This window comes from Nitrosospira sp. Nsp14 (assembly GCF_900113575.1).
In the GTDB taxonomy this organism is placed as follows: Bacteria; Pseudomonadota; Gammaproteobacteria; order Burkholderiales; family Nitrosomonadaceae; genus Nitrosospira.
In genome coordinates this window covers 57,672-149,299 of the sequence record NZ_FOPV01000007.1, presented here as the reverse complement: position 1 = coordinate 149,299, position 91,628 = coordinate 57,672, and the positions used below count along the sequence as shown (strand labels likewise).

Sequence of the window (91,628 nt, the reverse complement as noted above, 5' to 3'; positions counted from 1 at the left end):
GGAACGATAAAATTACCGCACTGAATAGTTAAATCTGATCTGACAATTGCACCTGTCAAATCGGGTAACTGTCAGATGAAGTCGCGACTACTACATATAAGCGAGAGCGCCTGAAACCTATAGTGCTTTGACGCTCCTGATCCTTACTTTCCGCCCCCGTTGACGGGCGGCCTTGAGCGCTGCACTTGGTTTGAATGCTGCCACCCTCGATGCGGAAATTTGAAGTTCCCCGCCGGTCTTGGGATTGCGGCCAGTTCGTGCCGCACGATCGCGTACTTCGAACGTTCCGAAGCCCAGCAACGTCAGCGACTCCCCTTTTTTCAACGTATCGGAAATAATTTCCACCAGTGCGTTCACAGCGCGGTCGGCGGCAGCGCCACTGGCGTCAGTCTTCGCAGCCAGTGCATCAACGAGTTCTTTTTTGGTCATGTTTGTAATTCGCTTCTAATCAGTTAACTGGGCATCATTATAAAGTGCAAGGACTAGGAGGCCAGCAACGCTTGTGGGGGTCCAGGCCGAACAAAAACGCGATCGGCATTGTTCTAATCCCTCAGTAGCAGCCTGAGCTGTCACCTACTCACATTGCCACTTGCGGCTAATTTCGCCTTGGAAATAGCGTCCCCACTGGATTCAGCTCTAATAGTTTGAATCGGGCTATAACCTCTACGAACCAGATTTTTTTCTCTCCAAGAGTTACCTCTCAAACCTGGAACCAGGCAGAGAGCTCCCCATGCAATTAATACAACAAAGAGTAATAGAAACGTCAAGGATGAATCTTCCATCCTCTCAACGAACCCCTCTGCAACGTGTACGATGGCGTATAGGGCAATCCACAACACAGCGGAATACCATAGGCGATGTACCATCATCCAGATAACTGATAGAAAAAATGCGGGCCAGCTAAATCCGACTTTAACAGCCTCAATCCGTTCAGTCGGATGCTCGTATATCTTGAATAATTTGTTATTGCCAGTTCTCATCAATCCTCATATCTTCTTAATATCAACCTTCACATCAGTCCGGACCGTTTTGATTGAGCTTTACCTCTCCTGATTTTTTTGTTCTCACGAGATCAATTCCGGCTTAGGGCTGCGGGCCTTATGGGGCGGCGCCGCAGCCCCTGAAGTAGGATGGGTTCGCAGTTGTGACAGCGGCAATCGCGGACGTTGTTGCCGCCGAGTGTAATGGCAATATGATGAGTCTCATGCAGAAACGTCAGGCTCCTTTAATTTTTGGTGAGATTGAGAAACACTGTTCCGAGGAACTCTGTCGCAGAGCCAAGGGCATTAGACATCAGAATGGATAACGTAAACAGCTGTAACAAATGACAGGTACTGAGGTGTGGGGTAGAGTTTCGTCACAGAGCGGTGGCTTTTGTCTCTCTGGGTGTTCAGGGTATCGTGCCCAGACCTTTGAGAATTTTTGCTAGTGAGGCATGGTAGAGAGTTTCCTTCTTTTTAACAGTGGAAAACATCGGTCTGGGGAACTCTGATCGGATTTTGACGAGCAAAGTTTCTTTGTTCTCTTAGTGAAAAAAGAAAAAGCTGTAGCACTAGAACGTTTAAATAAAAAACTGCTGTTGGCCATAGAGGAGCAGCAGGCGACAACGCTCGAACTTTCAAATGCGAAGCTTCGCACAGAGAAGATTTTGGAAAGTATTACCGAGGCTTTTTACGCCGTGGATCGGGAATGGCGCTTCACCTATGTGAATAAGGAAGCGGAAAATCTGCTACGGCGCCCGCGGGGCGAACTTCTGGGCAAAGTGCTCTGGAACGAATTTAAGGAGGCGATAGGCACAATCTTTGATCGTGAATACCACCGAGCGCTGGCTGAAAACACCACAGTGAAATTTGAAACCTTCTACGCGCCTCTGGAGGGCTGGTTCGAGGTGCACGCCTACCCGTCGGAAGAGGGCCTGGCTGTATATTTTAACGACATTAGCGAGCGCAAGCAGTCTGAGCAGGCGCGCCAGGAAGCCGGTGCTCGCATTCGCCAGCAGGCTTCCTTGCTCGACAAGGCAACCGACGCGATCATTGTGAATGGCATCGATCATCGCATTCAGTTTTGGAATGAGGGTGCCAAGCGGCTCTATGGATGGACTTCCGAAGAGGTGTTGGGCAAATCGATAGAGCTGTTGTATGAGGACACCCTGACCTTCAATGAAGCAACCAGCCTGTTGTTGAACTCCGGGGAATGGAGAGGCGAGATCGCACAGCGGCGCAAGGACGGAAGCATATTGCCCGTTGAAGCACGTTGGACGTTGGTCAGAAATGAGGAGGGACAGCCCAAAGCGGTCTTCGCAATCAATACAGATATTACGCAACGCAAGAGCGCTGAGAACAAAATCCAGTACTTGGCATTCTTCGATTCTCTGACGGGTTTGCCCAACAGGCAACTCTTGCTGGACCGGTTGCGGCAGGCGCTCGTAGCGAGGGCCCGTAACCACCGCATGGGCGCGCTACTGTTCATCGACCTCGATAATTTTAAACTGCTCAATGATACGTTCGGCCATGACTTGGGTGACCGGTTGCTTCAGCAACTTGCTCCCCGCCTGAGCTCATGTGTGCGCGAAGGTGACACTGTCGCCCGCTTAGGGGGCGACGAGTTTGTAATAATTCTGGTAACAGACTTTAGCGAAGATTATGACGCAGCCGTTGCTCAGGTAAAAGCCGTCTGCGAAAGGATTCGCAGTACGTTCAATCAACCTTTCAGTCTAAATGCATATAAACACCACACCACGGCGAGCATAGGGGTCGCAGTATTTAACGATCAGTCACACACAACCGACGAGTTGCTCAAGCAAGCGGATCTGGCGATGTATCAGGCAAAAGCATCAGGGGGAAATGCCATGTGTTTTTTTGATCCGGATATGCAAGCCGCAATTAATGCTCGCGCTGCTCTGGAGTCGGACCTGCACAAAAGCTGGGAGAGAAACGAGTTTGTTCTTCACTACCAGCCGCAGGTAGATAGCCGCGGGATTATGGGTGCGGAAGCGCTGATACGATGGCAACACCCTCGACGCGGCCTTTTGCCTCCGGACCAATTCATTCCTCAAACGGAGGAAACGCGCCTGATTCTTCCTTTGGGTGCCTGGGTGTTGGAGACTGCTTGTACCCAGCTTGCAATCTGGTCGGAGCGCCCGACGACTGCTCAGCTTAATCTCGCCGTGAATATCAGTGCCCGCCAGTTCTCTCAGCCAGACTTTGTCGAGCAGGTAGTTTCGATCCTCGATCGAACCGGCGCCGATCCGCAACGACTCAAGCTTGAGCTTACGGAGAGCATCCTGGTCCACAACATGGAAGACACCATTGAGAAGATGGCTGCACTTAAAGCCAAGGGTGTGGGCTTTGCCTTGGATGACTTTGGTGTCGGTTATTCCTCGCTCTACTATCTGAAACGCCTGCCCATAGATTGGGTAAAAATCGATCAGTCATTTGTGAGGGACGTGCTCACTGATAATAACGACGCAACAATAGTCCGCGCCATTCTGCTCTTGGCAAAAAGCATGGGGTTGGCGGTAATTGCCGAGGGGGTGGAAACCGTAGCACAAAAGGACTTTCTTGCGACGCATGGATGCACTACTTATCAAGGCTACCTGTTCAGTCCACCTCTTCCATTAGATCAATTTGAGGAGCTTGTGGTAGAAGAAAAGAATGCGCAATATTAAGCGCGGGGGGGGGGTAGAAAAATGGAATTTCATGCTGCCGCGGCACGATTAGTATCATGGGTTCGATTAACCGCCAGTTAAAATACCCGAAAGCGCCCGTGCCCACGTTCTCGTTTGACGATGCGCCGCGCGGATGTGAAATGTTCAAAAAGAAGGAAGACCACGGTGTGAGGGCCCCCTTTACGCCTTAATCCATAGCATATAGAGTTCCCCAAGCTTTTTAGGCACAGCAGCAGGAAGCGCTACCACGACGTGATCCTCTGTCACCCAGAATTGCGAAGGCGGAATGGTGGAAATACATGACCGAAGACCGGTAGTGCTGGAGCCGGAGGATGCGTTACGGTGGATGGATCCTGATGCACCAATTGAAGAAGCGGCCCACATTGCCCAGACCAGATCAGTCCCCACAGAAGAATTCATGTGGTGGAAGGTGGACCGGGTGGTAACGGTATAACGACGGAAAGCACCTGCTTATGCCTTTAAGTGTAGTAGTTCAGATGATCTGACAGTAGGGCCTTGCCAAAGGCGGGGTTACCCGATTTGATAGAGGTGCGAATCTTTATCAATTGAGCGCTAAAAGCGCAAAGGAGTAACCCCATGAGTAGTGTTCAACAAAATGTTATCAAGTGTATTAGTTCGGATTTGATCCGATAAGTGATGTCAGCTTCGAACTGCCGCCAAGTGCCAGGAAGGGACCCTCAGGCGCGGGAAACAATAAGCCCCGAGGGTACATTTACGCCTTTATGGCTCGGCATCAAACTCTGCTCAAGCAGTCCTGCGGCGACGCGCGATAAAGCCCAGCAGACCCAGACCAGCCAGCAGCATGGCGTAGGTTTCTGGTTCGGGGATGGGAGCCAGCAAGAAGGCGTGGTCCACACCTGTCTTGGAATTGTGTGCATTCCCGACAATCCAACCATTGTCGTTGATATCACTTGCCACAGTCAGCACAGGGTGGCATGACGTAGCCAATCAGGCCCATCTGAGCCGAGGTCAGACCCCGCGATTTGGCCGGCATCGTTGACGGCGCGGGCGATACCCCGCCCCAGGTCAGCCGCCGTGGCGCCGTTCCACACGGTAGCGTGGAAGCCGTCATAGAGAGAGAAGGACTCCCCTACTACTTTGCCGGCATTGTTGATGGCGTACGCTATGCTAACCCCGTACCCCAGGTCGGTCGCGGTGCTGCCATTCCACACGGTGGCGTGAGTGGTAACGTCGCCAGTGGTCCGGGAGTCCCCCGTCACTTGGCCCGCATCATTGATGTCGTTGGCACGGCTGTTCGGGCCGCCCAGAGTGCCCAGGTCGGTGGTCTTGGAGCCATTCCACACGGTGGCGTGCTGTGCAGCGTTGCCAGTGGTATTAGCCCACCCCGCCACTTGCCCAGCTTCATTGATGGCGTGGGCTTGGCTGTGATCCCCACCGAGCGTGCCGAGGTCGGTCACCGTGGTGCCATTCCACAGGGTAGCGTGTTGGGCAGCGCTGGTATCGGCCCACCCCGCCACTTGGCGGCATTATTGATGGCGCTGGCGTAGCTGTTAGTCCCCCCAGAGTGCCCAGGTCGGTGAATGTATAGATGGGAGCCAGCAAGAAGGCGTGATCTAAACCTGATTTTGAATTGTGTGCGTTCCCAACAATCCACCCATTGTCGTTGATACCATTTGCCACACTCAGCATCCAGCCGGCGTTCACTATGCTGGCATCCAGAAAACCGTTGAGATCGGTCGCGGTAGTGCCCTTCCACAGGATGGCGTGCTGAGCCCCGCCAGTGGTAGAGGCCCACCCTGCCACTTGGCCGGCGCTGTTGATGGCGAGGGCTTCGCTGCGACTCCCACCGAGCGTGCCCAAGTCCGTCGCCCTGGTGCCATTCCACAGGGCGGCGTGGTGAGCCCCACCAGTGGTAGAAGCCCACCCTGCCACTTGGCCAGCATCGTTGATGGCGAAGGCTCTGCTATCAATCCCGCCCAGCGGACCCAGGTCGGTCCTCGTGGTGCCATTCCACAGGGTGGCGTGCGGAGCAGCCGGGCCAGTCGTCTCGGACCACCCTGCCACTTGGCCGGTATTGTCGATGGCGACGGCGCAACTGGGGTTTCCTCCGAGCATACCCAGATCGGTCCTCGTGGTGGCACCCTTCCACAAGTAGGCGTGGCTGCTGCCGGTAATTCTTTCCACAGTCCCTACCACTTGACCGGCATTGTTGATGGCGTTGGCTTGGCTGTTAAACGAATCCCGAAGGCCAATTATTGTTGTTCCACTCCACAGAGACTTACGTCTTCTCAAATAGTCTACTCAGGCTGTAGCCGCGTACCCCTAACTAGACTATCGTAAGAGTGACCACGATAATAAGAGGGGCGGCGCCTTCGCTCGGCATCATCGTTTGAGGAAGCAAGCGACGCAACGATTCCTATTCGGTGAGCTTTCCCCAGCTGATTAACGTACGTTATCAGGAGGTAGATCAAATGAGCGCAAAATTATCCCTTCTTGGTTTGCTCATCACGGCTGTTTTGTTGACGAGCACAAGCCAAGCTAATGCCCAAGCTTATACCTTCACTGACTTGGGTGCGCCGCTAGGCGGCCCCAACAGCACCGCCCGCGCCATTAACAATGCCGGCCAAGTGGCAGGATGGGCAGTATGCTACTCATCTCTCCGACAGACCAGATCCCCAGCTGGCCCCTCACGCTATCGTATGGAATGGCACCACGGCGACCGACCTGGGCACGCTGGGCGGCACTTCTAGCTGGGCGTACGCCATCAACGATGCCGGCCAAGTGGCTGGCGGTGCATATTTCCCTGGCGATGCGAACGGTCACGCCATCCTGTGGAATGGCTCTACGCTAAAGGACCTGGGCACGCTGGGTGGCGGTTCCAGTGAAGCCTTTGCCATCAATGATTCGGGCCAAGTGACAGGGTGGGCCGCTACCACGGATGGGGCTCAACACGCCGCCCTGTGGAATGGCACCACCGTGACCGATCTCAATAGTTTTCTGGATACCAGCACGGTGAATGCGGGCTGGGTGCTGACTGTTGCAAATGGTATCAACGACCACGGGTGGATTGTTGGGGACGCGCACAATTCAAAATCAGGGGTAGATCATGCCTTCCTGCTGGCCCCTATTCCAGAGCCTGAAACCTATGCCCTGCTGCTAGCCGGTCTGGGTCTCGTGAGCTTCATGGCGCGGCGTCGCACGGCCTAAGCAAGCCTGGGCTGGGTGGGAGCGACTGCGTCCGTTTTGGATCATATTCGAACTGCCGCCAAGTGCCAGGAGCAGCCCTCAAGCGTTGGAAACAATAAGCCCGAAGGGGGCCGCGTCTGCTCCCCTATGGCACGGCATCAAACTCTGCTTAAGTATCTTGCGGCGGCGCGCGATAAAGCCCAGCAGACCCAGACCAGCTAGCAGCAGGGCATAGGTTTCGGGTTCGGGGATAAGGCCAAAAACGGCGGCGACCCCATCACTGACGCTACTGCGGCGGGCCGGTTACTCAATACTCTAATTGAAGCCCGCTTGTGCGATCCTGGCGCAACCGGTCCTTCAAGCCGGTGGGCACGTCTTCCCGTTGCTATCAACGGCAAGCCAAAATATGTGAATGAAGCCGGTGAGCTGTTTCGCTGTCGTCTCGTTGAGTGGCGACCTGAAAAGCGCTATACGGAGCAGGAAATCATGGATAGGCTCCAATTGGAGCTTGTTCCAGCCGGGCGTTCCAAAAAGGAACGCAAAGGCTCGCCCGCTAATCCGAAAGGGAGAGGTAACCAGGGTGACGACGTTCTGACACCCAAGCCAGCGCAGAACCCCGTCTTGGCCGCGCTCCAGGCTAAAGGCCTTTACAAAACGCCTCTCGGGTCCGGCAAGCATGATATTACCTGCCATGGACACATGAGCATACCGACGAACTGGACACGGGTGCCGGCACCTTTCGGCAGTATGGCGTGAGAGTTAAACCCGGCCAGTATTTCATTCAGGACCTCAGCAACTATTACTGGAGAATTGCATGGTTCAGTTTGGTCAATCAGGGGCGGCGGGCCATCCATCGCTTGCCTCGCACGTCGCACCTCGGCGTCTAACGTACTAATGCGCACACCCAAGGCTTTAGCGGCCTCGATTCTTTCTTGTCGTACGCTAGTGGAGATAACTGGGCTAGGCTTTCCGCGGAGTAAATCTTTGCTTCACCTGCTTGCCCTGTGCCATTGGGGCAAGGATTACCCGCATCGTTCTGCTCGTTGTCAAAAGAACAGCTTGCCGAATGTTCCAGATCACTCGCACTCAATCTCGCTCACTACAGAGCAAGATATGGCGAATTACCGCTGGATGAGATGCCCATTGCCAAGCAGGTCATGAGTTCGCGCTCATTCGGGCAAAGGTTCGAAAGCCTGCAGGAGCTGCGGGAAGCTATCAGTAATCATGCTGCCAATGCAGCGCAGCGGCTGCGCAAGCAGCGCGTGTTTGCTAACGCTGTTTCCGTATTCATTCAGAACAGCCCGTTCGATGAGGTGGGGTTTTATGGAAGAACGGAGACCGTTGTCCTGCCAGCCCCAACAGAGTGCAGTCTGCAAATCACGAATGAGGGAGTGATAGGGAATGAGGATTTATAGTAGCGATTACGGTGTAATTGATGTCTCCGGTTGTACCCTTCTTAATCGACGCTGGCGTTCGCTGAAAGGCCCACAGCCCCAAGTTGTCATTGTGTAGGTTCGGGCTGCTGTTGAAAAATGCTCGAACCACAATAGGGCCCGTCATGGGGCCTGTAGTTGAGTTAATCCTAATTCTGTAGCTCGGTGTATTGCCGTTGGGCTGTCCGACATCATCTGTATGGATAGAATCGAACATCGGCATTGCAAGATCTAGGGAGCTGGGAGAAACCGGCAACAGCAGATTCGCCAATGCAGGGTCGTACCATAACGTCATCACATTACGACCGGTGAGGAAGCGAAGCGCGTTAACATCATGCCGGACATTATCGATATACATTGTGGAAATCTGGAGGAGCCGCACTGACTCGAACTTTTCCGTCTGCGCCGGATCGGGGATCACATCCTCTGTGAGTTCAAACGTTCCCGCTACGTGGAGTGTGGTTGCCAAGTCACATGGGTCTTCCAGGATCAGCGCCCAAGAGAGATTCATGATCTGATTAGTCGTGGCGCTATTGGAGGAACTTGAGCGGGAGCTTGTAATCTGGATCAGCAGCCTGCCCGTACCATTCGGACTGAGTTGGGATGTGTCAATAGTGACGCGCTGTAACTGGGGATGGAAGAATAAGGTTCTCTTCCGAAATGAAGTCGAGGTACCGGAGATTGCTGGCCCGAGGACAAGGCTCTGACCGAACGCCAACGGCGGCGTAGGATCAGCCCCGGCTTTAAGCCGCAGATAACCGGAAGAGTAGATAACAAGAACCTGAGGGAAACGGTTTGTATTGGGTACGCGTTTCGCAAAGGACAGGAGTCTGGACATCCCCATTGATTTGCCATTGATTAATACTTCGAATGGATCTTCTGGGATTAACGCCCGCAGCTTTTTTATAACCCACATGCCGTTGTTGAACATCTTATCTGCTGCAAAGCGTCCTTGTCTTCCAGAATCCAGTTACGGAGATGCTCATCTTTAGTACGGAGAGAGGAAAGTCATAGCCCTTTATTGCACGGATGAAGTTAATACTGCTAACCTCAGATCCAAACTGGATTAGTTTAATTAATGAATACGTGGAACGTATACATGGTGCGTTGTTCGGATGGCAGCTTATATACTGGCATCGCCCTGGATGTAGCGCGGCGAGTGGCTGAACACAATACTAATGATGTGCTTGCGGCCAGGTACACGCGCTACCGGCGTCCAGTGATGCTTGTGTACCAGGAAAAATGCGATACCCGCTCAGCCGCAGGCAAGCGCGAATACGAAATTAAGCAGATGGGCAAGAAAGAAAAATTGATGCTGATTGTGGCCGAGTAGCCTTGGGAAATGGGGGGTTACCTGTTCCAAAGATCCGGTCGTCGCAATGTTCACGTTTCCAAGTCATACCTAGCCTTGGCGATACGGCCTGGCGATAGAGCGCAACATTATATTGCGTCACATTCCAGACGTGACAACTCGACTAAATGATCAGCGGTAGAGCCAACACCGCCGCACACGATAACCAATACCGTTTTATATCCTGATAACGCCGCAACTTTTTCGTAAACTGCAGCAAGCGCAACGCCGCACGCCGGCTCAACCACAATTCCATGATCTTGCAAAAACTGCAAAGAAGCAGAAACGGCTATCCGGTCCGGCAACACAACGCTTTGGATACAGTGCTCTCTTGAGTATGCCAATGCTTGTTCACAAACTATGCGCGCACCTAGCGTCGTCGCAATACTCGATATATTTGCAAGCTCGATAAGAAATCCGGCGTTTAAGGATTTCCCATAGGAGTCTGCACCTTCAGTCTCAACAGCGATGACAGGTATATCGGCACCTCCATTCCGCTTCAATCCTTCTATAACACCGCACAGGAGACCGCCGCCCCCAACTGACAGAACGATTGCATCAGGCTTTAGACCAGCTCGGAATATTTCATCAATTAGACTGGCATGACCTCTCCAAATCAGGGGGTCATCGAAAGGATGTATATATGCATCGGCAGGTTGCATGAGCGACAGTGCAAATCGGTGCGCTTCGTCCAAAGACTTCCCCTGGACTATAACTTCTGCGTTCTCTAAACACATCAAATTTACCGCCCGCTTTGAAGCTGTCTCCGGCACGATGACGATTACAGGAACCGAAAGACGCCGCCCAGCAAAAGCGACCGCGAGCCCCGCATTCCCGCCTGATGACGCAATGAAGCGTTTTGCTCCTCGTTTTAAATATTCTTCGCATGCATACCCGATTCCTCTGGTCTTGAAAGAACCGGATGGCTGTGCGGATTCCATTTTCAGCCAAATCGATTGACCCACTCTACGGCTAATCGAGTGGGATTCAATTAGTGGTGTTTCAATATGTAGCGGCATTTATGATCCAAAGTTGGGCCTGACTTAAAGAGAGGCGGGTATTCATACAACGACGCCCAAAGGTATCCGGTCAGGCTTCTGCCTTTCCCTTTCCCCCCTTGGTCATGAGTTTCCGCAGCAAAACAAAGCTGAAGAATTATATTATCGCACCACAGTTTATTTAGAGGTTCATAGATTGGACTCAATATTCTCTGATTAGGAATAAAGTGAGGTGGGCCGCGTTCGGGATTGGTCATAACGAGTATGACCTCTTATGGAGGTGATAAAGTCGATGCTATAGCAGTTATCCGCGATCAAGGAAGGCCAACGTCGAGAACCAGATCGCGCAAGTTGAAAAAGGAGGAGAGGCGTTAAACTACCTCCATGATCCAACCAGCCGCAAGCCCTGCATAATTCTGCTTGACTTGAACGTGCCCATCCTGCCTGCAGCATGATGGCTTCGCTGCAGGAAGAAGCTTGTTGCCGCCCTCCTGTTCCTAGCACTTATAATATTGTCCTGATCCACTGATGGGAAAAGGAACAAACCATGAACAAAAAAGAACTCGTTGCGGCAATGGCTGCGAAGACTGACGCCAGTGGCGCTGCCGCCGACCGCGCGGTGAACGCACTGATAGAAATTATTTCCCATACGCTGAAAAAAGGGGATTCGCTGACGTTGCCCGGTTTTGGGACGTTCGAAGTACGTAATCGTGCCGCACGGACTGGCCGCAATCCCAAAACCGGTGAGGAACTGAAGATTGCCGCATCGAGGGTTCCAGCATTCAAACCTGGTGCAGCGCTCAAGGCTGCGGTCAATGGGAGCGGAAAGTAAGGACTAGCGGTAAAGCACTATCCGTTTCAGCCGCTCTCGCTTATCGGTACTAGCAAGTGCTTCCCGTCGTTATTGGGATCCACTCGGTTTACTGCCCGGTCCACTTTCCACCACATGAATTCTTGTGTAGGGACTGATCTGGTCTGGGCAATGTGTGCGGCTTCTTCGACTGACGTATAAGGGTCCATCCACTGTAACGTGTCCTCCGGCTCCAGCACTACCGGTCGCCGGTCGTGGATGTCGACCATCCCGGCGCCTGAGTCTTCAGTCACGATCACGAAACCGGTTTCCACTGTTTGCTGGATGTCTGGCTGAAAGTTCGTCAGCCCAGCCATGAATATAGGGTCGTTCGCTTTGGGGGTGATGTACCACGGCTGCTTCTTCCCGTTCTCCAGCGTCCCTACATACCATCCGCCGCAGGAATGATGACGCGTCCCTCGCTGAACATGTGCCAGAAATATCGTCCTGTTAGAGACTTCTCGACTCTCGCACATATCCATGGTTTCTTCTTTTCAGTGCCCTCCTGTGGGGTTCGATAGCCCCAGTTCATACTGATGAACAGCAACTCGCCTTGACGGAGCATGATCATCCATGGACGTTGCCCTGGGGCGATATTATAGGAAGGGGTATTGTCACTCAGCATTTTGAGCCGCTCGCTGATATGAACGCTCAGCGCATCAGCATAATAGCGCGGCGTTTCCGACTGTTCAAACCTGCCGCACATCGCTATTTTTCACCTTTGCCAAGGAAGGTGGACAAACGCGTAGCCCCCTTAGTCCTCGTTCGCTGTTGCGCCCTGCGCCAATAGGTTTGGATAGTGACTGTATCAACACGGTCCTGAAGCCGGGATCGTGAAAGATTCGTTGCCGAACGGTCATCTCAGGCCCCTAGTTGCGGAGGGGGCAGTTTTTGCTCAGTTGTCATATCCACGCGAAAAAACTATAAAACCGTCGGACATATAAGTCGCATCCTGATCAGCTAGGCTAACACGAGATACCCATGAGCCGAGCTGGACCCGTAATTCCCATACACGGGAATACTGCGCCACGAGTGCGATTACTCACATACTTTCCGAGCATTCTATATTAGCTTGTGATTGTTTCTCCGTATCTTTTCCAACTTCTTTCAAGGCAATCATCATGGCAACAGTTAACGGAACAATTTACAACGATAACGACACGTGGCTGAACTCCGTGTACTACCAGTCACTGCAGGGCACCGGTAAGGCCGATACCATTTCGGGCTTGGGCGGCAATGACATCCTTTACGGTTATGGCGGCGCCGATTATCTGGACGGTGGTTCGGGAGCGGATATTATGGAAGGCGGAAATGGCGATGACATCTTTATGGTCGACGACATCAATGATATACCTCGGGAAATGCATAACAGTGCCCAAGGCGGAGCGGATACGGTAAATACGTCCGTAACTCATACGCTTGGTTATGGCATTGAGCACCTTAACCTATACGGTGAAAATTTTACGCTTAACAGCGGGAAGATCGACGGTCACGGCAACGGCAATAACAACGCTATTAATGGGAGTGGAGGTATTAACTCTCTGTATGGTTACGGGGGCGACGATGCATTAGCGGGGGGAGGAGACAACGATTATCTTGACGGTGGGGCAGGGGCTGACACCATGGATGGGGGCAGTGGAAATGATATCTTTATGGTCGACAATATTGGTGACGTCACCAAAGAGAAGTACAACGACACGGTAGGTGGAATAGACACGGTAAATGCATCTGCAACTCATACGCTTGGTTACGGTATAGAGCACCTTAACCTATACGGTGAAAATTTCACGCTTAACAGCGGGAAGATCGACGGTTACGGCAACGGCAATAACAACGCTATTAATGGGAGTGGAGGTATTAACTCGCTGTACGGCTATGGGGGTGACGATGCTTTAGCCGGGGGTGGGGACGACGATTACATTTACGGGGGGGACGGCAGTGACCTCTTGACGGGGGGAATGGGCAAGGACCATCTGAATGGCGGGGGCGGCGCTGACGTCTTCGACGTGAATTATGCCAGCGAGAGTCCATTTGGCGCATTAAAAGATGTCATATTGGATTTTAGCGGAGCCGGAGGGGATGGCGATAAGATCGACCTCTCCACAATTGATGCAAATCTAAGGATAGCCGGGGACCAAGTGTTCGCTTCAGACCAGCTATCTTTTGCCACCGGAGTGTTAACAGGAGACGTAATTGGAGGACCATATCTACAAATCGAGTTAACCGGCGTCTCATCCTTCAACCTGGTAACCGACGTTGTTGCGTAGTCATTCGCTTCCCCCTAGCGCTTTTACTTCCCTGTCATCCCCAAAAATCGAGGAAGCGCAACCGAACCAGCAAGTCAACCTCTCCTACGCTCGTAGAGAATTCCGTACATTCAGAAAAACCGAGGCGGATGCTGACCGCGAGCACACTGCGGCGATTCAGCGGCATGATGAACCGGCCGGATGTTGCGTGCCGGCTCTTGTGAACCGACTGGCGTTGAAGGTTTTCTCAAGGAGATACGTATCGAACCCTATTGAGACTGGAAAAAGATCTTTGACCTGCTATAAAACTTTATGGCTCCCTTTACAGACCACCATTCTCAGGTGAGCTTTGCAACTCTTCTGTTAGGGAAGGACAAAATTGGTAACCGGTTGGGCGAAGTGAAAAGGGGCAGCGCACTAGTTTTATCCCTTATCTTGACTGTAGCGGAGGTTACGGTGATTTCAGAAGTCCAGGCTGCACCGCAGGCCATTCACTGCGGCAACCTTCTGGATGTCCGTGCCGGGCGCCTCATCGAAGACCAGGTCATCACTTGGGACAAGGACGGGGTCATCATCTTCGTCGGTCCCGCCAGCTCCGCTCCGAAGGGTATTACACGCATCAATCTCTCGGGCTTAACCTGCCTGCCCGGTCTCATTGACGTCCACACCCACGTCACATCCGACCCGCAAAACTCAGGCTATAAAGGGCTGGGCATTTCAGCCCCGCGCGAGGCTGTGATCGGCGTCAAGAACGCTCGTCTCCTGCTGCTTTCCGGGTTCACTTCCATACGAAATGTCGGCGCATGGCACTACACCGATGTTGCGGTGCGCGACGGCATCAATGCCGGAGAAATTCCGGGTCCTCGGATGATGGTTTCCGGGCCTCCGCTCACCATTACTGGGGGTCACTGCGATGAAAATCTGCTCCCAAGCGAATTCAACTTTAAAGCGGAAGGTGTGGCAGACGGTCCCTGGGCCGTTCGCCAAAAGATTCGTGAAGTGATCAAATTTGGGGCGGATGTAATAAAGGTTTGCGCCTCTGGCGGTGTTTTGAGCAAGGGTGGTCAACCCGGCGCGGAGCAATATACGCTCGAAGAAATGCAGGCGATCGTGTCAGAAGCCCACAGACTGGGACGGAAAGTCGCGGCACACGCCCATGGTACGGAGTCCATAAAGGATGCCATCCGTGCCGGGGTGGACTCCGTTGAACATTGCAGCTTCATCGATGACGAAGGCATCCGCCTAGCAAAGGAGCGCGATACCTATCTCGTATTCGATATCTACAATGATGACTACATCCTGTCCCATGGCGAGAAGAATGGGGTGCTACCCGAATCCCTTGAAAAAAACCGCCAGTTGGGCCGCTTGCAGCGAGAGAACTTTCGCAAGGCATTTCAGGCGGGCGCCAGGATGGCGTTTGGCACGGACTCGGGGGTCTACCCGCACGGCGACAACGCGAAGCAATTCGCAAAGATGGTCGAGTGGGGGATGAAGCCCGTCGATGCCATTCGGGCTGCCACTATCAATGCTGCCGATCTACTCGGCCAAGCCGGCAAAGTGGGCGTCCTTGAGAAAAGCTACTACGCCGACGTCGTTGCCGTCCGCGGTGATCCTCTCGAAGACATTACTATCCTCGAAGATGTCTCCTTCATCATGAAGGGCGGCAAGGTGTACCGCGACGATATCGCGAAGTAAAACGTGGGTTAACAAGCGAGTTTTTGCCACAATAACTCAATCATCCAGCAATGTGGCTGTAACCCGCCTTCCCGCACTCCATAATCTTTTTCCTATATTCAAGTCCCAGCTATATTTGAATTCCTCGACTTATAGGACTCCGCCAGCCTAGTTTAGCGTGAGTAATTTAGAATCCGGCCAGATAACACACGAGCAAACAGGATTAGTAGAGGTTGTTTTGTCGACAGTACGTTCGCGCCCTAGTCTGTCTCCAGACTCGCACTTCTCGCATGGGGAATATGGCGGTATAACGTAGATGCGGCCACGTTCAGCCGCCGGGCGACGGCAGCCACAGTGAGCTCAGAATCCTTCAGCATTGCCTTGGCTGCCTGAAGGTCCTTGGCTGAAAGCGATCGGGGTCGGCCACCCACACGGCCATGTTCCCGTGCGGCTCTCAAGCCTGCGGTAGTCCGCTCACGAATGACGCCGCGTTCGAATTCGGCAAGGGCAGCAAAGATGTGGAAGACGAGCTTGCCGCTTGGTGAACTCGTATCGATGGGGTCCTGCAGCGACTTAAGTCCTATCCCCTCCTGAAACGATTCGATGGTTTCGATTAGCTGTTTCATGGAGCGGGCAAGCCGGTCAATTTTCCAGACCACCAACGTGTCACCCTTGCGCATGTAGGCCAGGGCAGCTTTTAGCTCTGGCCGATCCCGCTGCGCACCGGACGCCTTTTCCTGAAAAATCTTGTCGCACCCTTCTTTAGTCAAGGCATCGAGTTGTAAGGCTAGATCCTGCTCCTGAGTACTTACCCGCGCGTAACCAATCTTCATCTCACTCCCTCTACCAGTTGTTATTCTCCTGAAACTCGTCTCAACTATAGCTTATGGGAGAGATAATTTCAAGAGATAGTTTTGGGAGGTAAAAAGAGGGTGAAACCGCAAATTTTTCCGCCCGCCCGCTATCTCCTAAAAACGACCGTTTAAGAGAGTCAAGTTGCAGCAGGGTTCCGAACGGCCCCACGAGAAGTAACGATGAGCCGCATCTGATCTCGTAATTCTAAAATTGGGTTTTTCTGAAAACAAAGGCGCACGGATCACTCGCACTACTCCCGGGATCGATCAAAGCGTTGTTGAACGATGAGTTCTGCGGGCGACCTGTATAAGAGCGGCCAACCTCACCTAGTGGGCGTCCATTGCTTTATTTCCTTACTAGTACGAAAATATTGCCGCTAGTACTAACCGGTGGCATACTAGTAGCTCCTCGATTTTAAGGAGAGCTGAGATGTCAAATTTTTTTGTGAGCGATGACGTAGCTGCCGTTATCTGGAAGCTGGCGAACCCGAGGCCGTTTGAACACTTATCATTTGAGGACGCCTTGCGCAGGCTTATTCCTGGGCTTCCTCCTGCAAAAATGGCCGATAATGAGCACAAGATAGATTGCGACCCCTTACTAGAAGAGTTGAAAGCTTATGCTGCACTGCCCCGACGCGCTCACACACCGAGCGCGAAAGAATGGGCAGCAAGTATTCAAGAGCTAAAAAGCATACCGAATCTGAACACATGGAATGCCATTTGTGACCATTTAGGAATAGAGACAGCAGGAGACTCTGCCCGTCGAAAGGCAAAAAAATGGGTTGCTGTTCACAGACCCTGCTGGCCAGAAGTACCCGAGACGGGCACTTGAAATTCAGGAATTCAATGAGCGACAGTTCATCGCGAATGGTTCGAGGGCTTTAAACTCACACGAAAAGAAGAGCTAGCGATTGAAAAAACTGTATTACCAAAAATTGGATTTAGGGCTTCCCAGGTCAGCATGGAGAGCAAATGCATTTGCCAATCATGGTTTGGCACGAAGGAAGGCGTGATGGAGCGTTATCGCATTACAAAGCATGGCCAGGCGCCGAAACCTGAGCTAGAGATTTGCTTCGTTGCACCCGAGGCAGTAAATCGTTCGGAGCAAGTCCATTGCATCACAGCAATATACGTGGAGTGGTAGCCTTGGACTTTGACCTATGTGTGAATAAAGGTCCCTTTTAACCGTGCCAGGAGACGAGAATCACATTGGTAGAACTCAAGGTGCCCCAAAGGAAGTCCCAGGGAGGAAAAGCAATTGGTCAATGCCAGGATCGAAAAGCGCTGCCGCTACGACCTGATGCTCATTTGGCTCATCTTCCGCTCAAATCAATCGCTTTAATCATTAAGGCCCATTAAAAGAACGACTAATGAGGAACGTCGCATATAAGGGTATCGAAACCGCTGTCTCTTTATTACTAACGTATGAAGCGATTGCATTGGCTCACCGCAAAAGGGAAGAGGAAGAAACGCTGTCAGATGGACAGATGAATTTTAGGCACAGCTTTGTTCTTCTAATTCTTAATGCTTCAATCATTGAAGGTACTCTCCGAAGTATTCTCTCAGAAAGACTGCTGCAGGATATTCGTATAGCAACAGAAATGGAGAGAAAACAAGGTCACGCCATCCTCGCAAAGACAGAACGTTCGCTCTCAGAGCGCCATTCTGATCTAGAAATGCAGGGCGGCTGGGAGAAACTTAAAGAACACTACTCATTTTATTTTGACAGAAGCCTTAACAAAGCCGTTAAAAAAGATTTGTGGGAAGCCATTGAAGTGTTGTTCGTTCTGAGAAATGTTCTTTCACACGGCACGGCTATTGTTCAGTCCGACGTAAAAATGGGCGAAACCATGAAGGATATGTATCCATACAACTGGCAGACAAAGCTTCAAAGGGCATCGGTATACCTTGATAAGGTATTTGGCAAGACTGATGTATTCCTTGGATCTTGCTACATATTCAGTTCCACAACACTTTATGGGCAAAACACAGGAATTGTTCTTGGTTGTGGAGCAAGATTTTGGCCCTTTACCTGCTCGAGTCGATAGGACGATACGGCTGATCAAAAATTACAGTTTTGGATACCGTTTACCCGCAATATAAATTAATTTTCTCTTTCAAATCGCGTACGTGGTGTCTACTGGCTTGCCCCAATACGGCCTTAAGATTCATGCCAATGTGCGTAGTCTGCATTGAGGTCGGTCACTTATTCATTCGTAGTCCTTTGCAGACCCACTATTAAAAAGGCTCACCGCATCCTTGGCCAGTGCAATGGCTCTTTGGACATCGATATCGGTCAAATCAAGTACACGGAGCCTCCCCTTGGCCCCAGCTGCGGGTCTTTGGCTCTGGCCTGGGCAATCAAGTCAGTCAATCGAGACACAACAACTCCTATTTTTTGTGTTTTTTATGTTTGTAGCGAGTATTACTGTTTGTGCAACTTAATAACAGCTCGCAATCTGGACCGAAGGCTTTTATCATTTAATCACGGTGCGTCTAGGCTTGGTTCTGCTAGGACTCCTCCTCATCCTTTCGTTGTCTGGATGATAGAGTTCCCTCGTGCAGGCCATTGTCTCCGAAACTTCATTGTCAAACGCGGCGCTAGCGACCTGCGATAGTTTGACTTGGAATGAGCTCGGACAAATAAAAAATAAAATGGCGCGAGATGTGTCGATCTGCGATAAAGCTCTGCCGTAATTGAAAGCGAGTTTCACTCAAAAAAAGAGGATCAGTCCTTTCCCTGTCAGCTTCAGGCAGCCGTGATCAGCATCATCATTTTCTAGGTGTGCCGCTTCGTGCTTGTTTACGGTTCAAGGACATCTCGAAGACAAGCCTATGCTCAGATGAAAGCAGCATATAACGAGCAGCGTATAGCGTGGCGAGCATCTGACTGGTTTTCCTGATTTCATCATTGAAGGGCCCGAGCTTTGAGAGGAAGTAGCGGACAAAGTAAGGATTAAACTTTTTCGTCCCACGGTCTGACGTAATCAAACGTAGGGAAGGAGATGCGGGCCCAGCCAACCTAATGATGGTCAGGAGCGCATGAGCCCCTGTTAGGTACGGATCAAAGACAGCCAAGCTACGCTCTGTCCATAAGTCGTGCTATTCGTGGTATTCGAATTTCAAGCATACCCCAAGGTGCTGGGAGCAAACACACCTGCCTTAAGAAATTAGGGCAATGAATTTTTGTAAGCCTCGTCGAAATCCCTTCAGAAATATTATGGATTTCTGTCGATTTTGGAAAGAAGGGTAAAAATGCTTTTTCACCCCCATTTCAATGTATTACCAAATTATCGTTTCGTACGATCTAGAGAGTTGAAAGTAGCAATATAGTAGCAATGAAATAATGAAGCATCCTATATGGCTATTTAACTATTTGATTTCATGGCTCCCCGACCAGGGCTCGAACCTGGGACCTGCGGATTAACAGTCCGTCGCTCTACCGACTGAGCTATCGGGGAATTGGAGAGGTGCATATACTAATGGCTTGGGGCAAGCTGGTCAATGCGTAGCGGGAAGTTATTCCGTCATTGGTTGCATTATGGCCTCCAATAACGATACCTGGTTGCGGAACCACAGGGTCGCAGCAGGCATTTCCTCAATCAGCGCGGCCATGCGGGGAATTAAGTGGGCGATTGGTTTTGCGGCACTTCGCAGAGCCGCAGGCGTGTTTAATACCAAAGAAACGAGCGGCGTTGATCAGGATGGAGCACCGGCGCGAACAACTATGAAAGCTCTGCACGCGCCGGCGCTTTTCGGGGCGAACCCTTGATACTTTTAATACTGTTTCTCGGGAACAACGATCACCTTTTCGGTCCCGCCTGACTCGCCTTTAGGGCCGGGCGGGCCTTGGGGCCCAGGTTCTTTTGAACCAATCGATATACAGCCTGCGAGCGCCGCAAGTGCGGCCACTACCGCGAACAATTTTAAGTTTTTCATCGTGTTTCCTTTTTTCCGTTGATAAAAGGCTACCACGACGAAAGCATAGTCAAAAACTGGAACTGTAACTGTGCGTTTCCACACAATCCCCGATATTTAAGAGCGCATCGGGTGCGGGATCGCTCCTCGGTCGCCATGAATTTCATACGGCACGGCGAAAGGGAACACGTCTACGAATCCGTTTTATATGGGGCAAGAACGCTTAATTTTTTACAATTTTTAGACTAAATTTCGCTTGACATTCCCACAGAAATCCACAACTGAAATAATGCGCAATTTTTTTTCCGCGCAATACGCTGTCAGCTGCATCAACCAAAGTTTGATTTACAAGCCTTTGATATATATAGCGAATTTTTATAGATCAAAAAATAGCCAAATGAGTAAATATTGTTACAAAAACACGACTTAGAGACCGTGTCCATAGCTTATCAACAAATTTATCCACAGGATTTGTGGACAATCCAAAGCTCAGGCGTAATTTAGCAGGACAGCGTCAAATATAGTGGGAGCAACCTCATGAACTTGGCTGCTTGCCGCTTATTCGTTCCCATGTCCGGCATTGAAAGATAGCGGATAACCATTGGCCCAACTCGGACCGGTACAGACGGTTTCATTCGCCGCGTGGCTATAGATCAGGATCAGGCAAGAAATTGGTGGAGCCCGGCGAAGGACTGATCCGGTACCGCAACCTGCATCGGCGAAGATACTTATGCCCGACGCTACCGTTTATCTGACTACCACTTATCTGACTACTGTTTATCCGCGAGGGGATTTTCGTATTCCTCCAACCGGAGTGCTGTTTCCACGATTTTTCGAGCCTCGTCCACAGTCTTTGCCTGGGAAATGTCCACGCCTGGGTTGGGATAGCTGTGCCAAAATGAAAAACCAGCGGACGTAATCCAGAGCAGGCCTCGCGCGTGTTGATTTACGAACACCTCTTGATGATGCTCATCAACTATTTTCCACTCGATTTCCATTTTCACACTCCTTCTTAGTTGTTAAGTATCCAGCGACCCCCCCCACTTCCAGGCTGGGCTCGGCAGATTCAGGCCGGCACTGCTGACCTGGACCTACGCAATTCAAGACTGACCGAACGGGGTCCAGTCCGTTGCAATACACCCCCGGCGCACGGCGGCGCACCGTCGCCGAAATTAATTATATACGTTGTTTAACTCCCGGCAATGAGAGAAGGGGTTAAGCATTGGATCAATCCGAGTTCACAACTCCTAGGGTATCGCGAAGCCCCCTGAGTGCACAAATTCCGCTCAATTCATAATCCAAAGGGACTATAAAAATTATCATTTAATATACCGACGTTTCTATTGACATTTAAGATTAATCCACATTTATTTTCAAGCCGTGCCAAACCGCGCGCGGACCTTAAAATGGGGCTGAAAAAAAACCTTTAAATTTGAAGCACCAAACTATGTGCATGAAAAATAAGTAGAAATTATTGGAGTTCAAAAAATAGCCATGCAGGAAAATAGTGTTACAAAAAGAAGACTTACCTGCCCCGTTAATACCTTACCCACAAACTTATCCACAGTAATTGTGGACAAATTAGCGCGCGCCAGTATCACCCTTAATAAGCGTCTCCGCGTGATATAACCGATGGGAAGCCCGGCAATATGGAGCACGGGATGGCTGGATCACAACCCGGCAAGTGCTTGGATCAGCCATGCTACTGCCCGAAGTGCGGAGTCCCGGCGCCCTCATGCTTATGTCACCCGGATATTCTTGAATTGCCACGGGTCGTCGCGATCCACATCTTCCGGGAATGGCCATTCCCTATCTTGTAGAGGTGTCCAGTCTCCGTAGACACCCACAACCTCGCCCAGATATGGCCCCGCGATTTCAAGTATGAGCCGATGGTCCATTTCGTCCGGCTCCACCACGCCCGACTGCGGATTCAGAAGCGCCCACACCATGCCCGCCAGCACCCCGGCCCCAACCTGGAGACTGGTCGCATTGTTGTAGGGCGCGAGCTGCCGGGCTTGCTGGATCGACAGGCGCGATCCATACCAGTAAGCGCACTTGGCATGCCCCATCAGCAGCACGCCCAGCTCGTCGACACCGCTCACGATTTCGTCCCGGATCACCCGTTCTTTCGACTGCACACGCCAGTTCCTGCCGGCAAACTCGTCGACCGAAAGCACAGCGTCAGGGCAGGGATGATAAGCGTAATGGACGGTTGGACGGTAGAGCACTTTCTCATCTTCTCTCACGGTCAAGTAGTCGGCGACTGAAATGGACTCGCCATGCGTGATTAGAAAGCCATGGTAGCATCCGCTCAGTGGAACCCAGCTGCGCACTCGCGTCGCAGCGCCTGGTCGGTTGAGGTAAATGGCTGCATCACAGCCGAATTCGTGCCGGAGTCCGTCCTGCGGCCAATAACGCTCATGCGTTCCCCATCCCAGCTCCGCGGGCTGCAGGCCCTCTCCGGCGAAACCGAATACGGACCAGGTGTTGACAAACTCATCCTCCTGTTTATGCCGGCTGCTGACCTGGGTGTCCTGCTCGGCGATATGAATCACTTTTATGTTTAGGGCGCGTGCAAGTTGCGCCCAATCGTCGCGGTGCGCAGGCACGTCCACAGTCAATCCGGTATCGGCCGCGATATTGAGGAGCGCCTGTTTGACAAAGGCGGACGCCAGGCCGGGATTCGCTCCATGCGACAGCACAGCGGTAGGACCGCCGCCAGTTTGGCGCCCGATTTCGAGCGCGTGTTCCCGCAAGGCGTAGTTGGAACGTAGCGAGGGCGTCAATGACGGGTCGGTATAGCCCCCCAGCCACGGCTCTATACAAGTGTCCAGGTAGAGCGAGCCGCGTCGGTGGCATAACTCTATTAATGCGAGGCTCGATACGTCGACCGACAGGTTCAAAAGAAAATCGCCCTTGTTCAGGTAAGGCTCAAGCACTTCAAGATAATTTTCTCTGGTGAGTGCCTGGGATGTGAATGACACCCCAAACTCCTGCGCGACCTCACCACCGTTTTCTCCAGCGGAAACGATCCGAACCTGCCCGGGGCGCAAATCGAGATGCCGAAACAATAACGGGAGCACGGCCTGACCGATGCTGCCGAAACCAACCATGACCAGGTTGCCTGTCAAATGCGCGTAGCGTTTATATGTCTTCATCCTGTTTTTCTTCCGTCGTTCCCCGAGTTTGAGGGCCGGTCCCGAGTCTCTCGATGATTCTCCCCATAAATGGGCGCAGCGCGACTTGCGTCCGGGCGCTGCGGACGAGGCGCTTTCGTACTTATCCGTGCTGCCGTGCGGGAACTGTATGCGACTGAATCTGTCGAACTTATACTCAACGACCAACCACCGCTAAATGCAAAATGGCTAAATGCCCAGCAGGGCCACGCGATTCATTGCAGCCCAGTTGGCGGACATTCACAACCGGCGGCTACAGTTGTAGCTGGTGTTCCACGATGGCGATGCCGGGAATGCAAAGCCGAAGTGCTCGATTTTATCATAATCGACAGCGCATGAATTAGCAGGCGGTCTGTATATTTAACTAGATAGCATTTTATGAGGACCTGACAATGAGCCAGTGCAACTCGCCGCAGCACGACAATCATGATCATCCGCACGGTCCGGAGTGCGGTCATACCGGCATCGTGCACAATGACCATGTCGACTACCTGCACGACGGACATCTGCATCATCCACATGAAGGCCATGTCGACGAGCATGTGATTGGCATAACATCGACCAATCCCCAAAACTGCACCCCCGGGCATGAATGCGCCGCACATACGTCAGAGCATGTGCATGGGCCTGAGTGTGGACATGAAACAGTGCCGCATGGAGACCATGTTGACTATCTGGTCGAGGGACATCTCCACTATCCTCACGGCGGTCATTGCGACGATCATGGCCCGGTGACGAAAGCCTGAGGCTGCCGAACTGCCCGACCTTAAATACTAGCCGACTCTGCAACGCATAACCCGGAGTCGTGTCACCGTGACCGGGTGGCGGCGGAATGATGGCGCCGCCATACTCGTGTTGTTGACTTGACGATCTCATCTCCGCTAAAAGGTTCCGGCATCACCGCGTCGCCCGATCAGGAAGGCCGACCGCACCACAGCGACAAGGGAGGCCAACGGGAATTCGACCCGCCTCAAGGAACTGAGAGCGAGCCTGCTGCGGAGACCGTCGTGCTCGTTCACGGATTATGGATGGGCAGCTGGGTGATGGGCTTAATGGGAAAACGGCTTCGGCGTTGCGGTTTTCAATCCGCCTTCTTTTCGTATCCTTCCATGTCCAGTTCGCTGTCCGAAAACGCGTTGATGCTGGCGCGGTTTACCGCGGGTCTCACCGCATCGCGGATACATTTTATCGGTCACAGCCTGGGTGGCCTGCTGATACTGCAGATGCTTGACGAGTTTCCCCAACCCAGACTTGGGCGGGTTATTCTGGCCGGAAGCCCCTATAGTGCATGTTCGGTAGGAAGGAAACTTTCACGGCGGGGACCCGGTCGGTACATTCTGGGGCGGAGCATGCTACAGTGGATGGAGTGGCTGCAGTGGCGGGATGAGGCCGCTGCAACGCGCAATCCCCCATATGAACTCGGCGTAATTGCCGGTCGCAGGAGCCTTGGGGCAGGCCGCCTCATAACCCGGCTGCCCGGTCCGAACGATGGCGTGGTGACAGTGGAAGAAACGCGCGTTCCAAATGCACGCGACGAAATCGTGCTCAACGTAGGCCATTCCGAGATGCTCCTGTCCGCCGAGCTGGTAAGGCAGGCGTGCGCGTTTTTACGGCACGGGCACTTTCTGCGTACACAGGCACAAGAACAACGGAGGCTGCATTTCTAACGTTCTGACGCTAAACTGCGACCAAGGCGGTCGGGAGCATTCCGGATCATCATGACGTTCGCAAATTCATCCAAATCCAAATCGAGGCTGATCGCACTAAGCCTCGTTGCCTTGCTTGGCGGTTGCGCCAATCTGGGCTACTACGCTCAGGCGGTGAATGGGCATTCCAGTATTCATAGCAGGATCCGGCCCATTCACACGGTCATTGCCGATCCCCAGACCGATCCACGCGTTAAACACTCGCTCTCCCTGGTGGTCAAGCTGCGGGAATTTGCCGTGCGCAAGCTCAAGCTTCCTGATAATCAGAGCTTTACCGCCTATGCAGACCTGGGGCGGCGATATGCGATATGGAATGTTTCTGCCACCCCTGAACTCTCCCTGGAATCTGAAAAATGGTGTTTCGTCGCTGTCGGGTGCGTCAGTTACCGCGGTTTTTTTTCTGAAACCGAAGCAAACCGCTTTGCCGATGACCTCCGAAGCAAAGGCTATGACGTTTCAGTTGGGGGCGTACGCACCTACTCCACCCTGGGATGGTTCAAGGACCCGGTACTCAACACTTTCCTCGGCTACTCCGATAACGAGCTCGCCCAATTGATATTTCACGAGCTTGCCCACCAGGTGGTCTACGTGCGCGACGATAGCACCTTCAACGAATCGTTTGCCACCGCTGTAGAACTGGAAGGCATAACCCAGTGGTTGAAGGAGCACGGTACCGAGAAACAACGGGCGCTCTTCGTCACCACACAGGAAAGGAAAGCCGCTTCCGCAGTGCTGATGCTCGATTACCGCAAGCGGTTGGAAGAACTGTATGCCTCTGGCCAGAGCGACGACGAAAAACGGGCGGGCAAAGCGCACATTTTTGCCGAGCTGCGGGAAAAAATGTCCAGCCTGGTCGCGGAGAAGGCGCGAGCCAGCTACGACCGCTGGTTGGAGCAACACCTCAACAACGCACATTTTGCCTCGATCTCGACCTATACCCAGCTGGTGCCTGCTTTTCGTTCACTGCTTGCCCAGCACGGCGGCAACATGGATCGGTTTTATGCGGCTGTGCGCGAGCTCGGCCGCCTGTCTGTGGCAGAACGCTCGGCGCTGCTGCACGGGATGGACGCAGGCAGTCAGTCTGCGAGTAACATCGTCCCTTAGCACAGCCATACGCATGTTGCTGCTCCGCTGGCTGTGCTGCCTCCTCATGGCGCGGGGCGCGGCCTGATTGCATGTTGCCCGCCCGCCTGTGTTGCATTGTTTACGCGCCCAAGTAGGGATATTCAGGCGACATTGATCAAAGCGGGATGAAGCAGTTCGATTTCCGCGAGATGGCGGCCTTCCTGTGGGGGGGAATACGCGCTGTAGCTTGAAAGGACTGAAGGTTCCAGATGCCCGGTAACCTGCTCCAGTTCGGATAGCCGCAAACCCTGGCGCACAAGGTAGGCGATATAGCTATGCCGGATTGCTTCCGCGCTTATATCCTGAGGATCAGGCAGGCCTGAGTCTACTGCAGCGCATACCAGGGCGGCTGAGAGATCAACCCGTGTTTCCGGGTCCCCAGGGTTCCACACGGCCTGACCCTTAGATTGCATGAGCAAGGATTTCAGCGTACTGCACATTAGAATGGACCGAGGCGACTTACCCCCGACATGAATCATATCCGCTTCCAGATCGATCTGATGCTTCGTCAGCCACACGACTTCGTCGAGGCTCAATCCGCTGAGCATCAAGGCGATGAGCTGCTTCCCCTTGAGATTTGAAGCGTTGAGCAACGTGCGCAATTGATGGCTGGACAACTCCCGCCGCTGTTGCGGACGTTGCGGACCTGCCAGGGATTGCGGTGGCTTCGTATTGGCGTCGAGGGAGGGAGGCGCGGCCTGGGGTTGATCGATTAGCCCGCCTCCCCCGCCTAACGCGCCCACCCCGCTCGGAGGAGCTTGATAGCCATGGACACCGAAAACCGCGATCGGCATCGGCGGTTCTTTTTTTTGCGTTAAATATTCAACGACCCACACCGTAAGCAGGCCAAAAAGCAAGGAGCCCGCAATCGCTATCAGCGCGTCCTGCCCATAGTTGGGTCGCACCGGGTCCCTCGGTTCATATGCCCGATTAATAACCGTCACCTGGGGATACTTCTCCTTCCGGCTGGTTTTTACCTGCACCAGTCTCTCTTGCGCATCGCGGTATAATTTTTCCAGGCCTTCGAGGTCTGTTTTCAACGCCTCGTGCTGGGTAAATTTGGATGTGAATGCGGATGCTTGTTGCTTGTGTTCGTCCAACTGGGCACGAAGTTCCCTGGTGGTTTGTTGCGCCGCAGCATAAGACATCTCGGCATCGTTCAGCACTAGGCTCTGGCCGTGTTGCCGTCTGTGTTGAACGTCGGTTTCCAGCGTCTTGATCTGCTCAGGAATGGATTTAAGGTCGGGTTGAAGATCCAGGTAGTCACGCGTGAATTTTTTATCCAGTTCCGCGAGCTTCTCCCGCATATCCTGCAATCGCTTTTCCAGATCGGTCAGGCTCGCCTTTTCATCCTCGGGCACTACCGCCTTGCCGCGCGAAATAGAGGTCTTGACGGCATTCAGATGTGCTCTGGCCTTGATTTCATCCTCATTGGCTTTGTTGAGCGACTCGGTCAGGCCCTTCAGCCGGGCTAGCGCCTCGTTTTCTTCGCGGCCGGTGGAGGAAATATCGTTGTTCTTCCGGAACTTCTCCAACTCGATGCGGGCTGAAGCCACCTTTTCGGCCAGACCCTCCACCTCATCCTCTACAATACGCTGGGTACTGCCGGCCAACTGCTTCACTTCTTCCGCCCGCGCATCCAGATACACGTCGATCCAGGTATTTATCAGCAGGGGCAAAAACCTCGAATTGGAACCCTCCGCGCTTATCTCGACCAGATTTGTTTCCGGAACGGGTTCGACAGTCAATAAAGTCTGGATATCCGACGGCTTCCACTGAAGCAGCGACTTATCCGTGGCCGAGGCCTTAAGTCTTGCAAGCGTCTCGGCCGCGAGCTCATGTCCGAGTAAAATCTGTCGTTGAATAGCGACATGTTGAACGTCAGCGTCGCTGCTTTCCCTGTCGATGGCGGTCATCGCGGAGGTCAGTATCGTGGCGCTGCTGCGATAGACAACTGGCCGGCTGTAACTGTAAGCAAGACTGATGGCGGCGCTGATCAAAAACGCCACTGCGAAAATGCTGAACCTGCGCGACCTATACCAGGGGTGATCGCTTGCATCCGAAGAGGAACGAAAAGTACCGCCAAAGCGCGACTCGATTCTATTGTTCATAGCCTGGGCTAGATCTCATGCTTTATACCGAAGAAGCTCCTGATATTTCGTTTCAATGAGGATTCCAGAGCAATTAGCGCGCCAACTCAGTCTAGTACATTTGAAGACTGATGCAGGAACCTGGAATCCTCGCGCGGCGCCAAGAAAAAATTGCAATTTCCCGAGGCCTTGCCGGTCTCTATCGCTGACGGGGTACTGCGCGAAGGGGCAAATTCCTGCGAGGCTACAACATTGAAGTAAATCATTAAATTAATTTTGGAATAAAACACGTCTTAATCGCGCTTCTGTTCGCTTCCGCACAAACTAAAAACTGCCTAAAGGGAACAATGTACCCCCTGAATAATAAATATATTTTTCATATTATTGTAAAAGTTTTGTTTTAATGTAACGGCAAATCCCATACTATCTGTCGGAAAAAAATGCAAATGAAAAAATACCATGATCAGAATCCGCGCGGCGCCACTTTCGCTCCCCTGGATCACAGGTCCGAGGCGTTCCGCCAAAAGATGTGCAGGCATTTCCAGTCGAACCCGCAGGTCCATTGGAGAAATATCGAGAGCATGCCGGAATGCAACCGCAGCAAGGGTGTGATATTGTTCAAGGAACCCTTAGCAAACCTGTAGTTCGGTGGATGTTTGACGTAGCAATGTAGCGAATCTTTAACTCAGTCGTCGCGTTCGTGACGGCAGGCGCTCCAGCGCCATCGATGGCCATTTACACGCACCCTATACCCCGTATGCGGATAGCCTCTTCAGTCCCGATGCCTGCTATTTTCCTGGGACATGGCAATCCGATGAATGCGCTCGCGAATAATGCGTTCACCAAGGCATGGTCGGAGATTGGCACCGCACTTCCGGTCGAACCCAAGGCTGTTCTTTGCGTTTCGGCGCATTGGTACGTGCCGAAAACCGCCGTCACGGCGATGGCAAAACCCAGAACGATCCACGATTTCGGCGGGTTTCCGCCCAAGCTCTATAAAGTTGAATATCCCGCGCCCGGTTCGCTCGAGTTTGCGGCGGAAGTAGCGGATCTGCTGTCGCCGGATGCGGTCATGGATACCCGCTGGGGACTCGACCACGGAACATGGTCTGTCCTAATGCACATTTTCCCGGCGGCAAATATTCCCGTAGTTCAGCTGAGCATTGACGAAACGAGGACGCCAGCCTGGCACTACGATACAGCCCGAAAACTGGGACGGCTCCGGGACCGCGGCGTGCTGATCCTGGGCAGCGGCAATATTGTGCACAATCTGCATACCTATGCATGGGGACAGCGCCACCTCCAACCATACGATTGGGCGCTCAGGTTCGAGAAGAGCGTACGATCCGCGTTAAGCGAGGGTGATGTGGAGTCTCTGGTAGAGTACGAAAGGTTGGGATCGGATGCGTTGTTGTCGGTACCCACACCAGATCATTACCTGCCCCTTCTTTACGTCCTTGCCCAACGAAGGGAAAACGAGCCTATCAGTTTTCCTGTGGAAGGGTTCGACGGCGGTTCCATCTCCATGCTCGCCGTGAGGATTGGATAACCGGGGGGCCGGGATGTAGGAATGGAGCGATGGCCTTGCGGCCGTCAATCTCCCGATGGTCCGGCTGACCGACTTTCCTGCCGCCCATAATGGAGGGCGGCGGCTTTATCGTGTTCCTGGACGTGGGCGCGCATTGCTGCGTCGTATTCCGCAAACGCAGCATTCGAATTTACGGCCTTCCTGTTTGAGGTCATCGCCTCCAGCACCACGCCGGCGCCCAACCCGGCAGATTCAAGCGCCAGCTCAATTCCCATACCGCTAAGGGGATCGGGCGCATACGCGGCATCTCCGACCGCAATCCATCCGTCCCCGGCTGTGCGACCGAAAGGACGCGCCCCCGCCATGCGTCCCGAAATGTGCGAATCGCCTATATGGATGGTCCGCGGCAGCAAAGGGGCGAGGAGTTTCGTCCCGCGCAGTTGCTCGATATAAAATTCCTTTAGGGAACCCCGCCTCTTTTTGAGTTCATCGCGTTCAAGACAAAAACCGGCAAAACAACATCCATTCTGCGCTGGTAAAGCGTACCACCAGCCGCGGCCGGCTTTCTCGATATAAAGCGCCTGCTGCGGCCCATCATGCCTTACTGGCAGCGATGTCATCAAGGCGATTGTCGACGACTCCGGAGCTGCCGAGCGGTCGAAAAACGATATGGCGGCGCGACCAGTGGCAAGAACGACAAACTCGACCCGCAGCGATGAGATTTTATCGTCTTCCAGACGCAACGACAGTTTCCAGCCGGCGTCATCTTCCCGCTCGATTCCTACAACCTTGGCGTCAGCACGCACGTCCACGCCCCCTGTGCGCGCCAGATCACGCAGGGCGTGATCAAAAAGCGTGCGCTCTACCGCTATACCTGGTCCCCAAGGGTTGAACATCGCGCTTAATACAACCGGCTCGGGCGTGCTCCAGAGAGAGATTGTTTCCTGAATTTCTACCCCCGGCGCCGCCGACTGAAAAAAATCGGGACAGTGCTGTTCGATCTGGCGCCTGGCGCGGCCGGATACCAGTTCAATTCCTCCAGGTGCATACCCGCTCCAGTGCACCAGCGTCACCTGAACACCGGCGCGGGCAAGGAGGTAGGCGCACCATGCCCCAGCGGGGCCTCCACCCACCACCGCGACCGCGGTATTTCTAAAGTCTTCTCTACAAATGGCAGTTCTCGTACAGATTCAAATCCGCGAAGCTGCGGGTCAGAGCCGCGTTTGGAGCGCGGCAAAAGAAATACGGAAATGGCGGTATTATTGCAGAGACGAGGTTAAACAGGTGTTGTAGTTGACCAAGTTTCACCTTGGATCGGGCGTAACACTAGAGGGCGCTATCCCAGGAATGAAAAAGCGTCCTATCTCCTACAAAATGCGGTTAAACGAGAACATCTGTGCCCGCGAACGCACCGACCGTAAGAGCGGATACACCGCTTAGTTCAATCATCAATTCAGGCCCGGGTAGACCATCAGTGTAACCCCGTAGCTCATTTCCTACCATCCGGAGCTCCCCTGCCGCGCCAGCGCCCCCTGGATTCCAGTTAAAGGGGTCATCGTCCGGAGTGCCCGGATCGGCCTCGATGTTGCTGAGATCAATCTGATCGCCCCTCGCATTTCCACCTCCTTGGAAATCGGTAATGGTATCGTGAAATATGGGGCCACTTTCGGTGACAAGGTTATATATAACGGTATCGCGATCGACCCCCGGTTAACCTGTCTACGCCGGGGCCACCGCCCAGAACCCGGTCGTCGCCAGGGTCGCCGGTAAGATTGTCGAGACCAGCATCTCCCAACAGCGTGTCGTCGCCGTCACCTCCTTGAACATTATCGGGTCCACCCCATCCGTTGAGGAAATCGTCTCCACCGAACCCCCTGATGACGTCGGCAACAACCGTAGGAAGGCCCGTGTCGGCGGAATTAAAGCCGGGGATGATGATGTCTGCATCAGCTGTTCAATCAGGCGTGATAATTGCATCCTTTAGTTAGAATATAAAAAACGATTAAAGAGTTTCCTCTTCTCTAGTCTCCCTCTTGTTTTCTTCTTATTTCCTTATTAATTTCTTTTTGCTTCCCTCTTGTTTTCCTGCTGCGCGTATTGCCGCGCAAATACACAGTAAATCTTGATACACCGAAAAGATGTGAGAAAAATCACACGTATCGATGTTTTTATTCCCTGCTAGAACTTCCGGCTGTCGTCAGCGAAGGGAGGGCGTGCGAGGGGAGGTCACAAGACAGGCTGGCGCAGCGTTCTCGTCTACCTGCTTCATTTGAGTTATTTAGTTAATTCTGTGCGGTTCCCGACATTAAATCGGTTCGGATAACGCTATCCTGCGGAGAAGTTAATCTCGGCAGCTAATTTTTTTTTACGGCCGCTGTGGTTAATTACTCGGAGTCTGAATGATGCGCCAAGTGTCCATCGCTTTAAGCACCAATGTTAAGCCCATATTCCCGCCCTTAAGCAAATTATCACGTCAGTTCTGACCGCATTCCTTCACCATGGCGGTATGGATCAAACATCTGTTATTCGCACTTCTCGTCGGTTTGCTCGGGGTATTGGCCAATCTGACGCCGCTCGGATTGCAAATTGAAGAGGATTTTGGGCTGCCTTGGCTATTTCGGCTGCGTGGCGCGACTCCTGGCCCGCCCGAGGTGGTTGTGGTGGCCATCGATAAAGCCTCGTCCAGCCGACTGGGTTTACCCGTCATGCCCAGTCTGTGGCCCCGTGACGTTCATGCCAGGCTGATCAATAAACTATCGTCTACCGGCGCGAAAGTGATTGCCTTCGACCTGAGGTTTGACACGCCTGGTGCGACCCCGCAACACGACGAGGCGTTGGCAAATGCAATGGTTGAGGCGGGCAACGTCTTGATAGTGGAAAGGTTGGATCGTGAGGAACATTGGCTCCCGAACGACCAGACAGGCCACACATACGTGGGCGGGTCTATGGTAAGGACCGCAGCCCTTCATCCTGCCATCGCGGACGCCGCCGCGGCCGTGGCGACGTTTCCTTTGCCGAAAGTGGACAGGATCAACGATTACTGGACGTTCAAGATGGACGCCGGTGAAGCGCCCACCTTGCCAGTCGTCGCCCTGCAGCTTTTCGCGCTCGATGCTTATGGCGATTTTATTCGGTTGTTGCGTGATGCCAGTCCAACCTTTGCTTCGCGACTCCCGAATAGCAGAAACGCCATTCCAATCGAAGATTTGATCCTGGCCCTGCGGGGCATTTTCACCGACGAGCCGCAGCTTGCGCAGCAGATGCTCACGGGACTGAAACACGACTCCTCTCTCGACGAGAAGACCAGACGCCTTATCCAGTCGCTGGTGAGCCTATATTCCGGCGATGAAATACGCTACCTCAATTTTTACGGCCCTCCACGCACGGTACGAACCATCCCTTATCACCAGGCGCTAGGGACTGCAAACGGTTCGGCTGCTCGCGAACCTACTGAAAATGATTTTCAAGGCAAGGCTGTTTTTGTTGGTTTCTCAGCGTCTACGCAGCCCGAGCAGGACAGGATAAGGGACGATTACCATACGGTATTCTCTCAATCCGACGGGCTCTATCTAAGCGGAGTCGAGATTGCCGCCACCGCTTTCGCCAATTTGCTGGAAGATCGCCCCTTGCGGCTCCTCCCCCTCCCTTTAAATCTGGCGTTGGTTTTTTTATGGGGGTTCGCAATTGTCATCGCCTGCGCCGCGCTCCCCCAACCTGCCACGATCACCCTGGGCACGGGTTTCGTACTTCTCGGCTTAGCTTTGATCTCTGCCTACGTCTATATGGCTCATCGTCAATTCGCAGACGCCGGGAATTGGATGCCCCTGATCGTCCCGTTGTTACAAGTCCCGGTGGCTGTATTCGGCGCCATATCGCTGAAGTATTACGAAGTCAAGCGCGAACGGGAGATTCTCAAGAAAGCATTCGCAAAATTTGTACCGCAGCGAGTGGTTAGCGACATTTTAAAAAGCAGCGGGCCCATCACCGCCAACAACCGTCTGGTTCATGGCGCGTGCTTGGCCACCGATGCAGATATGTACACAGCGCTCTCGGAGCAGATGGATCCCACTCAGCTCGGCGTGTTGATGAACGACTACTACGCCGCCATGTTCGAGCCTGTGAGCCGGCACGAGGGTCTTGTGTCGGATGTGGTAGGGGATGCCATGCTGGCGATATGGTCTGCCTCCTCCGGCGATGAGTCTTCACTGCGCAAAAAAGCGTGCCTCGCCGGCCTGGAGATCGCAGCCGCACTGGAACGATTTAACGCTACCAATGGCCGACCTCCGCTTTACACCCGCATGGGATTGCACGCGGGCGAAATGCTCCTTGGCACCGTTGGTGCGCTTCACCACTATGAATACCGCGCCGTCGGCGACATGGTAAATACCGCTAACCGCGTCCAGGGCCTCAACAAATACATGAATACACAGCTGCTCGTCTCGGAAAAAATCGTCGAGGGACTGGACGAATTCCTGACACGGCCGCTGGGAAGATTTTTGCTGGCGGGACGAGCCTCGTTCCTCCGCGTGGCAGAGCTCATGGGGTGCAAACAGGATGCCAGCAGCGACCAGACGTGGTTGGCTGAAATCTTCGCCGACGCTTTGCTTGCTTACGAATCACAAGATTGGCCCAGGGCATGCCGCTATTTCTCGGAAATTCTCAAGGCATATCCTCAGGACGGTCCCGCCCGGTTTTATCTCAAGCGCTGCCAGCACTTCCGGGAGGCGGCGCCCACGGCGCCATGGGATGGCTGCATACGCGTGGAAGGCAAGTGATTACCCGGCCCAACGCGGCTTCGCAAATTGGAAAGGAGGCCGTGGTACTGGTGGACTCAACGTGTGGCGCTCGAGGCAAGGCCGTGGCGAGAAATGTGGAGATGCAAGACCCGAGTGATAGCCCAAATGAATAATCATCGAAAAGTATCAGCGAAGCCGGATTCTGCCTGGAAACGCGTCCAGCTGGTTCTATTGACCTTGACAACCGTCCTGCTTAATTCGGTTTTTGATGCCTCCGCTGTGGAACTTTGCGGCCCTGCGATCGCGCTGGTCGTCTCGGTGCAAGGGATTGTCGAGGTTCGCCGTTTCAAGGAAAAAAACTGGCAGCCGGCGCTGCTGAACGACAATCTCTGCCCTGGGGATGCTATCCGTGTCCGCCAGCGCAGCCGGGCCGCACTGCGGCTCAGCAACGAGAGCGTGCTCCGGTTGGATCAGAAGACCACGCTCGTCCTTCCCGGCCCCGACGCAGACAACAAGACGGTGCTGGAAATGATCACCGGCGCGATCCACGTCCTGACCAGGACGCCCAAGCCTTTCAGGATAAATACCCCGTTTCTGAATGCAGGGGTCGAAGGAACGGAATTTTTGATTGAGCTGGATCAGGACCAAGCCAGGCTGGTGATGTACGAAGGCAAATTATCGGCCAGTAACGAGCAGGGAAGCATCCTCCTCGCGGGCAGCGAGGAAGCGGTCGCGGCGAGGAACCAGGCACCGCGGAAAGGGACGGCCGTACGCCCACTCGATGCCGTTCAATGGGCGTTATTCTACCCCCCCATCCTCGATTTTCGACCAGACGAACAGGTGGTCAGTGAATCGGCCATGCGAAGCTTGCGCGCCGCTACGGACTTGTATGAACAAGGCAGAGTTACTGAAGCGCTGGAAGCGCTCGCCAATGTGCCCGCGGATGAGCACTCGGCTCGCCTGTTCATCTATCGCGCTGGCCTCCTGCTGTCGGTAGGTCGGACCGATGAGGCCAACGGGAATATTGCTCAAGCATTGCGAATCGAGCCCGGCAACAGCGATGCCTACGCGTTGCAAGCCGTGATCGCCACCGTCCAAAACGATAAGGAGCGGGCTCTCGCTCTCGCCCACCACGCGGTTGACCTGAACGCCACCTCCTCCAGCGCCAGGCTCGCGCTATCGTACGCATATCAAGCTCATTTCAACATTAATGAAGCCCTGGAAAGCGCGAAAAAAGCGGTCGAGCTTGACTCGAGGAATGCTCTTGCCTGGGCGCGGCTGGCCGAATTGCAGATGTCCGCGGGTTACTTGGACCGCGCCGTTGAGGCTGCGCAACAGGCTGTGGAATTCCAACCGGATCTGGCAAGGACTCAGACCGTACTGGGATTTGCGTATCTGGTTCAGATCGACACTGGGGCGGCGCGCACGGCTTTTTCGCGCGCGGTGCAACTTGATCAGTCCGACCCCATGCCGAGGCTCGGCATGGGTCTGGCGAAAATACGCGAAGGCCATCTCGAAGCCGGACGCATTGACATTGAAATCGCCGCCAGCCTCGATCCCGCAAATTCGTTAATTCGCAGCTATCTTGGAAAAGCATATTTTGAAGAGAGGCGCTATTCCCTTGCAGGAACGCAGTTTGATCTGGCAAAAGAACGGGATCCGAATGATCCCACTCCATGGCTTTATGATGGAATCATGAAGCAGACCCAGAACCAGCCGGTACAGGCATTGCGTGATATTCAAAAATCCATCGAGCTGAACGATAACCGGGCAGTATACCGTTCGAAGCTGTTGCTCGACCAGGATCAGGCGGCGCGTGGTTCCAGCCTGGCGCGCGTCTACGATAACCTGGGTTTTGGGAATCGTGCGATCGTCGAAACAGCAAAATCGTTGACTATCGATCCAGCCAATCATTCGGCGCATCGGTTTCTCTCGGACACATACGCAGATACCCCCCGGTACGAGGTCGCCAGGGTCAGCGAACTTCTTCAGGCTCAACTCCTGCAACCTGTAAACGTAAATCCGGTCCAGCCGCGCCTTGCTGTGGCTGACCTCAATATCATTACCGGCACCGGCCCCGCGAGGGCAGGCTTTAACGAATTTACGCCGTTGCTCGAGCGAAACAAACCCCAACTCGTCGCCTCCGGCCTAATAGGGAACCAGAGCACCCGCGGAGACGAAATCGTGCTCTCTGCGCTTTACGACCGTGCTTCAATGAGTGTCGGGCAGTTTCATCAAAACACCGACGGATTTCGCCCCAACAACGACCAGAAACACAATGTCTACAATGCGTTCCTGCAATATGCGGCCACCCCGCGCTTTAACATTCAGGCGGAAGTGCGCACGCGCAAAACTGAACATGGCGACTTATTGCTCAATTTTGATCCCGCGCTCTTCACGCCGGATCGGCGAAAACTGGGAGAAGACACAGCGAGGATAGGGGCAAGGTATGCGCTGTCACCCAACCAGGATCTCATCCTGTCTGGAATCTATACTGATAGGAAAGAGGATCTGATAGCTGTTCCAGACAACACGTTCCCCGGAACAACTGTCACCGACACCGTCACCACGAAAAGCAAAGGGTACCAGGCGGAAGCCCAATATCTGCTCCGCAGCAAACAGTTCAATGTAACCGCCGGCGGTGGGGCATATCAGATCGATGCAAGTAAAGCAGAAAGGCTGGATTTTGGAACACCGTGTCCCCCGTTCATGGAGTGCAATTTAGGGCAGCAAAACTTCAAAAGGGAACGCTACAACGGTTATTTATACACAAATATCAATTTGCCGCGACACGTCACGGGAACGATTGGTGGAAGTTATGTTTCCCTGAAGGAGGGCACGAATCTCGAAATCGACAAATTCAACCCGAAATTCGGGTTGCAATGGGACATAACGCGAAGGCTTCGCCTCCGGCTTGCATGGTTCGAGACGGTGAAGTCGGCTCTCATTGCAAATCCGACGCTTGAGCCCACCCAGGTCGCCGGCTTCAACCAGCTATTTGATGACGTCAACGGAACGACCGCGCGACGCAGAGGAGCAGGCCTCGATGCTCATGTATTGGAAAACCTATACGCGGGCGTGGAAGTATCGGACCGCAAACTTGGCGTTCCATTTTTTGAAGACAATCTGGCTTATAGTAGAACTGAAAGCCAACAGGAAAACCTCTATCGGGCATATCTTTATCTATTGCCTCATCCATACGTCTCCGCCCGGGCCGAGTTTCAATTTGAAAAATTTGCCCGTGATCCGTCTGCAACCGGACCATATGGAATTGAGACAGCAAGCGCACCGGTCAATATCAGTTTCTTTCATCCCTCGGGCGTGTTTGCGAAGCTGACAACAACGTTTGTTCAACAGAAAGTAAAAAGTCAGACGCCAGAAAATTCGGGGGTTGACGACTTCGCTTTGCTGGACGCCGCCGTAGGTTACCGTCTGCCTAACCGGCGAGGCATTGTAAGCCTGGAAGGCAGAAATCTTATGGATGAGCATTTCTTTTACCGGAACGTCAATTTTCAGGCGTCCGAACCTGTCTACTATCAACGTTTCACACCCCACCGCACCTTGTTTTTACGTGTTACGTTAAACTTTTAAGGAGAAAAAATGTGCGCAATAACAAAAATATTGGCGGTAATGGTGGCTGCAACTCTAACCGCACCGGTAGCAGCCGCGGCCCCCATTTCCCCAGCTAAGGACGTTCACATAAAAATCACCGACAATATTCGTGAGGCAGTTGGTATCCTGGATGTTCAATTTGCCATCGTGGTGGACAAGCACAACCATATACACGTTCTCACGGTCAGCGCTATGAAACACCCGGCAGAGGCTGAAGCGGAAAATCCCCCAGCGGACGACGAATCGCCCGGGGACCACCCCCCGGATCTGGGTGCCGGCGGAGGAAAATTTTCCACTCAAATCAGACAAGAAGTGGATGGCTGCTGGTGGCTGGCACGAGGCGAGCGAAATCAGGACGGCGCAATGATTGAAGCCCACGAGGTCTGCATAGGCGGTCGTGGATGTCCCGTCGGAGAGCAAAGGCCGGTCGCCAAAGCGGAAAGTAGGCCGGGTATCGTTTTTTCATCATCCCCGTGACAGCATGCGGAGGGAAGATGTCGGTTGGCAGGGATCGAGCACCAGGTTGCTACTGGCCGGATGACCCTCCGATGCGTGCTCACTAAACTTGCCGCATCACCCCTAGCGTAAGGAAGAAGAGACCGGAGATGATCGCGCCAGATATCACACCTGAACGCGCAAGCGCACTGCTCGCCATGATCAGGGAATTCAAGGATCTGCAGGCGACGGATCTCGCCAGTCTGGCCAGTTGTTGCCATTGGCATCATTATAACTCGGGGGAGCATATAATCGGCTACCGGGAAAATACCACGCATACCTACTTTATCGTGCAAGGTGAAATCCGGGTAACCTACTTCTCGTCGTCCGGCCAGGAAGTAATCTTATGCGATCTGGCAGCTGGCGAAATTTTTGGCGAACTGACGGCCATTGATGGCCTCGCCCGCTCTGCGCTTGTCGTTGCCAAAACCGACGCGATAGCCGCATCCATGTCCGCCCTCGATTTCGTCGGCCTGCTTCAATCCAATACGCAGGTATCGCTGGCCATCCTGAGACGGCTAGCTGGCCAGGTGCGCCGCCTGACGGAGCGCATCTTCGAATACAGCACGCTGCCCGTGCGTCACCGTATTCATATCGAATTATTGCGCCTGGCAAGCAGGCAAACGGCAGCAGCCAACACCGGGGTAATTTCCCCCGCACCTACTCACGCTGAAATCGCCAATCACCTAAGTACCCATCGTGAAGCAGTGACGCGCGAATTGAATGCGCTCGCCCGCGCCAGACTCGTCATACGCAAGCAGCATGAGTTGCACATACTGGATATGACGAAGTTGAAAAACATGATTGAAGATGAGCGAGGACTGCTGTTTTCCAGGCGGTCCGGATAGCCAGGCTTCTACATAGACACGCGACTTGAATCGAGGGTCAGCCCCGCTCCGCCGGGCCCAACCGCGGGTGAAACAGCGGAGGCTGTCACTGTAAAATTCGCGCTTCAAATCTTGGCGAAGCCGCGTAGCACAGCACGACAATACCCAGAACGCCCAAGCAAAAGAAATAGCAGCGGTGCAAAACCGAACATCGGCGTAAGCGGCGTATAAGAAAGCACGACTGCGCCAGCTATCACCGCCAGCGTGGCCGGCATGAGCGGGGCCGACGCCTAACCTTTCCGGTGGGGTGCGCAGTGAAAACTGCCAGAACAATCCGTGAGGCTGAAACGAGAGAATCCATGGACCATCCGCTGCGGTCCTGCCTGTCGTCAATCGCTTCGTTGCCGGAAACATGGGCAGAGGCGCGGCTATCCGCGTGGCGCGCCCACGAAATCTGTACTATTGTGATGGTGTACAGTAAGAATCACCTGCCATTCCTGACCGCGGCTAATCCCCGAGCACGGCACAATAAAAATTATTACACACACCGACACACGGCATGGTTCATGAGGTACCTCGGCCATTTATCCGCGGATGACCCTTTGTATGGATACCTGCGGGACGATATCTTCCCGCAAATCGGCGTCCGTGCTCGTTCTCCCGGATTCAGGGTATATCAGCTGCCGGCATCCAATCATGTGTATCTGTATGAAGATGAGCGCAGCCAGACGCGGGTCATTGGAAAATTCTTCGGCGGCCTGCCCGGTCTGGATCCGCGGACGGCCACCCGGCATATGGATCGGGAATTCAGCAACCTGACTTACTTGAGAAGCATCGGGTTTACGGGTTACCCTCACTATGTTGCGAGGCCGCTGGGGCGGAATGCCAGCCTCAACAACGTGCTGGTGGAAGAGTTCTGTTACGGCACTTCATTCGCCACTTTCATCGTCAACGCCATCCGCAACGGTGCCCGCGACGTGTTGTTTGAAAAACTGGCCGCGCTGGCCTATTTTCTTGCGACTCTGCACAATCGGACGGTACATGAGCACACCGTGGACTTTACCAAGGATTGCGCATATTTCGACCATATTCTCAACAACCTGCATGATGCGGGGCGCGCCGGACCGGATGAAGTCCGGCAATTTCGGCAACTCAAGGAAAATTGGGTTCGCCAGAGCTGCATGTGGGAGGATCGGCAAGTCGTCGTTCACAGCGATGTCACGCCGCCCAACATCCTTTTCGGCGACGGTCTCTGGGTGATTGTTATCGATCTTGAGCGGATGAAGCTGGCCGACCGGGTCTTTGACCTCGGCAGGGTAGTAGGCGAACTTCAGCATTTCTTCATCCAGTACGCGAACGACAAATGGCTGGCAGAACCGTTCATCGGGCACTTCCTGTGGGAATACGCCTGCCACTTTCCCAACCGGGACGCCGCTTTCGCGTCGATTACTTGCCGAGTTCCGTTTTATGCCGGTCTCACCCTCCTGCGCATCGCTCGCAACGGGTGGATAGGCGGTCACTACAGCCGGCGGTTGTTGGATGAAGCCAACAAAACATTGGGGTAATCAACATGACCATAAAGGGAATTCTGTTCGATCTCTACGGGACGCTGATCGATATTGAAACGGATGAATCTAAGGATGAAATATACCGCACCGTCGCCCACTACCTGACCTACCAGGGGGTGTATCTACACCGCGACGAGGTTCGGGAGCGCTATTACCAGATCATGCGACAGCAGCGGGAAGCGAGCGGCGAGGAATATGCGGAAATCGACGTGGAAGCGATATGGAACGAGTTGCTCATGCAGGAAGGGATCAGGTTCGTGCCCATTCGCGGGCAGTTGGCAAAAGTGCTAGCCCAAGTTTACCGTGCCATATCGCGCAACCGGCTGCAACTATATCCGGGCGTAAAAGAGGTGTTAAACACGTTACGGACCAGCTACCGGTTGGGGTTGGTAACAGACGCCCAATCCTGCTACGTCATCCCCGAAGTTCGCGCCGTAGGGCTGGATGGCTACTTCGAGCCTGTCATCATCTCGAGCCATTACGGTTACAGAAAACCTGATTCAAGGCTTTTCACCAAGGCGCTGGACAAAATGGGCCTAACGCCAGCGGAAGTGGTTTGTATCGGCAACGATATGTTCCGCGACATTCACGGCGCCGCCCTGCTCGGAATCAAAACCATTTTTATCGACTCCAACCAAGGCGCGAAATCTTTTGAGAACGTGGCACCGCATTACCGCATCAGCCAGTTCGACGATATCCTCCAGATAATGGCGGAGTGGCGCCCCGAAGCATAGCCCGAGGGGCCCCGCAGAGCGGGGATCGGGCAGCGAAGGGGATGCCAGACCGCAGTATCAATGATGGGTAGGGCGTCTGCTCCCGCTACGGGATCGCATCTTGCTGCGGAAGAAACTGCTCTGCCCCTTCGCGGTCGCGCCCCGAAGCGTAGCCTGAGGGGCCCCGCAGAGCGGGGATCGGGCAGCGAAGGGGATGCCAGATCGCAGTATCAATGATGGGTAGGGCGTCCGCTCCCGCTACGGGATCGCATCTTGCTGCCGAAGAAACTGTTCTGCCCCTTCGCGGTCGCGCCCCGAAGCGTAGCCCGAGGGGCCCCGCAGAGCAGGGATCGGGCAGCGAAGGGGATGCCAGACCGCAGTATCGATGATCGGTAGGGTGCACGTCTCCCGCTAGGGGTCGCATCTTCCTGCGGAAGAAACTGCTCGGCCCCCTTCGAGGTCGCCCCGGAGCGTAGCCCGAGGGGCCCCGCAGAGCGGGGATGCCAGAACTTAACCTGGATACTTCAAATTCATCCGATTAACGAAGGGCGCCGACAGGGTAAAATCGGAATCTCCGGGTATAAACACCTTGCAGCTCTGTTCCGTTCCCGCATGGTTTACCTTAAGACTGGCAAACAATCCTTTATCCGTGGGTCGCGTGATCGCAATCTGGGACGTGCCTGCAACCAACTTATGTCCCGCTGGTAAAACTCGTTGAGCTGGTGCACCCTCGAATTTCGATTGCCCCCCTCGGGTGAGATACGAATACTGCACCTCGGGCTGCGACTGGGATTCCTTGGGACCGTTCTTTGTCCAGTTGACGTTCAGCACAAACTCTTCGCCCTGGGGGGTGCGCGGTGAAGCCCAGCACGTCAGTCCTTCGCGCTTCTTCATGCAACTGGACCACGCCTCTGCCGCCCTCGCTGCGACCCCATTTCCCGAGGCTTTCCCCGGGATTGCGGTCTGAATTAAAAACTCGGCAGCCTGGGAGGATTCCACTCCCGAATTTTTCGAACAATATCCAGCCTTCCACTGGCTGAACCTGCCTTCGCTGAGGGTGGCCTGTGACGGGCCACCCCGTGAGTTTAACCCTTCGTTGACACCATCGTCATCCAGCGCGAAAAGCCCGAACGACAGGCCCAGGGTCCCGTCATCGCCGGACGCACGCGCACTTTTGATGGCGGCTTGCGCTTGCTCATAGTTCAACGAGCATAGTTCCGCATAAAGCGAACGGTCTCTAACCTTTGCATCGCTCTTGGCGTACTCTGTGTAGAACCCCGCCGTGAGGATGTTATGGCAGGCATCCTGCGCTGATGCTTCGAATGCGAGAAAGGACGTAAGCAGAACGGGGAAAACGCGTGCAAGGACGGGGGCACAACGGGTTTTCATGGGATACCTCCATAAATTGTCATAAGCGGGTGAATGAGAGTCTTCTGCTCGCCGATGGTCGAGAGTTGCAATAGTATAAGACCATGGCGGGCATAAGGTGACTCACGATTTGCGGAACCAGGTGGGCAGGGTTGGTAGAGACCGCGCGCTTCAAATCAGCGCACCGTCGAAATATGAAGTGTTATCAATCATACAGACAGCGATGGTCCCGCATGCTCAACTTTAATGCCTGAGGCTTGCCATTTGTTGCCGCGGACGGTCAAGTGTTGTCCGGATCACCCGTTAAAGAGGGAATTTTCGTTCTGCAGAGCAAGATCGGCTTCAAATTTTTGATAATGATAATTTTACCTTGCTCGGCTGTAACATGTTGAGTCGTCCCGTCTGGCTTCTTGTCTTGCTCTACGCTGTCTTCTCCACGCTGTGGATGGCAGTTGCGGGCTACGTGATCTCGATTACACTGGATGATCCCGCATTGCGGAGCCAGGCCTCTCTCATAAAGGACCTCGTTCTCGTCGCCGCGAGCAGTTGCGTTTTTTATGCCCTGCTCAGGTTCGCGCGAGATACCCTCGTCCCCCCTTCCATACCGTCTCCCGATTCACTCCGCTTCCAGCTGAACCGTCTGATGCTGATGTTTGTCTCCCTGTCGATGGTCGCACCCCTGGTGGGCGTTGGCATTATCAAGGTGTATGGACCGGAGATCGAACGAAAAATGTATGATGATCTTCACACCATCGCAGACCTCAAGGCGGAGCAGATCGAACTCTGGCTAGCGGAACGCCAGGGAGACGCAGAGGCGCTTGCGGCCAGCCAGGCGTTCGTCGAACGGGTCGGCAGTCTGAAACAGACCAATGATGAGCGTCACCGGCAGCTCATGCGCAACCGGCTGGAGGCCATCATGAAAGCCTATAGCTACGAGTCTGTGCAGCTCCTGGACACGAAAGGCGAGATCATACTGGCGTTGGGCGTGCAGCATGATTCGCCGGAGGTCAGCAAAACGCTGTTGGCTGCGGCGTTGCGCTCGGGCGGTATGCAGAGCAGCGACCTGTTTCTGGATATAAACGGCGGCGCCTGGCTGGATATCGTCGTGCCGCTGATTTTGGACGCGCCGAGCCGGGAAACGGTTGCTCTCGTGGTTTTGCGCGCGAATCTCGGCAAATTTCTGTTGCCGCTGGTAGAGAAGTGGCCCGGGAGCAGTGCAAGCGCGGAAATCCTGCTGATACGCCAGGAAGACCACACCTTCATTTATCTCAACCGCAGACGGCACCTGAAGAATGATTCCGCGCCGGGAGAAATCGAGCTGACCACCCGCAGGGACTTGACAGGGGCGATTGACGCCCGTCAATCCGCCCGGGGTGAGACTCGCGGACTCGATTATCGTGGCGAACAGGTGCTGGCGGCCTATCGGCCGATCGCCGGCTCCAGCTGGCACCTGATCGCCAAAATTGACCAGCGCGAAGTACTCACGCAGTTATGGACCCTGGTGCTCTGGGTTAGCATGGTGGTGTTGCTCGCCATTGCAGCGGTTAGCGTGGTATTGCTGCGGCTGTGGCGCCAGCAACGGCGTGCCCATCAGCTGGCACTGGCGATTCACACTGCCGAGCAGGACCGTCTCCTCAAATACTTCTATGAGCTGCCTTTCATCGGCATGGCGATCACCTCGCCCGACAACAAGCGCTGGCTGCGCTTCAATAACCAGCTGTGCCAGATTCTCGGTTATTCCCGCGAAGAACTCGCAGCCAAAAATTGGCCGGAGATGACCCATCCGGAAGACGTGGGTAAGGACCTTGCCGAGTTTGATCACCTGATGCATGGCGACTCCAACGGTTATGAGATGAACAAGCGGTTCATCCGCAAGGATGGGTCGATTGTCACAGCCAATGTCGACGTCAAATGTGTGCGTCGGGAAGATGGCGAGGTCCAATATTTTGTCGCCATGATCAGGGACATTACCGATCAGGAAAACCAGAAAACGGAAATTCTGGCGGCGCGGAGCCAGCTCCAGGCCACGCTGGACGCCATCCCCGATTTACTGTTCGAGCTGGATCTGGAAGGGCGTTGCCACGCATACCATTCCGCACACACAGGTTTACCGACCTTTCACAGCGAAGACCTGCTGGGGAAAAATATCTCCGATGTTCTTTCCCCAAGCGCAGCCGAGGTAATCGTATCGGCGTTGCGTGAAGCCAACGAGCAGGGTCTCTCGTCCGGGAAGCAGTTGGAGCTGCAACTACGGCAGGGAACATTCTGGTACGAGCTTTCGGTTTCGCGCAAGGACGCCGACCCCGGGCTGGCGCCCCGATTCATCGTGATTGCGCGCGATATTACCGAGCGCAAGGCAGCCGAGCGGCGCATCCTGAATCTTGCCCACTACGATGCGCTCACCGGGCTTCCCAACCGCGCGCTGCTGGCCGATCGCATGAAAGTGGCGATAAAACGGGCCGCGCGCGTACTGGGACGCATCGCGGTGCTGTTCGTGGACCTGGACCGGTTCAAGCCGATCAATGATTCGCTCGGGCATGAGGTGGGCGACCGTTTGCTTCAGCAAGTTGCTGAACGCATGCAGGCGGCCATTCGCAGCGTCGATACGGTGAGCCGGGTGGGCGGCGACGAGTTTGTCGTTCTCCTCGGCGAAATCGAGACAGCTGAAGACGCGGCGCGCGTTGCGGAGAAGATTATTTTCACGCTGTCCCGGCCTTACCATATCGAGGATCATGAGCTTTCGGTGACCGCGAGCATCGGCATCTGCATCTATCCCGATAATGGTTCCGACCCCGGCATCCTCATTCGCAATGCCGACGCTTCCATGTATACCGCCAAGCAGTCAGGCCGTAACCGGTACCAGTTCTATTCCGAGGACATGACTGCGCGGGCGCTTGAACGGCTCAGCCTGGAACGCGATCTTCGCGGGGCGGTGGAACGCGGCGAAATGTTTCTGGTATACCAGCCGCAGATCGAGCTTGAGACGGGAAACGTCATTGGCGCGGAAGTCCTTCTGCGGTGGCGGCATGCAACGCAAGGACTGATCTCCCCCCAGCGCTTCATCCCCGTGGCGGAAGATAGCGGAATGATCCTGGGAATTGGCGAGTGGGCGCTGTACCACGCCTGCGAGCAGGCCCGGAATTGGCGCGACCGTGGCGTGCTCGATGTGTGCATCTCGGTGAATGTCTCGGCGGTCCAGTTCCGCCAGGCTGACTTTGTGGATGTCGTCAAGCGCACGCTCGAGAAATCGGGGCTGTCACCTGATAGACTGGAACTGGAGCTTACTGAAAGCGTGGTAATGCAAGGGGTGGAGCCGGCTTTGGAAAAATTGCGGCAGCTGGCATCGCTTGGGGTAAAAGTCGCAATCGACGATTTCGGCACCGGCTATTCAAGCCTCTCCTATCTGCGGCAGTTCACGGTTGACCGGTTGAAGATCGACCAATCGTTTGTACATGACCTTCCGGGGAACACAGATGCTGAAGCCATCGCAGCCGCCATTGTCGCAATGGGGATCAGCCTTGGCTTCCGGATAATCGCCGAGGGAGTGGAGACTGAAGCGCAGGCGGCGTTTCTCCAAGGCGTCTTATGCAAGGAAGGCCAGGGCTATCTCTATGCCTGGCCAATGACCTTAAGCGAGTTTGAAAGATGGGTGGCGACGTGGAAGTTGCGTCCGGCAGGCCGATAGGGGATTTCCGCGCGGCTTTCGCCCGCACGGGAACCTCGTTGTTCTACCCGTTCCGCCCTCCACTGACTGCCCGATCCTATTTAGATGACTCGGCAGGCGCTTCCTTTTTTACTGGATTCTGCAGCGTGTAGCCTTCTTCTTTCATCTTGTAGCCACCGTATGCACCGGCTCCACCCACTGCCAGCAGCCAGCATCCCGACAATCCCGGAGTCGCAAGCAACAATATTCCAACCCGGATCAATTTTTTCATTCCCCCTCCACAGGTTAACAATAAACGCGCAAATCGGCGCAATAACCTCTCACGCCCCTCACTCGCAGCCGGCGCCGACACCGCTCATGACGCCATGAGACCGAAGAACAACTGCATATAATAACGCATCGCAAAATTAAAAACAGACCGAGACACCTGTACCACTGAATACGGCGATAGGCCACCAAAACATTATTTATCCCAACCATGTGCGGGTTATGGTAAAGGTGGAACTATAATTTGCACACATTGCCTTATTTTTTGTAGGGAAGCCGCACATAACATGCCTGACCACGACCGGCGCCTGCCTGGCACCGCCCGGTCCGGCATGGGGACGGCATGCCCGAACTTATACGACTCGGGAACTTGGCATGAAATGGGAACGCCATCGTCAGAGTAGCAACGTCGAGGATCGAAGAGGCCAGGGGCTTGCCGGACGCGGCATCGGTATTGGCACCGTGATCGTGGCGCTGATCGGCGGGTTGCTGTTTGGTGTCGATCCGCTCACGATGCTGAGCCTCCTCGCGGGCGGAGGTGCAATTCAGGAGCAAGGCCCTGCGCCAGCTCCGCCGCCCGACGACAGGCATGCGGCGTTTGTTTCGACAGTCCTTGCGGATACCGAGGACGTGTGGGCAGGACTGATGCAGCATGAGGGCACAGTCTACCGGGCGCCCAAGGTGGTGCTTTTCCGCGGAGCAACCGTAACCGCTTGCGGTCGCGGCAGCGCCGCGATGGGACCATTCTACTGCCCGGACGATGAGCGCATTTATATCGACCTTGATTTCTTCGACACGCTGGAGAACCGCCTTGGCGCTACCGGGGATTTTGCACAGGCTTACGTGATCTCGCATGAGGTTGGTCACCATGTCCAGAATCTTCTGGGCATTTCAGACCGTGTAAATCGCCTCCGCGGCCGCGCATCGCAGGCCGAGGCCAATTCCTTGTCGGTTCGGGTTGAATTGCAGGCGGATTGCCTCGCCGGAGTCTGGGCCTTTCACTCACAGAAATCGAAGGGATGGCTGGAGCAAGGCGACATTGACGAAGCCCTGAACGCGGCCGCTCAAATCGGGGATGACTCACTGCAGCGCAAGACTCAGGGCACGGTTGTGCCCGAAACCTTTACCCATGGAACCGGCGCACAGCGGGTGGGCTGGTTTACACGTGGCCTCAAAAGTGGCAAGCTGATGCGGTGCAATACCTTGGAAACCGGCCAGCTATGACTGTGCCGGAAACGTTGACACGGAGAACTCATGAAAGTATCTGAGCTCAAGGATGAGCTGCTCGATTACTGGGTGGCCAAAGCCAACGGTGTGATAGAGGTGCATGTCGTGGATGCTCACTGTCTCGTCGACCATATGCCCTGGAAACCGTCGATTAACTGGTCCCAAGGTGGGCCCATCATAGAAAGGGAAGGGATAAACCTGGGCCACAGCCTCGAAGCCGGCTCGGAGAATTGCGTCGCCTACATGAGGTCCGGCCGGAACCGGCAAAAAGGACTCACGCCCCTGGTTGCGGCGATGCGTTGCTATGTCGACTTCAAATTTGGCGAAGAGGTGAGCGATTGACGGAGCGAGACGTGGCCAACCTCATGATCGACCCACCATACAATCATCATATGTGCCCGCAACACATGAGCTATAGCACAGGCGCATGGCCAACGCAAAGCTGAACGAATCCCCTCGCGAAGCAACGTCCACGCCGCGCGTTCTGGCAGCCCAGGCCTTCTCGCGGGCAGCCGGCGCGCCGCTTGTTCACGGCAACCGCGTCCGCCTTCTCCGAGACGCAGACGAGAATTACCCTGCATGGCTGGAAGCGATCGACGGCGCAAAAAAAACGATTCATTTTGAAAACTATATTATTCGCGATGACGACATCGGCGTGCGGTTCGCCGATGCGCTTATCGCCAAGGCAAAGGAAGGCATACCGGTCAGGTTGCTTTACGACTGGATGGGCGGCCTCACGGAAACCGGCAACGCCTACTGGCGGCGCATGCAGGAGGGCGGCGTCGACGTCCGCTGCTTTAATCCGCCGCGTTTCGACAGTCCGTTAGGGTGGTTGAGCCGGCTGCACCGGAAGTCACTGTGCGTGGACGGCAGCGTGGCGTATGTCAGCGGGCTATGCGTCGGGCGGATGTGGACAGGCTACCCGGAAAAGAGTATTCCTCCCTGGCGTGATACCGGTGTCGAAATACGCGGCCCAGTGGTTGCCGACATCGTGCAGTCCTTTTCGCGCGCCTGGGTGGAGACGGGGCCGGAGTTGCCTGCAAACGAGATACCGACGCGGGATGCCCTCCCGGTAGTAGGCGCAGTAGATATAAGAGTACTGGGGGACAGCGCCGCAACCGCAGGACTATACCGGCTGGAACAGTTGATTGCGGTGCTGGCGCAAAAAACGTTGTGGCTCACCGATGCATACTTCGTCGGCACCACCAGTTACGTACAAGCGTTGCGAGGCGCGGCCATGGATGGTGTGGACGTGCGGCTGCTGGTCCCGGGTTCGAGCGGGGATCTCAAATTTTTGCGGCCCGTTTCGCGCGCAGGCTACCGGCCGTTGCTTGAAGCCGGGGTGCGTGTATTTGAGTGGAACGGATCGATGCTTCATGCGAAGACCGCGGTTGCGGACGGGCGCTGGTCGCGTGTCGGCTCCAGCAATCTCAATCTGGCGAGCTGGATCGGGAACTGGGAGCTGGATGTCGCAGTGGAAAACCTGGAGTTTGGGGACGAAATGGAGCAGATGTACCTCCAGGACCTGGACAATGCGACCGAGATCGTACTCAGCGAAAAAAACCGCGTACGTCCGGTTACAAAGCCCAGTTCGACCAAGCCGGCGCTGCCTGCGCGCAAGGGGCTGCGCCAACCGCGAAGCGGAAGCGCCAGCCGGCTGACGGCGGGCGCAATCCGGGTAGGAAATACAGTTGGCGCCGCGATTACCAGCAAGCTTGTACTTGGTGCGGCCGAGTCAAAAATCATGTTGTTTGGCGGCGGAGTGCTGCTGGCGCTGGCTGCGGCCGCCCTCCTCCATCCGTTGCTAATGGTGATTCCTTTTGTGCTGATCTCCGGCTGGATAGGCCTCTCGCTGCTGATCAAGGCCTATCACTTGCATGCGAACGGTAGCGACGGTACAGCCTTGAACGGGCAATCCAACAGAATCGAAGATAGCGGCAGGCCGGCCAAGCGCAGGATGGAAACACCCTTGCTGTTGCGTGAAATAAGGCGTAAGGCACCGCCGGTTGCTCCCGATGAGGCACCGGCCGATCAGTCACGCGAGGCCTGAATCGTCAGCAAGGAAAAATACAGTACTATTCTACCTTTCTACATGACGAAGGAATCTCGCCAACTACGGTTCACGGCTGGCGACTTTCACCTGGTTGCGTCTGATCATCTCATTGACGAGCTCCGTGAACTGCTGGTGCGCCTCATGCTTTATAAAAGCATTTCCCACCATGGGAGGGATCCAGGTGCCGGGAATCAAAACCGCGTTGTATGTGATGCGCGTATGCTCGCCTTCGGGAAATAGCTGCGTCGTCTCTTCCAATTTTCGCATGCGGCCGGTGATCATGCGTTCCTGTATTTTACTGAAGGGAACCAGATCGATTTCCCGCGTTGAGTCGTAGGAGAACGTGAGGAAGCCGTATTTTGTGGCCGCCTTTTGTGAAACCTGCACACGATTTCCGGTTCTGCCGGTGACTTTACTCGATAGAACGCCGGGATTAAAGTTCGGTATGTTGTCGAAATCCGTTAAAACCGCCCAGGCTTGCTGAGGCGCAACCGGGACAATAAAGCTCGCATCAATGGTAATTTGTTCACCATCGTTTTGTACCCGGATGGAAATTTTCTTAAGGTTGGACAAATCGCCGCTTCTGCTCGAACCGAAGGCGGGTGCAGTTACGCTGTGGAGCTGCTTTTCCTCCTGGGCGAGGACGCTATTGCCCATAAACAGACATACAAGCACAGCCGCACACGTGATTTCAAATCTTTTCATCACGATTCCGTTTTCAGCGTAGGGAGTTGTCGTTTATTATCACTCAATCGCGCGCTGGAGCAAAGCTTATTGGCTATTTTTTGAATGCCTAACTTACGGTGACAACCATGGGCCTAAAGGGACACAGCACTCCATTAAAGCCCCTTCAAATAGCACCGCTATCATGTAAGTAGTTGCCCATACCGGCTGGGCTGATCAGCTTCGCATACCGGCGACAATAATAAAGCCCCGGCACACCTGGAGCCGGTTCTGATCACGCAGCAACCTGAGGAGAAATCACATGGGATTATTTGACCTTGGTGATGGCGAGCGCGGCGACGCCAATACCGCTGCCCGGCGAAAACCTGTCCAGAGTCCGTTGACCTTGATCATGACCATCCGGTCAGCCGAAGACTTCGAGGCGCTCAACGCTCGCATTCAGGAAATTCAATCCGCACCGCCAGAACAAAACCCGATCTGGATCGCACTGGACAAGCTCAAGATTGTGCATTTCGCGCGTTTCGTATTTCTCGAAAACAACACCAAGCTTGCGATCATCACCACCTATGACGGATCGTTCGATGATTATCTCAACGAATTCATCGACGAGATCGGGGATATTTTCAACGTGCTTCTCCAGCACATGGAAGGCGCACCGCCGCTTCCGGTTCAACGCAACCGCAGCCAGTTCAGGGAATATGTCAAAGCCAACGATCTCGGTGCAATTGAACCATTTTACAGCGCCTACCCGCGGGCGACGGTGCTGGACATTCAGGCAGCGCTTGGAGAGATCTGATCCCATGCTCCCATCATTAATTCAGCACGCGGAAGCCTGCGCTACGCCTCCAGTCTGCGTACGGGACAAGAGATGCTAATTACCCGTGGCGCCACCACAGGCTTATCCTGATCTAATCTGACGCCATGCCAGAGCTCGCGCACGCAGTTATCCAGGGACTCATCCTTCGCACGTACGCGATGCCGATGCTGCGCGTACTCGCCCTGAAGGTTGCGCAGCCGCAGGCTGCCCGGCAATTCCTCGGCCAGCTCGTTAGCGGCACCCAAGACTCTCCTCAGCTTGCTACCGCAACCGACTGGACCGTCAAACCGCTATACTGCCTGAACGTCGGGCTGACCTATGCAGGACTTGCCGCGCTCGGGCTTCAACCTGACTCCCTTGCCTCGTTCCCGGAAGAGTTTGTGGCTGGCGCCGCCGCGCGCGCCGAGTGCGTCGGTGATACCGGGCGAAGCAGTCCCGAAAACTGGATTGACCAGCTTGCCAGCCCCGATCTCCATGTCCTGCTCTTCCTTTTCGCACAGGCGGACGACGTCCTAGAGCAGGTTACCACCCAGCTCAGGGCCACGTATTCCGGCAGCGGGGCCCTATACGAGCTATCCGTGCACGAAGCGCGCAGTCTGCCGGAAAGCAAGGCGCACTTCGGGTATCGCGATGGTTTCGCTCAACCCACTATCGATGGCGGCCTCCCGCCAGCCATGCCGGATGTGCTGCCTAGAGCGCCAGCGGGAGAATTCGTGCTCGGCCATCCCAGCCAGTATGCAGACTTCACCTACCCGGTGCCCATACCGCCCGCGCTCGGTGAAAATGGCAGCTTTGCCGCGTTTCGCATCCTTGCCCAGGATTGCAACGGCTTCGAGCAATTCCTGACCGACGCCGCAATCCAGACCGGGTTGGACCGCGAACTGATCGCCGCCAAGCTCTGCGGTCGTTGGCGAAACGGCGTGCCATTGTCCCTCTCGCCGGACTCACCGGGCGAGCAAATTCCGCTGGAAGAACGTAACAGCTTCGACTACGTGCCTAGCGACAGCGTACCGGATGCGTTCGATGACAGGCGCGGCTATCGCTGCCCGCTGGGATCGCATATCCGTCGCATGAATCCGCGCAGTTCCGCTGTCGCTGGCAGCAGCGGCCTCAAGCGCCGCATTATCCGCCGCGGCTTGCCTTATGGCCCGCCCTACGATGCGTTGAATCCCGGAGACGGGATCGAGCGCGGACTGCTGGGTTTGTTCATCGGCGTCAGTCTCAAGGATCAGTTCGAATTTCTAATGTCGGACTGGGCCAATAAGGGGAGCTTCGCGCCTGGGCTGCGCGACACCCGGGACCCCATTATTGGAAATAATTCAGTCTCAGGCGCGACTTTCCTTATTCCCATGCCGGGCCAGAAGCGGCCTCTCGAAGTATCCGGGCTTTCCAGTTTTGTCACCACCCGGGGCGGGGCCTATTGTTTTCTGCCCAGCGCCACCGCAATCCGTTATATTTCTGGTTTGTTCTCCGATTCCAGCCTGATACCGTGCCTGCCCCAAACATACCACGTGCATCGCGGGCACAACCTATACTGTACGTTACCGATCCGCAAATACACCGAGTATGGCAGTGATTAATATGAAGGAGAATCCACATGGGGTTAAAGCTGGGGCCCATCCTCTCGTTCAGGGGCTTGAAGGGAGATACCAAACGGCAATGGCGCGTGTCCGTGCTGATCGTCCGCGACAGCGGCGAAAATGATCCGTCACTCGAATGGCAAGCCGCCGGTACAGGCGCAGCCCCGGCCACCGCCTCTACAAAGGCGACGGCGACATTACTGGCCACATTCCCCGATGCCACTCCCGCAAGGCAAGTATGGCGGTTTGATTTTGGCGTAACGCTTAACCAAAATCCGCAGAAAATCAGCTATCGCATAGAAGGCATCGAAGATGAAGGGTCCGGTTGGGAATTTCACGTTCCGGCGAAAGGCGCGATACCCAATATAGCCTACACCTCATGCACCGGGTTTTCATCGAACAAGCTGATGCAGAAAACGGAGGACCCCTATGGGATGGTGCGAAACCTTGTCCGCCAGCATGAAGGCAGCCCGTATCACCTGCTGCTGATGGGAGGTGATCAGGTATACGCGGATTCCATGTTCGACACGCTTTCCCAGCTGCACGACTGGCTCCCCCTGCCCCGGCAGGAAAAAATAGCCCATCCTTACACCCCGGAGATGGCGAGAGCGGTCGAGCATTTCTATCGCGAGCTCTATGTGAAGCGATGGGGGCAGAAGGAGCTGAAAGAACTGTTCGCCAGCATTCCCACCTTCATGATGTGGGATGACCACGATATCTTTGACGGATGGGGCTCGTACGATCCAGGGCTGCAGGCGTCGGACGTATATCAGGGACTTTTTGCAAGCGCACGGGCCTCTTTTTCGCTGTTCCAGCTTCAGCTTGCCAAGGACGAGGCCCATCCCGCGAAAATCCCGGGGCAGCAGGCTTTCAGCCAGGGGCTGAACCTCGGGCCGCTGGCGATCCTGGCGCTGGACATGCGCAGCGAGCGGAGCGATAGCGAGGTCATTTCACAGGCTTCGTGGAAAGCGGCGTACGACTGGCTCGACACCCTGACCGGCGAATGCACCCATCTGCTGGTGATGAGCTCCATACCGGTGGTCCATCCCGATTTTACCGAACTGGAAAAAGCGTTATCGATCTTCCCCGGCCAGCAGGAGTTGGAAGATGACCTCCGCGACCAATGGAACAGCACGCCGCACAAGCAGGAGCGGCTACGCCTGATCCATCGTCTGCTGGATTTCTCCGGCTCGCGGCAAAACCGCGTCACGCTCCTCTCCGGTGATGTGCACGTAGGCGCCCTTGGCGTCATACGCGATCTGCGTAGCAACGGAGGAACAAATCAGGATATTCTCCAGCTGACCTCATCCGGAATCATTCATCCACCGCCGCAGGGGGCGGCGCTGTTCTTTCTGGAAAACGTCGTAGGCAAGGAGATGTCGGCCGATCGGGACATCAGTTCGGTCATGCTCGAATTCCCTGGAACACGACAATTCTATATCGGCGCGCGCAACTGGCTGGCGCTGGAACCGGACGCACAGCGCCGCATCTGGGCCAATTGGCACGTCGAGGGGCAGCGTTACCCCTATACCCAGGTCATACTCCCGGTTAATTTCGAAATGCCGAAAGCATCGGTGGGAAAAATCGGGCGACCTGCCTGAAGAAGAAATCTGATCGACACATTTTTCACGAGGATTCAAGGTATGAAGAAAGACCGGCACACTATCCGAACACTGGTTTTGGCGTTCCTCTGCGCGCTCCCCGCAGTCGGCGCACAAGCCGAAATGATCGGCGAAGTGGATACCGCGTTCCGCTGGCTGGGAAAGGACGACCGCGTGGTGATCGAAGCCTATGACGACCCCAAGGTGCAGGGGGTGACATGCTTTGTTTCGCGCGCCCGCACCGGCGGCATGAAAGGAACGGTTGGTCTGGCGGAAGACCGAGCGGAGGCGTCCATCGCCTGCCGGCAGGTCGCCGAAGTCCTGCATTTCACCGAGCGGCTTCCACGACAGGAAGATGTTTTCACCGAACGCATGTCGATCCTGTTCAAGCGCCTGCACGTTGTTCGGGTCGTTGATACTAAACGCAACGCGCTGGTTTATCTCACCTACTCGGACAGGCTCATAGAAGGCAGCCCGCAAAACAGCGTGACCGCCGTTCCCGTGACGCGGTCGAGTCCCATACCGGTCAAATAGGCTGATAAAGACGGCAGGTACGGATTAATACGGAGACAAACCTAAACGAGAATCGCTTACTTACGTACGCTACCGTACGGACTCATCCTGAACGAAGAAGTAGAATCCCAAGACATCGGTAGTATCCACCGCCACACATTGGCCGCACATTACCCTACCGCCACGATACGCCGCCTGAGGTGAAAAGCGGAATACGTGGAAGCATGAAATCCCAGAACCACTCAAGCGGATATCATCGTCAATAAACCTGTCCACTGAAGGAGATAATTCAATGAGCATAAACCCGTTCCAGTCGCGCTATGCCTTGGCAGTTGTCATATTTTTGGTTACCGCAATGGCTGGCCCCTCAGGTATGGCTACCGCGGGCGAAATGAAGGTTAACCTGAGTGGTGACCAGGAAGTGCCTCCGGTCCAGACTTCGGCATCCGGAAGCGGCACCATCACGGTCGCGGATGATAAAAGCATCAAAGGCACGATAACGGTTATCGACATCAAGCCTTCAGGTGTGCATATCCATGAAGCGCCCACCGGCAAAACGGGCGATCCTATCATCCCTCTCGAAAAGACCGGTGAGAACGAGTGGTCGATCCCAAGCGGCGCGAAGTTGACGGACGCGCAATACGATGCGGCCAAGGCAGGCGGCCTTTACGTTAACGTCCATAGCAACGCGCATAAAGGCGGCGAGATACGCGGCCAGATCAAACGCTGATCCCTGGCGCATACCGGAGCGGCACGGCGCGTGATCAATGCTGGCCGATGAGCTCAACCAGTCTTAGCGAGTCACGCCCGAGCTCATCGCTCTAATCAGGAAAAAATGGCAGAGATGCGCTCATTCGGGCACATTGTTGGCTCCAACTATTCCTTGCCGAAATATTCGGGAGATATCGCCATGATTAATTCTTCCCAAAACCGGCCGGATGGGCCGGGGCGCACAGATCGGCCGGATCGGCCCAGCCCGGGACCCCGGCCGGATCCGGCCCCGGATAAGCCGGTACAGGACCCGCCTCGTCCGATCGATCCAGATAAGCCACGCGAAGATCCCCAGCCATTCGATCCCGACAAGCCGGTAGACCCACGCCCCATCGATCCGGACCCCTCACCCGGAGATCCGATTGTGGACCCAGCGGACGAACCTCTGCTCTGACAGCCCAGCCAAACCAGGTGGCAGGCTAGCTCCTGCTCACTTCTGCCCCACGACTGCCCGCTGCGGCCTAAGACGGCAGTGAGAGGAATGATCCTCTCCTCTCACTGCGGAGTATCAATCCGCCCATGAATAACCCCACCCTTCCGGAGATGGCGGGGTCAGTTGATTCAGTCTCAGTGGATGCCTATGCGGCTTTTGTCGACCTGTGGTGTCGTCACCATGCTGGCGCGGTTACCCCATGCATTACGTATATAGGACAACACCTGGGCAACCTCGGCGTCGCTCAGGACCTGGGCATATGGGGGCATGCCGTAAGGGCGCGGATTGCCGGTGGTGGACGGCGGGTAACCCCCATTGAGAACGCTGCGGATAGCGTTGATGGGCGGATTCATGGTCACGGCCCGGTTGCCCGCCAACGCTGGATAAATGCCAGAGGCGCCTTCGCCGGAAGCGCCATGGCAATCCTCGCAATGTTTCTTGTAGATTCTGACGCCTTGCTGTAGCCAGGCTTCGGCTTGCTCAGTGCGTGCTGGAGCAGATACCGGGGGAGTCGGCTTGCTCTCGGGTAATGATTTGAGGTAAACCGCCATCGCGCGCGCATCCGCCTTGGTCAGGTGTTGCAGGCTCTGGCCGACGACTTCCGCCATGGGCCCGGACGTGGTTGCTCTCTGGGAAACGCCGGTGGTAAGCAGCTGAATGATTTCCTCCAGCGGCCATGAGGCGGTGCCGGCCTCATGGCGGCCATTCAACGATGGGGCGTACCAGTTCGTTCCCATGATTTGACCCCCACCCGCCGCCTCGCCGCCCACCGTCGCTCCAATGCCGCCCAACGGATCCCGTTCGGCATGGCAAGCGCTGCAATGCCCAAGTCCTTGCACCAGATACGCTCCACGGTTCCACTCGGCGCTCTTGTCGGGCTCAGGCTGGAAAGTGCCCGGCTTGAAGTAGACCATGCGCCAGAGACTCAGCAATGGCTGAAAGTCATAAGGGAAGTTTATACGGCTGGGCGGGTTTTTTTGCGGGACCGGCGCCAGCGCCTGAAGATGAACGAAAATCGCATCGGCGTCCTCACGGGTGACCTTGGTGTACTCGGTATACGGAAATGCGGGATAGAGAGGACGCCCGTCGCGCGACTTTCCCTCGTGCATCGCTCCCCAGAAATCGTCTTCGTTCCAGTGTCCGATTCCGGTGGCCTTGTCAGGGGTGATATTAGGCGTGATGAACGTGCCAAAGGGCGTGGATAAACTGCGGCCCCCGGCGTAGGCACGTCCTCCCTGCGCGGTATGACACCCCATGCAATTCGCCGCACGGGCAAGATAGGCGCCGCGGGCGCGGCGTTGTTCCGCCAATATCGCCTTACCCGTCTTCGCTTCCCTTGCCGCCGGCGCCGCCTCAGCCGGTACCGGCGCCAGCCATGCCAGACCGGCAAATCCCCCGAGCGCGATACTGGCGGCGCCAGCGAGCACGGCTGCGCCCATGACAAGCTTCATTGCAGCGCGCCTCCAAGTACAATGCTGCCGCAACGTTTCATAATCTCAACCGGCAACGATTCCGCCGCATCCATGCTTCCATCGACGGGATGTGCTGCGAGCCATGCCGCCACGGCGTTAATTTCTTCATAGGTGAGCTGTTTTGCGATATCCGACATGCAGTCCGGAGTCTGTCCACGTATCAATCCGCCGGTCTTCCAGGCGCCAAGCTGGGCAATCAGGTAAACGCGGGGCAACCCCAGCAACCCGGGGATAAAAGGGTCAGTGCCCATCAACTGCTTGCCGTGGCACTCAACGCACGCCGGTATCTTGCGCGTCACATCGCCCTGACGGATGAGTTTCTCCGCGAGCCTGGTTTCGGCAGGAGATAACGCCGTGCGTTCAGGTGGAGGATAGGGCTGCTTCAGCGTTGCAAAATAATCGGCCATCTCCAGCAGATACTGGTCCGACGCGTTGGCCAGGAGCAAAGCCATGGGCCGGTAATATCGGCGACCGTCGCGGAAATTGCGCAACTGATTGAACAGATAGCCCTTCGGCTTGCCCGCGATGCGCGGGTAGTAAGCATTCCGCCCCGCCCTGTCTTCCGTGCCATGGCAGATTGTGCAGGGCTTCATGCGTTCGGCCATCGTGTCGGGAACCCCGCGAGGCGCAGCGGCCTCCGCCCTACCGGCAAACCCGGGGACCGCAATAAATGCCAATACCACAACCAGAAGCTGCTTCATATCCTCTATCACTTTATTCCCACTGATGAGACTGTGGCAGCGCCGGCAAAGTTGCACCCCGCTTTTACATGCGCCCGGCCCGCGTCCTCGCAGGTTCCGTTTCTGCGCAGACCGGAGTTACCGTTGCCCGCCGCCGCGCTGCCGTACTGTACTGTACTATTGGTTATTCGCCAACGTCGGGCACGACTCGCCAGCATTTTCTACAACACGGGCGTAGAGGAGCGTCATTCTGCTAGACTGAATTCTACGTCGCCGATTTTACGGTCGTGGCGAGGCACGATCACCTGGAGAGGATGGAGCGCTAATGTTCGGTTCAAGCATACTCGAGGCGGCAATCGCCGTGATTTTCGTCTACTTGCTGCTCAGCCTGATGTGCACGGCGCTGAACGAAGGAATCGCCTCCCTGATTCAACAACGCGGAAAGAATCTCTTTGAAGGGATCAAGAACCTCCTTAACGACCCCACCTTCACCGGGCTGGCCCAGCAGGTATACAACCACGGCCTGATAGGCGGCATTTCACAGAACGCAGCCAACCCCGGCAAGCAAACCAGGCTGCCGTCATACATGTCGTCGGAAAACTTCTCGCTGGCCTTGCTCGATATTCTCGGCACGCGGGGCATTATTTCCGCCGAACATGGTGATCTGCTGGCGGATGCCGAAAGTGCAGACGACGCGTACGATGAAGCGTTGCGCGCCGCGAGGGGCGCTGCTAGCGACCCTAAACTTGCTGAAGCGGTGGATGTGGCAAAAAGCGCTCAGGAACGAGCCAGGGCCGCGCTTGAGACAATTGCGGACAAGGCCAAGGCAGCGTACGACCAGGCCGTGCAAGCGACCAATGCCCAGCCAGGCGAAGCGGAACTCGCCACGAGCGCTTTGGAGGCGCGAAATGCCTCGGAGAAAATTCGCGCCACGATAGCAATGCTCGATGCCCGCCGCGCCGCGGTGGCGTCCGCGAAAAATCCCAAGGAGCTTCGCCTCCTCCTCCTCGCGGGAAGCACATTGAAGCAGGCCCTTGCTTTGGGACGCAGTTTTGCCGCGCAGTATCCCGATCCGCTGGGCAATATCGAACAGGCGCTCAAACGCCTGCCCGAAGGGCACACCAAGGAAACGCTGCTTGTTCTAGTGGAGAAGACCCGGCGCGAGGTTGTGGAGGTCGAACATCAGGCCGAGGCCTTTCGTCGCAACCTGGAAAACTGGTTCAATGATGCCATGGACAGGGTCGGCGGCTGGTACAAGCGGTGGACGCAGCGGGTGCTGCTCATCCTGGCGACGCTGCTGGTCCTGGTCGCGAACGCCGATACAGTGATGCTCGTTCAGCAGCTTTCAGCCAACAGCGCCCTGCGCGCATCACTGGTCGCGGCTGCCGAGGACGCGGTAAGAACCCTGCCACGCCCAGGTGGCGCCGAACCCGAGTCCCCCGCGCCTGAATCCGATACAAAAACCGGCGAAGCCAAGCGGGACGAGACAAGCATCCAGTACGTTCTCCAAAAAACGCAGTCCCTGCAACTGCCCGTCGGCTGGTCGCTCGACCCTAAGGATCCCAGGTACTTCCAATCACCGGAATTTTCGCTCGATTTTGCGGGTTGGGCGTTTTACAAAATATTCGGCCTGCTGGTTTCGATATTGGCGGTGTCGATGGGCGCACCGTTTTGGTTTGACACGCTCAGCAAGTTTGTCAACCTGCGCAGTGCCGGGACGCCGCCAGGTGAAACCCGCAAAAGCGCACCCCAGTCCTGACTCCCTGGCCGCGGCGAGCAACATCACTTCAGAAATTGGCGCTGGCTGCCGTATGAGGCTATCCCATGAATATTCTTATCGTGGTTGACGAACCCGGCGATTGGGCGCTTGAAATTCCCGAAGCCAAGATCGTCGCCGCACGGAACTACTTGACGGGCTCGGCCTTTGCCATTGACCAGGCCGCGCTACAAACTGCCGGGCACGCCGACGAGAATGCCGCCCCGCGAATCCCTGACGCCATGTCAACGCCGGGCATGAGCCGTTCGGTGAAGCTGTTCAATTTATGTAAGTCCTACCGCTACCAAAGCTGGGGTTATTATGTGTCATTGCTTGCCGAGGCCCGGGGGCATAAACCTCTGCCCACCGTGGGCGCCATCGAGGATTTGCACTCCCAGACCCTTGTGCGCCACCTTACGGAGGATTTGAGCAGCCTGATCCAGCGCCTTCTCGCACCGATGCCGGGGAATGATTTCGAGCTCGGCATCTATTTTGGCCGCGACACCGGTAACCGCTACCAGCCGCTCAGCCGACAGCTTTTCGGGCTGCTCCAAGCGCCGCTGCTGTCCGCTCGGTTTGAACGTCGACATGACCAGTGGAGCCTGCGCAGTGTGCGCGCGATAGGCGCGAGCGACGTGCCGCCTGGGCACCATGAGTTCGCGACCATTGCCGCCAGAGAATATTTCGCCGGGCGCATGCAATGGTCGAGGAAGCAGGCGCCGCGCTTCGATCTGGCCATACTTTACGACCCTGGGGACCCCGAGCCGCCGTCAAACGCAAGAGCGCTGGAAAAATTCAGAAAAGCCGCCGAGGACCTGGGTATGCGGGTCGAATTCATCCAGCGCGCCGACATTAACCGCCTGCCCCAGTTCGACGCGTTGTTCATTCGCGATACGACCTTCGTCAACCACTATACTTTCCGCTTTTCGCGGCGGGCACTCGCAGAAGGTCTGGTCGTGATCGACGAACCGGATTCCATCCTCAAGTGCAACAACAAGGTATATCTTGCGGAATTGCTCGCACAGCACGGTATCCCCACCCCAAAAACATTGCTGGTGCACCGCGACAACATTGCCGAAATCGTGCCTGAACTCGGCCTGCCTTGCGTTCTTAAACAGCCCGATAGTTCATTCTCGCGCGGCGTGATAAAGGTGGAAACGGAAGCCGAACTCGTACCCGGAGTAACGGAACTGCTGGCGAAATCGGCATTGATCATCGCCCAGGAATGGCTGCCGACCGGGTTCGACTGGCGGGTGGGCATCCTCGACCGGCGCGTGCTGTTCGTCGCTAAATACTATTTCCCCTCAGGACACTGGCAGGTCGTGAAACGCGATGCGCAGCGGCGAAAGCTGAGCGAGGGGCCAACCGAGGCGGTACCTGTGGAAGAGGCGCCAAAAGAAGTGATCAGGATCGCGCTCAAGTCAGCCAATCTCATTGGCGACGGCCTTTACGGCGTGGACGTCAAACAGGTGGACGGCCGCTGTTATGTCATCGAAGTTAATGATAATCCCAATGTCGACGCCGGAAACGAAGACGGCGTGCTCAAGGACGCGCTCTACCGGGAAGTGATGAGTGTGTTCCTCAACCGCATCGAAGCGCGCAAGCAAAGCCACGCGCGATAACGCCAAACGACAGCTTTACGGCCGAGCCATCCGGCATCACAGATAGACGCCCCTCGACCCTGACGAGAATTTTTACATTCTCATCGCGATAATCCGAGAGAGGCACAAGGAACCCGCTGTATTCGCTTGACCGCGAAGCATAGTTACGAAGGTTGAATTGACACGAAAATTCAGGCACAAGTTGTGCATGACTGAGGTAGGAGGGGCAGCTAAGCGGCCTGCGCCGCAGCCATCTCCAAAGTTTGCCGTGAAGGTGTTATTTGAAATTGAGGAATGTCGAGGAATTGAAATGCGGAAGATGCTTGGCTTTACTGGTTCGCACGTGCTCTATTTCCTGGCTGATCGCGTGGACGCGATCATGCATAGAACAGGATCGAGGTGGCTTTTTCCCGTGTACAGTAAATTGCTGGTCCGCTCGGCTGACGTCGAAAACTGGGGCGGGGGCGGTGGCGCCTGGGGCGCGATGTGGGCGGGGCAGAAATAGACTGGAAGGTATCGTCGCCTGAAACAGGCGCGCGTGAAACGGGTGTGCTTGAGCGCAGGTCATCGCCCGACGCACCCTGTGCCTAGTCACTCCCTGTTGGTCCCTGCCCTAACACGCCACGCCCATGGGGCCGGTCCAGATCGAGGACCGGCCCCGCAGGCACGATACCGTTGGGATTAATGGTGTGGTGGCTGCGGTAATAGTGCTCCTTGATGTGCCGCAGGCTGACGGTACCGGCAACCCTGGGCCACTGGTACAGCTCGCGAGTAAATCCCCAGAGGTGTGGGTAATCGACCAAACGCCTGAGATTGCACTTGAAGTGTCCGTTATAAACGGAATCGAAGCGGATCAGCGTGGTGAACAGTCGCCAGTCGGACTCCGTGATACGCTCGCCCACCAAATAGCGTTGGCGGGACAAGCGCTGCTCGAGCTCATCAAGGTAATCGAATAAGGCAGTCACCGCGCTTTCGTAAACGCCCTGGTTGGTGGCAAAGCCCGCCTTGTAGACCCCGTTATTGACTCCGCCATAGACCCACGCGTTGATCTCGTCGATCTGCCCGAGCAAGTCAACGGGCGCATAGTCCCCTTGCAGGGCGCCAATGCCGTCAAAAGCAGAGTTGAACATGCGGATAATTTCGGCCGACTCATTGCTGACAATCGTGCCGCGCTGGCGATCCCAGAGCACCGGCACCGTAACCCGGCCGCTATAGTCAGGCTTGGCCCGGCAATAGATTTCATACAGATAGCGGGCGCGATGGATCGGGTCCGCTATCACGCCAGGTGCTTCCTCGAATGTCCAACCGTGTTCGGCCATGTAGGGGTTGACGATCGACACGTCGATCATGCGCTCCAGCCCCTTGAGGGCACGAAAAATCAGCGTTCGATGCGCCCACGGGCAGGCCAGCGATACATAAAGGTGGTAGCGCCCCGCCTCGGCCCGGTAACCGCCCTCCCCCGTGGGCCCAGGGCTTCCGTCATCGGTGATCCAGTTGCGAAATTGCGCGCGGGTGCGCATGAACCTGCCGCCTGTAGCGGCAGTGTCGTACCACTCGTCCACCCATTTGCCGTTGACCAGCAAGCCCATGTACGTTCCCTTAGAGAGAGCATGATGAATACAACATGGAGGTGTATCCGTATTTGTTAATTGTTAGCACAGAATGAGATCTCTTTGTTTACAACTATTTCCTTTACCATTGGTATACATTATTGAAATAATATTCACGGTTGAGCTTGGTGAGGAAAAAATAAATGGTGGCGAAGCAATCTACTAATGCCAATATCCTGGGTGATATTCGTGCCGAGTCAGATCATAAAATGTTGGATTTGGCGTTTTTTCGAACACCTGACTTCTTAACTCTGATCGAAAGTACGGACCGAATAGTTGTTGTAGGTCGAAGAGGTACGGGAAAAAGCGCACTGTTTTATGAACTTAAAAAACACTGGACGAGTATAAGACACGTCTCAGTAATTACGACCGCCCCTCAGGAAGAGCACATGCTGGGCCTTCGCCCTATAGCACAAAAATTCGGGGACAAGATAACGCGAATACGTGCGGGCATAAAAATCGCATGGAAATATGCCATGTTAATGGAAGTGGCTAGTCAGATTTATGAAAATTACAAAATGACAGACAGCGTTAGAGCAACCCAAACGATTTGGAAGCATTTGAAGACGTGGCGGACCAACGACTCGACATTAACAAAGCTTCGCGTCAAGCTGAAACCCATAGCGAACGAATATGTGTCGTCAGAAGAGCTTATAGCAGAACTCCCCCGCAAGCTAGAACTCAACGAAATAAGTGAGGAGCTGCGTGTATTGCTGGATAAGTCAGAACAGCAATTTGTTTTTCTCATAGACCGCCTAGATGAAGGATACGAGCCCGACATTATCGGTGTGGGAATCATTGATGGCGTAATTTACGGAACAAATGAAGTATTAAATGAGTTCCATAAGATAAATGCGACATTGTTTTTACGAGATAATATCTTTCGGGCCGTAGCGCATTTCGATCCTGATTTTTCGAGAAATGTGGAAGGCAAGTTCTACGACTACATTGGGATAGTCATCAGTTATTTAACTTGGTGGGTGCTCGACTTCGACAAGCGTTTAATTTAAAAATCGATAATAATCTCGGTGTTTGGAAAAGGTGTACTGCTAACGAGTTGCAAGGAGAAGCTGGATTCAAAAAATGTCTCCAACTCACCCTATATCGCCCAAGAGATATCCTTACGTTATTAAATCAATCCTTCTATAACGCAAAGAAAGGTGGTCGCGAACAATTAATTCTTGCTGATTTAGAAAAATCGGCAAAAGATATATCCGCCACAAGACTCGACGATCTATACAAAGAATACGAAGTCGTATTTCCGGGCATCGCAAATGCCACGTCCATTTTTTCGAATGGATCACCCGAATTGTCCATTGGTCAAAGCTGTGACCTTGTCCTCGATCTGATGGGTTCCAGGCAAGCTCCAGAGGTAAAACAACAATTAGAAATTCTTGATAGTCCCCAAGAGGTATTGCGAAGCCTTTACAGCGTAGGCTTTTTAGGCACCCACGATAAGAGTAGCGGCTCCTTTATTTTTTGCCATGACGGAAAAAGACCAGACAAGGAGTTTAGTAGTGAAGACAGAGTCCTTATCCATCCGTGTTATTGGATGGCATTAAATTTAACGAGAAATACGCTCAATCCAAATGAAGCAGAAGAGATAAATGACGAGTATGAGATTCAAATTTCCTCCACTACGCCAAAGATAAGAGAAGCACGACTCGGCTCAATAATCGCTGAGTTAGGAAAGATCAAACATGGGGAAGCAGGGGCGGCAGAATTTGAAGCTTGGGTTTTTAAAGCAGTGAAAATTGCGTTTGCCGGGCAACTTGAGAATATTGAGTTACATCCCAACGGAGCAGCGTCACAACGGCGAGACATCGTCGCATTGAATCTCGGGAAAAGTGATTTTTGGAAACTGGTCCGAGAAAAATATAAGAGCTATCAAGTCATATTTGAAGTCAAAAACTTTGAAGATTTAGGATCTACAGAATATCGACAGATGAATTCATATCTTTGTAACGAATATGGGCAAATGGGCTTCATCGTTACTCAATCCGCAGATACTACCTTACGCGCAGATAGGGAACTGGATTGGTCTAAGGAAATATACTTTAATCACCAGAAACTTATTATAAAAATTTCAGCTAAGTTCCTCGCCAATATTCTTAGTAAGCTACGAGCTCCACAAAACACGACGCAGCGGAGCAGCAAATGTTCTCCTTATATAACACCTACACTCGTATGTATGTCAGTGGCCAAACCAAGAGCAAGGCAACAGTAAAACAAAGATGAACACGAACACTACCTGCGATTAAGCCGGTACGTCTGTCGAGGTAGAGTCGTGATTGTTGGGTGTAGGACAACGTACTACAAACGCGCCCTTGATCTAAACTTATTCCTTTAATTCTGCAGCATGAACGTTTCGTATTCGAGACCGTTGAACTTGTGCGACAGGATAAAAAGGCCGAGAAAGGCCGAGACCGTTACCGAGGCAGCGAATCCGTAGCCGAACGTCTCTGCGCCCAACTGCAGCGTGGCGAAGGTGAACAGCAGATTAGTCAGGAAAAAGCACGCGGTAATGACCAATACCTCACGGCGGGCGTCGAGATAAAACAGCACGTTGAGTATCGCCATCAGCAGCACCTGCACGCTGACGGCGACAACATCGATGTAGAACAGATGGATGTACAGCGGAGAGATGCCAACAGCATGGAGCAGATCTCTTCCCCATAGCAGGCACAGTACCACCGTCAATCCCTGCACCTTGAAAATTTCGTAGATTCCCTGCCGTGCCGCGTACACCATGCGGTCGCGCCTGTGCTCGATGTGCATCAGGGTATCGCCTTCGCGTACCGCGCGGTAAAAACGCTCGTGCTGTTCGGCAAAATCCGCTTCCATCGTTACCAGGAACACGGCCATGCCGGGCAGAATGAACAGGTAGGCGAGAAAAATGGGGAGATCGTAAATAATGGACGCCCGCAGTGGACCAATCACTGCCTCGGAAGTGTACGGTACGAACCAGAAGATCAACTTATCCACCCATACTGCCAGGTAATAAAGCGTCCCGACCGCAAACAAGCTATAGAAACTCCGGTTTCGATCCAGAAAGTCGAATTTCAGCAACGCGCTGCCGGGGTATTCGCGCACGATGTGATGCAAAAACGAAAAAAGCAGATAGCTGTGCCCGGTCAATACGCCGAGCAACAGTCCGTTCAGTTTCCACTCCGCCGCCGCGAGTCCGACCGCGATACCCAGAAGGTAGCCTTTGGCAAGTGTCGCGACGATGCGGCGATAGGCTTTCATTCCTGACAGGAATATAAGACCGATCCACATGCCGCTCAAAACGACAAAATTGCACAGCAGCAAAAGCCGCTGGACAAATGGACCGTCGAAAAACCAGAAAATGAACGGGGCAGCCCAGGCGAAGCCACCCCCCATGATAACGATCAGCACGCCAAACAGGTTCGGCAATACCTCGGCCTTATCGTCCGCATAAGTACGATCCGCCACAAAACGCGTGAACATCAGTTGCGCGCCCCCGGTCCAGATCAACGAGGCTGCCATGAGATAAGTAACGCAAATCTGAAAAGCGTTAACCTCCCGCTGCGCCACTCCGAGCGTGACTGCGAGCACCCCGATCATCATTATGCTCAGGATGGAGAGTACCCATGGTCCCCCGCTGACCATGCCCGCATAACCATAAGCGCGTATTACCGACCAGTAACTGTCCCGTTCGAGGATCTTGCGTATTTCGAAACCGATACCTGCCATATCACGCCCCCATCCTCAAAACTGGATGCGCGGCTGCGCCCCCGGCGCTCGCCGAGAACCCCGCGGACCCGGGGATTTCCGAGGAACCCGAAGAGCCCGATGACCCGGAGGAACCTGACCCAAGCGCTTCCATGTAAAGGCTCCGGTAGGAAGAGAACATCAGCTTGTCATTGTAATAGCGGGCTACGCGGGCCAGTCCTGCCCGCTGCGCCTCGTGCCAGCGCGCCGTGTCGTCGAGCAATGCCAGCGCCGCCTCGGCGGTCACCTCCGGGTCGGCAATGGAAACGACGCTACCCGCCGCGCCGAGTGCGCTATCTTCCCCACCGCGGCCTTCGATCAACTCGCGGCAGGACCCAACGTCGGTTGCCAGGCACGGCAGGCCGCTGGCAAAAGCCTCAAGCACCACTAAAGGCAGGGCCTCGCTGATGGAGGTCAGCACCATCAGGCCCAGTTGCGGCAGAATATCGAGCACGTCCTGAAAGCCCAGGAATTTGACGTTGTCATTCAAGCCCAGGCTGGTGGCAAGCTCTTTGCATTCGATAACGTACAGAGGATCTTCATCTTCAGGGCCGACTATCCACCCTTGTATGTCCGGCCGCCGGTTGACCAGTATCCGCAACGTCCTGATGAATGTCTTGATGTCCTTAATAGGTACAACCCGCCCGACCAGTCCCAGTATCGGCGGCACTGTATCCGGGCGCCTCGCCAGAGCGGTGTGATAGCGCTCAAGACTGATGCCGTTGGTAATTACGCGGGTTCTTTCGGCGGCAGCCCCATCCGCGATCTGGCGCTGCCGGTTGCCTTCGTACAGGCTGACAATGGGCGATGCCTGCCCGTAGGCCATGCGGCCGATCTGCTCGTAAAACCTGATCCAGAGCCCCCGTATATAACCCATCTCATCGTGCAGGGTATTGCAAACATCGTCATTGTGATCGTGCAGCCAGGTCGCCTGCGCCAGATCGATTTTCCGTTCCTTGGTGTAGATCCCGTGTTCGGTCAGCACGAACGGAATGCCGCGCCGCAGCCGTATCATCGCGCCCAGCAACCCCGCATAGCCCGTTGAAATCGCATGTACCGCACGTACGGGCGGGAGCCCGGCGGCAATATTCGCCAATACGAACAGCGGCGCGTGCATGGCGCGTATAGCCCAGAAGTAATCGACAAACGACGGCTCCGTGCAGCGTTCCCGGTACTGCTGCGTGATGTACTCCCACGAAGCCTTGCTATGGAGAAAATCTTCCTGGCTGATGCCGTTGGCAGAGCCGAGCCGCGTAAACGCATCCATCATTTCGTCATCAGGGATTTCACCACCCTGACGCAAGTGCGTGTGCAGGCCGTCCATCTGCGCAAACGCGCTGCGATTGCCAGTGCGCGCACGGGGTTTGGCATGGCTGTCCTGGCGCAGCAGATAGTGCGTTTCGACATGCGTGACGTTGGCGGGGAATTGATACTGTGCCGGGCCGTACATGGATGGCTCGCTGCCAATGAAAACCACAGCGAACCTGATCTCCGGCAATGCGCTGATGATCTGATGCACCCACGACGAAACCCCGCCCCGCACATAAGGATAAGTGCCTTCCAGCAATAATGCGATATCGGCTACCGATCCCGCTTCGAATCCCGCTGCTGGTCCCGCTATCCGGGTGCGGGTTTCCATTTCTTTGGCGCTGCTCATTTGTTCCACCATGCTGTTACGAGGGCAAGATCGCGCCCCTTCTCGCCGGAACGCGCTCCCACCGATAAATAACGTCGTACTGCCTCGAATTTGCGTTCGCGAAAAGCGATTTCGGCCAGCCAGGGCGCAATTTTCTGTTCGCCCATTCCGGCGTGCCGTGCGTGCGCAAACGCCTGCTCCGCCTGGGCAATATCATCCCCTTCCAGCAAAATGCGTCCGTACAGCATCCAGCTGTCCGCATCCGCAGCTTCGGAGACTGCTGGCGTTATGGGAGCATCCCGACTCTCGGCGGCCCTTGGCGTGGCGACACGCGCAAAGGTAGCCGACCCGTTTCCGGATGCATGAGCCGCCGGCATGAGCACAACCTCGATATGGCGCCGCGCGGTTTCGAGCCAGTGTTGCCGGACCGCCCCTTGCACCAGCCGGTGATAAACCAGCTCCCAGCAGAGTGCGGCAATGGTCTTGTGGCTGTCATTACGCCGCCCCGCCGGCGTCTCCGGCAGCGCTTCAGTCAGGGCAAGGATACGGTCGGCCAGTTTTTTCTCGCTATTGTCCAGCATGGCATAGGCCAGCAAGCGTACGTCATCGACGGGGTCGCGTGTTGCCTTCGACCAAACTGCCATCGCATCGCGCGGCGCCATGTGCCGTGTTGCCATCACGGCCTTCAGGCGCTTCAATGGACGCGTGGCGAAGTGCACGATTTGACGCAGGGCGCCCTGGCTGTAGGGCGGCGCTTCATAGATGACCGGCGGTGCAAACGGCAGCTCCGGCAGCCGAACAATCCGCGCGCCTTGGAAAGCACGGCCGCGAGGCTGTTTCAACGCACTGACAATACTCCATAGCACGCCCAGCGCGCCTGCTACCGGTAAAATCCATAGCAGCACGAAAAGAAAACTGAGGGTCCTCCGCGCCGGCAGTTTGTAGCGGCGGGGCAGCAGTTGCCAGAAGCCCCATGCTAGGAAATAGGATGAAATCGAATGAAACGCTATCGCCGCCGCTATTGCCCAACCAGCGTCCCCAGCCGCTGCTCCTGGCACCGATACATCACCCGCGCTCAACCAAAGCAACCCCCCGGCAAGTGCCTCGGCAGTCAATCCCACCAATACCGGCCGGCGATACATTAGCGCGGCTCCAGACGCCGGATGGCCTGCGGATCGACGTCGCCGATGGCAAGCAACTCGCTTGTGGCCGTGGCAAGAACACCTTCCTCCCGCTGCATCCATGCTCTCGCGCCCGCGATATCGGTCAGGGGCAGCAGAATCCAGATCACCAGCTCGCCTTTATCACCGTTCTGATTGCGCCCCATGTATATCAGATCGATGCCGCGGACCGCGGAGCGCAGTTTTCCATGCAGTCGCGCAAAGCCGGCCGTGTCGCCCGTCGCCGCTGTTAACCTCAAGAGCGTGGCGTCGAGCCCGAACCGGGCGTGATCCTGGCGTACACGCTCGAACGCGGCAATAAACCGCGCGGTGGAGGAAGTGGCGGTGCCGAAACGGAGATGATCCACGCCATGCGCGGCGAGCACCTCGATAAGCTTCAGGTTGTCTTCATGAAATGCGAAAAACGGCATCGACCTCACCAGCAATATCGCGTGGACGTCTCCCGTCGAGTCGGCCAGGGGAAGTGCGACCAACAACGTGTTTTGATCTGTGGCGCGCTCGTTCACAAGGTTCACGACCGCCAGCTCACCGCTCTCAAGCGCGGCTCTCACCACTGGATCGCTTTCATCGATGGGGAAACGCTCGCCTACAGTTGCCAGTACCCTGCCGGGATCGACCCGGTCGCCACTGAGCCCGGCGATGCAAGCCTGCGTCAGCGCAGCGTACTCCGCGACGAATTCGAGCAGCCGCGCAAAGGAGGCCTGAGTCAACCCATCGATCGTTTCCAGCCCGGACTGCAAACGCATGATGCCCTCGCGCAACGAGAAGCCGCTGTTGGCGACGGTCTGCTCAAGGCGGTCATGCGACAGGCGCAGCAGCTGATAACTGCGCGTGAATTCCTCAAGTCGTTCGGCGCGATACTGATACGCACCCTCCAGCCGGTGCAGACGCCGCCCCCAAGTATCGCGGAACTCCCCCGCAACCATTCCCACCACCAACACGCCGATCGCCCACGCCAGTGGAAATCCGGACGCTGCCTGCCACTGCTGGTTGATCGCCACACCCAGCATCGCCAATATAAGCAGCGCGCTGACAAACGCGTACACGAACCCGTAGCGCAGCCCGGCCAGCAAGGGGGCGAGTACTGGCCAGGGAAATCCGCCCTCCAGCCTGAAAGGGTCCTGTTGCTCGGTAAAAAACGACGCTGCCATCACAACCGCGGTCAGCGCCAGTGTTTCGAACCATCCTCCCCAGGGAGGCACGGCCTGATTGACATCGATGACCTCGATGCCTTCCAGCCATGGTTTTTTCATAACTTCCCCGGCTCCTTGCCCGGGATCGATTTACTCTGCGATTCACGGATTTTCGCGAGCGTTTGACGGCAAATATCGAGTTCGCCATCGAGCGAGTTTGAACTGGGCGGCGCTTTTCCCCCAAGCCATTGATTCGCGCGGTCAACATCCTCGATGGACATGGGCAACAATTCGGCAGGCGCGGGTTTGTCCTGCGGCCCCTGCAGGTAGCCCGAAACCATCGCCAGTTGCGCGGAAATCAACTCGCTCTCGCCATTCTTCACCGCGTCACCAAAGCGCAGCCAGGGGGGGGATGCCAGACGCTCGCGCTGGCGCTGGAGGGCATAAAAGCGCGCGTTGTCAAGCTCGCCGCTTAAACTCCAGTGTTTTCGCACCGACTGCATCTGCTGTTGCAGTTTTTCATCATCCCCCGTCGGGCGTCGGGGCTGCGCCTCCCTCAATCCGGCAACCAGCTCGGCCAGCCGTTTGGGATATTGCACATCCTTCTGCGTAGACTGCCCCGAGGCCAGCATTTGCAACACCGCATAGCGAGCATGATTGGCGTGGGCGGGGCAGCCAGCCCATTCCATATTGTCGGCGAGCGTCAACGTCCATAGAAAATCCGTAGGCCGCGTAGCAAGAGACCGCAGGTACCAGGCCGCCGCCTGAACGGGCCTGCCCAGCGTTTGTTCGGCCGCCGCCAGGGCTTCCACCAGCGGCGGACTTACCGCCGCCGCACTTGCCGCTTGTGCGCGGTATGGTTGAACCACCGAGTCGAGCAAAAGATGATCGATCTGCTTGTCCGACAACAGCAACCAGATCATGGTCTCGGTCACTTCAGGGTCGGGACCCCGCAAGCGCAAAATTTCCTGCAATGACTCGCGGGCCGCATCCCGCTCGCCCGCTGCCATCTTGCGCATGGCGCGAAAGTACCAGTAATCGGGCGCCTGCGCCATCGCGTCGGGCCTGGACGAGCGCATCTCGTCGGCAAGCGCAAGCCACTGGTCAAGCTCCCGCCATTTTTCCCGCTTCCAGGAGAAGCGCATGAGCCGCTGCAGATCTTCGACGCGCTTTAGCCGATCCCATCCGTAGCGCGCGAACTGTTCGCTTTTTTTATCATCGCGATGTCGCGCCGCCAGACGCTGCAGATGCTCAAGTATTTCAACGTCGTCGGGACGGAAGCCTAGAATCCTCTCGTAGGCCTTGCTTGCGTAAGCATCCTTACCGAGCCGCGTAGCAACCTTTGCCAGAAAAAGCCAATATTCTTCAGCGTACGACGGATCGGGCGCATCGTAATCCCACAACAACAGGTCGAAACTCCTTTGGACGTTTCCGGCTTCCTCGAATAACCGCGCCAGCGCCAGTCTCTGCTGCCCGTTCTCCCCGTCGGGCTGGCCCTGCCGCAACGTCAGCGCGGCCTGCGGCTCGCCTTTGAGAACCAAAACATCGGCCAGCGCCTTTACGGTTGCGGGCGGATTGTTGAAGCGTTCGGCATGATTACGCAATTGTGCTTCCACGTGCGAAGGTTGCCCGACACTCAGGCCGGCCTTGACATAAGCATCGGCTTCGGCCCCGGTCAGCGTGCGGCGCAGCATGACCGTTTCAAGCAACTCCAGCAGCGCCGCATGGTCGGGCTTCGACTGGGCAAGCGCAAAGGCTCGTGTTTCCGCCTCTTCGTCCGCGCGCTGGCGCGCAAACGACAGCCATAAGGGCAGGGCCTCGTCGGGCTGGGCATTCCAGTCATAAATGCGGGCGATCAGCCGATGACGATCGCTGCCCGGTACCAGGGCTGGCCGCAGCTGCGCGGCGCGCGCGACGCTTTCGCTCACGCGCCCCATCGATACCTGCAAGCGCATGATCCGCTCGATCAGCATCAGGTTGTCGGGCGACGACCGGCTCGATTCCTCCAGCCAGGCGAGCGCATGCTCGCGATCTTCCAGCGGTTCGGCAATATTCGCGGCCAGCAACGAGAGCTCGGCATCTCCATCAACTGTCTGCTGCACTTGCACCGCAGCCTTGAGCGCTTCACGGTCGATGCCGGCTTGGAGGTAGGCACGCAAACACGATTTCGCTATTTGCCTTTTTGCGTCGCGTGCCGGTTCAAGCAGGAATGCCTGGCACAGATTCCGGGCAGCCAGACGAGGCTGCGCCGCAGCCATGCGCTGGTTGGCAGCGGAAACCAGCCAGCGCGATTTCTTTTCATTGCTTTCATCCCGCAGGGTGATCAATCGCTCAAAGGTTCCCGCCAGTACCGACGGCTCGCCGAACTGCTCCGCCAGCGCCACGACCTGATTTAATTCGCGGTCATTGCGCGCCAAGCGCATCAATGACGGTATAAGCCCGGCGATATGCGTTCGCACCGCTTCTTCCATCTCCCCGCCGGGATGCTGGTAAAGCCGCTGCAGGGACAGCTTCAGGTCCGCCAGCCGAATTTCGTAGACCAGTGCCGATTCGGATTCTGAAGCGCGCTGCAGCGGCCCTATCGCTGAAACGGCTTCATCAGTCATGCCCGCTTCCGTCAACAGTTGCACGAATGACAGGCGCAACGGAACGTTATGCGGATCCGACTGGACCAGCACCCGAAGATAGGCCACCGACAACGCATCCTTTGCCGACAGGTTGGCCGGATCCCTGAAGGCCGGCTGGCGGGGAAACAATACCCAGAACGCGATCAGAACCACCGCGCTCATGAACATTAGCGCGGGGGCGTTGAGTAGGGATTCGCGCCGTGTCTCAGCATTCAAGCCGGAATTCCCCCGAGGCACCCTTCTCGGGTACGGTAAAGACGGCATGCGAACCCTTCGATTGGTTGGTCAGCGCCCGTCCGTCCAGGCTGAGCCGGCACGAGGCGGGTACTTCAACCGTTAAAACCCCGCGCGGCTCGAACAGCAGCGTGGCTGATCCGTCCGAGTTGAGATGCCAGGATTTCAACGGGGCGCTTGCTCCTGCCAGCCGTAAAACCGGGGCTTTGCCATCCTTCCCTCCATCGTCGCCGGATGTAGCCGCGGCGGATTTGAGAACGGCGTGATTCCGCGCCAGGAAAATATAGCGGCTGGCGTGCAGGTCGAAATAGCCGATTACGTCGCCGGATATTGCAGGCGCCTTTTCGGAGACAGGAAAGCGCACGGTCCTGAGTGCGTCGCCAAAAAGCAGCCAGTTCCCGTCGAGGTCGCGCGCGATGCTCGCCGTTTGGAACGCCCGCACACGCTGGACATATTCGTGGACCCAGATCCCAAGCAAATTTTCCTCGCCTTGCTGCTTCACCACTTGATCCAGCAGTTCCGCCCCGCGCCCATGCAAAAACGCATCGGCATGAATCGATATGGACGAGACCCTCAGCCGGCGCGAAAGATCAAGCTGACCGTTCCAGTCGCTGACCTTGCCGAAATTCAGCGCTTCGCCGTACCACAACTGAGCGAACAAGGGCTCCCCGATCAAGGGGGTCAACACCTGAAGCCCCCACTCGGTGGGGCGCAGTGCGGGCGACAGATCAGCGAACGACATCGGACCACTCTGCCAGTGTAACCCGCCCCCGCCGTAGTGGGCCAAGCCAGCCTTCTGCGCCGCCGCGAGCACCGCCGGACCGGGTTTGCCATCGCCGGACCAGATCAGCAACGGCGACGACTGAGGCGCAACCGACTCCAGAAACGCGACCGTGCCGGCGGTCTCGCGGGTGATGTCCGCGGCGTAATTGTCCATGAAGACGCTGTACCGATAAGGCTGCTGGTCGGCATCCTTCTTGCCCTCGAACACGCCCCAATAAAAGGGATGGCTGTAGGTGTGGCTTGCCAGCCGAACCTGTGGCATCGCCGCGAACCGGCGTATTCTTTCGCGACGGTCGTCATCGCTCGCTTCCGCTTCGATCACCCCCAGCGTCACCGGCGCGCCATTTTTTTCGATCCACTCCCCAAGCCGGTCTATCGCCTCGACGCCTTGCTCGTCTTTGGCAAACAAGCGGTCGCCCCTGACCTCGATAATGCCCAATCGGCGTCCGTTTTCGGTCGTCATGTCGAACACCGGCTGCACCGGCAGGCGCAATGCGGCCTGAAAAAAGGAAAAGGGATCCAGCAGCCAGTCGCGGCGGCCAGATGCGCTCTCGCTGATAATATGAGGGTGCAAGGCGTAGCCTCCCCACGCGCTGACCGCGATCGGATGAAAAAGCTTGTCCCCCTCGCTTAAGGTCAGCCAGGCGTTGTTGCGGTCGCGCACTCGTACATTCGGCGTACCGCTGCCGATCACCGGCGCGTCGTTCGGGCGGCCCAGCCGGTCATTGGCCGGGCCCAGTTCAAGTGCCCCGGTCGCCGGTTCCAGGTCACCTTGATAATCGATCAGATCCCGGCATGCGACGCCAGACGGCAGATGACCCATGAATACCACCGGCAAACCTGCGTCGACCTCGGTTTTCAAACGCGCGCACACGCTCTCGTAGCGCCCGGCAGCCTCCCGGGTGTCGCCATTCAGCCAGGCAATCACGCCAGCATAGCGGCCGACGAGCGGCTCGATGGGCAGAGGGAGTTGGTCGATATACCAATAGTCTAGCGCCAGGCCAAGATGTTCCAGCGGCATGGCGGCGTGCCTGAACAATTCCTGGTCCATTTGCTGGGCAGGCGTGCCGTTTACGATCGCGAGCAGCTTGCGCGGCGCCAGACGCAAGCGGCCCTGCCCCAGCCAGGTCAGGTCGCCGTTGGCAACCCAAGGCATGAATCCGAGCTTGACGATTTGCTGAGCGGTTTTTTCCGCCTCCGCCCAGTTGCCCGGCTCGACGTAATCAAGCACGGTAATGGGCACCTTGAATTCATTTTGCGCGCGGTTCAGCTGGTTTAGGAGCCACGCCCGGTTTTCTTCCTTCGTGGGCGCATGCTTGCCTGAAACCGGATCGAAGCCGTGAAAGAGTGATTCCGCAACCATTCCGTCAGCATATTGACTGGCGCGGTCCAATACTTCGAACCCCCGATTGAGAATAAGCTTGCAACCGGGAAAGCGGCGCTTTACTTCGGCGAGCAGCGCGACCAATCCTGTCTCCTGTTGCTGGCGCGTTTTTCCTTCGCCCGTCACGATCATGTAGCTGTCCACGGTGTCGAGAAAAAAAGCGCGGTAGCCATCCTGCCACAGTCGGCCGAAATGCTGCTCCAGCAGATATTCGTGCCAGGCGGGATCGGTCATATCCATCACCAGGCTGTTCCAAGCGGGGTTTACGCCAATCGACCATTTCGTTTTGATACGCGGCATATCCTCGCTATTGCGCGCCACTTCGCCGAACGAAACGTAAGCGAACACGAGGGCATCCAGATTCAACAAGGCCGTTTTCTCATGCGGCAGAATCTGGCTCGGCTGAATCACAATCTGATCAAAATGGCGCAGATCCTCGACTGGCGGCCGGCTGCCATAATAAAAAACGATGTCACGCTGTTCCAGCCCGTCAGCCTCGCCGGCAAACACCCCCGAGGTCATGAACAGGAATGGCAGCAACAGCCAAACCACGCGGAAACGGAAAGACAACATTTCGCTGTTAAGTACCGGTTTATTATTGCTGAACATTGGACAGAGATAGAAGACACGATAGCAATCTTCTCATCGTCCCTTTTATCTGGCATGCTGCCATGCCGTATACTGGTTGAGCGTAACGAACGCGTTGCGATGCGGCTTATCAACAAACCTTTCGAGCCGCCCTTACGGGTCTGAATGACACGCTGAAACACCGATTCAGGCGACTCTGCAAAGCCACGGACAACAAGAACCACAAGACAAGCGGCTCGGCCGTAATGCCTGCCCTTGCCGCCCGTGATCAAGAATACCTTATGTTTTCATCCCGGGTCTATCGCATAAGGCAGGCGCATAATGTCCAGCGCGGGGCCATCCGTCGACTTCCAGTGGATTCGGCCGCCCTCCACGCTGCTTATCTGTATTACCGCCAATACATCAAATCCGCCGCCGGGCGAAGGCGACGCGTTGGCCACCATGCCGCTGGATTGACCTTCCATGTCGGCGCTGAACAGCTCGTCTCCCGCGGCAACGGATATTTGTTCCCCGCCTTCATTGCTATTGATATTGGCCAGATACATGCGGCGCTTGATTTTACCCAGGTACTGCGTCCGGGCGACGATTTCCTGCCCAGGGTAACATCCTTTCTGGAAACTTACCCCGCCGATCGTGTCCAGATTCACCATTTGCGGCACGAATTGCTCCTGCGTCTCTGGCAGAATGACCGGAATACCCAACCTGATATTCAGCCAATCCCAACAAGGCGCGCCTACCGGCTCTGCCTCACTTCTCAAGTCTTGCCAGACCGCGGGGGCCTGCTCAGGCGGCACGATAAGCTCAAAGCGGTCCCCTGGCAGGCTGATCACGCTGCCTTTTTCGCCATGGTTCACGCCGAGGCTAAGCGGCGGGACCTCGCCACAAACACGCTGGATAAGCGCCCGGGCGTCGTCGCCAGCCAGTCCCATGCGCACCATCGTATTGCCGGCGTCGCCGAGCCTGACTTTGGCGCGCAGCACGTACATGGATAGGCGCTTCTGTATCCCGGCGCGCAATTCACCCGGCAGCTGCATGAGGTAGCCGTCATCATAGTGCCACAGCATGAAACTCGCCAGCAACCTGCCTTTCGGATTGCAATAGCCTCCGTACGAGGCTAAGGAAGAACCGGCTGAGGAAGAACCGATTCGGCTGACGTCGCACGTCACCTGTCCTTGCAGGAACGATTGCGCATCTTCTCCCGCAAACTGAATCAGGTCGAAGTGCGAAAGATCAGTCAGGACCGTCGCCGTCGCCGTGCGGGTGCTTATAAGCTCAGCGGCCGCATTCCCGAAATGAGCGACTCGGCCATCCTCAATCAATGCGTGTTGACTCTGCAGATAGGCTTGCCAGTCGGAATTCATGCAAAAACTTGTTCGCTTGTGGAAAGTGTCAATTATAAGGGCAACACCTGAGCGGATAAACCGCAAATTGCCCGGAATGAGATAATGCGCCCATGACGGATTCCATACCTCCTCTCCTCGTCCTTCGTCTCAAATCATCTTTTCGTCTTGCATTGATGCTGAGTCTCGCGCATGGGTCGGCGACTGCCCTGCTGTGGCCGCTCACGTTGCCCTTGGTCGTTAAGCTGGCGGCCACCGCCGCGCTGGCACTTAGCCTCGCGATCTATCTGCGGCATTACGCATTGCGAAACTCGCCCGGATCGATAACAAGTTTGGCGCTGGCGGACGACATGACCTGCACGCTTGAAACACGGCGCGGCCAGCGCATTGCATGCACGCTGCTCGGCAGCAGCTTTGTCGCGCCCTACCTGACCGTGCTCGAACTGAAACCCCTGGAAACTACCAGATGGTGGCACAGACTCCATGCGCACAGCGTTGTCATTCTCCCCGACGCAGTCGATAGCGAGGAGTTCCGACGGTTGCGCGTGCTGTTGCGGTGGAAGTGGAAAGAACAGAACTGAACTGCGGCCGCGCCCTGCTCCCATCGTATCTTCAACTTGCATGTATCGGAAATCGCCGCGCACAGTTCTGATTTTGCTTCGATAGCTGAACTTCCGAACAGCTGAGCAGTCGAAACAATACCATTTTAAGAATGTGGTCATGACGTACTCATCAACAAGTATGTTTATGCATGCCTCCATTTGTGGAACGGCCGGGTTGAACCGTTGTTCCGGTTCCGGGGAGTTGTACTTCAGTCCAATAGTAAATAAGTTTCAAACCTGTAACATTGATCCCGTGGCACTACTTCCCTCCATAGTTGGTAGTACCCGGGGCCCGATAGCAGTCACCCTGCTGTCGGGCTTTTGTTTTGCCTTTGCCGGGCTGAGCGAAGGCGTTCAATTTTTTTATAAGGAATAAAGACGTGCGAACGATGGTCATCATTGCAATAATCAGCTTAACCATAGGACTCATTCTCGAGAAAGAACAGGCGTTTTACGAAGATCAGCGGGTCGCGAGCGTCGACGTCACCGTCCCCGCCTCCCAGACGTTAGCGGAGGAAGTGGGCGAACAGGCTGAAAACCTCGTTCAGGCCCCCGGGCATTCCGCGCATGAATTGGCAATAGTCGCTGAGCTTGGAAGCCTTCTGCTTCTCGCCGTCGCGTTGTTTGGCCATGTAATGCCCCCCAAGCGCAGCACCAGGGCAGCACGCACGGATCGTATTACCTAAATTACGATCAGCGGTAACAAGCCCCCGAATAACCCGCGTAACAGCGGGTTTTTGTTGTCGCCCTCAGCACTTTTATTGGGACTTGTTCCGAGCCCCAACGCCGATTCCCTCGCAAGCGCGTGGGAGCCTGGAAATTACAAAACCAGCCGAGAAAAGGAGGAGTTTGACTATGGGGTTATCCCGGCAACAATGCGAATAAACCCGCATAGACCAGACTCTCGCACGCTTTCTCCCGCCCTCTCCACCCGGCGCAAGCCGCACCGCGGCTGTTGGGTCCTTGGCCCTGGGTCCTGGAACCCGGATCCCGCTTAGTTCAGTTGAATCTGCGCGAGAAGACCATCCTCGCCAAAGTGCAATTTTTCAGCCTGCTTCCACCCCCCAAAAACCTCGTCGATCGTAAACAGCTCGAGCGGCGGAAACTGTCCGGCGTACTTGGCACGCGCCCACGCATCTGTGGGGCGATAATAATTCCTGCCGATAATGTCCTGGGCCTGGGGCGTGTATAGATACTCGGTATAAGCAAGCGCTACGTCGCGCGGACCGTTTATATCAGCTGCCGCATCCACCACGCTGATTACAGGCTCGACCAGGACAGAAGCCGATGGCGTGACAATTTCGAACCTGTCCGCTGCGCTCTTGCCGGCTTGACCGACAAGCCGGTGCGCTTCACTTTCCCAAACCAGCAGCACATCGCCGACATTTCCCTCTATGAAGTCACCCGCGGCCGATGACTGAACGTTGCTGAACAGTTTCCTGACAAAGTCGAGCGCGACGCGCTCGGTGCTCCCGGGTTGTCTCGCGGCATATCCCCATGCCGCCAGGTAATTCCATCGACCGCTTTCCGAGCGGCGCGGATCCGGCGTTACCACGCCCAGGCCCGGACGCAGAAGATCGTCCCAGTCAAAAACCTCTTTGGGGTTTCCCCTGCGCACCAGGAATACGATTGTCGATGTAAAGGGGAACCCAGACCGGGCGGCTTCGGGAGCCGGTTGAGGTGCAACGGGATCCCAGACTGGAGCAATAAAACGGTTTTTTTCGCGCAACTTGTCCCGATCATAGTACAGGGCAAGCGTCGCGACACCCAGACCGTCGTGCACGGCGCGGATCGGCGTGCCGGATTTGTTCTGAGCCTGCCGGACGCTGATATCCATGCCTGTGCGGGCTTTCCAGCGGGTGGCAAACCCATCGTTCAAATCTGCAAGCAATGTCGCGACAGGGCTCTCGTGAGAATTATCGGAGAATGTTTGCAGCGCCGCATATGCGGCGCCGAGGCTGACCGCGGATATCACCAAGGCAATAGCGATACGGGATTTAACAAACGGCATGATATTTTCCTCCAATGCTGATAATCAGGAGAGAAATCTATCATCCCTCTTTTCGTAATCAAACCAAATAAAAATGAATAGCTTATCAGAGAAGCCATGATAAAACCCTGATGCTACAGGGGATACAAGCGGATACAAGGGAATTCGGGGAGGAAGCCGGGCTGCTGCCCGGCGAGGCCATTCGCGCCTCGTTATCTGAAAAAGAGATAAGCAAATGAAATGATATTGGTTCCCTCTGTAAACCACCGCTGATAATTTTGACCTCGGGGCATTTCTCTCCATGTTTTACCGTATGGCGCTGGCGATCGGCTGGCGCCTTTTCTTCATCCGGGATTGCTGAACGCCATTGCAATCTCATGCATTAGATAATTAAAGCCGGTTGCCGCTGGGCCCGGAATAAAACCTTATCGGGAGACGGCGCTGGGATGGCTCCGCTTAGAACGATTCGTACCCATTGGCGTCCTTCGGGCAGGTTGGCACTCGTCAGGCATGATATTTCCCTGCTTTTTATTTTGATGGCTCCTTCCGTTCGCTAAAAACTTAATTCCATGCTGCTTTGGCATTCAATTTTTTTATTTGTTTAACAATACATTACCCAAAATTTACTCATCTCATCCAAACAAATTTATATAAGCTTATAATAAAATCTGCTATAAACAATGCGGCATCAGCTCTTCCGTCCTAGCTCTAAGGTGTTAATCATCAACACTCGTTTACCACTCGATGGTCCTAATTAACTCAACAGGGGAGAAAAGAAATGGCAGATATTCATCAGGGACATTCCGCGCTGGGAGACGTGGCTGCGCGAACGCTGGCCAATGCTACCAAAACCGTTCCTCAGTTGCGGCTCATTACCCCGCGCTGGCTTACCCATATGCTTAATTGGGTGCCGGTTGAAGCCGGTATCTACCGGGTCAATAAGGTAAAGGACCCCAACAAGATAAACGTGGATTGTTCTCAGAGAGAGGAAGAACGCGAATTCAATACCACTTTCGTGGATTACGAGGAGTGGGGGCGGGAGTACTACCTGAGCGCGGTCAATACCGTGGTGGACATTCACACCCGCGTTTCCGACCTGTACAGCAGTCCCCACAACCAGATTCACGAACAGGTCCGCTTGGCCATCGAGATCGTCAAGGAGCGGCAGGAACGTGAGCTTCTCAATAACGAGGAGTATGGGCTGCTCAGGAATGTGGATAACAGCATGAAGATAACCGCACGCATTGGCCCGCCCACGCCCGACGATATGGATGAACTGATTGCCCGCGTGTGGAAAGAACCGGCCTTCTTCCTGGCGCACCCTGCCGCTATTGCCGCGTTTGGGCGCGAATGCACGCGCCGTGGCGTCCCGCCGCCCACCGTTTCGCTTTTCGGCTCTCAGTTTCTTACCTGGCGCGGATTTCCAATCATTCCTACCGACAAGATCGATGTGTCCGAGGGTAAGACCGCCATCCTGCTGCTACGCACGGGGGAAAGCCGCCAGGGCGTGGTCGGGCTATATCAGCCAGGACTGACGGGAGAACAGGGCATGGGCCTGTCGGTGCGCTTCATGGGCATCAACCACAAGGCCATTTCGTCGTACCTGATTTCGCTCTATTGCTCGCTTGCGGTTCTCACCGAAGATGCCGTCGGAATGATCGAAGATGTCGAGGTTGGCAAATATCATGACTACAAGCATGAATACGCCAAGTAACCCGTTGGCGATGGGCGTATTGGACGGAGCACCGAGGACTCTTCCCGACGTCGGAGAGCTGACGCGCCTTGCCAACGAATTCTATTCGACCCCTCCCGGATACTCCACGCCGGCAGGAGCCCGCGTCACCGGGAAACCGTCCAGCGGCGCACAAGTGCCGCCAACCGGCATAGGTGAGTCCGCGCCCTGGTCTCCCTGGTCTTCGGGCGCTTCCTCTGCATTCGGAACGTCACACAACGTCGTTCCCGGCTCTGCGACTGCGGCGCCCCTGCCCCCGTCTTTTGTGGACAATCGTCCTGCAGGGATACCCTCCGAGGTTCCCGGGCCGGATGCTTTCGCCACTTATCCGTGGACCAACGCGGCTCACCCCATCGCTCCACAGGGGCCATACGACGTGCCCCCGTCCGCTTCCGCCACGCCGTTCTCGCGAACACCCGCACCCACTCCGGTTGCTCCGAAGGGGCCCTACGGCGTTCCACCGTCGGCTGCAGCTGCGCCCGTCCCACGAACGCATGCAGCATCCGCGATTGCTCCCGAGGGGCCCTACCATGTGTCCCCTTCCGCTTCCGCCACGCCATTCTCGCGAACGCCTGCACCGTCACCCCTTGCTCCGCAGGGGCCATACGGCGTGCCGCCCTCCGCTGCGGCCGGGCCAAACCCGAGTTCCGCGCCATTCGCTGCGCAGGGGCTGGGATCGCATTACGCCATTCCGTATGTAGGCGCCGCTGCGCAGGCCATGAACCTGCCCCAACTGCCCGCGCCCGCGTTTGGGGCAGACGTTCCGTTTGCGGACCCCGGCATGTTTACTCGATTTCCGGGCGTGCCTTCCGTCCTTCCGTCCTACGATATTCCTGATATCAATACCGGCGGGTCGGCTCGTACGGGCGCTCTGCCCGTTCCTGGAGCCGGCGTTCCTGGCGTCGGTGAACCGTCGTTCTATTTCCTCGATGGGGCAACTCCGTTCGCTCCGTTTGGTAATGGGGCGCGGACATCGGCGATACCGGGGATGCACGCATTGGGGGCGCATCCCCCGTTTGACGCCCATGCCGTGCGGCGCGACTTCCCGATTCTGAACGAGCGGGTAAACGGGCGCCCGCTGATCTGGCTGGACAACGCCGCCACCACACAAAAGCCCCAGTCCGTCATCGATCGCCTGACGTACTTCTACCAGCACGAAAACTCCAATATTCATCGTGCCGCGCATGAACTGGCCGCGCGGGCCACCGATGCGTATGAGGGCGCACGAGAAAAAGTGCGTCGCTTTCTCAACGCGCCATCGGCCGACGAGATCGTTTTTGTCCGGGGAACGACGGAGGCGATCAACCTCGTCGCCCAAAGCTGGGGCCGGCAGAACGTCAGAGAGGGGGACGAAGTCGTCATTACCTGGCTGGAACACCACGCCAATATTGTGCCCTGGCAGCAGTTGTGCAACGAGGCGGGGGCGAAACTGCGCGTGGCGCCGGTGGACGACGACGGGCAGATATTGCTGGACGAATATCAGAAGCTGCTCGGTTCGCGGACCAAGCTCGTGGCCTTCTCGCAGGTTTCAAACGCCCTCGGTACCGTAACCCCGGCCCGCCAGATGATCGAGATGGCACACCGGGTCGGCGCGCGCGTGCTGGTGGATGGGGCGCAGTCCGTTTCGCACATGCGTGTGGACATGCAACAGCTCGATTGCGACTGGTTTGTTTTCTCCGGTCACAAAGTGTTCGGTCCGACCGGTATCGGCGCGCTGTTTGGTAAAAGCGACCTGCTCAATAGCTCTCCCCCGTGGCAAGGCGGCGGCAACATGATCCAGAACGTCACCTTCGAGAAGACGGAATACCATGAGGCGCCCGCGCGTTTCGAGGCGGGGACGGGAAACATCGGCGATGCGGTGGGACTCGGTGCTGCGATCGATTATGTGGAACGGATCGGCATCGACAACATCAACCGCTACGAGCACGAACTGATGGCCTATGCAACACGCGGCCTCAGTTCTGTTCCAGGGCTACGGCTCATTGGTACCGCGGCGGACAAGGCAGGGGTGCTGTCCTTCGCCTTTAAAGGCTTCACGACCGAAGAAGTCGGCAGCGGATTGAACGATGCGGGAATCGCGGTGCGCGCCGGGCATCACTGCGCGCAACCGATCCTGCGCCGTTTTGATCTTGAAACTACGGTACGTCCATCACTGGCAATGTACAACACCTTAGGGGATGTCGATACCCTGGTGACGACATTGCATCGCATGCGCGGTGGACGTAGTATTTTCTAACGCAGGGGGTGAAATGCAAGGAGGCTCGATCAATCGCTGCGTGAGTCTGCCGGATCCCGGGAGCAAGCTAGGCCGGGTTCCGGTCCTTCACGCAGCGTGCGACCGCGAGGCGCAGTCCCTATGACCTGCCTCGCTCCCTCCCTTGTGTAGCGCCCGCAACTTTCCCTAAAGTAAAATAATGAACATCCGTTAACACGCATGTACGGCGGTATTGATGATATTGTCGCCGAGCTGCGGGCGCTGCGTGTCGCATCGCTGGAATACAGGCAGCGGCGTGACGTACCGCCCAAGCTGCCGTCGCGCAAGGCCCTCGCCACGATTGTCGAAGGATTGAGCGCGGCGCTGTTCCCAAACCGTCTGGGCCTGCCTCATCTCACCGATGAAGGCATCGACTATTACGTCGGCCATCTGCTGGATGTTACCCTGCGCGAATTGCTACCGCAGGTGAGCCGCGAGCTGCGCTTTACCCTGTCCCGGGAAGACCTCGATCAGGCGGAGCAGGAACGGGCGGCTGGCATTGTTCAGGCGTTTGCAAAACGGCTACCGTACATTCGCGGCTTGCTGGATAGCGATATTCACGCAGCCTACGAAGGAGATCCGGCCGCGAGGAGTATCGACGAGGTGCTTGTCTGCTATCCTGGCATTACCGCCATTGCGCATTACCGGCTCTCCCATGAACTGCATTGTCTGGGGACGCCACTCATCGCGCGTATGATTTCGGAGATCGCCCACTCCCTCACGGGTATCGAGATTCATCCCGGCGCCCGGATCGGCGGCAGTTTTTTCATTGATCACGGCACCGGAGTCGTCATTGGCGAAACGGCTATCATCGGCCAGCACGTGCGTTTGTACTAAGCGGTCACGCTGGGGGCGAAGCGCTTTCCGGTGGATGAGCACGGCGCGCTGGTGAAAGGCAATGTTCGCCACCCCATCGTGGAGGATGATGTCGTCATCTACGCCGGTGCCACCATCCTGGGCCGCATCACGATCGGACGCGGCTCGACAATCGGCGGCAACGTCTGGCTCACGCGCAGCGTACCCCCCGGCAGCACTGTTTCACAGGCACAGGCGCGTCACGAAGTGTTTGAAGGCGGCGCCGGCATCTAACCCTTTGTTCGATACCACTCTTGCAGAATAATAAATATGAATTTTCAGCAGCTGCGCATCATCCGGGAAACGGTCCGGCAGAACTTCAACCTCACCGACGCGGCAAACGCCCTGTTCACCTCCCAATCCGGCGTAAGCAAGCACATAAAGGACCTCGAAGACGAGCTGGGCGTCGAATTGTTCGTACGCAAGGGCAAGCGGCTGCTGGGGTTGACCGATCCCGGCAAGGAGCTGGTGGAGGTCGTGGAGCGCATATTGCTGGATGTAAAAAACGTGAAGCGGCTGGCTGAGCAGTTCAGCAAGCGGGACCAGGGCCGCTTGATCATCGCTACCACGCATACGCAGGCTCGCTATGCGCTGCCCTCAGTGGTGACCCAGTTCAAGAAGGCATTCCCGCAGGTTCATCTGGTCCTGCATCAATCCAGTCCCGGCGAAATCGTTTCGATGCTGCTCGACGGCATCGCCGATATTGGCATTGCGACCGAGGCGCTGGAGAGCGTGACGGAACTGGCATCTTTTCCCTACTACTCTTGGCATCATGCCGTCATCGTTCCGCCCGGGCATCCGTTGGAGTCCGTGCGTCCGCTTACGCTCGAAGCGATTGCCGAGTTTCCCATCATCACCTATCACGAAGGCTTTACCGGCCGTTCAGGGATCGATGAAACATTTGCCAAGGCAGGTCTGATACTCGATATCGCCATGTCGGCACTCGATGCGGATGTCATCAAAACCTACGTCGAACTCGGTATGGGCGTGGGCATTGTCGCCTCAATGGCATTCAACCCGGCGCGCGATACACGACTCCATCTACTCGATAGTTCGCATCTCTTTCAGATGAATACAACCAATATTTCCGTCCGGCGTGGACACTACCTACGCGGGTACGCCTACCGCTTCATTGAGCTTTGCCTGCCCTCGCTGACTGAAGAGGCAATTCGTTTAGGGGTCAAGCCTGAGGCGGATGTGGAACTCGACAATGGAGCGGCGGCAAGTTGACACCACAGGTTCATCCCCCGGTTTATTACCCGGACTATTTAGTCAGCCAACGCATGTGCATGCGGCTTTTCCCTCGCTGCCGCTTTGAAGCTACCTGATCCGGGCACCCGCGCTCCTTACCTCTTACCCCTTACTGTTACCTTTTCCCTTTTACCTACTACCTTTTGGCAACGAGTGCCTGATGAGTGATAACTCCTCTTCGCCAACAAAAATAATTGCCATAGTTGGCGCCGGTTTCTCCGGCGCGCTGACTGCTGTCAACCTCCTCCGTCAGAATCCGGGGGACGCGCTCCGCATCATTCTCGTTGATCGCGGCACCAGGCCGGGGCGGGGGCTTGCTTACGGTACCTGGGACGATAATTTTTTATTGAACGTCCCTGCCGGCAATATGAGCGCGCTGGCGGACGACCCCGGCCATTTTGTCCGGTTTTGCCAGCATATCGATCCGGCTTTCAACTCTGCGACCTTTGCGTCGAGACGGCTTTACGGCGACTACCTGGAACTTACCCTGCGGCAGGAGGCGGAACGAAACCGCGGAACGTCGTTGGAGAAGGTCCATGGCGAAGCAATCGCTGTTCGACAGCAACCTGGCGATAACGCTTATCAAATCGATCTTGCGAATGGACGGAGCATCCGCGCCCACCAGGTTGTTCTCGCACTCGGCCATTTTCCTCCGCTGAATCCCGCTCCCATTGCCGGCCTACATAAAACAAGCGCCTATATCGGCAATCCGTGGGATTCCGCGGCGCTGGAGCGCAGCTATGGCGAGGCCCCGATAGCGCTTCTGGGGATGGGATTAACAGCCCTCGATGTGCTGTTCCGGCTCACCAGCATTAGCGATACCCCAAAAATTTATCTGGTTTCCCGGCACGGGCTTTTTCCACAGCCCCATCGTTTCAACCCAAAACCGCCGGCCGCAGCAGGTTTTCCACCTTTTCTCGAGAATTTGCCCCCCACCGTGCGGGCCTATTCTCGCGCGCTGCGTTCGGAAATCAGGAAAAATGCTACGCGCGGCGGCGACTGGCGCGACATTATCAACCTTCTCCGCCCCTATACGCCGCAAATATGGAGGCAGTTCCCGCTGGAAGAGCGGAAAAGATTTCTTTCTCGCGCTGTCGCTTACTGGGATATTCATCGTCATCGGCTCGCGCCGTCCGCTCATTTGCGCCTGAGCAGCATGATCGAATCGGGCCAGGTGGAAGCGGTAGCCGGTTACATCCAGGGTTGCGTGGTGAATGGCAGTAATTTATCGATCAAGATACGGGAACGCCATACCGGTCATCTCCGCGAGTTGAACATAAGCCGGGTGGTCAATTGCACTGGGCCGAATTGCGATATCAGCAAGGTGACCGTACCGTTGGTGGTTCAGTTGCGGGACGAAGGATACCTGCAACAGGATCCGACCAGGATTGGATTCGAAGTAAATGACGATTACCAAGTGATCAACCGCCAGGGCCGTCCGGCAGAAAACCTTTTCTATATCGGACCCATGCTGAAGGCCCGCTTCTGGGAGGCGATCGCCGTTCCCGAACTGCGGGTCCATGCCCGGCGTCTGGCAGAACGGCTGACTAGCGACCGCCCAGAAAAACAAGAAGGAACCGCTCCGCGATAGCGACGCAATGCCCGATCAACCCCCTTTCATTTGGACGCAACCTGCTACGCTTCTTCGCCCAGAAAACCGCCGCTCTGGTGGCTCCACAGGCGAGCATAGAGACCGCCGCGCTCGATGAGCGCCTGATGGCTCCCTTCCTCCGCCACCCTCCCCTTATCCATCACGACCAGACGATCCATCGCCGCAATTGTCGACAGGCGGTGTGCAATAGCAATGACGGTCTTGCCTTCCATCAATCGGTATAAACTCGACTGGATAACCGACTCCACTTCCGAGTCCAGGGCGCTGGTGGCTTCGTCCAACAGGAGAATAGGCGCATCTTTGAGCATGACGCGCGCGATTGCAATCCGTTGCCGCTGGCCACCGGAAAGCTTCACCCCGCGCTCCCCGACATGCGCATCATAGCCGGCGCGTCCCGCGGGATCAGTCAGGCTCATAATGAAGTCGTCGGCTTCGGCTCTTTTTGCAGCGGCTATCATATCCGCGTCCGTCGCGTCCGGCCTACCGTATAGAATATTCTCCCGCACCGAGCGATGCAGAAGGGAGGTATCCTGCGTGACCATCCCGATATTGGCACGCAAGCTATTCTGGGTGACGTGCTTGATATCCTGCCCATCGATCAGTATGCGCCCCTGCTCGATGTCATAAAACCTCAGCAGCAGATTGACTAGCGTGGACTTGCCCGCCCCCGACCGCCCAACTAGCCCGATTTTCTCGCCCGGCCTGACATGGAGCAAAAGATGATCGATGACCGGCTTCGTCCCACCATAACAGAACAGTACGTCCTCGAAGCGGATATCCGCCTTGCGGATCTGAAGAGGTTTTGCGTCGGCAACATCCGTCACCACGTGCGGACGCGATAGCGTTTCGATCCCATCCCGCACCGTGCCTACCTGTTCAAATAACGATGCCATCTCCCACATTACCCAGTGGGACATTCCGTTGAGTCGCAGCGCCATCGCGCCTGCCGCCGCAACCGCCCCCACGCCTATCGCGTTTTCGGTCCACAACATCAGCGCGACCCATGTCGTGCTGATGATCAGAAGCGCTCCCATGGTTTGATTGACGATTTCAAAGCTGGTCACCAATTGCATCTGCTTGTATACGGTCTTTAGAAAATCCTGCATCGCCGATCTTGCATAACCTGCTTCCCTGCCAGCATGCGAAAACAGCTTTACGGTGGCGATATTGGTGTAGGCGTCGCTGATGCGCCCCGTCATGAGGGCGCGCGCATCGGCCTGGGATTGGGAGACGCGGCTCAGCCGCGGCACGAAAAACCGCAATGCGGCGGCATAAAGGACAAACCACGCGATAAAAGGCAGGGACAGCCAGCCGCTAAAATTACCGACCACCAAAACCAGGGTGAAAAAATAGATCGTCACATACACCAGGATGTCGCCGAGGATGAAGCAAACATCCCGCAGTGCCAGCGCAGTTTGCATGACTTTGGCAGCCACACGGCCGGCGAATTCATCCTGATAAAAATTCATGCTCTGGTTAAGCATCAGGCGATGGAAGTTCCATCGCAGCCGCATCGGAAAGTTGCCGCCTAGCACCTGGTGCTTGAAAAGGTTCTGCAAGCCCACCAAAACCGGGCTCACCGCCAATAACCCGGCGAACAGAAGCAGCGTCGACTGCTCCTGCTCCCATAATAGCGCGGGCGGTATGCGGCTTAGCCAATCCACGATTTTTCCCAGAATGGCGAAGAATAATGCCTCGAAAGCGCCTATCGCCGCAGTGAGCAAGGTCATCGCGACCAGATAGCGCCGCACGCCGCTGGTGGCTTCCCATACGAATACCAAAAATCCTTTCGGGGGTACCGTTTCCTCGATATCGGGATAGGGGTAAAGCTTTTTCTCGAAGTAATTAAACATCCAGTCTTAGTAACGTATTGGCGGCGTTATGGCAAGACTTTACGCGAATGAGGCGCATATCCATCGCCTGAGCAATCGAATAGAGCCTTGCTGGCTGTTTGTGGGGCATTGTTGAGATTGGCGCCGGTAGGTGGGTCCGGCGGCCCCGCCCGATGGCCCGAGGAGCGGGAAGACGGTGTTTCCATGTAATGAAAGACCTCCGTGGATGTTGCAGCTCTGTTAAATTAGGAGAAAATACAGGCAATGACCGCTTCAATGCCATCTCACCGCGCTGTCGCAAGCGCATTCCCCAGGATGAAAATACTCATGACCCAACAACCTATCGTCGTAGCCCATTAATGCCTGGTGCATATGCACACCTGACGCTGGTCAACCTGGTCCGGGAGCCGGCCCGCCTTGAAAGCCATGGCTTCCCGCCTGAAGCCATTGTTCCGGTACTCGACTACTTCCGTTTTTGCGAACTCGGTGCGATCAGCCCGGACTATCCTTATCTCGATATTTCCCATCCCGATGCGTGTCAGTGGGCTGACCGCATGCACTACCAGAAAACCGGCGACATGGTCAAAACGGGCATCGACCTGATCAGAAAGCTCGACGGTCCGTCGCAGCAAAAGACGTTTGCGTGGGTGCTGGGCTACACCAGCCATGTCGTGACCGACGTCACCATCCATCCTGTCGTCGAGCTGAAGGTGGGTGAATACCAGAAGAACAAGGGAAGGCACCGAATCTGCGAAATGCACCAGGACGCCTATATCTTCCAGCGGCTGAACATCGGTGAAATAGGCCTGGCCGAACACCTCGATTCGGGGATCTGGGGCTGCTGTGCGCCCCCTGGCAGCGGAAAGCTCGACACGGCTGTTGCCGGTACGTGGCAGCGCATGCTTGAGGTGTGCTACTCCGACGCCTATCAAACCCAGCCGCCGGTCATCGACGACTGGCATGGCTCTTTCAAGTTTATCGTCGATAAAGCCGAAGAAGGCAACGCCCTTCCCCCCTTTGCCCGCCA

The 91,628-nt window shown here is 55.7% G+C and carries 73 protein-coding genes, 1 tRNA gene and 3 pseudogenes (1 of these 77 only partly in view); 45 read left to right on the top strand and 32 right to left on the bottom strand.

Annotated features, from left to right (window positions below):
- Positions 1-117: 117 nt before the first annotated feature.
- Positions 118-429 carry an HU family DNA-binding protein gene (locus BM022_RS06575; protein WP_091137860.1) on the bottom strand — a complete coding sequence of 104 codons (312 nt, stop codon included), beginning with the start codon at positions 427-429 and terminating at the stop codon, positions 118-120.
- Between the two features lie 140 nt (positions 430-569).
- Positions 570-980 (bottom strand): DUF2628 domain-containing protein, encoded by a 411-nt coding sequence (locus tag BM022_RS16370; protein WP_091137859.1) that lies wholly within the window; start codon positions 978-980, stop codon positions 570-572.
- Between the two features lie 548 nt (positions 981-1,528).
- Here BM022_RS16370 and BM022_RS06565 point away from each other — a divergent pair.
- Together BM022_RS06565 and BM022_RS06560 are read left to right on the top strand one after the other, a co-directional pair.
- Positions 1,529-3,667, top strand: coding sequence for a sensor domain-containing protein (locus BM022_RS06565; RefSeq protein WP_256209003.1), 2,139 nt, complete (start codon positions 1,529-1,531; stop codon positions 3,665-3,667).
- A 274-nt stretch (positions 3,668-3,941) separates the two neighbouring features.
- Positions 3,942-4,121, top strand: a pseudogene (locus BM022_RS06560) (SOS response-associated peptidase family protein); the annotation flags it as partial.
- A gap of 311 nt (positions 4,122-4,432) precedes the next feature.
- Here BM022_RS06560 and BM022_RS15945 read toward each other — a convergent pair.
- Genes BM022_RS15945 through BM022_RS15150 form a run of 3 tightly spaced genes read right to left on the bottom strand, consistent with a single transcriptional unit; the run spans position 4,433 to position 5,941 of the window.
- Complete coding sequence (locus BM022_RS15945; protein WP_256209002.1) at positions 4,433-4,606, bottom strand: FxDxF family PEP-CTERM protein; 174 nt, start codon at positions 4,604-4,606, stop codon at positions 4,433-4,435.
- A 2-nt stretch (positions 4,607-4,608) separates the two neighbouring features.
- Positions 4,609-5,166, bottom strand: a complete 558-nt coding sequence (locus BM022_RS06550; RefSeq protein WP_091137855.1) for a hypothetical protein — start codon at positions 5,164-5,166, stop codon at positions 4,609-4,611.
- On the bottom strand, positions 5,051-5,941 hold the full coding sequence (locus BM022_RS15150) for a hypothetical protein (protein ID WP_143079545.1): 891 nt from the start codon (positions 5,939-5,941) through the stop codon (positions 5,051-5,053). Before BM022_RS15150 ends, BM022_RS06550 begins: the two co-directional genes overlap by 116 nt.
- Positions 5,942-6,265: 324 nt before the next feature.
- Between BM022_RS15150 and BM022_RS06530 the strand changes: the two genes are divergently transcribed.
- Positions 6,266-6,856 (top strand): PEP-CTERM sorting domain-containing protein, encoded by a 591-nt coding sequence (locus tag BM022_RS06530; protein ID WP_091137853.1) that lies wholly within the window; start codon positions 6,266-6,268, stop codon positions 6,854-6,856.
- Between the two features lie 78 nt (positions 6,857-6,934).
- Here the strand turns inward: BM022_RS06530 and BM022_RS06525 are convergent, their stop codons facing one another.
- Positions 6,935-7,087, bottom strand: a complete 153-nt coding sequence (locus BM022_RS06525) for a PEP-CTERM sorting domain-containing protein (RefSeq protein ID WP_091137886.1) — start codon at positions 7,085-7,087, stop codon at positions 6,935-6,937.
- A 234-nt stretch (positions 7,088-7,321) separates the two neighbouring features.
- Here BM022_RS06525 and BM022_RS15145 point away from each other — a divergent pair, with 234 nt between their 5' ends.
- Together BM022_RS15145 and BM022_RS06515 are read left to right on the top strand one after the other, a co-directional pair.
- Positions 7,322-7,591, top strand: coding sequence for a hypothetical protein (locus BM022_RS15145; RefSeq protein WP_143079544.1), 270 nt, complete (start codon positions 7,322-7,324; stop codon positions 7,589-7,591).
- Between the two features lie 287 nt (positions 7,592-7,878).
- Positions 7,879-8,250, top strand: coding sequence for a DinB/UmuC family translesion DNA polymerase (locus BM022_RS06515; RefSeq protein ID WP_256208999.1), 372 nt, complete (start codon positions 7,879-7,881; stop codon positions 8,248-8,250).
- Here the strand turns inward: BM022_RS06515 and BM022_RS06510 are convergent.
- Positions 8,213-9,199, bottom strand: a complete 987-nt coding sequence (locus BM022_RS06510) for a hypothetical protein (protein WP_091137850.1) — start codon at positions 9,197-9,199, stop codon at positions 8,213-8,215. The genes BM022_RS06515 and BM022_RS06510 overlap by 38 nt on opposite strands.
- 147 nt (positions 9,200-9,346) lie before the next feature.
- Here BM022_RS06510 and BM022_RS06505 point away from each other — a divergent pair, with 147 nt between their 5' ends.
- Positions 9,347-9,601: a GIY-YIG nuclease family protein gene (locus tag BM022_RS06505; protein WP_091137848.1), complete on the top strand. Its 255-nt coding sequence runs from the start codon at positions 9,347-9,349 to the stop codon at positions 9,599-9,601.
- Positions 9,602-9,708: 107 nt separating this feature from the next.
- Here BM022_RS06505 and BM022_RS06500 read toward each other — a convergent pair whose 3' ends face one another.
- Positions 9,709-10,638 carry a pyridoxal-phosphate dependent enzyme gene (locus BM022_RS06500; RefSeq protein WP_091137846.1) on the bottom strand — a complete coding sequence of 310 codons (930 nt, stop codon included), beginning with the start codon at positions 10,636-10,638 and terminating at the stop codon, positions 9,709-9,711.
- A 526-nt stretch (positions 10,639-11,164) separates the two neighbouring features.
- Between BM022_RS06500 and BM022_RS06495 the strand changes: the two genes are divergently transcribed.
- Positions 11,165-11,449: an HU family DNA-binding protein gene (locus BM022_RS06495; RefSeq protein WP_091137844.1), complete on the top strand. Its 285-nt coding sequence runs from the start codon at positions 11,165-11,167 to the stop codon at positions 11,447-11,449.
- Positions 11,450-11,475: 26 nt separating this feature from the next.
- Here the strand turns inward: BM022_RS06495 and BM022_RS06490 are convergent.
- A pseudogene (locus BM022_RS06490) lies at positions 11,476-12,173 on the bottom strand (SOS response-associated peptidase).
- Between the two features lie 415 nt (positions 12,174-12,588).
- Between BM022_RS06490 and BM022_RS06480 the strand changes: the two are divergent.
- On the top strand, positions 12,589-13,734 hold the full coding sequence (locus BM022_RS06480; protein WP_091137840.1) for a calcium-binding protein: 1,146 nt from the start codon (positions 12,589-12,591) through the stop codon (positions 13,732-13,734).
- A 435-nt stretch (positions 13,735-14,169) separates the two neighbouring features.
- The gene (locus tag BM022_RS06475) at positions 14,170-15,408 is read left to right on the top strand and encodes a Xaa-Pro dipeptidase (RefSeq protein WP_218146844.1); all 1,239 of its coding nucleotides are present in this window, start codon (positions 14,170-14,172) and stop codon (positions 15,406-15,408) included.
- A gap of 239 nt (positions 15,409-15,647) precedes the next feature.
- Here the strand turns inward: BM022_RS06475 and BM022_RS06470 are convergent, their stop codons facing one another.
- Positions 15,648-16,220 carry a recombinase family protein gene (locus BM022_RS06470; protein ID WP_091137837.1) on the bottom strand — a complete coding sequence of 191 codons (573 nt, stop codon included), beginning with the start codon at positions 16,218-16,220 and terminating at the stop codon, positions 15,648-15,650.
- Between the two features lie 451 nt (positions 16,221-16,671).
- Between BM022_RS06470 and BM022_RS06465 the strand changes: the two genes are divergently transcribed.
- Complete coding sequence (locus BM022_RS06465; RefSeq protein ID WP_091137835.1) at positions 16,672-17,073, top strand: hypothetical protein; 402 nt, start codon at positions 16,672-16,674, stop codon at positions 17,071-17,073.
- A 538-nt stretch (positions 17,074-17,611) separates the two neighbouring features.
- On the top strand, positions 17,612-18,289 hold the full coding sequence (locus tag BM022_RS06460) for a hypothetical protein (protein WP_091137834.1): 678 nt from the start codon (positions 17,612-17,614) through the stop codon (positions 18,287-18,289).
- 1,337 nt (positions 18,290-19,626) lie between these two features.
- On the opposite strand, the gene BM022_RS06455 is transcribed toward BM022_RS06460, so the two are convergent.
- The 4 genes from BM022_RS06455 to BM022_RS06440 all read right to left on the bottom strand — a co-directional run bounded on the left by BM022_RS06455 (position 19,627) and on the right by BM022_RS06440 (position 23,317).
- Positions 19,627-19,702 (bottom strand) — tRNA-Asn (locus tag BM022_RS06455).
- 316 nt (positions 19,703-20,018) lie between these two features.
- A complete protein-coding gene (locus tag BM022_RS15465; RefSeq protein ID WP_177191644.1) occupies positions 20,019-20,180 on the bottom strand; it encodes a hypothetical protein in 162 nt (53 codons plus the stop codon).
- 749 nt (positions 20,181-20,929) lie between these two features.
- The gene (locus BM022_RS06445) at positions 20,930-21,157 is read right to left on the bottom strand and encodes a hypothetical protein (protein WP_091137831.1); all 228 of its coding nucleotides are present in this window, start codon (positions 21,155-21,157) and stop codon (positions 20,930-20,932) included.
- 741 nt (positions 21,158-21,898) lie between these two features.
- A complete protein-coding gene (locus tag BM022_RS06440) occupies positions 21,899-23,317 on the bottom strand; it encodes a homospermidine synthase (RefSeq protein WP_091137829.1) in 1,419 nt (472 codons plus the stop codon).
- 410 nt (positions 23,318-23,727) lie between these two features.
- Here BM022_RS06440 and BM022_RS06435 point away from each other — a divergent pair, with 410 nt between their 5' ends.
- From BM022_RS06435 to BM022_RS06425, 3 genes are all read left to right on the top strand, one after another.
- The gene (locus tag BM022_RS06435) at positions 23,728-24,081 is read left to right on the top strand and encodes a hypothetical protein (RefSeq protein WP_091137828.1); all 354 of its coding nucleotides are present in this window, start codon (positions 23,728-23,730) and stop codon (positions 24,079-24,081) included.
- Positions 24,082-24,198: 117 nt separating this feature from the next.
- Positions 24,199-25,002: an alpha/beta hydrolase gene (locus BM022_RS06430; RefSeq protein ID WP_091137826.1), complete on the top strand. Its 804-nt coding sequence runs from the start codon at positions 24,199-24,201 to the stop codon at positions 25,000-25,002.
- Between the two features lie 51 nt (positions 25,003-25,053).
- Complete coding sequence (locus BM022_RS06425) at positions 25,054-26,145, top strand: aminopeptidase (RefSeq protein WP_091137824.1); 1,092 nt, start codon at positions 25,054-25,056, stop codon at positions 26,143-26,145.
- 122 nt (positions 26,146-26,267) lie between these two features.
- Here the strand turns inward: BM022_RS06425 and BM022_RS06420 are convergent, their stop codons facing one another.
- The gene (locus BM022_RS06420) at positions 26,268-28,277 is read right to left on the bottom strand and encodes a GumC family protein (protein WP_091137822.1); all 2,010 of its coding nucleotides are present in this window, start codon (positions 28,275-28,277) and stop codon (positions 26,268-26,270) included.
- Positions 28,278-28,702: 425 nt separating this feature from the next.
- Here BM022_RS06420 and BM022_RS15135 point away from each other — a divergent pair, with 425 nt between their 5' ends.
- Positions 28,703-28,900, top strand: coding sequence for a hypothetical protein (locus BM022_RS15135; protein WP_143079543.1), 198 nt, complete (start codon positions 28,703-28,705; stop codon positions 28,898-28,900).
- 137 nt (positions 28,901-29,037) lie between these two features.
- A complete protein-coding gene (gene ygiD, locus BM022_RS06410; RefSeq protein WP_091137819.1) occupies positions 29,038-29,805 on the top strand; it encodes a 4,5-DOPA-extradiol-dioxygenase in 768 nt (255 codons plus the stop codon).
- A gap of 44 nt (positions 29,806-29,849) precedes the next feature.
- Here the strand turns inward: ygiD and BM022_RS06405 are convergent, their stop codons facing one another.
- On the bottom strand, positions 29,850-30,920 hold the full coding sequence (locus BM022_RS06405; protein WP_091137818.1) for an NAD(P)/FAD-dependent oxidoreductase: 1,071 nt from the start codon (positions 30,918-30,920) through the stop codon (positions 29,850-29,852).
- 542 nt (positions 30,921-31,462) lie between these two features.
- Entirely contained in the window at positions 31,463-31,717 is a 255-nt protein-coding gene (locus BM022_RS16365) for a calcium-binding protein (protein ID WP_371264302.1), read from the bottom strand.
- Positions 31,718-32,282: 565 nt separating this feature from the next.
- On the opposite strand from BM022_RS16365, the gene BM022_RS06395 reads away from it, so the two are divergent.
- The 6 genes from BM022_RS06395 (at position 32,283) to BM022_RS06370 (ending at position 41,756) form a co-directional block, all read left to right on the top strand.
- Entirely contained in the window at positions 32,283-34,559 is a 2,277-nt protein-coding gene (locus BM022_RS06395) for a CHASE2 domain-containing protein (RefSeq protein WP_091137814.1), read from the top strand.
- Between the two features lie 126 nt (positions 34,560-34,685).
- Positions 34,686-38,111 carry a TonB-dependent receptor domain-containing protein gene (locus tag BM022_RS06390; RefSeq protein WP_091137813.1) on the top strand — a complete coding sequence of 1,142 codons (3,426 nt, stop codon included), beginning with the start codon at positions 34,686-34,688 and terminating at the stop codon, positions 38,109-38,111.
- A 9-nt stretch (positions 38,112-38,120) separates the two neighbouring features.
- The gene (locus BM022_RS06385) at positions 38,121-38,609 is read left to right on the top strand and encodes an HPF/RaiA family ribosome-associated protein (RefSeq protein WP_091137811.1); all 489 of its coding nucleotides are present in this window, start codon (positions 38,121-38,123) and stop codon (positions 38,607-38,609) included.
- 128 nt (positions 38,610-38,737) lie between these two features.
- A complete protein-coding gene (locus tag BM022_RS06380; protein WP_091137810.1) occupies positions 38,738-39,475 on the top strand; it encodes a Crp/Fnr family transcriptional regulator in 738 nt (245 codons plus the stop codon).
- 338 nt (positions 39,476-39,813) lie between these two features.
- Entirely contained in the window at positions 39,814-41,019 is a 1,206-nt protein-coding gene (locus tag BM022_RS06375; protein ID WP_256208995.1) for a phosphotransferase, read from the top strand.
- Positions 41,020-41,024: 5 nt separating this feature from the next.
- Positions 41,025-41,756: an HAD family hydrolase gene (locus BM022_RS06370; RefSeq protein WP_091137808.1), complete on the top strand. Its 732-nt coding sequence runs from the start codon at positions 41,025-41,027 to the stop codon at positions 41,754-41,756.
- 489 nt (positions 41,757-42,245) lie between these two features.
- On the opposite strand, the gene BM022_RS06365 is transcribed toward BM022_RS06370, so the two are convergent.
- A complete protein-coding gene (locus BM022_RS06365) occupies positions 42,246-43,124 on the bottom strand; it encodes a hypothetical protein (RefSeq protein ID WP_091137807.1) in 879 nt (292 codons plus the stop codon).
- Between the two features lie 364 nt (positions 43,125-43,488).
- Here BM022_RS06365 and BM022_RS06360 point away from each other — a divergent pair, with 364 nt between their 5' ends.
- Positions 43,489-46,788, top strand: coding sequence for a bifunctional diguanylate cyclase/phosphodiesterase (locus BM022_RS06360; RefSeq protein WP_091137805.1), 3,300 nt, complete (start codon positions 43,489-43,491; stop codon positions 46,786-46,788).
- A 76-nt stretch (positions 46,789-46,864) separates the two neighbouring features.
- Here the strand turns inward: BM022_RS06360 and BM022_RS15455 are convergent, their stop codons facing one another.
- Positions 46,865-47,038 (bottom strand): hypothetical protein, encoded by a 174-nt coding sequence (locus BM022_RS15455; protein WP_177191642.1) that lies wholly within the window; start codon positions 47,036-47,038, stop codon positions 46,865-46,867.
- A gap of 371 nt (positions 47,039-47,409) precedes the next feature.
- Between BM022_RS15455 and BM022_RS06355 the strand changes: the two genes are divergently transcribed.
- From BM022_RS06355 to BM022_RS06345, 3 genes are all read left to right on the top strand, one after another.
- On the top strand, positions 47,410-48,258 hold the full coding sequence (locus tag BM022_RS06355; protein ID WP_091137803.1) for a KPN_02809 family neutral zinc metallopeptidase: 849 nt from the start codon (positions 47,410-47,412) through the stop codon (positions 48,256-48,258).
- Positions 48,259-48,288: 30 nt separating this feature from the next.
- Entirely contained in the window at positions 48,289-48,603 is a 315-nt protein-coding gene (locus tag BM022_RS06350) for a phage protein NinX family protein (protein ID WP_091137801.1), read from the top strand.
- An 85-nt stretch (positions 48,604-48,688) separates the two neighbouring features.
- Positions 48,689-50,311: a phospholipase D-like domain-containing protein gene (locus BM022_RS06345; protein ID WP_091137799.1), complete on the top strand. Its 1,623-nt coding sequence runs from the start codon at positions 48,689-48,691 to the stop codon at positions 50,309-50,311.
- 63 nt (positions 50,312-50,374) lie between these two features.
- On the opposite strand, the gene BM022_RS06340 is transcribed toward BM022_RS06345, so the two are convergent.
- Positions 50,375-51,019, bottom strand: coding sequence for an SRPBCC family protein (locus tag BM022_RS06340; protein ID WP_091137798.1), 645 nt, complete (start codon positions 51,017-51,019; stop codon positions 50,375-50,377).
- 280 nt (positions 51,020-51,299) lie between these two features.
- On the opposite strand from BM022_RS06340, the gene BM022_RS06335 reads away from it, so the two are divergent.
- From BM022_RS06335 to BM022_RS06305, 6 genes are all read left to right on the top strand, one after another.
- Complete coding sequence (locus BM022_RS06335) at positions 51,300-51,794, top strand: hypothetical protein (RefSeq protein WP_091137797.1); 495 nt, start codon at positions 51,300-51,302, stop codon at positions 51,792-51,794.
- 125 nt (positions 51,795-51,919) lie between these two features.
- On the top strand, positions 51,920-53,395 hold the full coding sequence (locus tag BM022_RS06330; RefSeq protein WP_091137795.1) for a Dyp-type peroxidase: 1,476 nt from the start codon (positions 51,920-51,922) through the stop codon (positions 53,393-53,395).
- Positions 53,396-53,412: 17 nt separating this feature from the next.
- Positions 53,413-54,996 (top strand): alkaline phosphatase D family protein, encoded by a 1,584-nt coding sequence (locus tag BM022_RS06325; RefSeq protein WP_091137793.1) that lies wholly within the window; start codon positions 53,413-53,415, stop codon positions 54,994-54,996.
- A gap of 42 nt (positions 54,997-55,038) precedes the next feature.
- Positions 55,039-55,530, top strand: coding sequence for a CreA family protein (locus BM022_RS06320; protein WP_091137792.1), 492 nt, complete (start codon positions 55,039-55,041; stop codon positions 55,528-55,530).
- Positions 55,531-55,801: 271 nt separating this feature from the next.
- Complete coding sequence (locus BM022_RS06310; RefSeq protein ID WP_091137789.1) at positions 55,802-56,239, top strand: CHRD domain-containing protein; 438 nt, start codon at positions 55,802-55,804, stop codon at positions 56,237-56,239.
- A gap of 180 nt (positions 56,240-56,419) precedes the next feature.
- Positions 56,420-56,674, top strand: coding sequence for a hypothetical protein (locus tag BM022_RS06305; RefSeq protein WP_143079542.1), 255 nt, complete (start codon positions 56,420-56,422; stop codon positions 56,672-56,674).
- A gap of 173 nt (positions 56,675-56,847) precedes the next feature.
- On the opposite strand, the gene BM022_RS06300 is transcribed toward BM022_RS06305, so the two are convergent.
- Positions 56,848-58,164, bottom strand: a complete 1,317-nt coding sequence (locus tag BM022_RS06300; RefSeq protein ID WP_091137787.1) for a c-type cytochrome — start codon at positions 58,162-58,164, stop codon at positions 56,848-56,850.
- Positions 58,161-58,886, bottom strand: a complete 726-nt coding sequence (locus BM022_RS06295; RefSeq protein ID WP_256208994.1) for a c-type cytochrome — start codon at positions 58,884-58,886, stop codon at positions 58,161-58,163. Before BM022_RS06295 ends, BM022_RS06300 begins: the two co-directional genes overlap by 4 nt.
- Positions 58,887-59,190: 304 nt before the next feature.
- Here BM022_RS06295 and BM022_RS06290 point away from each other — a divergent pair, with 304 nt between their 5' ends.
- The 3 genes from BM022_RS06290 to BM022_RS06280 all read left to right on the top strand — a co-directional run bounded on the left by BM022_RS06290 (position 59,191) and on the right by BM022_RS06280 (position 62,727).
- On the top strand, positions 59,191-60,624 hold the full coding sequence (locus tag BM022_RS06290) for a hypothetical protein (RefSeq protein WP_091137786.1): 1,434 nt from the start codon (positions 59,191-59,193) through the stop codon (positions 60,622-60,624).
- A gap of 65 nt (positions 60,625-60,689) precedes the next feature.
- Complete coding sequence (locus BM022_RS06285; RefSeq protein WP_091137784.1) at positions 60,690-62,243, top strand: RimK family protein; 1,554 nt, start codon at positions 60,690-60,692, stop codon at positions 62,241-62,243.
- A 289-nt stretch (positions 62,244-62,532) separates the two neighbouring features.
- Positions 62,533-62,727 (top strand): hypothetical protein, encoded by a 195-nt coding sequence (locus tag BM022_RS06280; protein WP_143079541.1) that lies wholly within the window; start codon positions 62,533-62,535, stop codon positions 62,725-62,727.
- Between the two features lie 82 nt (positions 62,728-62,809).
- Here the strand turns inward: BM022_RS06280 and BM022_RS06275 are convergent, their stop codons facing one another.
- The gene (locus BM022_RS06275) at positions 62,810-63,811 is read right to left on the bottom strand and encodes a glutathione S-transferase family protein (RefSeq protein WP_091137781.1); all 1,002 of its coding nucleotides are present in this window, start codon (positions 63,809-63,811) and stop codon (positions 62,810-62,812) included.
- 164 nt (positions 63,812-63,975) lie between these two features.
- Between BM022_RS06275 and BM022_RS06270 the strand changes: the two genes are divergently transcribed.
- On the top strand, positions 63,976-64,842 hold the full coding sequence (locus BM022_RS06270; RefSeq protein WP_091137779.1) for a P-loop ATPase, Sll1717 family: 867 nt from the start codon (positions 63,976-63,978) through the stop codon (positions 64,840-64,842).
- The gene (locus BM022_RS06265; protein ID WP_371264301.1) at positions 64,809-66,059 is read left to right on the top strand and encodes a P-loop ATPase, Sll1717 family; all 1,251 of its coding nucleotides are present in this window, start codon (positions 64,809-64,811) and stop codon (positions 66,057-66,059) included. Before BM022_RS06270 ends, BM022_RS06265 begins: the two co-directional genes overlap by 34 nt.
- A 119-nt stretch (positions 66,060-66,178) precedes the next feature.
- On the opposite strand, the gene pelG is transcribed toward BM022_RS06265, so the two are convergent.
- From pelG to BM022_RS06230, 7 genes are all read right to left on the bottom strand, one after another.
- Positions 66,179-67,549: an exopolysaccharide Pel transporter PelG gene (gene pelG / locus BM022_RS06260; RefSeq protein ID WP_091137775.1), complete on the bottom strand. Its 1,371-nt coding sequence runs from the start codon at positions 67,547-67,549 to the stop codon at positions 66,179-66,181.
- 1 nt (position 67,550) lies between these two features.
- Complete coding sequence (gene pelF, locus BM022_RS06255) at positions 67,551-69,224, bottom strand: GT4 family glycosyltransferase PelF (RefSeq protein WP_371264300.1); 1,674 nt, start codon at positions 69,222-69,224, stop codon at positions 67,551-67,553.
- Complete coding sequence (locus BM022_RS06250; protein ID WP_091137773.1) at positions 69,221-70,345, bottom strand: protein PelE; 1,125 nt, start codon at positions 70,343-70,345, stop codon at positions 69,221-69,223. Before BM022_RS06250 ends, pelF begins: the two co-directional genes overlap by 4 nt.
- A complete protein-coding gene (locus BM022_RS06245; protein WP_091137771.1) occupies positions 70,345-71,637 on the bottom strand; it encodes a protein PelD in 1,293 nt (430 codons plus the stop codon). Before BM022_RS06245 ends, BM022_RS06250 begins: the two co-directional genes overlap by 1 nt.
- Positions 71,634-74,360: a tetratricopeptide repeat protein gene (locus tag BM022_RS06240; protein ID WP_091137769.1), complete on the bottom strand. Its 2,727-nt coding sequence runs from the start codon at positions 74,358-74,360 to the stop codon at positions 71,634-71,636. Before BM022_RS06240 ends, BM022_RS06245 begins: the two co-directional genes overlap by 4 nt.
- Complete coding sequence (locus BM022_RS06235; RefSeq protein WP_256208993.1) at positions 74,350-77,154, bottom strand: endo alpha-1,4 polygalactosaminidase; 2,805 nt, start codon at positions 77,152-77,154, stop codon at positions 74,350-74,352. The genes BM022_RS06240 and BM022_RS06235 overlap by 11 nt, the downstream gene beginning before the upstream one ends.
- 266 nt (positions 77,155-77,420) lie before the next feature.
- Positions 77,421-78,494 carry a CAF17-like 4Fe-4S cluster assembly/insertion protein YgfZ gene (locus tag BM022_RS06230; RefSeq protein ID WP_091137767.1) on the bottom strand — a complete coding sequence of 358 codons (1,074 nt, stop codon included), beginning with the start codon at positions 78,492-78,494 and terminating at the stop codon, positions 77,421-77,423.
- 92 nt (positions 78,495-78,586) lie between these two features.
- On the opposite strand from BM022_RS06230, the gene BM022_RS06225 reads away from it, so the two are divergent.
- Both BM022_RS06225 and BM022_RS06220 read left to right on the top strand, forming a co-directional pair.
- A complete protein-coding gene (locus tag BM022_RS06225) occupies positions 78,587-79,054 on the top strand; it encodes a protein YgfX (RefSeq protein ID WP_091137766.1) in 468 nt (155 codons plus the stop codon).
- 401 nt (positions 79,055-79,455) lie between these two features.
- Positions 79,456-79,761, top strand: coding sequence for a hypothetical protein (locus BM022_RS06220; protein WP_143079540.1), 306 nt, complete (start codon positions 79,456-79,458; stop codon positions 79,759-79,761).
- Positions 79,762-80,069: 308 nt separating this feature from the next.
- Here the strand turns inward: BM022_RS06220 and BM022_RS06215 are convergent, their stop codons facing one another.
- On the bottom strand, positions 80,070-81,086 hold the full coding sequence (locus tag BM022_RS06215; RefSeq protein WP_091137763.1) for a sulfate ABC transporter substrate-binding protein: 1,017 nt from the start codon (positions 81,084-81,086) through the stop codon (positions 80,070-80,072).
- A 757-nt stretch (positions 81,087-81,843) separates the two neighbouring features.
- On the opposite strand from BM022_RS06215, the gene BM022_RS06210 reads away from it, so the two are divergent.
- From BM022_RS06210 to BM022_RS06190, 5 genes and pseudogenes are all read left to right on the top strand, one after another.
- On the top strand, positions 81,844-82,779 hold the full coding sequence (locus BM022_RS06210; RefSeq protein WP_091137761.1) for a family 2A encapsulin nanocompartment shell protein: 936 nt from the start codon (positions 81,844-81,846) through the stop codon (positions 82,777-82,779).
- Positions 82,780-83,305: 526 nt separating this feature from the next.
- A complete protein-coding gene (locus BM022_RS06205) occupies positions 83,306-85,033 on the top strand; it encodes a family 2A encapsulin nanocompartment cargo protein cysteine desulfurase (protein WP_091137876.1) in 1,728 nt (575 codons plus the stop codon).
- 198 nt (positions 85,034-85,231) lie between these two features.
- Positions 85,232-86,140 (top strand): annotated as a pseudogene (gene epsC / locus BM022_RS06200) (serine O-acetyltransferase EpsC).
- A gap of 36 nt (positions 86,141-86,176) precedes the next feature.
- The gene (locus tag BM022_RS06195) at positions 86,177-87,136 is read left to right on the top strand and encodes a CysB family HTH-type transcriptional regulator (protein WP_091137760.1); all 960 of its coding nucleotides are present in this window, start codon (positions 86,177-86,179) and stop codon (positions 87,134-87,136) included.
- A gap of 181 nt (positions 87,137-87,317) precedes the next feature.
- Positions 87,318-88,748 (top strand): FAD/NAD(P)-binding protein, encoded by a 1,431-nt coding sequence (locus BM022_RS06190; RefSeq protein ID WP_091137758.1) that lies wholly within the window; start codon positions 87,318-87,320, stop codon positions 88,746-88,748.
- A gap of 44 nt (positions 88,749-88,792) precedes the next feature.
- Here the strand turns inward: BM022_RS06190 and BM022_RS06185 are convergent, their stop codons facing one another.
- The gene (locus tag BM022_RS06185; protein ID WP_091137757.1) at positions 88,793-90,622 is read right to left on the bottom strand and encodes an ABC transporter ATP-binding protein; all 1,830 of its coding nucleotides are present in this window, start codon (positions 90,620-90,622) and stop codon (positions 88,793-88,795) included.
- A 188-nt stretch (positions 90,623-90,810) separates the two neighbouring features.
- Between BM022_RS06185 and BM022_RS06180 the strand changes: the two genes are divergently transcribed.
- Positions 90,811-91,628, top strand: partial view of a zinc dependent phospholipase C family protein gene (locus BM022_RS06180; RefSeq protein ID WP_256208990.1) — the 5' portion only. Its footprint extends 271 nt past the window's final position; the window shows 818 of its 1,089 coding nt (coding positions 1-818); the start codon lies at positions 90,811-90,813; the stop codon falls past the right edge of the window.

Excerpts from the sequence above, each read along its gene's own strand:
- BM022_RS06275 (WP_091137781.1), bottom strand. The coding sequence starts at position 63,811 with ATGGGCTTGCTGGTCAACGGCAAATGGGTGGACGAGTGGTACGACACT.
- BM022_RS06280 (WP_143079541.1), top strand. The coding sequence starts at position 62,533 with ATGCGGAAGATGCTTGGCTTTACTGGTTCGCACGTGCTCTATTTCCTG.
- BM022_RS15455 (WP_177191642.1), bottom strand. The coding sequence starts at position 47,038 with ATGAAAAAATTGATCCGGGTTGGAATATTGTTGCTTGCGACTCCGGGA.
- BM022_RS06460 (WP_091137834.1), top strand. The coding sequence starts at position 17,612 with ATGAGGAACGTCGCATATAAGGGTATCGAAACCGCTGTCTCTTTATTA.
- BM022_RS15465 (WP_177191644.1), bottom strand. The coding sequence starts at position 20,180 with ATGAAAAACTTAAAATTGTTCGCGGTAGTGGCCGCACTTGCGGCGCTC.
- BM022_RS06495 (WP_091137844.1), top strand. The coding sequence starts at position 11,165 with ATGAACAAAAAAGAACTCGTTGCGGCAATGGCTGCGAAGACTGACGCC.
- BM022_RS06225 (WP_091137766.1), top strand. The coding sequence starts at position 78,587 with ATGACGGATTCCATACCTCCTCTCCTCGTCCTTCGTCTCAAATCATCT.
- BM022_RS06510 (WP_091137850.1), bottom strand. The coding sequence starts at position 9,199 with ATGTTCAACAACGGCATGTGGGTTATAAAAAAGCTGCGGGCGTTAATC.
- BM022_RS06440 (WP_091137829.1), bottom strand. The coding sequence starts at position 23,317 with ATGAAGACATATAAACGCTACGCGCATTTGACAGGCAACCTGGTCATG.
- BM022_RS06575 (WP_091137860.1), bottom strand. The coding sequence starts at position 429 with ATGACCAAAAAAGAACTCGTTGATGCACTGGCTGCGAAGACTGACGCC.
- BM022_RS06270 (WP_091137779.1), top strand. The coding sequence starts at position 63,976 with ATGGTGGCGAAGCAATCTACTAATGCCAATATCCTGGGTGATATTCGT.
- BM022_RS06420 (WP_091137822.1), bottom strand. The coding sequence starts at position 28,277 with ATGAACAATAGAATCGAGTCGCGCTTTGGCGGTACTTTTCGTTCCTCT.
- BM022_RS06320 (WP_091137792.1), top strand. The coding sequence starts at position 55,039 with ATGAAGAAAGACCGGCACACTATCCGAACACTGGTTTTGGCGTTCCTC.
- BM022_RS15145 (WP_143079544.1), top strand. The coding sequence starts at position 7,322 with ATGGATAGGCTCCAATTGGAGCTTGTTCCAGCCGGGCGTTCCAAAAAG.
- BM022_RS06500 (WP_091137846.1), bottom strand. The coding sequence starts at position 10,638 with ATGCCGCTACATATTGAAACACCACTAATTGAATCCCACTCGATTAGC.
- BM022_RS06355 (WP_091137803.1), top strand. The coding sequence starts at position 47,410 with ATGAAATGGGAACGCCATCGTCAGAGTAGCAACGTCGAGGATCGAAGA.
- ygiD (WP_091137819.1), top strand. The coding sequence starts at position 29,038 with ATGCCTGCTATTTTCCTGGGACATGGCAATCCGATGAATGCGCTCGCG.
- BM022_RS06300 (WP_091137787.1), bottom strand. The coding sequence starts at position 58,164 with ATGAAGCTTGTCATGGGCGCAGCCGTGCTCGCTGGCGCCGCCAGTATC.
- BM022_RS06330 (WP_091137795.1), top strand. The coding sequence starts at position 51,920 with ATGCCAGAGCTCGCGCACGCAGTTATCCAGGGACTCATCCTTCGCACG.
- BM022_RS06385 (WP_091137811.1), top strand. The coding sequence starts at position 38,121 with ATGTGCGCAATAACAAAAATATTGGCGGTAATGGTGGCTGCAACTCTA.
- BM022_RS06310 (WP_091137789.1), top strand. The coding sequence starts at position 55,802 with ATGAGCATAAACCCGTTCCAGTCGCGCTATGCCTTGGCAGTTGTCATA.
- BM022_RS06190 (WP_091137758.1), top strand. The coding sequence starts at position 87,318 with ATGAGTGATAACTCCTCTTCGCCAACAAAAATAATTGCCATAGTTGGC.
- BM022_RS06530 (WP_091137853.1), top strand. The coding sequence starts at position 6,266 with ATGCCGGCCAAGTGGCAGGATGGGCAGTATGCTACTCATCTCTCCGAC.
- BM022_RS06390 (WP_091137813.1), top strand. The coding sequence starts at position 34,686 with ATGAATAATCATCGAAAAGTATCAGCGAAGCCGGATTCTGCCTGGAAA.
- pelF (WP_371264300.1), bottom strand. The coding sequence starts at position 69,224 with ATGAGCAGCGCCAAAGAAATGGAAACCCGCACCCGGATAGCGGGACCA.
- BM022_RS06340 (WP_091137798.1), bottom strand. The coding sequence starts at position 51,019 with ATGAAAAGATTTGAAATCACGTGTGCGGCTGTGCTTGTATGTCTGTTT.
- BM022_RS06185 (WP_091137757.1), bottom strand. The coding sequence starts at position 90,622 with ATGTTTAATTACTTCGAGAAAAAGCTTTACCCCTATCCCGATATCGAG.
- BM022_RS06465 (WP_091137835.1), top strand. The coding sequence starts at position 16,672 with ATGTCAAATTTTTTTGTGAGCGATGACGTAGCTGCCGTTATCTGGAAG.
- BM022_RS06480 (WP_091137840.1), top strand. The coding sequence starts at position 12,589 with ATGGCAACAGTTAACGGAACAATTTACAACGATAACGACACGTGGCTG.
- BM022_RS06290 (WP_091137786.1), top strand. The coding sequence starts at position 59,191 with ATGTTCGGTTCAAGCATACTCGAGGCGGCAATCGCCGTGATTTTCGTC.
- BM022_RS06335 (WP_091137797.1), top strand. The coding sequence starts at position 51,300 with ATGGGATTATTTGACCTTGGTGATGGCGAGCGCGGCGACGCCAATACC.
- BM022_RS06230 (WP_091137767.1), bottom strand. The coding sequence starts at position 78,494 with ATGAATTCCGACTGGCAAGCCTATCTGCAGAGTCAACACGCATTGATT.
- BM022_RS06425 (WP_091137824.1), top strand. The coding sequence starts at position 25,054 with ATGACGTTCGCAAATTCATCCAAATCCAAATCGAGGCTGATCGCACTA.
- BM022_RS06345 (WP_091137799.1), top strand. The coding sequence starts at position 48,689 with ATGGCCAACGCAAAGCTGAACGAATCCCCTCGCGAAGCAACGTCCACG.
- BM022_RS06215 (WP_091137763.1), bottom strand. The coding sequence starts at position 81,086 with ATGCCGTTTGTTAAATCCCGTATCGCTATTGCCTTGGTGATATCCGCG.
- BM022_RS06375 (WP_256208995.1), top strand. The coding sequence starts at position 39,814 with ATGGACCATCCGCTGCGGTCCTGCCTGTCGTCAATCGCTTCGTTGCCG.
- BM022_RS06380 (WP_091137810.1), top strand. The coding sequence starts at position 38,738 with ATGATCGCGCCAGATATCACACCTGAACGCGCAAGCGCACTGCTCGCC.
- BM022_RS06435 (WP_091137828.1), top strand. The coding sequence starts at position 23,728 with ATGAGCCAGTGCAACTCGCCGCAGCACGACAATCATGATCATCCGCAC.
- BM022_RS06195 (WP_091137760.1), top strand. The coding sequence starts at position 86,177 with ATGAATTTTCAGCAGCTGCGCATCATCCGGGAAACGGTCCGGCAGAAC.
- BM022_RS16370 (WP_091137859.1), bottom strand. The coding sequence starts at position 980 with ATGAGAACTGGCAATAACAAATTATTCAAGATATACGAGCATCCGACT.
- BM022_RS06360 (WP_091137805.1), top strand. The coding sequence starts at position 43,489 with ATGTTGAGTCGTCCCGTCTGGCTTCTTGTCTTGCTCTACGCTGTCTTC.
- BM022_RS06210 (WP_091137761.1), top strand. The coding sequence starts at position 81,844 with ATGGCAGATATTCATCAGGGACATTCCGCGCTGGGAGACGTGGCTGCG.
- BM022_RS06250 (WP_091137773.1), bottom strand. The coding sequence starts at position 70,345 with ATGTATCGCCGGCCGGTATTGGTGGGATTGACTGCCGAGGCACTTGCC.
- BM022_RS06285 (WP_091137784.1), top strand. The coding sequence starts at position 60,690 with ATGAATATTCTTATCGTGGTTGACGAACCCGGCGATTGGGCGCTTGAA.
- BM022_RS06325 (WP_091137793.1), top strand. The coding sequence starts at position 53,413 with ATGGGGTTAAAGCTGGGGCCCATCCTCTCGTTCAGGGGCTTGAAGGGA.
- BM022_RS06305 (WP_143079542.1), top strand. The coding sequence starts at position 56,420 with ATGATTAATTCTTCCCAAAACCGGCCGGATGGGCCGGGGCGCACAGAT.
- BM022_RS06365 (WP_091137807.1), bottom strand. The coding sequence starts at position 43,124 with ATGAAAACCCGTTGTGCCCCCGTCCTTGCACGCGTTTTCCCCGTTCTG.
- BM022_RS06395 (WP_091137814.1), top strand. The coding sequence starts at position 32,283 with ATGGCGGTATGGATCAAACATCTGTTATTCGCACTTCTCGTCGGTTTG.
- BM022_RS06505 (WP_091137848.1), top strand. The coding sequence starts at position 9,347 with ATGAATACGTGGAACGTATACATGGTGCGTTGTTCGGATGGCAGCTTA.
- BM022_RS06295 (WP_256208994.1), bottom strand. The coding sequence starts at position 58,886 with ATGAAGCAGCTTCTGGTTGTGGTATTGGCATTTATTGCGGTCCCCGGG.
- BM022_RS06370 (WP_091137808.1), top strand. The coding sequence starts at position 41,025 with ATGACCATAAAGGGAATTCTGTTCGATCTCTACGGGACGCTGATCGAT.
- BM022_RS06235 (WP_256208993.1), bottom strand. The coding sequence starts at position 77,154 with ATGTTCAGCAATAATAAACCGGTACTTAACAGCGAAATGTTGTCTTTC.
- BM022_RS06445 (WP_091137831.1), bottom strand. The coding sequence starts at position 21,157 with ATGGAAATCGAGTGGAAAATAGTTGATGAGCATCATCAAGAGGTGTTC.
- BM022_RS06470 (WP_091137837.1), bottom strand. The coding sequence starts at position 16,220 with ATGAAGATTGGTTACGCGCGGGTAAGTACTCAGGAGCAGGATCTAGCC.
- BM022_RS06245 (WP_091137771.1), bottom strand. The coding sequence starts at position 71,637 with ATGAAAAAACCATGGCTGGAAGGCATCGAGGTCATCGATGTCAATCAG.
- BM022_RS06350 (WP_091137801.1), top strand. The coding sequence starts at position 48,289 with ATGAAAGTATCTGAGCTCAAGGATGAGCTGCTCGATTACTGGGTGGCC.
- pelG (WP_091137775.1), bottom strand. The coding sequence starts at position 67,549 with ATGGCAGGTATCGGTTTCGAAATACGCAAGATCCTCGAACGGGACAGT.
- BM022_RS15135 (WP_143079543.1), top strand. The coding sequence starts at position 28,703 with ATGAAAAAATACCATGATCAGAATCCGCGCGGCGCCACTTTCGCTCCC.